Origin of the sequence: Solimonas soli DSM 21787 (assembly GCF_000474945.1) — a bacterium.
Lineage (GTDB): Bacteria > Pseudomonadota > Gammaproteobacteria > Nevskiales > Nevskiaceae > Solimonas > Solimonas soli.
Genome location: NZ_KI440836.1, coordinates 233,917 through 345,296, shown reverse-complemented (window position 1 = coordinate 345,296; position 111,380 = coordinate 233,917). Strand labels below are relative to the sequence as shown.

The 111,380-nt window shown below is 69.2% G+C and carries 112 protein-coding genes (1 of these 112 running past the window's edge); 61 read left to right on the top strand and 51 right to left on the bottom strand.

From position 1 onward, the window contains the following. The 7 genes from K344_RS0113720 to rpmH form a co-directional block, all read right to left on the bottom strand. Nucleotides 1–1,421, bottom strand: the 5' portion of a protein-coding gene (locus K344_RS0113720) for a DEAD/DEAH box helicase family protein (RefSeq protein WP_028081148.1). It extends 1,000 nt beyond the left edge of the window; the window shows 1,421 of its 2,421 coding nt (coding positions 1–1,421); it begins with the start codon at nt 1,419–1,421; its stop codon lies off the left edge, out of view. A gap of 112 nt (nt 1,422–1,533) precedes the next feature. After that, on the bottom strand, nt 1,534–2,847 hold the full coding sequence (locus K344_RS0113715; protein ID WP_043114482.1) for a tyrosine-type recombinase/integrase: 1,314 nt from the start codon (nt 2,845–2,847) through the stop codon (nt 1,534–1,536). Between the two features lie 249 nt (nt 2,848–3,096). Further along, complete coding sequence (gene mnmE / locus K344_RS0113710; protein WP_028081146.1) at nt 3,097–4,467, bottom strand: tRNA uridine-5-carboxymethylaminomethyl(34) synthesis GTPase MnmE; 1,371 nt, start codon at nt 4,465–4,467, stop codon at nt 3,097–3,099. Between the two features lie 64 nt (nt 4,468–4,531). Further along, nucleotides 4,532–6,184, bottom strand: a complete 1,653-nt coding sequence (gene yidC, locus K344_RS0113705) for a membrane protein insertase YidC (RefSeq protein ID WP_028081145.1) — start codon at nt 6,182–6,184, stop codon at nt 4,532–4,534. A gap of 3 nt (nt 6,185–6,187) precedes the next feature. Further along, nucleotides 6,188–6,484, bottom strand: coding sequence for a membrane protein insertion efficiency factor YidD (yidD, locus tag K344_RS0113700; protein ID WP_028081144.1), 297 nt, complete (start codon nt 6,482–6,484; stop codon nt 6,188–6,190). Then, nucleotides 6,427–6,804, bottom strand: a complete 378-nt coding sequence (rnpA, locus tag K344_RS23555; RefSeq protein WP_084197431.1) for a ribonuclease P protein component — start codon at nt 6,802–6,804, stop codon at nt 6,427–6,429. The genes yidD and rnpA overlap by 58 nt, the downstream gene beginning before the upstream one ends. A 27-nt stretch (nt 6,805–6,831) precedes the next feature. Further along, nucleotides 6,832–6,969, bottom strand: coding sequence for a 50S ribosomal protein L34 (gene rpmH / locus K344_RS0113695; RefSeq protein WP_020647841.1), 138 nt, complete (start codon nt 6,967–6,969; stop codon nt 6,832–6,834). Nucleotides 6,970–7,160: 191 nt separating this feature from the next. Between rpmH and dnaA the strand changes: the two genes are divergently transcribed. The 4 genes from dnaA to gyrB all read left to right on the top strand — a co-directional run bounded on the left by dnaA (nt 7,161) and on the right by gyrB (nt 13,505). After that, a complete protein-coding gene (dnaA, locus tag K344_RS0113690) occupies nt 7,161–8,501 on the top strand; it encodes a chromosomal replication initiator protein DnaA (protein ID WP_028081143.1) in 1,341 nt (446 codons plus the stop codon). Nucleotides 8,502–8,740: 239 nt separating this feature from the next. Continuing rightward, nucleotides 8,741–9,841 carry a DNA polymerase III subunit beta gene (gene dnaN, locus K344_RS0113685; protein WP_028081142.1) on the top strand — a complete coding sequence of 367 codons (1,101 nt, stop codon included), beginning with the start codon at nt 8,741–8,743 and terminating at the stop codon, nt 9,839–9,841. Between the two features lie 25 nt (nt 9,842–9,866). Further along, nucleotides 9,867–10,943, top strand: a complete 1,077-nt coding sequence (gene recF / locus K344_RS21745; protein WP_051362227.1) for a DNA replication/repair protein RecF — start codon at nt 9,867–9,869, stop codon at nt 10,941–10,943. A gap of 72 nt (nt 10,944–11,015) precedes the next feature. Further along, complete coding sequence (gene gyrB, locus K344_RS0113675; protein ID WP_028081141.1) at nt 11,016–13,505, top strand: DNA topoisomerase (ATP-hydrolyzing) subunit B; 2,490 nt, start codon at nt 11,016–11,018, stop codon at nt 13,503–13,505. A 15-nt stretch (nt 13,506–13,520) separates the two neighbouring features. Here gyrB and K344_RS0113670 read toward each other — a convergent pair whose 3' ends face one another. Beyond that, nucleotides 13,521–14,114 (bottom strand): hypothetical protein, encoded by a 594-nt coding sequence (locus K344_RS0113670; protein WP_028081140.1) that lies wholly within the window; start codon nt 14,112–14,114, stop codon nt 13,521–13,523. Nucleotides 14,115–14,124: 10 nt separating this feature from the next. Next, nucleotides 14,125–16,491: a penicillin-binding protein 1A gene (locus K344_RS21740; protein ID WP_043114480.1), complete on the bottom strand. Its 2,367-nt coding sequence runs from the start codon at nt 16,489–16,491 to the stop codon at nt 14,125–14,127. 191 nt (nt 16,492–16,682) lie between these two features. Here K344_RS21740 and K344_RS0113660 point away from each other — a divergent pair, with 191 nt between their 5' ends. The 8 genes from K344_RS0113660 to K344_RS0113625 all read left to right on the top strand — a co-directional run bounded on the left by K344_RS0113660 (nt 16,683) and on the right by K344_RS0113625 (nt 24,567). After that, on the top strand, nt 16,683–17,771 hold the full coding sequence (locus tag K344_RS0113660) for a pilus assembly protein PilM (RefSeq protein ID WP_051362226.1): 1,089 nt from the start codon (nt 16,683–16,685) through the stop codon (nt 17,769–17,771). Beyond that, nucleotides 17,768–18,358: a PilN domain-containing protein gene (locus K344_RS0113655; RefSeq protein ID WP_028081138.1), complete on the top strand. Its 591-nt coding sequence runs from the start codon at nt 17,768–17,770 to the stop codon at nt 18,356–18,358. The genes K344_RS0113660 and K344_RS0113655 overlap by 4 nt, the downstream gene beginning before the upstream one ends. After that, a complete protein-coding gene (locus K344_RS0113650) occupies nt 18,355–18,996 on the top strand; it encodes a type IV pilus inner membrane component PilO (protein WP_028081137.1) in 642 nt (213 codons plus the stop codon). Before K344_RS0113655 ends, K344_RS0113650 begins: the two co-directional genes overlap by 4 nt. Then, the gene (locus tag K344_RS0113645; RefSeq protein ID WP_028081136.1) at nt 18,993–19,499 is read left to right on the top strand and encodes a pilus assembly protein PilP; all 507 of its coding nucleotides are present in this window, start codon (nt 18,993–18,995) and stop codon (nt 19,497–19,499) included. The genes K344_RS0113650 and K344_RS0113645 overlap by 4 nt, the downstream gene beginning before the upstream one ends. 20 nt (nt 19,500–19,519) lie before the next feature. Next, nucleotides 19,520–21,598 (top strand): type IV pilus secretin PilQ, encoded by a 2,079-nt coding sequence (locus K344_RS0113640; protein WP_028081135.1) that lies wholly within the window; start codon nt 19,520–19,522, stop codon nt 21,596–21,598. A gap of 139 nt (nt 21,599–21,737) precedes the next feature. Further along, nucleotides 21,738–22,271 (top strand): shikimate kinase AroK, encoded by a 534-nt coding sequence (aroK, locus tag K344_RS0113635; RefSeq protein WP_028081134.1) that lies wholly within the window; start codon nt 21,738–21,740, stop codon nt 22,269–22,271. 42 nt (nt 22,272–22,313) lie between these two features. Then, on the top strand, nt 22,314–23,408 hold the full coding sequence (gene aroB, locus K344_RS0113630) for a 3-dehydroquinate synthase (protein WP_028081133.1): 1,095 nt from the start codon (nt 22,314–22,316) through the stop codon (nt 23,406–23,408). A gap of 4 nt (nt 23,409–23,412) precedes the next feature. Continuing rightward, the gene (locus K344_RS0113625; RefSeq protein WP_028081132.1) at nt 23,413–24,567 is read left to right on the top strand and encodes a deoxyguanosinetriphosphate triphosphohydrolase; all 1,155 of its coding nucleotides are present in this window, start codon (nt 23,413–23,415) and stop codon (nt 24,565–24,567) included. Nucleotides 24,568–24,631: 64 nt separating this feature from the next. Here the strand turns inward: K344_RS0113625 and K344_RS24470 are convergent, their stop codons facing one another. From K344_RS24470 to K344_RS0113610, 3 genes are all read right to left on the bottom strand, one after another. Beyond that, nucleotides 24,632–25,672 carry a YXWGXW repeat-containing protein gene (locus K344_RS24470; RefSeq protein ID WP_051362225.1) on the bottom strand — a complete coding sequence of 347 codons (1,041 nt, stop codon included), beginning with the start codon at nt 25,670–25,672 and terminating at the stop codon, nt 24,632–24,634. Between the two features lie 109 nt (nt 25,673–25,781). Beyond that, nucleotides 25,782–26,201 (bottom strand): PIN domain-containing protein, encoded by a 420-nt coding sequence (locus K344_RS0113615; protein ID WP_028081131.1) that lies wholly within the window; start codon nt 26,199–26,201, stop codon nt 25,782–25,784. Between the two features lie 4 nt (nt 26,202–26,205). Next, on the bottom strand, nt 26,206–26,466 hold the full coding sequence (locus K344_RS0113610) for a type II toxin-antitoxin system Phd/YefM family antitoxin (RefSeq protein ID WP_028081130.1): 261 nt from the start codon (nt 26,464–26,466) through the stop codon (nt 26,206–26,208). A 214-nt stretch (nt 26,467–26,680) separates the two neighbouring features. On the opposite strand from K344_RS0113610, the gene gltB reads away from it, so the two are divergent. From gltB to K344_RS0113565, 9 genes are all read left to right on the top strand, one after another. Further along, entirely contained in the window at nt 26,681–31,147 is a 4,467-nt protein-coding gene (gltB, locus tag K344_RS0113605) for a glutamate synthase large subunit (RefSeq protein ID WP_028081129.1), read from the top strand. 109 nt (nt 31,148–31,256) lie between these two features. After that, nucleotides 31,257–32,708, top strand: a complete 1,452-nt coding sequence (locus K344_RS0113600) for an FAD-dependent oxidoreductase (RefSeq protein WP_028081128.1) — start codon at nt 31,257–31,259, stop codon at nt 32,706–32,708. Nucleotides 32,709–32,921: 213 nt separating this feature from the next. After that, the gene (gene eutC / locus K344_RS21730; protein ID WP_084197429.1) at nt 32,922–33,635 is read left to right on the top strand and encodes an ethanolamine ammonia-lyase subunit EutC; all 714 of its coding nucleotides are present in this window, start codon (nt 32,922–32,924) and stop codon (nt 33,633–33,635) included. Further along, on the top strand, nt 33,628–35,028 hold the full coding sequence (gene eat / locus K344_RS0113590) for an ethanolamine permease (protein ID WP_028081127.1): 1,401 nt from the start codon (nt 33,628–33,630) through the stop codon (nt 35,026–35,028). The genes eutC and eat overlap by 8 nt, the downstream gene beginning before the upstream one ends. 141 nt (nt 35,029–35,169) lie before the next feature. Continuing rightward, complete coding sequence (gene qhpR / locus K344_RS0113585; RefSeq protein ID WP_051362224.1) at nt 35,170–36,222, top strand: AraC-like transcriptional regulator QhpR; 1,053 nt, start codon at nt 35,170–35,172, stop codon at nt 36,220–36,222. Between the two features lie 140 nt (nt 36,223–36,362). After that, nucleotides 36,363–39,224, top strand: a complete 2,862-nt coding sequence (locus tag K344_RS0113580; RefSeq protein WP_028081125.1) for a DUF748 domain-containing protein — start codon at nt 36,363–36,365, stop codon at nt 39,222–39,224. A gap of 22 nt (nt 39,225–39,246) precedes the next feature. Next, the gene (locus K344_RS0113575; RefSeq protein WP_028081124.1) at nt 39,247–39,720 is read left to right on the top strand and encodes an OsmC family protein; all 474 of its coding nucleotides are present in this window, start codon (nt 39,247–39,249) and stop codon (nt 39,718–39,720) included. 101 nt (nt 39,721–39,821) lie between these two features. Further along, nucleotides 39,822–40,394, top strand: a complete 573-nt coding sequence (locus K344_RS23100) for a hypothetical protein (protein ID WP_051362223.1) — start codon at nt 39,822–39,824, stop codon at nt 40,392–40,394. Nucleotides 40,395–40,432: 38 nt separating this feature from the next. After that, entirely contained in the window at nt 40,433–40,822 is a 390-nt protein-coding gene (locus K344_RS0113565) for a YciI family protein (RefSeq protein ID WP_028081123.1), read from the top strand. A 14-nt stretch (nt 40,823–40,836) separates the two neighbouring features. Here the strand turns inward: K344_RS0113565 and yiaA are convergent, their stop codons facing one another. Further along, entirely contained in the window at nt 40,837–41,280 is a 444-nt protein-coding gene (gene yiaA / locus K344_RS0113560) for an inner membrane protein YiaA (protein ID WP_028081122.1), read from the bottom strand. Between the two features lie 128 nt (nt 41,281–41,408). Further along, nucleotides 41,409–42,587, bottom strand: a complete 1,179-nt coding sequence (locus K344_RS0113555; RefSeq protein WP_028081121.1) for an MFS transporter — start codon at nt 42,585–42,587, stop codon at nt 41,409–41,411. Nucleotides 42,588–42,772: 185 nt separating this feature from the next. On the opposite strand from K344_RS0113555, the gene K344_RS0113550 reads away from it, so the two are divergent. Continuing rightward, complete coding sequence (locus tag K344_RS0113550) at nt 42,773–43,681, top strand: LysR family transcriptional regulator (RefSeq protein ID WP_028081120.1); 909 nt, start codon at nt 42,773–42,775, stop codon at nt 43,679–43,681. A gap of 106 nt (nt 43,682–43,787) precedes the next feature. On the opposite strand, the gene K344_RS0113545 is transcribed toward K344_RS0113550, so the two are convergent. After that, nucleotides 43,788–45,041 (bottom strand): DUF445 domain-containing protein, encoded by a 1,254-nt coding sequence (locus K344_RS0113545; protein ID WP_043114478.1) that lies wholly within the window; start codon nt 45,039–45,041, stop codon nt 43,788–43,790. Nucleotides 45,042–45,163: 122 nt separating this feature from the next. On the opposite strand from K344_RS0113545, the gene hrpA reads away from it, so the two are divergent. From hrpA to K344_RS0113500, 9 genes are all read left to right on the top strand, one after another. Continuing rightward, nucleotides 45,164–48,991: an ATP-dependent RNA helicase HrpA gene (gene hrpA, locus K344_RS0113540; protein WP_043114476.1), complete on the top strand. Its 3,828-nt coding sequence runs from the start codon at nt 45,164–45,166 to the stop codon at nt 48,989–48,991. A 118-nt stretch (nt 48,992–49,109) separates the two neighbouring features. Then, on the top strand, nt 49,110–49,355 hold the full coding sequence (locus K344_RS0113535; protein WP_028081117.1) for a type II toxin-antitoxin system CcdA family antitoxin: 246 nt from the start codon (nt 49,110–49,112) through the stop codon (nt 49,353–49,355). After that, nucleotides 49,356–49,664, top strand: coding sequence for a CcdB family protein (locus tag K344_RS0113530; RefSeq protein ID WP_028081116.1), 309 nt, complete (start codon nt 49,356–49,358; stop codon nt 49,662–49,664). A gap of 144 nt (nt 49,665–49,808) precedes the next feature. After that, nucleotides 49,809–50,327, top strand: coding sequence for an RNA polymerase sigma factor (locus tag K344_RS0113525; protein ID WP_028081115.1), 519 nt, complete (start codon nt 49,809–49,811; stop codon nt 50,325–50,327). Beyond that, entirely contained in the window at nt 50,324–51,127 is an 804-nt protein-coding gene (locus tag K344_RS0113520; RefSeq protein WP_028081114.1) for a FecR family protein, read from the top strand. Before K344_RS0113525 ends, K344_RS0113520 begins: the two co-directional genes overlap by 4 nt. Nucleotides 51,128–51,224: 97 nt before the next feature. Then, on the top strand, nt 51,225–53,654 hold the full coding sequence (locus tag K344_RS21720) for a TonB-dependent siderophore receptor (protein WP_051362222.1): 2,430 nt from the start codon (nt 51,225–51,227) through the stop codon (nt 53,652–53,654). 21 nt (nt 53,655–53,675) lie between these two features. Continuing rightward, on the top strand, nt 53,676–54,005 hold the full coding sequence (locus K344_RS21715; protein WP_043114475.1) for a hypothetical protein: 330 nt from the start codon (nt 53,676–53,678) through the stop codon (nt 54,003–54,005). 148 nt (nt 54,006–54,153) lie between these two features. Beyond that, complete coding sequence (locus tag K344_RS21710) at nt 54,154–55,740, top strand: PepSY-associated TM helix domain-containing protein (protein ID WP_051362221.1); 1,587 nt, start codon at nt 54,154–54,156, stop codon at nt 55,738–55,740. Beyond that, on the top strand, nt 55,737–56,060 hold the full coding sequence (locus K344_RS0113500) for a DUF3325 domain-containing protein (RefSeq protein ID WP_051362220.1): 324 nt from the start codon (nt 55,737–55,739) through the stop codon (nt 56,058–56,060). The genes K344_RS21710 and K344_RS0113500 overlap by 4 nt, the downstream gene beginning before the upstream one ends. A 141-nt stretch (nt 56,061–56,201) precedes the next feature. Here the strand turns inward: K344_RS0113500 and K344_RS21705 are convergent, their stop codons facing one another. Further along, on the bottom strand, nt 56,202–57,530 hold the full coding sequence (locus K344_RS21705; protein ID WP_211234545.1) for an OprO/OprP family phosphate-selective porin: 1,329 nt from the start codon (nt 57,528–57,530) through the stop codon (nt 56,202–56,204). Between the two features lie 147 nt (nt 57,531–57,677). On the opposite strand from K344_RS21705, the gene modA reads away from it, so the two are divergent. The 5 genes from modA to K344_RS0113470 all read left to right on the top strand — a co-directional run bounded on the left by modA (nt 57,678) and on the right by K344_RS0113470 (nt 62,531). Continuing rightward, nucleotides 57,678–58,436 carry a molybdate ABC transporter substrate-binding protein gene (modA, locus tag K344_RS0113490; protein WP_028081112.1) on the top strand — a complete coding sequence of 253 codons (759 nt, stop codon included), beginning with the start codon at nt 57,678–57,680 and terminating at the stop codon, nt 58,434–58,436. A gap of 255 nt (nt 58,437–58,691) precedes the next feature. Continuing rightward, nucleotides 58,692–59,402 (top strand): orotidine-5'-phosphate decarboxylase, encoded by a 711-nt coding sequence (gene pyrF, locus K344_RS0113485; RefSeq protein ID WP_028081111.1) that lies wholly within the window; start codon nt 58,692–58,694, stop codon nt 59,400–59,402. Further along, nucleotides 59,399–60,469 carry a uroporphyrinogen decarboxylase gene (gene hemE / locus K344_RS0113480; protein WP_028081110.1) on the top strand — a complete coding sequence of 357 codons (1,071 nt, stop codon included), beginning with the start codon at nt 59,399–59,401 and terminating at the stop codon, nt 60,467–60,469. The genes pyrF and hemE overlap by 4 nt, the downstream gene beginning before the upstream one ends. A 50-nt stretch (nt 60,470–60,519) precedes the next feature. Next, the gene (yihG, locus tag K344_RS0113475; RefSeq protein WP_028081109.1) at nt 60,520–61,452 is read left to right on the top strand and encodes a 1-acylglycerol-3-phosphate O-acyltransferase, YihG family; all 933 of its coding nucleotides are present in this window, start codon (nt 60,520–60,522) and stop codon (nt 61,450–61,452) included. A 140-nt stretch (nt 61,453–61,592) separates the two neighbouring features. Continuing rightward, nucleotides 61,593–62,531 (top strand): DegV family protein, encoded by a 939-nt coding sequence (locus K344_RS0113470; protein ID WP_028081108.1) that lies wholly within the window; start codon nt 61,593–61,595, stop codon nt 62,529–62,531. 13 nt (nt 62,532–62,544) lie between these two features. Here the strand turns inward: K344_RS0113470 and K344_RS0113465 are convergent, their stop codons facing one another. From K344_RS0113465 to K344_RS0113455, 3 genes are all read right to left on the bottom strand, one after another. Next, the gene (locus K344_RS0113465; RefSeq protein WP_028081107.1) at nt 62,545–63,648 is read right to left on the bottom strand and encodes a 5-(carboxyamino)imidazole ribonucleotide synthase; all 1,104 of its coding nucleotides are present in this window, start codon (nt 63,646–63,648) and stop codon (nt 62,545–62,547) included. Continuing rightward, the gene (gene purE / locus K344_RS0113460; protein ID WP_051362217.1) at nt 63,645–64,115 is read right to left on the bottom strand and encodes a 5-(carboxyamino)imidazole ribonucleotide mutase; all 471 of its coding nucleotides are present in this window, start codon (nt 64,113–64,115) and stop codon (nt 63,645–63,647) included. Before purE ends, K344_RS0113465 begins: the two co-directional genes overlap by 4 nt. Nucleotides 64,116–64,373: 258 nt before the next feature. Further along, nucleotides 64,374–65,111, bottom strand: a complete 738-nt coding sequence (locus K344_RS0113455; protein ID WP_028081105.1) for an SIMPL domain-containing protein — start codon at nt 65,109–65,111, stop codon at nt 64,374–64,376. A 186-nt stretch (nt 65,112–65,297) separates the two neighbouring features. On the opposite strand from K344_RS0113455, the gene sufT reads away from it, so the two are divergent. Next, the gene (gene sufT, locus K344_RS0113450; RefSeq protein ID WP_028081104.1) at nt 65,298–65,846 is read left to right on the top strand and encodes a putative Fe-S cluster assembly protein SufT; all 549 of its coding nucleotides are present in this window, start codon (nt 65,298–65,300) and stop codon (nt 65,844–65,846) included. Nucleotides 65,847–65,865: 19 nt separating this feature from the next. Beyond that, entirely contained in the window at nt 65,866–66,252 is a 387-nt protein-coding gene (gene apaG, locus K344_RS0113445) for a Co2+/Mg2+ efflux facilitator ApaG/CorD (protein ID WP_028081103.1), read from the top strand. Between the two features lie 16 nt (nt 66,253–66,268). Here the strand turns inward: apaG and K344_RS0113440 are convergent, their stop codons facing one another. The 8 genes from K344_RS0113440 to K344_RS0113405 all read right to left on the bottom strand — a co-directional run bounded on the left by K344_RS0113440 (nt 66,269) and on the right by K344_RS0113405 (nt 73,551). Beyond that, nucleotides 66,269–66,712: a hypothetical protein gene (locus tag K344_RS0113440; protein ID WP_028081102.1), complete on the bottom strand. Its 444-nt coding sequence runs from the start codon at nt 66,710–66,712 to the stop codon at nt 66,269–66,271. After that, nucleotides 66,709–67,341 (bottom strand): LysE family translocator, encoded by a 633-nt coding sequence (locus K344_RS0113435; protein WP_028081101.1) that lies wholly within the window; start codon nt 67,339–67,341, stop codon nt 66,709–66,711. The genes K344_RS0113440 and K344_RS0113435 overlap by 4 nt, the downstream gene beginning before the upstream one ends. A gap of 109 nt (nt 67,342–67,450) precedes the next feature. Beyond that, a complete protein-coding gene (mutM, locus tag K344_RS0113430) occupies nt 67,451–68,269 on the bottom strand; it encodes a bifunctional DNA-formamidopyrimidine glycosylase/DNA-(apurinic or apyrimidinic site) lyase (RefSeq protein WP_028081100.1) in 819 nt (272 codons plus the stop codon). Between the two features lie 44 nt (nt 68,270–68,313). Next, the gene (locus tag K344_RS0113425) at nt 68,314–69,219 is read right to left on the bottom strand and encodes a DUF4340 domain-containing protein (protein ID WP_169729299.1); all 906 of its coding nucleotides are present in this window, start codon (nt 69,217–69,219) and stop codon (nt 68,314–68,316) included. A 10-nt stretch (nt 69,220–69,229) separates the two neighbouring features. Next, entirely contained in the window at nt 69,230–70,612 is a 1,383-nt protein-coding gene (locus tag K344_RS0113420) for a GldG family protein (RefSeq protein ID WP_028081098.1), read from the bottom strand. A 30-nt stretch (nt 70,613–70,642) separates the two neighbouring features. Beyond that, nucleotides 70,643–71,386 carry an ABC transporter permease gene (locus tag K344_RS0113415; protein ID WP_028081097.1) on the bottom strand — a complete coding sequence of 248 codons (744 nt, stop codon included), beginning with the start codon at nt 71,384–71,386 and terminating at the stop codon, nt 70,643–70,645. 204 nt (nt 71,387–71,590) lie between these two features. Beyond that, nucleotides 71,591–72,532: an ABC transporter ATP-binding protein gene (locus K344_RS0113410; protein ID WP_028081096.1), complete on the bottom strand. Its 942-nt coding sequence runs from the start codon at nt 72,530–72,532 to the stop codon at nt 71,591–71,593. 137 nt (nt 72,533–72,669) lie between these two features. Next, nucleotides 72,670–73,551, bottom strand: coding sequence for a lysophospholipid acyltransferase family protein (locus tag K344_RS0113405; RefSeq protein ID WP_028081095.1), 882 nt, complete (start codon nt 73,549–73,551; stop codon nt 72,670–72,672). A 251-nt stretch (nt 73,552–73,802) separates the two neighbouring features. Between K344_RS0113405 and dtd the strand changes: the two genes are divergently transcribed. The 4 genes from dtd to K344_RS0113385 all read left to right on the top strand — a co-directional run bounded on the left by dtd (nt 73,803) and on the right by K344_RS0113385 (nt 75,805). After that, entirely contained in the window at nt 73,803–74,240 is a 438-nt protein-coding gene (gene dtd, locus K344_RS0113400) for a D-aminoacyl-tRNA deacylase (RefSeq protein WP_028081094.1), read from the top strand. A 117-nt stretch (nt 74,241–74,357) separates the two neighbouring features. Continuing rightward, on the top strand, nt 74,358–74,834 hold the full coding sequence (locus tag K344_RS23095; RefSeq protein ID WP_051362216.1) for a c-type cytochrome: 477 nt from the start codon (nt 74,358–74,360) through the stop codon (nt 74,832–74,834). Nucleotides 74,835–74,842: 8 nt separating this feature from the next. Further along, nucleotides 74,843–75,517 (top strand): cytochrome b/b6 domain-containing protein, encoded by a 675-nt coding sequence (locus K344_RS0113390; RefSeq protein ID WP_028081093.1) that lies wholly within the window; start codon nt 74,843–74,845, stop codon nt 75,515–75,517. Between the two features lie 90 nt (nt 75,518–75,607). Next, nucleotides 75,608–75,805, top strand: coding sequence for a hypothetical protein (locus K344_RS0113385; protein ID WP_028081092.1), 198 nt, complete (start codon nt 75,608–75,610; stop codon nt 75,803–75,805). Between the two features lie 78 nt (nt 75,806–75,883). On the opposite strand, the gene K344_RS0113380 is transcribed toward K344_RS0113385, so the two are convergent. Next, entirely contained in the window at nt 75,884–76,873 is a 990-nt protein-coding gene (locus tag K344_RS0113380; RefSeq protein ID WP_028081091.1) for an LLM class flavin-dependent oxidoreductase, read from the bottom strand. 150 nt (nt 76,874–77,023) lie between these two features. On the opposite strand from K344_RS0113380, the gene hisB reads away from it, so the two are divergent. From hisB to K344_RS0113330, 10 genes are all read left to right on the top strand, one after another. Then, nucleotides 77,024–77,617, top strand: coding sequence for an imidazoleglycerol-phosphate dehydratase HisB (hisB, locus tag K344_RS0113375; protein ID WP_028081090.1), 594 nt, complete (start codon nt 77,024–77,026; stop codon nt 77,615–77,617). 90 nt (nt 77,618–77,707) lie between these two features. Next, nucleotides 77,708–78,349, top strand: coding sequence for an imidazole glycerol phosphate synthase subunit HisH (gene hisH / locus K344_RS0113370; protein ID WP_028081089.1), 642 nt, complete (start codon nt 77,708–77,710; stop codon nt 78,347–78,349). 206 nt (nt 78,350–78,555) lie between these two features. Then, nucleotides 78,556–79,281: a 1-(5-phosphoribosyl)-5-[(5-phosphoribosylamino)methylideneamino]imidazole-4-carboxamide isomerase gene (gene hisA, locus K344_RS0113365; protein ID WP_028081088.1), complete on the top strand. Its 726-nt coding sequence runs from the start codon at nt 78,556–78,558 to the stop codon at nt 79,279–79,281. 95 nt (nt 79,282–79,376) lie between these two features. After that, nucleotides 79,377–80,147, top strand: a complete 771-nt coding sequence (gene hisF, locus K344_RS0113360; RefSeq protein ID WP_028081087.1) for an imidazole glycerol phosphate synthase subunit HisF — start codon at nt 79,377–79,379, stop codon at nt 80,145–80,147. A gap of 57 nt (nt 80,148–80,204) precedes the next feature. Beyond that, entirely contained in the window at nt 80,205–80,534 is a 330-nt protein-coding gene (locus tag K344_RS0113355) for a phosphoribosyl-ATP diphosphatase (RefSeq protein ID WP_028081086.1), read from the top strand. A 16-nt stretch (nt 80,535–80,550) separates the two neighbouring features. Further along, entirely contained in the window at nt 80,551–80,778 is a 228-nt protein-coding gene (gene tatA, locus K344_RS0113350; protein WP_028081085.1) for a Sec-independent protein translocase subunit TatA, read from the top strand. Nucleotides 80,779–80,808: 30 nt separating this feature from the next. Further along, nucleotides 80,809–81,144: a Sec-independent protein translocase protein TatB gene (tatB, locus tag K344_RS21690; RefSeq protein ID WP_051362215.1), complete on the top strand. Its 336-nt coding sequence runs from the start codon at nt 80,809–80,811 to the stop codon at nt 81,142–81,144. 38 nt (nt 81,145–81,182) lie between these two features. Beyond that, nucleotides 81,183–81,914, top strand: a complete 732-nt coding sequence (gene tatC / locus K344_RS0113340) for a twin-arginine translocase subunit TatC (protein WP_051362262.1) — start codon at nt 81,183–81,185, stop codon at nt 81,912–81,914. A gap of 10 nt (nt 81,915–81,924) precedes the next feature. Next, entirely contained in the window at nt 81,925–82,623 is a 699-nt protein-coding gene (locus tag K344_RS0113335) for a response regulator transcription factor (RefSeq protein WP_028081083.1), read from the top strand. Next, a complete protein-coding gene (locus tag K344_RS0113330) occupies nt 82,613–83,860 on the top strand; it encodes a sensor histidine kinase (RefSeq protein WP_028081082.1) in 1,248 nt (415 codons plus the stop codon). The genes K344_RS0113335 and K344_RS0113330 overlap by 11 nt, the downstream gene beginning before the upstream one ends. A gap of 6 nt (nt 83,861–83,866) precedes the next feature. On the opposite strand, the gene aroE is transcribed toward K344_RS0113330, so the two are convergent. The 6 genes from aroE to K344_RS0113300 all read right to left on the bottom strand — a co-directional run bounded on the left by aroE (nt 83,867) and on the right by K344_RS0113300 (nt 89,537). After that, nucleotides 83,867–84,679, bottom strand: coding sequence for a shikimate dehydrogenase (aroE, locus tag K344_RS0113325; RefSeq protein ID WP_028081081.1), 813 nt, complete (start codon nt 84,677–84,679; stop codon nt 83,867–83,869). Nucleotides 84,680–84,696: 17 nt separating this feature from the next. Then, nucleotides 84,697–84,936, bottom strand: coding sequence for a glutathione S-transferase family protein (locus K344_RS0113320; RefSeq protein ID WP_028081080.1), 240 nt, complete (start codon nt 84,934–84,936; stop codon nt 84,697–84,699). Between the two features lie 22 nt (nt 84,937–84,958). Further along, complete coding sequence (gene hemB, locus K344_RS0113315; RefSeq protein ID WP_028081079.1) at nt 84,959–85,954, bottom strand: porphobilinogen synthase; 996 nt, start codon at nt 85,952–85,954, stop codon at nt 84,959–84,961. A gap of 77 nt (nt 85,955–86,031) precedes the next feature. Beyond that, nucleotides 86,032–87,177, bottom strand: a complete 1,146-nt coding sequence (locus K344_RS21685; protein ID WP_211234544.1) for a CmpA/NrtA family ABC transporter substrate-binding protein — start codon at nt 87,175–87,177, stop codon at nt 86,032–86,034. Between the two features lie 74 nt (nt 87,178–87,251). Next, nucleotides 87,252–87,869, bottom strand: coding sequence for an ANTAR domain-containing response regulator (locus K344_RS21680; RefSeq protein WP_169729298.1), 618 nt, complete (start codon nt 87,867–87,869; stop codon nt 87,252–87,254). Nucleotides 87,870–88,103: 234 nt separating this feature from the next. Beyond that, the gene (locus K344_RS0113300) at nt 88,104–89,537 is read right to left on the bottom strand and encodes an MFS transporter (RefSeq protein ID WP_028081078.1); all 1,434 of its coding nucleotides are present in this window, start codon (nt 89,535–89,537) and stop codon (nt 88,104–88,106) included. An 84-nt stretch (nt 89,538–89,621) separates the two neighbouring features. Here K344_RS0113300 and glpK point away from each other — a divergent pair, with 84 nt between their 5' ends. After that, the gene (gene glpK, locus K344_RS0113295) at nt 89,622–91,193 is read left to right on the top strand and encodes a glycerol kinase GlpK (RefSeq protein ID WP_028081077.1); all 1,572 of its coding nucleotides are present in this window, start codon (nt 89,622–89,624) and stop codon (nt 91,191–91,193) included. An 8-nt stretch (nt 91,194–91,201) separates the two neighbouring features. Here the strand turns inward: glpK and K344_RS0113290 are convergent, their stop codons facing one another. Then, a complete protein-coding gene (locus K344_RS0113290; RefSeq protein ID WP_084197417.1) occupies nt 91,202–91,858 on the bottom strand; it encodes a PadR family transcriptional regulator in 657 nt (218 codons plus the stop codon). Between the two features lie 92 nt (nt 91,859–91,950). Here K344_RS0113290 and K344_RS0113285 point away from each other — a divergent pair, with 92 nt between their 5' ends. After that, nucleotides 91,951–92,781: a siderophore-interacting protein gene (locus K344_RS0113285; RefSeq protein WP_028081075.1), complete on the top strand. Its 831-nt coding sequence runs from the start codon at nt 91,951–91,953 to the stop codon at nt 92,779–92,781. Between the two features lie 28 nt (nt 92,782–92,809). On the opposite strand, the gene K344_RS0113280 is transcribed toward K344_RS0113285, so the two are convergent. The 16 genes from K344_RS0113280 to K344_RS21660 all read right to left on the bottom strand — a co-directional run bounded on the left by K344_RS0113280 (nt 92,810) and on the right by K344_RS21660 (nt 105,610). Continuing rightward, a complete protein-coding gene (locus tag K344_RS0113280) occupies nt 92,810–93,181 on the bottom strand; it encodes a GFA family protein (RefSeq protein ID WP_028081074.1) in 372 nt (123 codons plus the stop codon). A gap of 13 nt (nt 93,182–93,194) precedes the next feature. Then, nucleotides 93,195–93,623, bottom strand: a complete 429-nt coding sequence (locus K344_RS0113275) for a low affinity iron permease family protein (RefSeq protein WP_028081073.1) — start codon at nt 93,621–93,623, stop codon at nt 93,195–93,197. A gap of 111 nt (nt 93,624–93,734) precedes the next feature. After that, the gene (locus K344_RS0113270) at nt 93,735–94,133 is read right to left on the bottom strand and encodes a hypothetical protein (protein WP_028081072.1); all 399 of its coding nucleotides are present in this window, start codon (nt 94,131–94,133) and stop codon (nt 93,735–93,737) included. A 111-nt stretch (nt 94,134–94,244) separates the two neighbouring features. Continuing rightward, nucleotides 94,245–95,489 (bottom strand): beta-ketoacyl-ACP synthase, encoded by a 1,245-nt coding sequence (locus K344_RS0113265; RefSeq protein WP_028081071.1) that lies wholly within the window; start codon nt 95,487–95,489, stop codon nt 94,245–94,247. A gap of 16 nt (nt 95,490–95,505) precedes the next feature. Beyond that, nucleotides 95,506–96,228, bottom strand: coding sequence for a 3-ketoacyl-ACP reductase FabG2 (locus K344_RS0113260; protein WP_028081070.1), 723 nt, complete (start codon nt 96,226–96,228; stop codon nt 95,506–95,508). Continuing rightward, nucleotides 96,225–96,707 (bottom strand): hotdog family protein, encoded by a 483-nt coding sequence (locus K344_RS0113255; RefSeq protein WP_028081069.1) that lies wholly within the window; start codon nt 96,705–96,707, stop codon nt 96,225–96,227. Before K344_RS0113255 ends, K344_RS0113260 begins: the two co-directional genes overlap by 4 nt. Then, nucleotides 96,704–97,291: a DUF3261 domain-containing protein gene (locus tag K344_RS21675; RefSeq protein ID WP_051362213.1), complete on the bottom strand. Its 588-nt coding sequence runs from the start codon at nt 97,289–97,291 to the stop codon at nt 96,704–96,706. The genes K344_RS0113255 and K344_RS21675 overlap by 4 nt, the downstream gene beginning before the upstream one ends. Nucleotide 97,292: 1 nt before the next feature. Further along, nucleotides 97,293–98,537, bottom strand: a complete 1,245-nt coding sequence (locus K344_RS0113245) for an NAD(P)/FAD-dependent oxidoreductase (protein WP_028081068.1) — start codon at nt 98,535–98,537, stop codon at nt 97,293–97,295. Nucleotides 98,538–98,615: 78 nt separating this feature from the next. Next, nucleotides 98,616–101,006, bottom strand: coding sequence for an MMPL family transporter (locus K344_RS0113240; RefSeq protein WP_028081067.1), 2,391 nt, complete (start codon nt 101,004–101,006; stop codon nt 98,616–98,618). 9 nt (nt 101,007–101,015) lie between these two features. Continuing rightward, complete coding sequence (locus K344_RS21670) at nt 101,016–101,669, bottom strand: outer membrane lipoprotein carrier protein LolA (protein WP_051362212.1); 654 nt, start codon at nt 101,667–101,669, stop codon at nt 101,016–101,018. Next, entirely contained in the window at nt 101,666–102,079 is a 414-nt protein-coding gene (locus K344_RS0113230; RefSeq protein ID WP_028081066.1) for an acyl-CoA thioesterase, read from the bottom strand. The genes K344_RS21670 and K344_RS0113230 overlap by 4 nt, the downstream gene beginning before the upstream one ends. 98 nt (nt 102,080–102,177) lie before the next feature. After that, on the bottom strand, nt 102,178–102,942 hold the full coding sequence (locus K344_RS0113225) for a glycosyltransferase family 2 protein (RefSeq protein WP_028081065.1): 765 nt from the start codon (nt 102,940–102,942) through the stop codon (nt 102,178–102,180). Nucleotides 102,943–102,970: 28 nt separating this feature from the next. Next, entirely contained in the window at nt 102,971–103,312 is a 342-nt protein-coding gene (locus K344_RS0113220) for an ApeI family dehydratase (protein ID WP_051362211.1), read from the bottom strand. Between the two features lie 14 nt (nt 103,313–103,326). Beyond that, the gene (locus tag K344_RS0113215) at nt 103,327–103,596 is read right to left on the bottom strand and encodes an acyl carrier protein (protein ID WP_436278831.1); all 270 of its coding nucleotides are present in this window, start codon (nt 103,594–103,596) and stop codon (nt 103,327–103,329) included. 167 nt (nt 103,597–103,763) lie between these two features. Further along, nucleotides 103,764–104,621, bottom strand: a complete 858-nt coding sequence (locus K344_RS21665; RefSeq protein ID WP_051362210.1) for a lysophospholipid acyltransferase family protein — start codon at nt 104,619–104,621, stop codon at nt 103,764–103,766. Continuing rightward, nucleotides 104,618–105,610, bottom strand: coding sequence for a chorismate transformation FkbO/Hyg5 family protein (locus tag K344_RS21660; protein ID WP_051362209.1), 993 nt, complete (start codon nt 105,608–105,610; stop codon nt 104,618–104,620). The genes K344_RS21665 and K344_RS21660 overlap by 4 nt, the downstream gene beginning before the upstream one ends. A gap of 204 nt (nt 105,611–105,814) precedes the next feature. Between K344_RS21660 and K344_RS0113200 the strand changes: the two genes are divergently transcribed. The 7 genes from K344_RS0113200 (at nt 105,815) to K344_RS21650 (ending at nt 111,343) form a co-directional block, all read left to right on the top strand. Then, nucleotides 105,815–106,102 (top strand): phosphopantetheine-binding protein, encoded by a 288-nt coding sequence (locus tag K344_RS0113200; RefSeq protein WP_028081062.1) that lies wholly within the window; start codon nt 105,815–105,817, stop codon nt 106,100–106,102. 61 nt (nt 106,103–106,163) lie between these two features. Next, nucleotides 106,164–106,760, top strand: coding sequence for a COG4648 family protein (locus K344_RS21655; protein WP_051362208.1), 597 nt, complete (start codon nt 106,164–106,166; stop codon nt 106,758–106,760). Further along, nucleotides 106,760–108,085 carry an AMP-binding protein gene (locus K344_RS0113190; RefSeq protein ID WP_028081061.1) on the top strand — a complete coding sequence of 442 codons (1,326 nt, stop codon included), beginning with the start codon at nt 106,760–106,762 and terminating at the stop codon, nt 108,083–108,085. Before K344_RS21655 ends, K344_RS0113190 begins: the two co-directional genes overlap by 1 nt. Further along, nucleotides 108,082–108,390 carry an ApeI family dehydratase gene (locus K344_RS0113185; RefSeq protein ID WP_028081060.1) on the top strand — a complete coding sequence of 103 codons (309 nt, stop codon included), beginning with the start codon at nt 108,082–108,084 and terminating at the stop codon, nt 108,388–108,390. The genes K344_RS0113190 and K344_RS0113185 overlap by 4 nt, the downstream gene beginning before the upstream one ends. Beyond that, complete coding sequence (locus K344_RS0113180) at nt 108,383–109,393, top strand: lysophospholipid acyltransferase family protein (protein WP_084197413.1); 1,011 nt, start codon at nt 108,383–108,385, stop codon at nt 109,391–109,393. The genes K344_RS0113185 and K344_RS0113180 overlap by 8 nt, the downstream gene beginning before the upstream one ends. Then, nucleotides 109,380–110,564: a beta-ketoacyl-ACP synthase gene (locus K344_RS0113175; protein ID WP_028081058.1), complete on the top strand. Its 1,185-nt coding sequence runs from the start codon at nt 109,380–109,382 to the stop codon at nt 110,562–110,564. Before K344_RS0113180 ends, K344_RS0113175 begins: the two co-directional genes overlap by 14 nt. After that, nucleotides 110,561–111,343, top strand: a complete 783-nt coding sequence (locus tag K344_RS21650; protein ID WP_051362207.1) for a beta-ketoacyl synthase chain length factor — start codon at nt 110,561–110,563, stop codon at nt 111,341–111,343. Before K344_RS0113175 ends, K344_RS21650 begins: the two co-directional genes overlap by 4 nt. Nucleotides 111,344–111,380: the final 37 nt, after the last annotated feature.

Below are 111,380 nucleotides of genomic sequence, written 5' to 3'. Positions count from 1 at the left end.
CGGTCGGCGTGCAGATCGCGCGTGCAGAAGATGATGACCTTCTGTTCCGGACCGCCGTTCTCGCACAGCAGCTTGAAAAGGTCCGCACACATCCTCGGGGTGCGCAGGTCGATGAACAGCTCGTCGTCAAAATCCTTGCCGGTGTACTCGCTCTTGGTCAGGTCTTCATCGGTCAGCGGTTTTCCGGTCCGGATGTCTCTCACGCCGGCCTTGAGGATTTCATCGCGGGTGAAGGTCTGGGCGTCGATGTCGGCCTTGCGCTTGACGATCTCGCACGCGGCCAGATACCCGTCCTCCTGCGCCTGCACCAGCGAGTACTCGTACACGGGCTCGCCGAAGTACCGGACGTTGTGCGCCGTGATGGCCTCGTCCTCGGCGATGACGGCTTCCATCTCCTTGGACTGTTTATCTCGCTTGGGCGGCGTCAGCTTGCGCGGCGTGGCGGTTAGGCCGATATGGATGGCGTTGGGGTTGCGCGTAAGCACCTGCGACCATTTGCCCCATGCCGATCGGTGGCACTCGTCGATGATGATGACGCTGAAGGCGTCCTCTCCGTAGTGGTCGGTGAGAAAGCTGCCGTCGCCTTCGTCGTCGATGCCCAGCGTCTGATAGGTCGCGATATGAATGCGCGCATTGGCCGCAGCATTCTGGCCGCGCTCCGTTTGCACGACACGGGCATTGCCGGCAAACGCGGCCTTGAGCTTCGTATAGGCCTGCTCGCGAAGTTCGTCACGGTCGCAGAGAAACAGTGCTGGCTTCGGCAGCAGACTGGCCTGAGCCATCCGCCAAAGAAGGTTGGTGGCGATGACGGTTTTTCCCGCGCCCGTCGCCAGCGTCAGCAACACACGCGGCGCGCGACCGACCTGCTGCTCGACGATGATCTTCTCCAGCGCGGCGCGAATCGCGGCGTCCTGGTAATACCGAGTTGCTGACCACGCCGGGCTGTCGGCCTGGAACAGGGCCGCCGCATCTGGCGATGCCAGGTCTATGCCCTTGTCCTTGGCGTAGCGGGCACAAAGATCCCGGTGGGCCGGGAACTCTTCCAGCGGATGCGGGCCGGTCTGCATGCCGCTCGGTTTGTCGTAGTCGCCGTACAGGTGGCCGTTGCTGGCGAAGACGTACTGAACGTCGAAACGCTTGCAGTCGGCGTACCCCTTGGCCTGCTGCATTCCGCTCAGGGGGTCTTCGTTCTCTCGCTTGGCTTCCAGAACCGCGACCGGCAGGGGCTTCGGCATTTCGCCGACTTGCACGCACAGCAGATAGTCGGTACGGCCCGCGCCTGAGCGGCGTCGGCCTTTCGGACCTGTTGGCTCCACGGGCGCAGGCGTTTCGAGTTTGATGCGCTGCGGATCGTCGTAACCTTTTCGGCGCAACACCGGATCAATCAGGTGAAAGCGCGTTTCCTCTTCATTGAATGGCACCGGCCGCCCCCCGCGTGTCCAAGCCGTTCCTGTATATACCCATCTGCGCAGAATAGCGGAGGGTCCGCAGAGTAAGAAGGCATCGGCGACGCTGAAGGCCTCCCAGCGGGGTTTACGCTGCCCGGTGTGCCTTGCCGAAGCGGCCGATGATGACCTTGCGGCCCTCTTCGATCTGGTTGTCTACGAAGTCTGCCCACCATTGCAGCATCTGCCGGCGCGACTCTTTCCACTCGGCCTTGTTGTAGACGCCGCGCACGCCCTTGGTCTCATGGGCGAGCGCCTTCTCGATCCAGTCAGAGTTGAAATCGTGCTCGTTCAGATGCGTTGACGCGGTGCGACGGAAATCATGGATCACGAAGTCCTGAACATCGAATTCCAAGCCGCGGATGGCAGAGTTGAGAGTCGACTTGCTGATCGGGTGCCTGGGGTCGTTGCGGCTGGGGAACACCCACTCGAAATCACCCGCCAGCGCACGCAGCTCCTCGAACATGGCAACAGCTTGGTCCGATAGAGGGACGACGTGCGCCTTGTCCTTCTTCATGCGCTCGGCTGGGATGGTCCACTCCCGGCGCTCGAAGTCCAGCTCCGTCCAGCGCGCCTCGATCAACTCCGACTTGCGCACCATGCAGAGCATCAGCAGGTGCAGACCGAGCTTGTAGGCGCGATTGATGCTGGACTGGTAGATCGCTCGTAGCAGCTTGCCGATCTCCTCGGCTGTCAGTGCCACGTCGCGGCTGCGGGCGGTGGCGATGAACTTGGCCTCGATCGCCGCGGCAGGGTTGAACTGCGTCTTCTGGCGGGCAATGGCGTAGGCAAACATGCGCTTGAGCACGTTGCGCGTCTGCAAGGCCATCTGGTCGGCGCCGCGTGCCTTGATCCGGTCTGTGATGTGCAGAACGTCCTCAACGGTAACCTCGTCGACCAGTTTCCGGCCGACAGCCGGGATCACGTCTTTCCTGAGGACGCGCTCAATGTTCCGGGCGTTGCTGGTCGCTGGCTTGGCGATCTCTTCAAACCAGCGCCATGCGAAAGCTTCCACGGTATTGGTTCCGCGCTGCACCTGCTCGGCGGCCTTCTGCTTGGCCGACGCGCGCGGGCACCACCGCTCAATGAACTGCGTCGCTTGCTCGATGGTGGCCGCCGGCAGATCAGGGGGAACAGGATCGCCACGGGTCAGCGCCATCGGCGACACGCCGCGTTTGCTCAGGTCTTTCGCACCCTCACGCCACCGGCGCGCATCGGCAAGCGACCATGTCGGGTACTCGCCAAGGGTGACCTTCTCCTGCTTGGCATGCAGTCGGTAACGGAGGCGCCAGGTCTTCGTACCGCCCGGCATCACCTCGATGAACAGCCCCTCGCTGTCCGCACAGGAGTACGGCTTCGCCGCCGGCTTGAGATTCTTGAGCTTGGCTTCCGTCAGCGCCATGGTCCACCCTCCGAGATTGCTGTGCCCAAATCTGTGCCCATGGCTTCGGAAACCTATCTACGATGGGATTTCGAGCTTCTCGAATAGCCAGAGCCATGGGCACAGTCGCGCGCTACATGGGCACAATTCTGGGCACAAATGTTCCCAGATTCAATCGGCGTGCTTCGGAATAGATCGGTACAGAAATGGATTAAGTGGCTGTTTTATATCGGAGCCATAGGACGGCAGCGGTATCCATCGGAATACTTTCTATTTTCCGATGCAGAAGCTGGCGAAGATGCGGCCGAGCAGGTCTTCGCTCGTGAAGCGGCCGGTGATTTCGCCGAGCGCTTCCTGCGCGAGGCGCAGTTCCTCGGCGGCCAGTTCCGGCATGGCGCGCTCGCGCAGCTGCGCGGCGGCCCGCTCGAGATGGGCCTGCGTGCGGCGCAGGGCGTCGAGATGACGGCCGCGCGCCGAGAACAGGCCTTCGCCGCCGCCCTGCAGGCCGGCGCGGCGCTGCAGCTCGTCGACGAGGAGATCGATGCCCTCGCCGGTCGCCGCCGAGAGATACAGCTCGACGGCGCCGCCCACGTCAGCGCGACGCGCGGCGCGGCCGGCAAGATCGCTCTTGTTGTGCACGACCACCCGCGGCAGTCCGTCGGGCAGCGCGGCGAGCAGGCGGCGGTCTTCCTCGGTGACCTGCTCGCGCGCGTCGATGAGGAACAGCGCCAGCTCGGCCTGCTCCAGCGCGCGCCGCGCGCGGCGGATGCCTTCGCGTTCGATGGGATCGTCGGCTTCGCGCAGGCCGGCGGTGTCGACCAGGGTGACCGGCAGGCTGCCGAGCGCGCCGACCAGAACGATGTCCTCGCGCAGCACGTCGCGCGTGGTGCCGGCGATGTCGGTGACGATCGCCACCTCGGCGCCGGCGAGGCGATTCAGCAGGGTCGACTTGCCGACGTTCGGGCGGCCGGTCAGCGCCACGGTATACCCCTCGCGCAGGCGCCGGCCCCGCGCGGCCTGCGCGAGCAGGGCATCGAGCGCGGCGCGAGCCGCTTCGAGCTTCGTCGCCAGGCTGCGGTCGGCGAGCCAGTCGACGTCCTCGTCGGAGAAATCGAGCGCGCCTTCGACGAACATGCGCAGTTCGATGAGTTGTTCGGCGATCCGCTGCACGCGCCGCGACAGCTCGCCGTCGAGCGAGCGCTGCGCGGCGCGCGCCGCTTCGGCGCTGGTCGCGTCGATCAGATCGGCGATCGCCTCGGCCTGCGCGAGATCGATGCGGTCGTTGAGAAAGGCGCGCTCGGAGAATTCGCCGGGCCGCGCCGGCCGCGCGCCGTGCACGCAGGCCGACTGCACGACGAGATGCAGGGCGACCGGACTGCCGTGGCCTTGCAGTTCGACCACATCCTCGCCGGTGAAGGAGCGCGGCGCCGGAAAGTGCAGCACGAGGCCGCTGTCGATGGTCTGGCCGTCGGCGCCGAGAAAACGCCTCAGCGCGGCGGTGCGCGGCGGCGGCAGGGCCGCGCCGCAGATCCGCTCGGCGATCGCCGCGGCGCGCGGACCGGACAGCCGCACGATGCCGACGCCGCCGCGGCCGGCGGCCGTGGCGATGGCGACGATGGTGTCGGTCTGCGCGGGACTCATCGCGGCGATCCTACGTCGGCCCACGAAAAAGGGCAGCCGCCGGCCGCTGCCCTGCGCCGCGCGCTCAGCGCTTGAGGCCTTCCTTGGCGAGCCGGCGCGTGATGACCCACTGCTGGGCGATGCTGATCAGGCCGTTGACGGCCCAGTACAGCACGAGGCCGGACTGGAAGAAGGCGAAGAAGGCCGTCATGCCGATCGGCATCACCTGCATGACCTTCTGCTGCGTCGGGTCCATGGTCGTGTTGCCCGACATGCGCTGCTGCAGGAACATGGTGATGCCGTAGATCACCGGCAGCACGTAGAAGGGATCGGGCGCCGAGAGGTCCTGCAGCCACAGCATGAACGGCGCCTGGCGCAGCTCCACGGATTCGAGCAGCACCCAGTACAGCGAGATGAAGATCGGGAACTGCACGAGAATCGGCCAGCAGCCCGCCAGCGGATTGAAGCCTTCCTTCTTGTACAGGTCCATCATCGCCTTCTGCTGGCGTTCGCGGTCGTCGGCGTAACGCTCGCGGATGTCCTGGATCTTCGGGCCGAAGACTTTCATCTTCGCCATCGAGCGGTACTGCGCTTCGGACAGCTTGAACAGCAACAGCTTGACGGTGACGGTGAGCAGGATGATCGCCACGCCCCAGTTGCTGGTCCAGGTATGGAACAGCTTCAGCACCCAGAACATCGGCCGCGCGATGACCTTGAGGATGCCGTAGTCGAGCGTCAGCTCGAAGCCCGGCGCGACGTCGTCGATGCGGTCCTGCAGCTTCGGGCCGATATAGAGCAGGGTGTCGAAACGCTGCTCGGCGCCGGGCGCGACGGCGACGCCAGCGCCGATCGCCTGCGCACGGTAGCCGCCGGCCTCGCGCGGCCTGGCGCTGTAGGTGACCTGCTCGTCCTTGGGCGGCACGATGGCGGCAACGAAGTAGTGCTGCAGCATGGTGATCCAGCCGCCGGTCTGCTGCGTCTCGAAGCCGTCCTTGGCGAGCTTGTCGAGCGCGGTCTTCTTGAACTTGTAGTTCGCGCTGCCGGCCTCGGCCTGCTGATAGAAGCCGACGCCGAGGAAGGTATGTGCGAAGCGCGGCTCGCCGTCCGGCTTGAAGTCGGTGCGCACGACACGCGTGTAGGGGCTCACGGTCAGCGCATTCGCGCCGTTGTTCTTCAGCGTCTGCGACAGGGTGATCTGGTAGCTGTCGCGGCTGAAGTGATAGGTCTTCGTCGCCTCGATACCGTCGGCGGAGGTGTAGCTCAGCGTGACATCCAGCGTGTTCTGTCCGTCGGCCAGCTTGTACTCGGACTGCGCGGCGCTGAACGGCGTCTTGTCGGTGACGTAGGCGTGTTCGGTGCCGGCGAGGCCGCTCTGCAGCACGAACAGGCGGCCGTTGCGGTCGTCGAGCAGCGACATCGGCTCCGGCTTGTCCTTCGCCGCCGGATACTGCTTGAGCTCGAGGCGGCGCAGTTCACCGCCGAGCGTGGCGATCTCGGCGATGTATACGTCGGTCTCGACGCGAATGCGCTGCGCCGGCGCGCCCGGCAGCGCGTCGCCCGTGGCTTCGGTGGCGGTCGCCGTCGCGGCGGTCGCGGCGGCCGGCGCGCTCGGCGCCTGTGCCTCGTCGGCGACCGGCGCCGAGGGCGGGCGGTTGCCGTAGTCCTTCTGCCAGGCCTGATAGAGGAAGAACAGGACGACGCCGAGCAGCGCGATCAGGATAAAGCGGCGGTTTTCCATCGTTCAGGCTTCAGGGTGGGAGCGGCAGGCGCAGCGCGGCGACGAAGCCGCGACGGCAAGAGGGACCGGATCGTAACCGCCGGCGTTCAAGGGGTGACAGCGCACGATGCGGAGCATCGCCAGCCAGCCGCCGAACAGGGGCCCGTGGCGCTGAACGGCTTCGACGGCGTAGTGCGAACAGCTGGGATAGAAACGACAGCGCGGACCGAGCAGCGGACTGATCAGCAGCTGGTAGACACGAATCAGGCCGACGAGGCCGGCGCCGACGAGGCGACTGAAGAAACTGAAATGCGGTTCCACAATCGCTCCAGGTGCTGGCGCAGCTGCGGAGATTGGAGCGTCCGGCTGCCGGGTTTGACGAGGATGACCAGATCGGCCGCCGGCAAACACTGCTGATTCAGGCGAAAGCTTTCGCGAATCTGGCGCTTGATGCGGTTGCGGTCGACCGCCAGCGCCACCGCCTTTTTGGGAACCGCCAATCCGAGCCGGGGCTGACCGACGGTATTGGCCGCCATGACCGCTGTCAAACCCTTCTCGTGAAGGCGCTGCCCGCGTTCGAAAACCGTCTTGAACTCGGCGGGCTTCAGCAGGCGGGCGCGCCGCGGAAAGCCCGCCGTCATCGCGGCGTTCCGGCCTTACCGCAGCGCTTACGGAACCAGGCGCTTGCGGCCCTTGGCGCGGCGGCGCGACAGCACGAGACGGCCGCCCTTGGTCGCCATGCGCGCGCGAAAGCCGTGGGTACGTTTACGGCGCAGCTTCTTCGGCTGGTAGGTGCGCTTGGACATGAATCACCTGGATCGTTGGCAAACACAAAAAGGGCGCGGAGTGTACCGGCTGGTGGAAATGTGTTCAAGCACGTCGCGCGTGGCAATCTGTGGATAAGTTGTTATCGACGCTATAAACTCTCGGCCCGGCGCCTGGCGCCCCACCGTTGCCGGCGGCTCTCGCATCCGGCGTCATAAATCTCGTAGAAGCAATGCAAGAAGAGGATCTCTGGGCCCAGTGCGTGCGCTGGCTCGAAGGAGAATTGCCGGACCGCGACATCCATACCTGGATCCGGCCGCTGCAGCCGGTGTTCGTCCGCGATCGCCTGACGCTGCTGGCGCCGAACCGCCTCGTCGTCGAGCGCGTGCGCCAGGATTTCCTCGAGTTGATCCGGCGCGGCGTGCGCGTCAACGGCGGCCGCAACATCACCGAAGTCGAGCTGGCGGTCGGCGCCGCCGAGACGCGAACGCCGTCGCCGGCGGCCGGCGGCGGTCATGAAGCGGCGAGCGCGAGCGAGGAGCCGGCACCGCTGCCGTCCGGCCGGCTCAACCCGGACTACACCTTCGAGAATTTCATCGAAGGCAAATCGAATTCGCATGCGCGCGCCGCCGCGCAGCACGTGGTGGAAACGCCGGGCGGCACCTACAACCCGCTGCTGATCTACGGCAGCTCGGGCCTCGGCAAGACGCATCTGATGCACGCGGTCGGCAACGCCATCCAGGGCACCAGCCAGCGCGCGCGCGTGGTCTACGTCGGCGCCGAGCAATGGATGAACCAGTTCACCGCGGCGATCCGTCACGGCCGCATGGACGAGTTCAAGAACCTGTACCGCTCGATCGACGCGCTGCTGATCGATGACATTCACTTCTTCGCGCACAAGGAACGCACGCAGGAAGAGTTCTTCCACACCTTCAACGCGCTGATCGACGGCCGCAAGCAGATCGTGCTGACCTCGGACCGTTATCCGAAGGATGTCGATGGCATCGACGATCGCCTGAAGTCGCGCTTCACCTGGGGCCTCGCCGTTGCCGTCGAGCCGCCGGATCTCGAGACGCGCGTGGCGATCCTGCTCGCCAAGGCCGATCAGAACAAGGTCGATCTGCCCAAGGAAGTAGCGCTGTTCGTCGCCCAGCGCGTACGTTCCAACGTGCGCGAACTCGAGGGAGCGCTGCTGCGCCTGTCGGCCAGTTCGCGACTGCGCGGCGAGCCGCTGACCGTCGAATTCGCGCGCGCCACGCTGAAGGACATGCTGGCGGCGTACGAACGCATGGTGACCATCGACAACATCAAGCGCACGGTCGCCGCGTACTACAACATCCGCGTCGCCGATCTGAACTCGCCGCGCCGCACCCGCTCGCTGGCGCGGCCCCGCCAGGTCGCGATGGCGCTGGCCAAGGAACTGACGCAGCACTCCCTGCCGGAGATCGGCGAATCCTTCGGCAAGGATCACACGACCGTGCTGCATGCCTGCCGCAAGATCGCCGAGCTGCGCGAAGAAGATGTGAAATACCGGGAAGACTACGAAAACCTGCAACGCCAGCTCGGTTTCTGACAAGCTGTGGGTGACGCCTCGCACGACGCAGGGGACGGCACGAGGGACAAGCTGTGGATAGAATCGATGCAGACTTTATGCACAGCAAAGCCGCTCCTCGGTGCCTCGGGTTTCGCGGCCGTTATTTTCGTGTAAGCTTTTGATTTATAAGTAAAATAATTAGTTATCTACAGGCGGGGCGGCGGCTTATTGTTGTTAGCCTGTAAATCTATCGAATGCAAGAATGATTGGACCAGTCTATGAAACTGCAAGTCGGGCGAAATGAGCTGCTGTCGGCGCTGTCGGCCGTGATTGGTGTCGTCGAGCGCCGGCAGACCTTGCCGGTGCTTTCGAACTTCCTGCTCGACTTGCGAGATGACGAGCTGGTGGTCACCGGCACCGATCTCGAGATCGAACTCGAAGCGCGTGCGCGCGTACAGAATCTGTCGCCCGGCCGGGCGACGGTGCCGGCGCGCAAGCTGTTCGATATCTGCCGCGGCCTGCCGGAAGGTGCCGAGATCAGCCTCGACGTCAGCGGCGACAAGGCGCTGCTCAAGTCCGGCCGCAGCCGTTATTCGCTGTCCTGCCTGAAGGCGGAGGAATTTCCGTCCCTGGGTCGCGTCGCCGAAGGCAAGACGCTGGCGCTGCCGCGCCAGCAGCTGAAAGGCATCATCGAGCGCACGCAGTTCGCGATGGCGCAGCAGGATGTGCGCTATTACCTCAACGGCACGCTGCTCGAAGTCGACGCGAAACGGGTGCGCGCCGTGGCCACGGACGGCCATCGCCTTGCGCTCAGCGAGGTGGAAATGGCGACCGGCATCGGCGAACGGATCCAGGTCATCGTGCCGCGCAAGGCGGTGCTCGAGCTGCAGCGCCTGCTCGACGCAACCGAAGAACCGGCGACGGTCAAGATCGGCGCGACGCAGATCGAGGTCGATCTCGATGTGGTGCGCCTGACCACGAAGCTGATCGACGGGCGTTTTCCGGACTACGAGCGCGTCGTGCCCGAATCGGGCGACAAGAAGCTGCAGGCCGACCGAGAAACCGTGAAGCGCGCTCTGGCCCGGACGGCCATTCTGTCGAACGAGAAATTCCGTGGGGTGCGGCTGACGATCGAGGGCAGCAAGCTGAGCCTGCAGACGCACAATCCCGAGCACGAGGAGGCGGAAGAGGATCTCGAGGTCGGTTACGAAGGCGGCCCGATCGAGATCGGCTTCAACGTGAATTACTTGCTCGACGCGCTCGGCGCGCTGGGCAGCGAGCAGTTCGTCATGGAGCTGAAGAACGCCGATTCGAGCGGACTGATTCATGCCGCCGACGATCTCTCGAGCAAGTATGTCGTGATGCCGATGCGCCTCTGAAGCGGCGCTCGCTACATGGACGCGCATGCAGATCGTCCAGCTCCGCGCTGACAATTTCCGCCGCTTCGAACATCTGAGCCTGCCGCAGAACCGACCGTTCTCCGGCAGGCTCAATTTGTTTGTGGGCGAGAACGCGGCCGGAAAAACCACCTTGCTCGAAATGCTGTACTGCCTGAACCGCGGCCGGTCCTTTCGTGGTACCTCGCCCCAGGAATTGCTCGGCAAGGGCAAGGCGCAGTGGACCGTGTTCAGCAAGCTGCGCTCGACCAACGGCTTCGAGCACGCCGTGGGACTGCAGTGGAGCAGCAGCGGCGTGCAGGCGCGGATCGACGGCAAGCCCGCCGTCGCCAGCGAACTGTTGCGGCTGGCCCCGGCGCAGATTCTCGAACCGGGTATGCACAAGATCCTGCTGGATGGGCCGACGTATCGGCGCAGCTTCATCGACTGGGGCGTGTTCCACGTGGAACACGTCTTCCTGGATGCCTGGCGTCGCTATCGGCGAGCCCTGAGACAGCGAAACCAGCTCTTGCGGCAGCAGCGCAGCGAGCGGGAGATCGCCGCCTGGGAACCGGAACTGGCCGAGAGCGGGGACGTCATTCATCGGCTGCGGCTCGCACATCTGCAGAGAATCGCTCCCAGAGCCCGGCAGCGCATTCAGGCCTTGCTCGCCGAAGGTGAATGGGAATTTGAGTTGCATCCCGGCTGGCCGGCGCAGTCCAGCCTGCGCGAGGTCCTGGCTCAGCAACGCAAGCGCGACCTGCAATTCGCGACGACTATGAACGGCCCACACCGCGCGGAGCTGAAGATCAGAGCCGGCGAGCGTTCCGTGCGCAACCGGATCAGCCGTGGCCAGCAGAAGTTGTTGCTGGCGGCCCTGCTGCTGTCACAGTGCGAGGAAATTCATGCACAGGCTGGCGTTGCGCCGATTCTGCTCGTCGATGACTTCACGGCCGAATTGGCTGTCCACTATCAGCGAGCTTTTCTGGGCGAGCTGCAAGCCTATGCCGGTCAAGTCTTTATCACGGCGTTCGAGCTGAACGAAGTCCTGCAGCGCGCCGCGCCTGCGGTGTTCCACGTGGAACATGGTACCGCGCATGACTGACCCCATATAAAGGCCATATCCCCAGTTTTATGCACAGGGCATGGCGACGGCCAGTGCTAAAATTACATCTTCATGTCCGAGTTGAACCCGATGACTGCGCAGCCGACTCCCGCCTACGACGAATCCAGCATCCAGCAGCTTGAGGGCCTCGAAGCGGTTCGCAAACGTCCCGGCATGTACATCGGCGATACCTCCGACGGCACCGGCCTGCATCACATGGTGTTCGAGGTCGTCGACAACGCGATCGACGAGGCGCTGGCCGGTCATTGCGACGACATCGTCGTGACCATTCACGCCGACAACTCGATTTCCGTCACCGACAACGGCCGCGGCATTCCGGTCGGCGTGAAGTTCGACGACAAGCACGAGCCGAAACGCACGGCGGCCGAGATCGTCATGTGCGTGCTGCACGCCGGCGGCAAGTTCAACCAGAACAGTTACAAGGTTTCCGGCGGCCTGCACGGCGTCGGCGTGTCCTGCGTCAACGCCCTGAGCAAGTGGCTCAAGCTGACGATCCGCCGCGACGGCAAGAAGCACTTCATCGAGTTCCACCGTGGCAACGCCGCGGATCGCCTGATCGAGGTGCAGAACGGCGTCGAGGTGTCGCCGCTGAGGGTCATCGGCGATACCGACAAGCGCGGCACGGAAGTCCATTTTCTTGCCGACGAGGACATCTTCGGCAAGGTCGAATATCACTACGAAGTGCTCGCCAAGCGCCTGCGCGAACTCTCTTTTCTCAACAACGGCGTGCGCATCCGCCTGATCGACGAGCGCACCGGCAAGGAAGAGGATTTCGCCTTCGCGGGCGGCGTGCGCGGCTTCGTCGACTACATCAACAAGGCGAAGACTGTCCTGCATCCGACGGTGTTCCACTCCAGCGGCATCGCCAAGGTGCCGGTTGGCTCCGGCCCGGTCATCGACGTGGCCGTGGAAGTGGCGATGCAGTGGAACGACAGCTACCAGGAGCAGGTGCTGTGTTTCACCAACAACATCCCGCAGTCCGACGGCGGTACGCACCTGACCGGCCTGCGTGCGGCGATGACGCGCGTCATCAACAAGTTCATCGAGGAAAACGAATACGCCAAGCGCGCCAAGGTCGACGTCACCGGCGATGACATGCGTGAAGGCCTGGCCTGCGTGCTGTCGGTCAAGATGCCGGATCCGAAATTCGCCTCGCAGACCAAGATGAAACTGGTGTCGAGCGAAGCCCGACCGGCGGTCGAGGAAGTCGTCGCCGAAAAGCTGGCGGAGTTCCTCCTCGAGCGCCCGACCGAGGCAAAGACCATCTGCAACAAGATCGTCGAAGCCGCGACCGCGCGTGAGGCGGCGCGCCGGGCCCGTGAAATGACGCGGCGCAAAGGCGTGCTCGACGGCATCGGTCTGCCGGGCAAGCTGGCGGATTGCCAGGAAAAGGATCCGGCGAAGTCGGAGCTGTTTCTGGTCGAGGGTGATTCCGCCGGTGGTTCGGCGAAGCAGGGTCGTGATCGCCAGTTCCAGGCGATCCTGCCGCTGAAGGGCAAGATCCTGAACGTCGAGCGAGCGCGCCTGGAGAAGATGTTGTCCTCGCAGGAAGTGGCGACGCTGATCACGGCTCTCGGCTGCGGCATCGGCAAGGACGAGTTCAAGCCTGAGAAGCTGCGCTACCACCGCATCATCATCATGACGGACGCCGACGTCGACGGCGCGCACATCCGCACGCTGCTGCTGACGTTTTTCTACCGCCACATGTACACGCTGGTGGAGCGCGGCCACGTCTACATCGCGCAGCCGCCGCTGTACAAGCTCAAGAGCGGCAAGACCGAAACCTACGTGAAGGACGATCACGAGCTCAACGAATGGCTGATCGGCACCGCGCTCGATGAGGCGAGCCTGAGCGCGGCCGGGGGCGCCGTACCGCACGACACCCTGGCGGCGTTGACGCGCGAGTATGCCGCGGTCAATGAAATGATCGAGCGGCTCGGCCGGCGTTATGACCACCACGTGCTCAGCGAGTTGGCGCGCCTGTCGCCGGTTCCGGAGAGCGACGAGGCGCTGGCCGTCTGGGAGAAGGCTTATGCCAAGGCGCTGAATGGCGAGGGCCTACGCGGTCATTTCCGCGTCGCCGCCCGCCGCAGTCCGGAAGGCCCCCTCGTCGAGGTTACGCGCCTCATACATGGAAACGAGCAAGTAATTGCTTTCAATAGCGATTTCTTCTCGGGAACCGATTATCAGCGGATTGCGGCCCTGCGTCTGCGCTTGCGCGAACTCGGCGGCGAAAGCCTGCTCGTGAAGCGTGGCGAGCGCGGCAGCACCGTCCCGCACTTCGATGCCGCCTACGACTGGCTGCTCAGCGAAGCCCGCCGCGGCCTGCATATCCAGCGCTACAAGGGTCTCGGCGAGATGAATCCCGAGCAGCTCTCGGAAACGACCCTGGAACCGAAGAACCGGCGCCTGGTGAAAGTCGATGTCGAAGACGTCGTCGCCGCCGACCAGATCTTCACGACCCTGATGGGTGAGCAGGTCGAGCCGCGCCGCGAGTTCATCGAGAAGAACGCGCTGCTGGTCGGCAATCTCGACCTCTGAGCGCGCCGCCGCGTTTCAGCGGCTGCCGGCGGCGAGGCGTTCAGCCTCGTCGAGACCGAGGCGCCGGTAGGGCGCGCCGTCGTTCGGGCTCAAGGGCGGGCGATGCAGCTCGTCGTGGGGAAACACGGCGATGTCGACGCCGACGCCCTCGAGCTCGAAGCGCGCGAGCGGAATGGCGATCTCGCGGCCATCCGAATAGCGATAGCGGCGTTCGCCTTCATCGAAATCGATGCCGAGCTCGAGCAGGAACACGTCGAGCGCTTCGGCCTGATCGGCGAACACGTGCAACTGCAGGCGGTGCGCCGCCGTCACCGCCCCGCTCACCGCGCCGCCGGTCAGTCGCGGTTCGAAGGACTCGAGCCGACGCATGAGCCGCGGCGCCAGCGCCCGCATGCGCCGCAGGCGCGTTTCGTAGGCCGCGCCGCCGAACAGGCGCAGGTAGTCGATGACCGCCGCTTCGACGCGCGCGTTGTCCGGCAGCGGCGTGCGCGGCGGCAGGCCGAGCCGCTCCAGCGCCTTGAGCTTGGCGCCACGGTAATCGGTCAGCGCCTCCTCGCAGATGATGCGCGCGGCCTCTTCGGCGATGCCGCTGCGGTCGGGAACGATCATGGCGATCTCGTCAGTAGAGATCCTCGAGACCGGCCTTGTTCGGATCATGTTCCTCGCTGGTCTCGGCTTCCGGCACATGATCCTGCTGCACGGTCTCGAAGATCGCGTCGCCGGTGCCGGCGCGCGCCAGCTTGCCGGTCCGCGGATCGATGCGGACCTCGACCAGGCCCGGCGGCCGCGGCAGGCGCTCCTGCGGTACGCCCTTGAGCGCGCTGCGCATGTAATCGATCCAGATCGGCAGCGCGGCGCGCGCGCCGACCTCGCCGCGACCGAGCGGCGTCGGCTGGTCGTAGCCGACCCAGGCGACGCCGACTTCGGTCTTCTGGAAACCGTTGAACCAGGCATCGGTCTCGTCGTTGGTCGTGCCGGTCTTGCCGGCCAGATCGTCGCGGCCCAGTTCGCGCACTTTCGCTGCCGTGCCGCGCACCGTGACGTCATGCATCATGTCGGTGATCAGCCAGATGATCTGCGCTTCGATCGCGCGCGGCGCCAGATCGTCGGCCGGCGGCGTGCCGGCGGCGACCTGCGCCGCCGAATCGGCGTTCGCCGCCTCGGCGAGACGCTGTTCGACGCATTCGCTGCAGGCGCGCTTCGGCTTGGCGCTGTACAGCACCTGGCCGTTCGCGTCGCGCACTTGGGCGAGGAAATACGGATCGACGACGAAGCCGCCATTGGCGATCGTCGCATAGCCACGCGCCATTTCCAGCGGCGTGAACACGGCGCTGCCGAGCGCCATGGTCAGATCGTTCGGCAGGCGGTCGGCGGGCATGCCGAAGCGCGGCACGTACTGGCGTGCGTAATCAATGCCGATGGCCTGCAGCAGGCGGATCGACACCAGATTGCGCGACTGCACGAGCGCTTCGCGCAAGCGCATCGGGCCTTTCAGATCATCCTCGAAATTCTCCGGACGCCAGCTCGAATCGACGGACGGGTCGTCGAACACCACCGGCGCGTCGAGGAAGATCGACGCCGGCGTGAAGCCGTAGGCGAGTCCGGCCGAATAGAGAAAAGGCTTGAAGCCGGAGCCGGCCTGGCGCCGCGCCTGCGTCACGCGGTTGAACTTGTTGGCGTAGAAATCGAAGCCGCCGATCAGGGCCTCGATGGCGCCATCCGTCGGGTTCAGGGCGACGAATGCGGCCTGCGCCGCCGGCACTTCGGCGAGGCGCCAGCGCTCGCCGACACGGCGCACGCGCACCACGTCGCCGGCGGCGAGCGGCTTCTTGCCGAGATTGGCCCAGGCGAAGTCGTCCCTGGCGAGCGTGATCAGCGTGTCGCGCGTCAGCAGCTTCAGCTGATCGGGCGCGTAGGACACCACCGCGGCGGCGACCAGCCCGGCGACCGGCGGTCGCGCGTCGAGCGCCGCCATCAACTGGCCGTGGCCGGTTTCGCTGAGCACGTCGGCCGGCAGGCGTGCTTCCGGGCCGCGCCAGCCGTGCCGCTCGTCGTAATCGAGCAGCGCCTTGCGCAGCGCCGCGTTGGCAGCCAGCTGCTTGCCGGACTCGATCGTGGTGATCGCCGTGAGGCCGCGCGTGTAGGCGGCTTCGCCGTACTGCTCGACCAGCTGCGCGCGCGCCATCTCGGCGACGTAGGCGGCGTCGACGTCGACCTTGGCCTGGTATGGATGCACCGTCACCGCTTCGGCGCGCGCCGCCTGGTATTCGAGGTCGGAAATGAAGCCGAGCGTGCGCATGCGCGACAGCACGTAGTCGCGCCGCTCGCGGGCACGCTGCGGATTGGCGACCGGGTTGTCGCGCGACGGCGCCTTCGGCAGGCCGGCGATGACCGCGATCTCCGACAGCGACAGCTCGTGAATGTCCTTGCCGAAATAGACGAGCGCGGCGGCGCCGACGCCGTAAGCGCGTTCGCCGAGGAAAATCTTGTTGAGATACAGCTCGAGGATTTCCTGCTTCGAGAGCTGATGCTCGATGCGCGTCGCCAGCACGATCTCCTTGATCTTGCGCGTGAAGGTACGCTCGTTCGTCAGGAACACGTTGCGCGCCAGCTGCATGGTGATGGTGCTGCCGCCCTGCGCGCGCTCGCCCGAGCTGGCGAGCTTGAGCGCGGCCCGCGTCAGACCCTGCCAGTCGAAGCCGGGGTGCTCGAAAAAGCGATCGTCCTCGGCGGCGAGGAAGGCGTGGATGACGTTCTGCGGAATGTCATCGTAGTGCAGCAAGGCGCGGCGCTCGGCGCCGAACTCGCCGATCAGCTTGCCGTCGCGGCTGAGGACGCGCAGCGGCACCGACAGCTGCAGCTGCTTGAGGCTGTCCACCGACGGCAGGTCCCGGCCCAGATAGGAGGCGGCCGCGAACAGGGCGGCGGCGCCCAGCAGCGCGAGCGCCAGCAAGCCGAGCGTCGTAGCGAGAATCCAGCGTTTCATCTTTCCACCCAGAGTCGCTGCGAGCGGGCCTGACAGGCTTGGCGAGCGAGCAAAATGTTTACTTCAGCTTCAGATAGTTGCCCGCCGAACCTAGCGTTGCATGGAAAGAGCTTTCCGCTATAGTACGGTGCCGGGGCGAAAAGTGTTTCGGGCTCCGGGGGGAAAGTCAACGCACGCTGTACGGGGCCTTTATGGCGATCAAGACATCGCTGTTTGGCGGGGGTGATCAGCATCTCATCGGCATGGACATCAGTTCCAGTTCGGTGAAGCTGCTGGAGCTGACGCGCAAGGGAGAGCGATACCACGTCGAGACCTACGCCGTGGAACCCTTGCCGCCGAACGCGGTTTCCGACAAGCAGATCGCGGAACCCAAGCTGGTGGCGGAAGCCATCGGCCGTGCGGTCAATCGTGCCGGCACGCGCACCCGGCAGGTCGCCGTCGCGGTGTCCGGCGCCGCGGTGATCTCCAAGATCATCGAAATGCCGGCCTCGCTCTCGGACGACGAGATGGAAGAGCAGATCCGCGCCGAAGCCGACCAGTACATCCCCTACCCGATCGACGAAGTGAACATCGACTTCGAGATCGTCGGCAAGAACGGCAAGAACAGCGAAATGGTCGACGTGCTGCTCGCCGCCTGCCGCAAGGAACAGGTCGATCAGCGAGGCGCGGCGCTGGAACTCGCCGGCCTCAAGCCGAAGATCGTCGACATCGAAACCTACGCGCTGGAAAACGCCAGCCTGTTCCTCGAACACCAGATGCCGGACGGCGGCAAGGGCCGCACGGTGGCCATCGTCGATATCGGCGCCAACACCACGTCGGTGCTGATCCTGCACGACCGCCATACGATCTACACGCGCGACCAGGCCTTCGGCGGCCGCCAGCTGACCGAGGAGATCATGCGCCACTACGGCATGTCCTTCGATGAGGCGATGCGCGCCAAGCACGACGGCAGCCTGCCGGAGGATTACGCGAGCGACGTGCTGCCGAACTTCGTCGCCGACGTGGCGATGCAGATCGACCGCTCGCTGCAGTTCTTCTTCTCGGCGGTCACCCAGTACACGCACATCGACCAGCTGATCCTCGCCGGCGGCTGCGCGAGGATCGCCGGCATCGACACCGAGATCCAGGAGCGCCTGCGCATCCCGACCGTGATCGCCAGGCCCTTCGCGCAGATGAGCGTCGGCGCGCGCGCGCGTCCGGCCAATCTGGCCAAGGACGAAGCCTCGCTGCTGATCGCCTGCGGACTCGCGTTCCGCGCCTTCGACGAGCCGAAAAAATGACGACGCGCATCAATCTGCTCGACTGGCGCAAGGAGCGCCGCGAACGGCGCAAGCGCGAATTCGCCGGCGTGATGGGCCTCGGCGCGCTCGCCGCCGTGGCGATCGTCGGCGCTTCCTGGGCGGCGATGACCGGCGCGGTCGACAGCCAGAACCAGCGCAACGAGCGTCTGCGAGCCGAGATCCGCGAGATGGATCAGAAGATCAAGGAGATCGCCGAGCTCGAGAAGGTCAAGAACAATCTGCTCGCCCGCATGCGCGTGATCGAGGAGCTGCAGGCGAACCGCGCGGCGACCGTGCATTTCTTCGACGAGATCGTCAACACGCTGCCGGAAGGCGTGAGTCTCACCGGCGTCAAGGAAAGCGGTGACCGCGTCACCATCGACGGCGTCGCCGATTCGAACGGACGCATCTCCACCTACATGAAGAATCTCGACGCCTCGCCGTGGTTCAGCGATCCGCGCCTGGTGGTCATCCGCAGCAGCGACCGCAACCGGCAGCGCAAGTCCGATTTCACGCTCAGCGTGAAGGCGCTGAACCGGCCCAAGGAAAAGGGCGCGCCGACGGAAGACAGCGAGGTGACGGAATGAACGCGCAGGACATCATCCGTCAGCTGCGGACCCTGGATGCCAACAACCCGGGCGCCTGGCCGACGTGGGCGCGTTACGCGGCCGCCGTGCTGTTCGCCGCGCTGCTCATCGCCGCCGGCGTCTGGGTCCTGGTCAAGCCGGTCAAGGAGGAACTCGACGAGGCGCGGGCCGAGGAGCAACGCCTGCGCGCGGACTTCGAGACCAAGCAGAAGAAGGTGGCCGCGCTCGACGCCTACCGCGAACAGCTGGCCGAGATGGAGACCTCGTTCGGCGCCATGCTCAAGCAGCTGCCGAGCAAGGCCGAGGTGGCGAACCTGCTCAACGACGTCTCGCAGGCGCGCATCGCCAACAGCCTCGAGGAAGAGCTGTTCGAGCCGCAGGGCGAGGTCCCCAAGGAGTTCTACGCCGAGATCCCGAACAAGATCGTCGTCGTCGGCGAATATCACGAGATGGGCGGCTTCGCCAGCGCCGTCGCCGCGCTGCCACGCATCGTGACGATCGAGGACGTCGAGATCCGGCCGACCAGCGCCAAGACCGGCGCCAATGCCGCGACGCAGCTGCGCATGACGGCGCTGGCGAAAACGTACCGCTATCTCGACGATGGCGAAATCGCGGTTCAGCAGGGGCGGAAGAAATGATCCGCGCAATTTCTCTGTGCGTGCTGGTCGTCGCCGCGACGATGAGCGCCTGCGGCGGCGGCGGCAGCGACCTCGACCGCTACATCGCCGAGGTCAAGGCGCGCAAGTCGAAGGACATCGAGCCGATTCCGCAGATCAAGCCCTATCAGCCGTTCGAGTACGTGGCGGCCGATCGTCGCGATCCTTTCGTCTTCGTCGAACGCAGCGAGCGCGCCAACGCCAACGGGCCGAAGCCCGACATGCGGCGCAACAAGGAACCGCTCGAAGAGTTCCCGCTCGACGCGCTGCGCATGGTCGGCATCATCACGACGCCGCAGGGGACCTATGCGCTGATCAAGGCGCCGGATGCGGTGGTGCATCGCGTGTCGATCCATAACCACCTGGGCCAGAACTACGGTGAGATCGTCGCCATCTCCGAATCGGAAGTCAGCCTGCTGGAGCTGGTGCCGGATGGTTTCGGCGGCTGGACGCAGCGCCCGGCCAGCCTCGCGCTGAGCCAGTGAAGAAATACCAGGGAGTCATCATGTTGAAGCTCACCGTCCGCTGGTCGAAACACATCGTCGGCGTGCTGATGCTGCTCGGCACCACGCTCGCCCAGGCCCAGGGTCCGGCGCGTCTGCTGCAAGGCATCGATTTCGTCGCGCAGCCCGGCGATCGCGTGCTGTTGACGCTGACCCTGTCCGACGCGGCGCCGCAACCGGCGGTGTTCACCGTCGACAAGCCGGCGCGCATCTCGATCGACCTGCCGGATACCGGCATCGCGCTCACCGAGCGCTATCGCAAGATCGGCGTCGGCAGCGTGGCCGGCGTGGCCACGGTCGAGAGCGGCGGCCGCACGCGCGTCGTCGTCGAGCTGACGCAGAGCGCGCCCTACCAGCTGCGTACCGAGGGCAACAAGCTGCTCGTGCAGATCGAAAACACGGGCGCCGGCGCCACGGCGGCGCGCGCCGAGGCGGCGGTCGACGCGGCCGGCGCGAGCGCGATCAGCAACGTCGACTTCCGGCGCGGCGAGCAGGGCGCCGGCCGTGTCGTCGTCGGCCTCAGCAATCCGCGCGCCGTGGTCGACGTGCGCGACGATGGCGGCAAGATCGTCGCCGTGTTCAAGAACACCAGCGTGCCGGACAAGCTGATGCGTCGCCTCGACGTTCTGGATTTCGCGACGCCGGTGAAGTACGTCGACATCAAGCGCGACGGTCTCAACACGCAGGTCGTGGTCACGCCGACGTCCGGCGCCGAGTTCGACCAGTCCGCTTACCAGTCGGCCGGACAGTTCACCATCGAACTGCAGCCGCTGACGCAGGAAAAGCTCGAAGCGCGCAAGCGCGACGAACCGCAGTACAAGGGCGAGCGCATCTCGCTGTCCTTCCAGAGCATCGACATCCGCGCACTGCTGCAGATCATCGCCGACGTCGCCGGCGTCAACATGGTGATCAGCGATTCGGTGAAGGGCGACATCGCCATGCGCCTGCAGAACGTGCCCTGGGACCAGGCGCTCGACATCGTCCTGCGCAGCAAGGGACTCGGCATGCGCCAGCAGGGCAATGTGATGATGGTGGCGCCGGTCGAGGAGATCGCGCAGCGCGAGAAGGCCGAGCTGGAGGCGCAGAAGCAGAAGACCGAGCTGGCGCCGCTGCGCTCCGAGATCATCCAGGTCAACTATGCGAAAGCCTCCGACATCAAGGCCCTGCTCGGCGCCGACAAGACCTCGCTGCTCACCGAGCGCGGCCGCGTCACGGTCGATGAGCGCACCAACACCCTGCTCGTGCTCGAGACGCGCGACAAGATCGACGAGATTCGCCAGCTGGTCGGCCGCCTCGACATTCCCGTGCGGCAGGTGCTGATCGAGTCGCGCATCGTCGTCGCCAACGAGGACTTCGCGCGCGAAGTCGGCTCGCGCTTCGGCGTCAGCACCATCGGCAACGTCGGCAATACGCGCATCGGCCAGAGCGGCAACAACTCCGGCTCGCGCGACGTGCTCAACGGCGCGATCCCCGACCTCAGCGATTCCTATATCGTCAACCTGCCGACCTCCAGCGCCGCGCCGTCGATCGGCTGGACGATTCTCGGCTCCGACTTCCAGGTCGATCTCGAACTGCAGGCCCTGCAGACCGAAGGCCGCGGCGAGGTGATCTCCTCGCCGCGCGTCGTCACCGCCAACGGCAAGCAGGCCGTCATCGAACAGGGCCAGGAAATCCCCTACGTGACGTCCAGCGGCAACCAGGGCGCCAACACGCAGTTCAAGAAGGCCGTGCTGTCGCTGACGGTGTCGCCGCAGATCACGCCGGACAACCGCGTGATCATGGATCTCAACGTCACCAACGACAGCGTCGGCTCCGACGTCAACACCGGCACCGGCGGGCAGGCGCCGGCCATCGACACGCGCAAGCTCGACACCCAGGTGCTGATCCGCAGCGGCGATACCGTCGTGCTCGGCGGCATCTTCCAGCGTTCGCGCACCAACTCGCAGTCGAAGGTGCCGCTGCTCGGCGACATCCCGCTGCTCGGCTTCCTGTTCAGCAACAGCGATCGCAGCGACACTAAGCGCGAGCTGCTGATCTTCGTCACGCCGAAGGTGCTGCAGGAAGGCCTGAAGGTCGATTGATCGACGCGGGGCCGCGAGGCCCCGACCCCTCGGCGGCGCGGCCACCATCGGCCGCCGTTTGCCGCGATAATGCGCCGCCGTGCCGGCCGCGTGCCGGCGCATCCAGCGACCCCAGCGACCCCATCGCCTCGCGTCACGCATGCACCACGCCCGCAACATCTTCCTGATCGGCCCGATGGGCGCCGGCAAGACCACGATCGGTCGACGCCTTGCCGAACGGCGCGGCCTGGCGTTCGTCGACAGCGACCACGAAATCGAGGCGCGCACCGGCGTCGACATTCCATACATCTTCGAGAAGGAAGGCGAAGCGGGTTTTCGCAAGCGCGAAAGCCAGGCGATCGCCGAGCTGACGCAGCGCAGCGGCATCGTGCTGTCGACCGGCGGCGGCGCCGTGCTCGATGCCGGCAACCGGCAGCTGCTGGCCAGCCGCGGCTTCGTCGTCTATCTGCACGCCGGCGTCGAGCAGCAGCTCCAGCGCACCGCCCGTGCCGACAACCGCCCGCTGCTGCGCGCCGCCGCCGACCGGCGCGCCGTGCTTGCGTCGCTGTTCGAGATGCGCGACCCGCTGTACCGCGAGATCGCCGACCTGGTGCTCGACACCGATGGCCGCAACGCGCGCGGCCTCGTGCAGGAGATCGAGCGCCGCCTCGACGGCGAGCCGAGGCCGTTTTGATACGATGCGCGGCGCTCCGACGTGCCCGCCCCTATCCCGTGCATGAACACCCTCGACGTCGAACTCGGTCCGCGCCGCTATCCGATCCACATCGGCGCCGGCCTGCTGGCACGCGCCGAACTTTATGGCGAGGTGCGCGGCCGGCCGCTGCGGCTGCTGACCGATGCCACCGTCGCCACGCACTATCTCGCGACGGTGCGTGACACCCTGCGTCTCGACGCGACGCAGGTCCTCGTGCTGCCGGCCGGCGAAGCGACGAAGACCATGGCGAACGTCGAGCGCGTGATGGACTGGCTGCTCGACACGCGCCTGCCGCGCGACGGCGCGCTGGTCGCGCTGGGCGGCGGCGTGATCGGCGATCTCGCCGGTTTCTGCGCGGCGATCTACCAGCGCGGCATCGACTTCGTGCAGATTCCGACCACGCTGCTGGCGCAGGTGGATTCCTCGGTCGGCGGCAAGACCGGCGTCAATCATCCGCGCGGCAAGAACATGATCGGGGCCTTCCACCAGCCGCGCCTCGTGCTCGCCGACACCGACACCTTGCGCACGCTGCCGCCGCGCGAACTCGGCGCCGGGCTCGCCGAGGTGATCAAGTACGGCATGCTCGGCGACGCCGCCTTCTTCGCTTGGCTCGAAGCGCAGCTCGACGCCCTGCGCGCGCTCGATGCCGCGGCGCTGACGCAGGCGATCCGCCGCAGCTGCGAGATGAAGGCGGCAATCGTCGCGCTCGACGAGCGCGAATCGCTGGCCGGCGGCGCCGGTCCGCGCGCGCTGCTCAATCTCGGCCACACCTTCGCGCACGCGATCGAGACCTACACGCATTACAGCGAGTGGCTGCACGGCGAAGCGGTGGCGACCGGCCTGTGCATGGCCGCCGATCTGTCGGCCCGGCTCGGCTGGCTCGCGCGCGAGGACGCGCAGCGTTGCGTGCGCCTGGTCGAGCGCGCCGGTCTGCCGAGCCGCCCGCCCGCCGGCATGCGCAGCGACGACTTCCGCGCGCTGATGAGTCTCGACAAGAAGGTCGCGAGCGGCAAGCTGCGCCTGATCCTGATGAAGAAGCTCGGCGAGGCGCTCGTCAGCGGCGACTTCGATCCGGCGGCGCTCGACGCCACGCTGCGGCACTACTGCGCCGGCTGAGGCCATGCCCTTCGAACTCGCGCCCTACGCCGCCGACGAGACGCGCTCGCGCGGCCGCCGGCACGACGAGGGCGGCTCCGGGCATCGCAGCCAGTACCAGCGCGATCGCGACCGCATCATTCATTCGGCCGCGTTCCGCCGCCTCGAATACAAGACGCAGGTCTTCGTCAATCACGAGGGCGATCTGTTCCGCACGCGGCTCACGCACTCGGTCGAGGTCGCGCAGATCGCGCGCACCATCGCCCGCGCGCTGCGCCTGCACGAGGATCTCTGCGAGGCGGTCTCGCTCGCGCACGACCTCGGCCACACGCCGTTCGGGCACGCCGGCCAGGACGCGCTCAACGAGTGCATGAAGCCTTACGGAGGTTTCGAACACAATGCGCAATCGCTGCGCGTGGTCGACGAACTCGAGGACAAGTACGCCGAGTTTCGCGGGCTCAACCTGATGTTCGAGACGCGCGAAGGCATTCTCAAGCACTGCAGCAAGGCGCGCGCCGCGCAGCTCGGCGATGTCGCCGAGCGCTTCCTGACGAACCGCCAGCCGACCCTGGAAGCGCAGCTCGCCAATCGCGCCGACGAGATCGCCTACAACAATCACGACATCGACGATGGCCTGCGCGCGCGCCTGCTGACGATCGAGCAGCTGCGTGGCGTCGAACTGTTCCGTCGTCATCACGACGAGGTGCTGGCGCGCTACGGCACGATCACGCCGAAGCAGCAGCGCCACGAGACGATCCGCCGCATCATCAACACCCTGGTCACCGATCTGCTCGCGCACACGCGGCGCACGCTCGAGCAGGCGCGCGTCGAGACGCTGGACGATGTCCGCGCGCGGTCCCTGCCGCTGGTCGGCTACTCGGCGGAAGTGAGCGCGCAGAGCAACGAGCTGAAGCGCTTCCTCATGGAGCACCTGTATCGCCATCATCAGGTCTACCGCATGATGGTGAAGGCGCGGCGCGTGATTCAGGCGCTGTTCGACGCCTTCATCAACGACGCCAAGCTCCTGCCGCCCGACTTCCATGCCGAGGCGTGCAGGCTCGATGCGCTGGAAGGTCTGAACGGCCGCGCGCGCGTCGTCGCCGACTACATCGCCGGCATGACCGACCGCTACGCGCTCGACGAGTACGAACGCCTTTTCGATCCGCGCCGTCTGCGCTGATGCGCGCCGCCGCCGGCCGGCCCGCGTGAGGGGCGCAGCCTGGTCCGCGCGCGGACGCCGATCGCTAGCGGCGTTCCTCCTTCGGCCGCGGCTCGGGATGCTTCTGCGGGCGCGGGCCGCCGCCGGCGCCCTGCGGACCTTGCCGCGGTGCCGCGCCGCGTTGCGCCGCGCGCGGATCCATCATCGGCGGCGGGCGCTGCGCCTGGGGCCGACCACCCGGCTCGTCCTGCGGCTCACGCCTCTGCGGCGGCGGCATCGGGCGCTGCCGCGCCTGCTCCTGCTGGCGACGCAAATCCCGTTGCGCCTGCCGGTCGCGCTGCGCGGCATCATCATCACGGTCGTCGCGATCGATGCGTGCGCCTGAATCGCGATGGTCGTTCGGGCTCTTGTCGTCGCCGCGCGGGTTCTGGCGCGCATCGCGATCGTCACGATCTTCGAAGCTCTGCGGCGGTCTGCCGCGATTCTCCGAGGCCGCCATGCGCCGGTCCTGGCGCGCGTGGTCTTCGAGGCGACGCTGTTCGTCGGTCGCGTCGAAGTGCCGCTGCCGTGTATAAGCCTCGTCGTCGCGGCTCGGCCGCGCCCGCGTGCCGCCGTCGCCGCCGTTGTAGCTGACGCGGTCGACGGTGATGTTGTTCACCGTGACCTTGCGCTCGTAGACGTTCCGCACACGGGTCACGTCGACGCGGTTGACAGTCCGGTTGTAGTAGAAGACGCGATCGCGCCAGTAGCCCCCTGCGTAGCCGTAGCCGGTATAGCCGTAGCCGTAGTTGATGCCGCCGTAATAGCCGACGCGCGGACCCCAGTAGCCGGCATGCCAGACATAGACGCCGTCCGCCCAGCCCCAGTAGCCCGGCGTCCACAGCATGCCGACCGGCGCGATGACCCATGCGCCCGGCACCCAGTAATAGTCGTCGCCGTTCCAGGCCCAGTAGCCCGGCGTCCACACGTAGCCGGGGCCCGGGCACCAGGGCTGTTCGTAAACCGGCAGCGGCGGCGGCGCGGTGTTGACGGAAATGAACACGGAGGTCGACGCGCGGGCAGAGCAGGGCGCGACCACCGCCAAGGCCAGCAGGGCCGCCGACACGCGGAACCAGAGAGTTGCCATGACACGTCTCCACAGGACGGCGCAAATGCTGGGCCCGCGACACTGAATCCGGTCTGAAGTGAGACGCTTCGTTACGTCCGCCGCCGCCGCCGCGCCGCGCGTGCCGCCGCTAGGGTCGGAACCAGTCCTCGACGCGCAGGCCGGCGATGCCGGCGAAGGCGCTGGCGTTGCGCGTCACGAGCGCCAGTTCGCGCGTCGCCGCGATCGCCGCCTGCTGGCCATCGAGCAGCGACCAGGCGCGCCGCGCCCGCTCCGGCTCGTGCCGCGCCAGCCAGCTCGCCGCCTCGCCGTCGAAGGGCAGCACCGGCGGCCCGCTGCGCAGCAGCTCGGCGACGAAATCGAGCAGCCGCTGGCGCCGCTCGCCGGCGTGCATCAGTTCGATGCCGCGCTGCAGCGCATAGCTCGCCGGCGCGGCGAGGGCGCACAGCGCCTGGCGCTGCTGGAACAGCGTGAACACGCGCCGGTTGCCGTTCGGCCGCGACAGTTCGGCGATCACCGGCAGGTCGAGCAGGTGGCTCAGCTTCGCCATGGCGCTAGAGCTCGCGCCAGCGCTCGAGTTCGGCCGGCGTGATGCCCTCGAGTCCGGCCGGCAGATCCTGGCGCCAGGACTGCGCCCAGGCGGCGAAATCGGCGGCGCCGGCCGCCGCCGACTTGAGGCGCGCGTACTCGGCCTCCGACAGCAGCACCGCGACCGGCTGGCCGCGGCGCGTGACCTGCACCGGCGCGCCTTCCTCGGCCTCGTAAAGAAGCTCGGTCAGACGGTTCTTGGCATCGGCGATCGACACCGCTTTCATCGCTGGCCTCCGCGCAGCCTGGCCGCAAATGGCCATCTAGATAGCCATTTTAATGGAAGCCAAGTACTTGATTCAAATAGGCACGAATCCTGCTCGCGAAATCCCTCCGGCGATCGCTTGCGGCCCCGGGGTGGGCTCTCTAAGGTCCCGCTCCCACCCCGCCGAGCGCGGGGCGTCGGCGTCTGCGCCGGTCCGTCATCCAGGAGCAAGCCTCATGTACAGCCAGCCCGTCGGTCTCTACTGGCCGGATTTCGAGAAGGACAGCTGCGGCTTCGGCCTGATCGCCCACATGGACGATCAACCCTCGCACAAACTCGTGCAGACCGCGATCACCGCGCTGGCGCGCATGACCCACCGCGGCGCCGTCGCCGCCGACGGCAAGACCGGCGACGGCTGCGGCCTGCTGATGAAGAAGCCGGACAAGTTCCTGCGCGGCGTCGCCGCCGAGCTCGGCTTCGATCTCGGCGGCGGCGAGTACTGCGTCGGCAACATCTTCTTCGCGCAGGACAAGGGCAAGCGCGAACGCGCGCGCGCCGTGCTCAAGGAAAGCCTGGAACTGCAGGGCCTGAAGCTCGCCGGCTTCCGCATCGTGCCGACCGACAATGCCGCGCTCGGCGAGGAAGCGCTGAAGAACGTGCCGGTGGTCGAGCAGGTGTTCGTGTCGGCGTCGAAGGAACTGCACAAGTTCGCCTTCGAGCTGAAGCTGTTCAAGGCGCGCCGCCGCACCGAGAAGCTGGTGGCGGCCGAGGGCGACGCCGAGTTCTACATCACGCACCTGTCCTGCCGCGTGCTGGTCTACAAGGGCCTGGTCATGCCCGAGTACCTGCCGACCTTCTTCCCGGACCTCGCCAGCCCGGCGCTGGAATCGTCGATGTGCGTGTTCCATCAGCGCTTCTCGACCAACACCACGCCGCAGTGGAAGCTCTGCCATCCGTTCCGCTACCTGGCGCACAACGGCGAGATCAACACCATCTCCGGCAACCGCAAGTGGGCGCAGGCACGCGCCAAGAAATTCCAGTGCGAGGCCTTCCCGGACATCGAGGAAATCACGCCGCTGGTGTCGATGAGCGGCTCGGACTCGCAGTCGCTCGACAACATGCTCGAAGTGCTGCTCGCCGGCGGCATGGACGTGTTCCAGGCGATGCGCGCGCTGGTGCCGCCGGCCTGGCAGAACGTCGAGGACCTCGATTCCGACGTGCGCGCCTTCTACGAATACAACTCGGTCAACATGGAGCCCTGGGACGGCCCGGCCGGCATCGTGCTGACCGACGGCCGCTACGCCGCCTGCGCGCTCGATCGCAACGGCCTGCGCCCGGCGCGCTACGTCATCACCTCCGATCGCCACATCGTGCTCGCCTCGGAGATCGGCGTGCACGACTTCAAGTCGCAGGACGTGGTCGAGAAGGGCCGCCTGCGGCCGGGCGAGATCCTCGCCGTCGACACCGAGTCCGGCGCGCTGCTGCGTCCGGAAGACATCGACAAGATGCTGGCCTCGCGCAAGCCGTACAAGCAGTGGCTGAAGACCAAGATGAAGCGCGTCGAGGCCTCGCTGTCCGACGATCCGAGCGCGCTCGACGTGATGCCGCCGGACACGGTGGCGACGTATCACAAGATGTTCCAGCTGACCTTCGAGGAGCGCGACCAGGTGCTGCGCCCGGCGGCCGAGGCCGGCCAGGAAGCGGTCGGCTCGATGGGCGACGACACGCCGTTCGCGGTGCTGTCGCAGGGACCGCGCTCGGTCTACGACTACTTCCGGCAGATGTTCGCGCAGGTCACCAACCCGCCGATCGATCCGCTGCGCGAACAGATCGTCATGTCGCTCGAATGCCAGCTCGGCGCCGAGAAGGGCATGTTCGACGAAACGCCGGAGCGCGCCGCGCGCCTGCTGATCGATTCGCCGATCCTCTCCGAGGCCAAGTTCAAGAAGCTGCTGGCGATCGGCAACGAGGATGCGGCGTTCGCGCACCACATCATCGACCTCAACTACGACCCGCAAGTCGGCCTGCAGGCGGCGATCGACCATCTCTGCGAAGAGGCGGTCGGCGCGGTGCGCAGCGGCAAGGTCGTGCTGGTGCTGTCGGACCGCGCGATCGAGCGCGGCAAGCTGCCGATGCACGCCCTGCTAGCCACCGGCGCCGTCAACAACCATCTCGTGCGCGAAGGCCTGCGCTGCGACTGCAACATCGTCGTCGAGACCGCGACCGCGCGCGATCCGCACCAGTTCGCCTGCCTGATCGGCTACGGCGCATCCTGCATCTATCCGTATCTCGCCTACGCGACGCTCTACGAAATGGTCCGTTCGGGCCAGATCAAGAACAAGCCGGTCGAGGCGCTGGCGCTGTCGTACCGCAAGAGCATCAACAAGGGTCTGTACAAGATCATCTCGAAGATGGGCATCAGCACCATCTCGAGCTATCGCGGCGCGCAGCTGTTCGAGATCGTCGGCCTGTCCGCGGAAATCGTCGGCCGCTGCTTCGAGGGCACGGTGTCGCGCATCCAGGGTGCGCGCTTCGTCGACCTCGAGGCCGAGCAGCAGGAACTCGCCGACATCGCCTGGAGCGCGCGCAAGCCGATCGCCCAGGGCGGCCTCTACAAGTTCGTGCACGGCGGCGAATACCACGCCTACAACCCGGACGTCATCGCCACGCTGCAGAAGGCGGTGAAGACCGGCGACTACGGCGACTACAAGGTCTACGCCGCGCACGTCAACGAGCGCCCGGTCGCCACCATCCGCGATCTGTTCAAGCTCAAGGACAGCGGCTCGATTCCGCTCGACGACGTCGAGCCGGTCGAGGCCATCCTCAAGCGTTTCGACTCCGCCGGCATGTCGCTCGGCGCGCTGTCGCCGGAAGCGCACGAGGCGCTGGCGATCGCCATGAACCGCCTCGGCGGCCGCAGCAACTCGGGCGAAGGCGGCGAAGACCCGGCGCGCTACGGCACCGAGAAGATGTCGAAGATCAAGCAGGTCGCGTCCGGCCGCTTCGGCGTCACGCCGGAGTATCTGGTCAACGCCGAGGTGCTGCAGATCAAGGTCGCGCAGGGCGCCAAGCCCGGCGAAGGCGGCCAGCTGCCCGGCGACAAGGTCAACGAGCAGATCGCCCGCCTGCGCTATGCCAAGCCCGGCGTCGCGCTGATCTCGCCGCCGCCGCATCACGACATCTACTCGATCGAAGACCTCGCGCAGCTGATCTTCGACCTCAAGCAGGTCAACCCGCAGGCGCTGGTCTCGGTGAAGCTGGTCTCCGGTCCCGGCGTCGGCACCATCGCGGCCGGCGTGGCCAAGGCCTATGCCGATCTCATCACCATTTCCGGCTACGACGGCGGCACCGGCGCCTCGCCGCTGACCAGCGTGAAGTACGCCGGCACGCCCTGGGAACTCGGCCTGTCGGAAACGCACCAGACGCTGCGCATGAACAATCTGCGCGACAAGGTGCGCGTGCAGACCGACGGCGGCCTGAAGACCGGCCTCGACGTCATCAAGGCGGCGATCCTCGGCGCCGAGAGCTTCGGCTTCGGTACCGCGCCGATGGTCGCGCTCGGCTGCAAGTACCTGCGCATCTGCCATCTCAACAACTGCGCGACCGGTGTCGCCACGCAGAACGCCACGCTGCGCGCGAACTACTTCATCGGCCTGCCCGAGATGGTGATGAACTACTTCAAGTTCGTCGCCGAGGAAACGCGCGAGTGGATGGCCCGCCTCGGCGTGCGCACGATCCAGGAACTGATCGGCCGCACCGATCTGCTCGAAGTCGCCGAGGCGCCGACCGACAAGGCGCGCCACCTCGATCTCTCGCCGATTCTCGAATCGGCCGGCATGGTGCTGCCGAGCGCGCAATACTGCATGTTCAACAACGAGCCGTTCGACAAGGGCGAGCTCGCCGAGGCGATGCTGCAGGACTGCCTGCCGGCGATCGAGCACAAGACCGGCGGCATCTTCCATTACTCGGTCAGCAACCGGCACCGTTCGATCGGCGCGCGCCTGTCCGGCGAGATCGCGCGGCGCTGGGGCTCGCTCGGCATGAGCGACAAGCCGATCACCATCAAGCTCAAGGGCGCGGCCGGTCAGAGCTTCGGCGTGTGGAACGCCGGCGGTCTGCATCTCGAGCTCGAGGGCGACGCCAACGACTTCGTCGGCAAGGGCATGGCCGGCGGCCGCATTGTCGTCAAGCCGCCGCGCGGCGTGCGTTACGAGACGCGCGAGGCGGCGATCATCGGCAACACCTGCCTGTACGGCGCGACCGGCGGCACGCTGTACGCGGCCGGCATGGCGGGCGAACGCTTCGCCGTGCGCAACTCGGGCGCGCATGCCGTCGTCGAAGGCTGCGGCGATCATGGCTGCGAGTACATGACCGGCGGCAGCGTCGTCATCCTCGGCCGCACCGGCGTCAACTTCGGCGCCGGCATGACCGGCGGCTTCGCCTACGTGCTCGACGAGAAGCGCACCTTCGTCGACCGCTATAACCACGAGCTGATCGACATCCACCGCGTCGTCTCCGAATCGATGGAGGCGCACGAAAACTATCTGCGCAAGCTGGTGCAGGACTACGCCAACGTCACCGGCTCGAAGTGGGCGCAGCAGATTCTCGGCGACTGGGCCGACTACGTCGGCAAGTTCTGGCTGGTGAAGCCGAAGGCCGCCGAGATCGGCTCTTTGATCGACTCCGTGCGCGCCGCCGCATAGCGGCGCGCACGGAGTCGGTGATTCGTGATGGGTGATTTGTGATCCGTGCAAATGCAAATCGGCCGTTACGAATCACCCATCACTAATCACTAATCACGGGCTTTTCCAAATGGGCGCCAAGAACGTCAACCAGTTCCTCGACCTGCCGCGGCAGGATCCGAAGAAAGTCCCCGCCGAAGTCCGCATCCACGACTTCCGCGAGATCTACGGCCACTTTCCCGCCGACCAGGCCAAGTCGCAGTCGGGCCGCTGCCTGTCCTGCGGCAATCCGTACTGCGAGTGGAAGTGCCCGGTGCACAACTACATCCCCAACTGGCTGAAGCTGGTCGAGGAAGGCAATCTGTTCGCCGCCGCCGAGCTGTCGCACGCCACCAACTCGCTGCCGGAAATCTGCGGCCGCGTCTGCCCGCAGGATCGTCTCTGCGAAGGCGCCTGCACGCTCAACGACGGCTTCGGCGCGGTGACGATCGGCAGCGTCGAGAAGTACATCTCCGACGAAGCCTTCAAGCAGGGCTGGCGGCCGGACATGTCCAAGGTCAAGTGGACCAGGAAGAAGGTCGCGATCGTCGGCGCCGGTCCCGCCGGCCTCGGCTGCGCCGACGTGCTGGTGCGCAACGGCGTCAAGCCCGTCGTGTTCGACAAGTACGGCGAGATCGGCGGCCTGCTGACCTTCGGCATTCCGCCGTTCAAGCTCGAGAAGGAAGTCGTGCAGCGCCGCCGCTCGATCCTCGAAGGCATGGGCGTGGAATTCAGGCTCAACACCGAGATCGGCAAGGACATCGCCTTCGAGCAGCTGCTCAAGGACTACGACGCCGTGTTCCTCGGCATGGGCACGTACCGCTACATGAAGGGCGACTTCCCCGGCGAGGATCTGCCGGGCGTGTACGAGGCGCTGCCCTTCCTGATCGCCAACATCAATCGCGTGATGGGCCGCGCCAGCGATGCCGACCTCGCCTACGACATGAAGGACCAGCGCGTCGTCGTGCTCGGCGGCGGCGACACGGCGATGGACTGCAACCGCACCTCGATCCGCCAGGGCGCCGAGAGCGTGATCTGCGCCTACCGCCGCGACGAGGAGAACATGCCGGGCTCCAGGCGCGAAGTCGCCAACGCCAAGGAAGAAGGCGTCGAGTTCCTGTTCAACCGCCTGCCGGTCGAAATTGTTGGGGACGGCGGGGACGGCGGGGACGGCGGGGACGGCAAGGGCAAGGTCGTCGGCGTCAAGGTCGTCGAGACCCGGCTCGGCGCGGCGGACGCGCGCGGCCGCCGCAAGCCGGAAGTGATCGAAGGTTCGGAGCAGATCATTCCGGCCGACCGCGTCGTCGTCGCCTTCGGCTTCCGTCCGAGTCCGGCCGACTGGTTCGGCCAGCACGAGATCACGCTGCACGACGATGGCCGCGTGAAGGTCAACGGCGCAGTGCTGGCGAAGCACAAGTTCCAGACCAGGAACCCGAAGGTGTTCGCCGGTGGCGACATGGTCCGCGGCTCGGACCTCGTCGTCACCGCCGTCTACGAAGGCCGCGAAGCCGCCGAAGGCATCCTCGACTATCTGAAGGTCTGAGGACGCCGAGCTCCGAAAGCGCGCCGCGGCCCCTGTCGCCGCCGTGGCGGCGGGCATCGATGACGGGTCCGCGGCTCGGACCTCGTCGTCACCGCCGTCACGCGAGGCCGCGAGGCCGCCGAAGGGATTCTGGATTATCTGAAGGTTTGAGACGGCGCGAGGGGAAACGGACGCCGCGCGTGAAGCGCGGCGTTTTCGTTGCGGCGCTCAGAGATGCAGGCCCTGCTCGATTTCCAGATGGCGCACAGCCGCGCCCGCGATGCGGTGCACGGCCGCGTCGACTTCGACGCCATCGCCGCGCCGCTGGCCGGCGCGTTCGCGCAGACGCCGCTGCGCGTGCGCTCGCGGGCCGACGATCGCGCCATCTACCTGCGCCGTCCCGATCTCGGCCGCCGCGTGCACGCCGACGATCTGCCGCCGCTGCAAGGCGCGCACGCCGACTACGATCTCGTCTTCGTCGTCGCCGACGGTCTGTCCGCCGCCGCCGTCAACGCGCACGCCGTGCCGCTGCTGCGGACGCTGGCGCCGCGCCTCGCCGGCTGGACGCTGGCGCCGATCGTGCTCGCCAGCCAGGCGCGCGTCGCACTCGGCGACGAAGTGGCGGTCACGCTCGGCGCGCGTCTGGTCGCCGTGCTGATCGGCGAGCGCCCGGGCCTGTCGGTCGCCGACAGCCTCGGCATCTACCTGACCTACGCGCCGCGCATCGGCTGCGCCGATTCGGCGCGCAACTGCATTTCCAACATCCACGCCGACGGCCTCGGCTACGCGCGCGCCGCCGACACGCTGATGTGGCTGCTCGACGAAGCGCGGCGCCGGCGCCTGACCGGCGTCGATCTGAAGCTCGACGCGCCGTCACTCGCATCGGACACGGACGCCGCAACAGGCGGGGATTCGACCAACATCATCGGGAGCAGCGAACATGAGTGAAGACACCAAGCCGGCGCTCAAGAAGAGCCTGAGCGGCTGGCATCTGTGGGGCATCGCCGTCGGCCTCGTCATTTCCGGCGAATACTTCGGCTGGAGCTACGGCTGGGCCTCGGCCGGCACGCTCGGCTTTCTGGTGACGACGGTGCTGGTCGCCATCATGTACACGACCTTCATCTTCAGTTTCACCGAGCTGACCACGGCGATTCCGCACGCCGGCGGACCGTTCGCCTACAGCTACCGCGCCTTCGGACCGTTCGGCGGCTTCGTCGCCGGCTTCGCCACGCTGATCGAGTTCGTGTTCGCGCCGCCGGCCATCTCGCTGGCGATCGGCGCCTATCTCAACGTGCAGTTTCCGGCGCTCGATCCGAAGCTCGCCGCGGTCGGCGCCTACCTCGTGTTCATGGCGCTCAACATCGCCGGCGTGACCATCGCCGCGACCTTCGAGCTGTTCGTGACCCTGCTGGCGATCTTCGAACTGCTGGTGTTCATGGGCGTGGTCGCGCCGGGTTTCGAGTGGGCGCACTTCACCGCCAACGGCTGGGCCGGCAGCGCGACGCTCTCGACGGCCGCGCTCGGCGGCATCTTCGCGGCGATCCCCTTCGCGATCTGGTTCTTCCTGGCGATCGAAGGCGCGGCGATGGCCGCCGAGGAAACGCGGGAACCGAAGAAGGTCATCCCGCGCGCCTACATCGGCGGCATCCTCACGCTCGTCGTGCTCGCCTTCGGCGTGATGCTGTTCGCCGGCGGCGTCGGCGACTGGTCCAAGCTCGCCAACCTCAATGATCCCTTGCCGCAGGCGATGAAGACCGTGGTCGGCGAATCGAGCGGCTGGCTGCACATGCTGGTGTGGATCGGCCTGTTCGGCCTGATTGCCTCGTTCCACGGCATCATCATGGGCTACTCGCGGCAGATCTTCGCGATGGCGCGCGCCGGCTATCTGCCCGGCTTCTTCGCCACCGTGCACCCGAAGCGCAAGACGCCGCACTGGGCGATCGTCGCCGGCGGCGTCATCGGCATCGCCGCCATTTACTCGGATGCCTTCATCCAGATCGGCGGCCAGCCGCTGACGGCGAACATCGTCACCATGTCGGTGTTCGGCGCCATCCTGCTCTACATCGTCTCGATGCTGAGCCTGTTCAGGCTGCGCAAGAGCGAAGCCGCGCTGGAGCGGCCGTTCAAGGCGCCGTTCTATCCGTTCTTCCCGGCCGTGGCGCTGCTGCTCGCCGGCGTGTTCATGGCGACGATGGTCTACTACAACCAGGTCGTCTTCCTGCTCTTCGTCGGCCTGTTCGTGCTCAGCCTGCTGTTCTACTTCCTGAGCAAGAAATCGCGCGACGCGGCGCGCGACGCCGACGCGCTGCTCGGTGCCGCGCCGGAGCCCGCGCAGAGCTGAGCGGCGATGCGCCGCCCACACGCCGCTGCGGGTTTGCACGCTTCTTGCTGCGCTGGAAGCATGCGGGTGCGGTAGAGGGAGAGCGGCAAGCGGTACCGGGGCCGCGACGGGGGTCGCGGCCCCATTTCGACCGGAGCCGGCATGGCCATGTCGTTCGCCCCCAATGCCGAAGCATCGCGCGCGGCGCCGCGGCATGTGCTCGCCGCCGCGGCCAGCGGTGTCACGCGCTTCATCGCCGCCGAGGGCGGCAACGCCGAGCGCGTGCTGGAACGCGCCGGTCTGCCGGCCGAGCGTCTCGCCGATCCGCGCCGTCCGCTCGATCTCGGCGCCTACTGCGCGATGATGGAGCTGGCCGCCGCCGACACCGGCGACGGCAACTTCGGTCTGCGCTTCGGCCAGCAGTTCGCGCCGGAGCAGCTTGGCCTGATCGGCGACATCGCACTCAGCGCGCCGACGCTCGGCGCCGCGCTCGAGGCCTTCGCCGGCCTGTTTCCCTTTCACCAGCAGGTCACCGAGACGCGCTTTTACCGGCAGGGCGATCAGCTGCGGCTCGACTACCGCATCCTCGACGGCCGCATCCTCGCGCGCCGCCACGACGCCGAGCTGACGCTCGGCATGTTCGCCAACGTGCTGCGCCGCTGTCTCGGCGACGGCTGGGCGCCGGACGAGGTGCAGTTCGAGCATCCGCAGCCGGCCGATGCGCGCGAGCATCGCGCCGCCTTCGGAGCACCGGCGCGCTTCGGCCAGCGCAGCAACGCGCTGGTCTTCCGCTGCCGCGAACTCGAGCGCGCGATGCCGGGCCGCGATCCCGCCGCCTTCGTGCGCCTGCGCGACGAGCTGGTCGGTGTCGCCGGCGGCACCGGCACGCTGCGCTTCATCGACCGCGTGCGCGGCGAGGTGCGTTCGCGGCTGTCCTGCGGCTATCCGCACGTCGACGAGATCGCCGCCGCGCTCGGCCTCGCGCGCTGGACGCTGCAGCGGCGCCTCGCCGAACAGGGCTGCAGCTACGCCGGGCTGGTCGACGACCTGCGCCGCGAGCTGGCGACGCGCTATCTCGGCGAGCGCCATCTGCCGGTCGGCGACATCGCCGGCCTGCTCGGCTATTCCCAAACCAGCGCCTTCACGCGCGCCTTCCTGCGCTGGTTCGGCGCGGCACCGACCCAGGCGCGGCGCCGGCAGGCCGCGCCGCTGTGATGCGGGCCCGCGCCCCGACCTGGGTCGGGGGCGCGGGCATCCGCCTCGTCCGCGCCAGGTGCGTGCGTCCCACGGCGCCGCGCCTGCGTGCCAGAATCCGCGCCGCCGAGACACGGCGATGATTCCGGAGCCCGCAGGCCATGCACGCCTTCCTGTCCCTGCTGCGCCGCCGCCGGCTGGCCCTGAGCGTGACGGCCGGCGCGCTGCTGCTGTACACGCTGGGTGGCTTCCTGCTGGTGCCGCGCCTCGCGCGTTCGGCGATCGTCGACTACGCCCAGCAGTCGCTTGGCCGCCATATCGCGCTCGGCGCGCTGCGCTTCAATCCCTATACCTTCGTGGTCCGCGTCGACGATCTGAAGCTGACCGAGGCGGACGGCGCGCCGCTGCTCGGCTTTTCCTCGCTGCGCGTCGATTTCGAGCCCTGGACCTCGCTGTTCACGCGCTCGCTCGCCTTCCGGGAACTGACGCTCGCCGGGCCCGACCTCAGCGTCGTCATCGGTGCCGACGGCAGGCTGAACCTCGCCAGGCTCGCGCCGTCGTCGCATGAAGCGCCGCCGCCGCCGCCGAGCGCGGCGCCGGCGATACCGCGCATCCGCATCGCCGCGCTGACGGTCAGCGACGGCCGCGTCGCCTTCGAGGATCGCAGCCGGCCGCAGCCGTTCCGCACCGAACTCAAGCCGATCCGCTTCGCGCTCACCGACTTTCGCACGACGGCGGACTACCGGAACGTCTACCGCTTCGACGCGGCGAGCGCCGCCGGCGAGCGCTTCGACTGGTCCGGCACGTTCACCGTGCAGCCGCTCGGCTCGCAGGGCGACTTCGGCGTGCACGGCCTGCTCGCCAGGACCCTCGCCGACTACCTGCAGGACCAGCTGCCGGTGCAGCTGCGTTCCGGCAGCCTCGACCTGAACGGTCACTACACGCTGGCGCTGCAGCCGACGCTCGATCTCGGCCTGACCCTGCCGGCCGTCACGCTGCGCGATGTCGCCGTCGCCGCGCGCGGCGATGCCGCGGCCACGGCGCCGGTCGCCGTCCGCCAGCTCGGCATCGACACCCTGGCTTTCTCGCTCGCGCGCCGCGAGCTGACGATCAAGGCGGTGAACGTCGACGGCGCCCGCCTCGACCTGCGTCGCGAGCGCGACGGCAGCATCAACCTGATGAAGCTCGCCGCGCGCGACAGGGATGCGGCGCCCGCGGCGACCGCGGATGCGCCCGCGCCGGCGCAGCCGCTGCGCATCGCCGTCGCACGCCTGCAGCTGAGCGACGCCGCTGTCGATGTCGAGGACCGCACGACGCGGCCGGCGGCGCGCTTCGCGCTGGCGCCGATCAGCGCGACCGTCGCCGGCTACAGCAGCGACGCGGACGCCACGCTCGACGTCGACGCGCAGCTCGGCATCGATGGTCGCGCGCAGCTGTCGGCGCGCGGCCGGATGCGCTTGCGGCCGCTGAGCACGCAGCTCGCCGTGCAGCTCGACGGTTTCGCGCTCGCCGCGGTGCAGCCCTACGTCGCGCAGGCGACCCGCGCGGCCGTGCACAGCGGCACGCTGGCGTTCAAAGGCGATCTGGATGTCGCGCAGGCGGCGGACGGCTCGATGCCGCTGCGCGTCCGCGGCGGCGTGAAGGTCGACGATTTCCGCGCCAGCGGCGGCGGCGAGGACTTCGCGCGCTGGAAGCAGCTGGCGATCGACGGCATCGATTTCTCGCTGGCGCCCGACCGCCTCGGCATCGAGCGCGTCACGCTGACGCAGCCCTACGCACGCGTCGTCATCAATCCCGACCAGACGCTCAACGTCGCGCAGATCCTCAAGCCCTCGCCGTCCGCCAGCGGCGCCGCGCCGCCGAAGGCCGCGGCCAAGCGCAGCGCGCCTCCGATGCCGATCCGCGTCAAGGACATCCGCATCAGCGACGGCTCGGCCTTCTTCGCCGATCGCTCGATCGAGCCCTCGTTCGCGACCGGCATCGTCAGGCTGCGCGGCGGCGTGACCGAGCTGTCCAGCGATGCGAAGTCGCGCGCCACCATCCGCCTCGACGGCCAGGTCGATCGCTACTCGCCGGTCGAGATTCGCGGCACGTCGAGCCTGCTCGCGGCGACCGAATACAGCGACGTGAAGCTGGCGTTCCGCAACATGGAGCTGACCACGTTCAATCCCTACTCCGGCAAGTTCGCCGGCTACAACATCGCCAAGGGCAAGCTGACGACGGAGCTGTCGTACAAGATCGACAAACGCCAGCTCGAGGCCGAGCACCACGTCATCGTCGACCAGCTCGAGTTCGGCGAGGCGACCGGCTCGAAGGACGCCGCGCCGCTGCCGATCAAGCTCGCCGTCGCGCTGCTCAAGGATCGGCGCGGCATCATCGATCTCGAACTGCCGGTGCGCGGCAGCCTCGACGATCCCGATTTCAAGTACGGCAGGCTGGTCTGGAAGGTGCTCGGCAACATCGTGACGAAGATCGTCACCGCGCCGTTCGCCGCGCTCGGCGCGCTGTTCGGCGGCGGCGAGGAACTGTCGCACCTCGACTTCGCGGCCGGCGACGCGACGCTGACGCCGCGCGCCGCCGGCACGCTCGACACGCTCGCCAGGGCCCTCGCCGAGCGCCCGCAGCTCAAGCTCGAAGTGCCGGTCGTGGTCGGCGATGCCGATCGCGAGGCGCTGGCGCGCCGCGCCCTCGCCGCCCGCCTGCCGGCGGCGCCGGCCGACGACAAGGCGCGCCTGCGCGCGCTGGAGAAACTGCACAAGGAACTGCTGAAGCAATCGGTGCAGTATCCGGACGGCAGCGCGGACGCGGCGGCGCGCATCGCCTATGTCGAAGCGCCGCTGCTGGCCCGCCTCGCGCCATCCGACGACGCGCTGCAGCAGCTCGGCCGCGAGCGCGCGCAGGCCGTGCAGGGCGCGCTGCTGGCCAGGCCGGACATCGCCGCCGAGCGCATCTTCGTCACCACCGGCGCGGCGGCGAAGCCCGGCGACGACGGCATGGTGCGCATGGAGCTGAAGCTGCAGTAGCGGGCGACCGCAGGAGAAACGCATGGGCCAGTACGGTGCCGAGGTGCTGTGGGAACGCGGCGAACAGGTCTTCACGGACAAGCGCTACAGCCGCCGCCATGTGCTGCGCTTCGACGGCGGCGTCGAGCTGGCGGGCTCGTCCTCGCCGCAGGTCGTGCGCGTGCCGCTGTCGGATGCGACGGCCGTCGATCCCGAGGAAATGTTCGTCGCCGCGCTCGCCAGCTGCCACATGCTGTGGTTCCTCGGCATCGCCGCAGAGCGCGGCTTTCGCGTCGACCGCTACCGCGACGCCGCCGCCGGCGTGATGGCGCGCGACGCGCAAGGCAGGATGGCGATGACGGCCGTCACCCTGCGGCCCGACGTGGTCTTCTCCGGCGAGCGCCTGCCGACGTCTGCGGAGATCGACGCGATGCATCATGAAGCGCACGCCGAATGCTTCATCGCCAACTCGGTGAAGACGGAGGTGCGCTGCACGCCGGTTCGGCACGCCGACTGACGCGGCGACGGCGCGGCGCGGCCGCCGGCGCCGCTTCGTATAGTCTTGCCGGGACGCGCGCTCGCGGCGCGCCCCGCCATGTTTCCGCCCGAGGGTTTTCCGTGACGCTTGCCACTTTCATCCGCCCCGCCGATTTCGATGCGCTGATCGATGCGGCGTTCGAGTCGGAGACGCCGGTGGTCGCGGCCGCGGAATCCGATCTGGGCGCGCCGCTGCAGCGCTACGCCGATGCCGCGGCGATCAAGGCCAAGGCCGCGCAGTGCATCGCCGCGGGCGTGCGCAACTACGCGTTCGGGCTCTGGTACCCGTCGATGAAGGGCAAGCTCACGGAGCGTCGCATCGAGCTCGATCCGCCGCGCGAGGGCCACAGCTTCCGTCATTCGCTCGCCGGCTGGGGCATCGTCCGGCTGCATCTGTACGTGACGCCGCCCGATGTCCTGCAATGTCGCGTCGCCGCCCACTCGCAGGGCCGCGCCATGAGCCGGCAGGATCGCTATCCCGATCTCGGGCCGGCGAGCGCCTGGGATTGGCAGGCGGTCGAGAACCACGTCTTCCGCCTGTCACGGCGGCTCGCCAAGCTCGGCGGCAAGACCGGCCCGGTGCTGCAGCGAGCGGCGACGCCGTGGGAGCTCGCCGCGTCGCGCAAGCGCGCGCCTTCAAGCACCGATGATTGAGCGCCGGCCCGGCGCAGACTGCAGCGACGAGGACCGTCATGAGCGACGAACCGCCACCGACCGAATATCTGGTGATCTCACGCGGCCGCTGGGACGCCGATGCCTCGCCGCAGCGCATCCAGGCCGCGATCGATGCCTTCTATGCCTGGCACGCGCGGATGGTCGGCGACGGCCACATGCGTCCCGGTCAGCGGCTGATGCCGGAGGGCAAGCGGGTGACCCGGCAGGCGGTGACCGACGGACCTTATGCCGAGGCCAAGGAAGTCATCGGCGGATACTGGTTCGTCCATGCACGCAGCCTGGCCGAAGCGGCTGAATTGCTGCGCGACAGTCCCTGCCTGGCCTGCGGGCTCGAATACGAGATCCGCGCGATCGATCCCGAGCGTTGCAGCGCCTTCGTCGTGACCTCGGAAACGCCGGCGCGCTGAGCGCGCGCGGCCGCTTACGGTGCGATGTTCGGATCGTGGGTGCGCGTCGGCTCGTCGAGCGCATCGGCGGCCTTGGCGTCGCGGATGTTCTTCTGCACGGCGACGACGCCGAACATCGCCAGCAGGAAGGCCATGGCGTAGAAGCCTTTCTCGATGCGGCTGAAGTCGGCGTTCCACAGGCCGATGACGAGCAGCACGATCGCCGCCGCCATCGCCGTCCAGCACACGCCGTAGTAGATGCCGGTGACCGGCACGCCTTCGAGACGGTCGCGCACCGTCTTCTGCAGCGAGATCGCGGCGAACAGGCCGAACAGCAGCACGGTGAAGTAGTAGCCCTTCTCGTTGAGCGGCATCGCCGAATTCCAGATGCCGGCGATGAAGCCGATGCCGCCGATCGCCAGCGCCGCCCACGAGGCGCCGATGAAGGCGCCGGACGGGCGCAGGGACGCGGTGCTCATGCAGTGAACCTCCCCTCAGGGTCCAAGGACAGACCGACGCCGCGATCGTCCGGCATCCGCGCGCGTTCGTAAAGCGCCGGCGCGGCGCACGGGCGTGCGGGGAGGCCGGCCCGCGCGCGAGGCGCGCCTCAATCGGCGCGGCCGGCGCCGGCCGGCGCCGACGCGCCTTCGAGCTGCCGCACGCGCAGGGCGATCGCCACCGCCGCCAGCGGCAGCAGCGCGCCGACCCAGGGCAGGGCGCCGAGGCCGGGGCCGTGCGCGATCACCACGCCGCCGAGCCAGGCGCCGCCGGCATTGCCGAGATTGAAGGCGCCGATGTTGAAGCTCGACGCCAGGCTCTGGCCGGCGCCCTGCGCCTTGTCGAGCACCCACATCTGCAGCGGCGGCACGGTGGCGAAGGCGGTGGCGCCGAGCAGGCCGACGAAGATCACGGCGGCGACGCGCGTGTGGATCGCCAGCGTCATCAGCAGCAGGGTCGCGGCGAGCGCGAGCAGGCTGCCGATCAGCGTCGCGAACAGGCGGCGGTCGGCAAGCCGGCCGCCGACGAGGTTGCCGATCACCAGGCCGCCGCCGAACACCAGCAGGATCGGCGACACCGCCGCGTCGGAAAAACCGCTGAGGGTGGTGAGGATCGGCGCGATGTAGGTGAAGACGGCGAACATGCCGCCGAAGCCGAGCACCGTGGTGAGAAAGCCGAGCAGCACCGGCGCGCGCGTGAGCACGCCCAGGTCCCGTCGCCAGTCGCCGGCCTCGACGGGCGCGGCCTCGCGCGGCACCAGCAGGGCGATCACCGCGAGCGCGACGATGCCGACGGCGGCGACCGCCCAGAAGGTCGCGCGCCAGCCGCAGGCCTGGCCGAGCCAGGTGCCGAACGGCACGCCGAGAATGTTGGCGACGGTGAGCCCGGTGAACATGATGGCGATCGCCGAGGCACGCTGCTTCGGCGCCACGAGCGTGGTCGCCACCACCGAGCCGACGCCGAAGAAGGTGCCGTGCGCGAACGCCGTGAACACGCGCGCCGCGAGCAGCGCCGCGTAGCCCGGCGCCAGTGCGCAGGCCAGGTTGCCGAGCGTGAAGATGCCCATCAGCGCCAGCAGCACGGTCTTGCGCGGCCAGCGCGCCGTCGCCACCGTCATCAGCGGCGCGCCGACCACGACGCCGAGCGCGTAGCCGGAAATCAGCAGGCCCGCGGCCGGAATCGACACGCCGAGGTCGCCGCCGACCTGCAGCAGCAGGCCCATGATGACGAACTCGGTGACGCCGATGCCGAAGGCGCCGGCGGTCAGGGCATAGAGAGCGAGCGGCATGCGGGACTTCCGGTGAAAGGCAGGGCCTGAGAACGACGACCAAAAATGAATTTCCCTCTCGCCTCCGCGAGGGGCGAGCGAGGTCTTGCCTCGACGGGCCGCCACAATGCCGGGTTCCTTGATTGATGATAAGAACGCGCCCGCTCACAATCGTCGTGAACTCAAATCACGAATGACGGGGGCGCATGGACAACCGCAGCGGCGAGATCGAAGTTTTCCTGCGCGTCGTCGACGGCGGCAGTTTCGCCGCCGCGGCCAAGATGCTGCGCGTCACGCCGTCGGCGGTGAGCCGCACGATCGCGCGTCTCGAAGCGCGTCTCGGCGTGCGGCTCCTGCAGCGCACCACGCGCTCGCTGACGCTGACCGCCGAGGGCGAAGCGTTCCGCGTGCGCGCGCAGGCGATCGCCGCCGAGATCGACGATCTCGAGCGCAGCTTCTCGACCGCCAAGGTCGAGCCGCGCGGCCGCCTGCGCGTCACCGCCTCGCTGCCCTTCGGCCTGCACTGCCTGCTGCCGGTGCTGCCGGAATTCCTCGAACGCCATCCGCAGGTCAGCGTCGACCTGTCGCTGACCGACGCGCTCGTCGATCTGGTCGACCAGCGCATGGACGTCGCCATCCGCCACGGACCCCTGCGCGATTCGAACCTGCGCGCGCGTTCACTCGGCGCCAGCCGCTGGATCGTCGCCGCCTCGCCGGCTTACCTGAAGCGCCACGGCAGACCGAAGACGCCGGCCGATCTCGACCGCCACAACTGCCTCAATTTCAACTTCCGCCGCGCCCTCGAAGGCTGGAACCTGCGCGCCACCGCCGGCGCGAACGGCGCGCCACGCCGCCAGGCCGTCAACGGCAACTTCCAGGGCAATTCCGGCGAGTCGCTGCGCGTGATGGCGGTGGCCGGCGCCGGCATCGTGCGCCTCGCGCACTTTCTCATCGGCGCCGACCTCGCCGCTGGCCGCCTCGTGCCGCTGCTGGAGAACTACAACCCCGGCGACCGCGAGGAAATTCACGCCCTCTATCTCGGCCACGACAAGCCGGCGGCGCGCGTGCGGGCCTTCGTCGATTTTCTGGTGGAGCGGGCGACGGTCACCGACTGATGCGCGCGGCGGCGCGCCGGCGCGACGTTTTCCTTCTGCGAAAAGCCCGAAGCCGCGGCGCCCGCCCCGCCGGCAAGCGGGCGGTGGGAATCGCGCGCCGGACCCGCTAGTGCACCATCAGAAACACCTGCAGCTCGCCGACCAGGAAGCCGAGCAGCGCGCCGATCGCGATCAGGATCCACTCGTCTTCCTTGAACACCGGCCGCAGCATGCCTTCGAACTGTTCGGCGGAGAGCGCCTGCATCTTGCGGATGAGGGTGTTGCGGATGTCCATCGCGCCCTCGGCGTAGCGGTTGATGGACTGCAGGGCGAGCGGCAGCTCGCGGATCAGGCTTTCGGCGACGGCCTTCTTCATCTCGACGTATTTCTGCGAGCCGATCAGCACGCTCAGCACCGGGCGGGCGACGCCGGCCTGTTCGTCGACGGCCTGTTTGACGTGGCGCTCGAGCAGCGCGAGCACGCGGTCGGACAGCGGACCCTGCAGGACGGCGACCCAGATCTTCTCCGGCGTGAGGATCTGGTCGGCGATCAGGTTGCCGTAGTCGTGCGCGACCTCCTGCTGGCGGCGCAGGAACAGGCCCTGCACGTTCAGGCCGAGCACGCGGCGCGGACGCAGCGGGCGGAACAGCATCTGCAGCGCGAGCCAGTCGCTGGCGAAGCCGACGAACAGGCCGAAGGCCGGCAGCATCCACGACTGCTTCCACAGCACCCAGCAGACCATCTGCACGAGGCCGATGCCGAAGCCGAAGTAGAAGCCGGCGGTGCCGAAGAACTTGAATTCCTGGCGGCCGGTTTCCCAGAAGATGCGGTTCAGCAGGCGCTTGTCGCGCACCAGGTTGTCGACCACCATCGCCTTGAGATCGAACAGCGATTCGATGTTGCCGCTGACGTCGCGCATGATCTGCGTGATCAGGCCCGGCAGATCGGCCTGCACGCGCTGCACGATGCGGCGCCGCACGAACTCCGGCAGCAGGTTCCACAGACCGGGCTGGAAGCGCTCGGCGACGTCGCGCGTGATGCGTTCCATGGCGCCGACCAGCACCGGTTCCAGCTCGCGGGCGACGCGCTCGGGGTCGAGCCGCTCGAACACCTCGCGCACGCTGATCAGCTGCGAGGTCATCAGGTCGACGGAGATGCCTGCCATCTTCGCCGCCTTTCGCGGGATAATGCCCTGCCAGCCCAGGTACGGGGCCTTCAGGCCGATGAACTCGATGGGCTGGAACATCATGCGAATCGCCACCACCTTGGTGACGTAGCCGATGATCGCGCTGACGAAGGGCAGCGAAAGATAGATCCAGAAATGCTGCCGGATGTCCGCGGCGATGGCCTGCCAGTCGACCAGATGCTTCAGCCACTCCATTTGCGCTCCCCCGAGCGGCGGCGACCTGCTTCGCGACCGTCTTATGTTTTTGATGAACTGCCGATGCTCCTGATTGTGCCCAAGCCCTCCCGCGCTGCCTATCGGCCGTGCCGCCAGCGCGCATGATCGCGCCGGCCACTCTCGACGCGCTGCGCGCGACGCTGGCGGCCGCGCAGCCTGAACTGCTGGCGCGCGACCACGCCGACTTCGTGCGCCTGCTCGACCGCGCGCGGCGCGGCGCGAAGATCGACCTGCAGCGGCTGAACGCCGATGTCGCGAAGGCGCGCCTGCGCTACGAGAACCGCCTGCGCCTGCGGCCGCAGACCATCCGCTACCCGGACGAGCTGCCGGTGGTGCAGGCGAAGGACGAGCTGCTGGAGGCGATCCGCGATCATCAGGTCATCGTCGTCTGCGGCGAGACCGGCTCCGGCAAGACCACGCAGCTGCCGAAGCTGTGCCTCGAACTCGGCCGCGGCACGCGCGGCCTGATCGGCCACACGCAGCCGCGCCGGCTCGCCGCGCGCAGCGTCGCCAACCGCATCGCCGCCGAACTCGATACGCGGCTCGGCGAGCTGGTCGGCTACGAAACGCGCTTCGACCGCCGCGTCTCCGAGCGCACGATGGTCAAGCTGATGACCGACGGCATCCTGCTCGCCGAACTCGGCCGCGATCACCTGCTGACCGCCTACGACACCCTCATCATCGACGAGGCGCACGAGCGCAGCCTCAACATCGACTTCCTGCTCGGCTGGCTCAAGCGCATCCTGCCGCAGCGGCCGGATCTGAAGGTGATCGTCACCTCGGCGACGCTCGATCCGGAAAAGCTGTCGAAACACTTCGACGGCGCGCCGATCAAGCTGGTGTCGGGCCGCACCTATCCGGTCGAGATGCGTTACCGCGCGCCGGCCGACGACGGCGATCTCGAAGGCGCGATCGCGTCGGCCATCGACGAGCTGTGGCGCGGCCGTCCGGACGGCGACGTGCTGGTGTTCCTGCCCGGCGAACGCGAGATCGGCGACACCGCGCGCGTGCTGGGTGGCCGGTATCCGCGCGCCGAAGTGCTGCCGCTGTATTCGCGGCTGGCGGCGAATGCCCAGGACGCCGTGTTCTCGCCCGGCAAGCAGCCGCGCATCGTGCTGGCGACCAATGTCGCCGAAACCTCGGTGACGGTGCCCGGCATCCGCTACGTCGTCGACACCGGCACCGCACGCATCAACCGCTTCGCGCCGCGCACCGGCGTGCAGCAGCTGCAGATCGAGCCGGTCTCGCAGGCGGCGGCCAACCAGCGCGCCGGCCGCTGCGGCCGTCTCGGCCCCGGCATCTGCGTGCGGCTCTATGCCGAGGACGATTTCGCTGCGCGGCCGCTGTTCACCGATCCGGAAATCCGCCGCGCCAACCTCGCCGGCGTGATTCTCAGCATGACCGCGCTGGGCCTCGGCGACGTCGAGGATTTTCCCTGGGTCGACGCGCCGGACCACCGCCACGTCAGCGACGCCTACCGCGTGCTGCAGACGCTCGGCGCGCTCGACGAGCGGCGCGAGCTGACGCCGCTCGGCCGCGAACTCGCGCGCCTGCCGCTCGATCCGCGCATCGCGCGCATCGCCTTGGCCGGCAAGGGCAGCATCGCGCAGGACATGATCCTGGTGCTCGCCGCCGCGCTGTCGGTGCAGGACCCGCACGAAGTGCCGGCCGATGCGCAGCAGAACGCGCGCGAGAAGCACGCGGCCTGGCGCCATCCGCGCTCGGATTTCCTCACGCTGCTCAAGCTCTGGCAGCAGTGGCGCGACTGGAGCGACAAGTCGAGCAATCGCCAGCTGCGCCGCGTGTGCCGCGACCATTTCGTGTCATTCCTGCGCATGGAGGAATGGGAGGCCGTGCATCGCCAGCTGCGCGATCTGGTCGCCGACAAGGAAGCCGCCAGGCCCGACGCCGCGCGCTGGACCAACGAGAGGCTCGACGAGCTGTTCGTGCCGATCCACGAAGCGCTGCTCGCCGGCCTGATCGATCACATCGGCCACAAGCTGCCGGAGAAGAACGAATACCAGGGCCCGCGCAACCGGCGCTTCAAGATTCATCCCGGCTCGGCGCTGATCAAGAAGCAGCCGCAATGGCTGATGAGCGCGCAGCTGGCGCAGACCTCGCAGCTGTTCGCGCGCACCAACGCGGCGATCGAACCGGACTGGCTCGAACGCGTCGCGCCGCACCTGGTGAAAAGAGTGCTGCTGCATCCGCAGTGGAACGTCGAGCGCGGCGAAGTCACGGCCACCGAGCACGTCAGCCTGCTCGGCCTGCCGCTGCTGACGCGGGCGCGGCATTACGGCTCGACGAACCCGGCCGAGGCGCGCGAGATCTTCATCAATGAGGCGCTGGTCAAGGGCGAGATGCAGCGCAAGCCGGCCTTCCTCGATGCCAACCTGCAGCTGATCGACACGATCCGCGACAAGGAAGCCAAGCTGCGTCGCCCCGACCTGCTGGCCGGCGACGCGCAGTTACACGCCTTCTACGACGCACGCATCCCGGCCGAGGTCTGCACGGCGGCGGCGCTGAAGAACTGGCTGCGCCGCGAAGCGGGCGCGCAGAAAGCACTGACGATGCAGGAGAGCGACGCGCTGCGGCCCGGCGCCAACGCCCATGTCGAAAGCCTGTTCCCCGATCACCTCGACGTCGGCGGCGTGACGCTGAAACTCTCTTACTCGCACGAACCCGGCGAGGAGCACGACGGCGTGACCTTCCACATCCCGCTCGCGCAGGTGCACCAGCTGCCGGCCGAACGCTTCGACTGGCTGGTCAGCGGCCTGCGCGCGGCGAAGATCGAAGCGCTGATCCGCACGCTGCCGCAGCATCTGCGCCGCCAGGTGATGCCGGCCGCCGAATATGCGCAGGCGCTGGCGTCGCGGCTCACGCCTGACGATGGCGCGCTGCTGCCGGCGATGTGCCAGGCCTTGCAGCAGATGACCGGCGTGCGTCTGGAGCCGGACGATTTCGCGCCGGCCAAGCTCGACGCGTATCTGTTGCCGCGTCTGCAATTGGAAAACGAACAGGGCGCGATTCTCGGCGTCGCCAACACGCTCGACGGCCTGCGCGGCCGCTTCAGCGGCGCGGCGCGCACCGCGCTGCATCAGGCCGCGAGCCGCGACGATTCTCTGAGACACTGGGCGCGCGAAGACTTGCACGACTGGGACTTCGACGCGCTTCCGGAGTCGGTGCCGCTCGCCAGCGGTGCGCGCGGCTATCCGGCGCTGAGCGATGAAAACGGCCGTGTCGATCTGCGCCTGTTCGAATCGCGCGAGGCGGCGGACGCGGCGCATCGGCGCGGCGTGCTGACGCTGCTGCTCGCGCGCATGCCGGAACGCACACGCGATCTGAGCAAGGGCGCGCGCCTCAAGCTCGCGCTATTGGCGGCGCCGTTCGGCCTCGATGCGGAAACGATCGCCGCGCAACTCGCCGCGCGCGCCGCCGCGCAGACCCTGCTCGACGGACCGATCCGCTCCCGTGCCGATTTCCAGGCCGCGCTCGAACGGCGCGCCGCGTTCAGCATCGACGCGCTGGCGCGGCTCGACACGCTGGTTGGCTGGCTCAACAATGCGATGCAGATTCGCAAGACGCTCGATGGTTTCGCCGCGCGCTGGCCGCTGCCGGTCGCCGACATGCGCGCGCAACTCGCGAGCCTGTTCGCCGACGGCTTCGTCGCCGCGATTCCGGATCCGTACTGGCCGCGCATCACGACCTATCTGCGCGCGCTGCAGGTGCGGCTCGAACGTCTGCAGAACAAGCCGCAGCGCGACGAGGAACTGACGCAGCAGCTCGCGCCGTTCGCCGCACAGCTGCCGGACCTGTCGCATCCGGCGCGCTGGCTGCTGGAGGAATGGCGCGTCGCGCTGTTCGCGCAGGAGTTGAAGGCCCTTGGCCGGCCGTCGGCGCAGGCGATCAGGGAGGCTTTGCGCGGATGAAACGGCGGGCGATCGGAAGCAGGCGCCGCAGTGAACCGAGCCGCCCGGGATGTCGTCCATGCTGGCCCGATCCGCTGCGAATGCGCATAATGTGTGCGCAATCTATGGAGTACCGGCCATGACCATGCCATCATCCGCCGCGGACCCGCGCCGCCGCCTCAATCTCAGCATTCGCGAAAGCCTGATCGAGGAGGCGCGCGAGGCCAACTTCAACCTCTCGCGCTTCCTCGAAGAAAAACTGGAGCAGGCGCTGCGCGAGGAAAAGGGCCGGCGCTGGCTGGAGGAGAACCGTAAGGCACTGGCGGATTATCGAGCGCGCGTGGAGCGTGAGGGCGCGTGGAATCAGGATATGGTTTCGCTTTAGATGGCGCAGTTTCGCGCTTACCGGAATCACCGCCGCAGCCGCGACCGGGTTCCCTATCTGCTCGACGTGCAGTCCGACCTGTTCGATCTGGGTACGCGGCTGATCGCACCGCTGGTCCTTGAGCGGCACTTTACCGGCCGTATGGCGCGCCTCCATCCGGTACTGACGGTGGAACAGTGCCGTGTCGTGATGTCCGCGGCCGACCTTGTCGCCCTGCCGGTCCATGACTTGCGCGACGAAGTCGCGGACCTGAGCGCGGCGCGTCAGGACATTCTCGCCGCGGTCGATTTCCTGATCTCCGGCTACTGAGCGCGGCGGCACCCCGTGCGCCTATACTGGCGCCTCATTTCCCGCCTCAGCCAGCGTCCAGCAGCCAGGGTATCCACGGATACGGGCTGCCATGGCAAGACGATTCCCCTGCTCGTTGCGTGCTGATTCCGGCAGGCCGCGGCCATGAAGCCCGCCACCGAAACGGCGCTGATCGCCGCGCTCGTCGAAAGCTACGAAGCGCTGGTCGACCGCCTGCGCTGGCGCTTCGCCAGCCACAACGAGGCGCGCGACGTGGTCCACGACGCCTGCCTCAAGCTGCTGGAAGCGCCGCCGCAGGCAGCGATCCGCAATCCGCAGGCCTTCCTGCAGCGCGTGGCGACGCATCTGGCGATCGATCACCATCGCATCGAATCCGGCCGCCGCCGCCTGCTGCCGCTCGATGCCGGCGCCGACGTGGAGCAGGCGCCGGTCTCCGGTCCGGAAGAAGCGTGCGAAGGCGAACAGACCCTGCGCGCGCTGCTCGCCGCGATCGGCGACCTGCCGCCGCGCTGCCGCGACGTCTTCATCCTGCACAAGCTCAACGACGTGCCGCAGCGCGAGATCGCGCGGCGGCTCGGCATTTCCCAGAACATGGTCGCCAAGCACATCATGCGCGCCATGCAGACCCTGCGGCCCCTGATCGATGCGGACTCACGCCCATGACAGCGCCCGATCCGCTCGCCCCGTACAAGGCCGCGCTGCGCGCGCATTACCCGGAGCCGGAGGTGATCTACCGCGCCGCCCGCCGCCGCCGCGCGGCGCGGCGCACCTTCGCCGTCGCCGTGATCGCCATCGGCGCCGCGTTTCTGGGCTGGCGCGATCCCGCCTACCGCACGCAGAGTTTCCAGACCGCCATCGGCGAGCACCGCGACTGGACACTGGCCGACGGCAGCCGCCTGTCACTGAACACCGGCAGCGCGCTGCGCGCCGAATGGCACCTGCGCTCGCGCCGGCTCACGCTGCTGCGCGGCGAGGCCGCGTTCGACGTCGCCGCCTCAAAGCTGCGGCGCTTCAGCGTCGCCGTGGACGACGTCCGGATCACCGACATCGGCACCGTCTTCGCCGTGCGGCAGGCCGATGCGCGCATCCGCGTGCAGGTCTTCGCGGGCGAGGTCGAAGTCCGCTCGCCGGACGGCATCCAGCGCCTCGGCGCCGGCAGCGGCATCGAGCTGGACCACGGCAAGCTGCGCTCGGCGGCCACGGTGCGGATGCAGGACCTGGCGTGGCGCGAAGGCCGCATCGTCTTCGACGGCACGCCGCTGGCCGAGGCCGTCGCCGAGATCGCCCGCTACCGCCGCGCGCCGGCCCGCATCGCCGATGCAGGCGCCGCGCAACTGCGCATCTCCGGCCAGTTCGACACCGCCCGTCCCGACGCCATGCTCGATGCGCTGCCGCGCATCCTGCCGGTGGACCTGCGGCGCACGGCCGACGGCGGCGTCGAGATCGGTCTGCGCAAATCCTGAAAACCGCGCCGGCACGCAAAAAAGAATTCACGGCCGGCATCCATATCCGCAGCTGCCGTTCGGCAAACCCGGCACACCCGTTCCGCCAGGAGTTGCCGTGCGCCCGTTCCGCCTCGTTTGCCTGCTGCTGTCCGCCGCCCTGCTCGCGCCGGCGGCGGCTTACGCGCAGGCCGCCGCCCACCTCGACCTGCCCGCGCAGCCGCTCGATCAGGCGATCAACGCGCTGGCGCAGAAAACCGGCATCCAGATCGTGTTCCCGACGGACCTCGCGGCGGGCCGCAGCGCTCCGGCGCTGAGCGGCGAATTCACGCCACGCGAAGCGCTGGAGCGCTTGCTTGCGGGTTCGGGGCTGGCCGTCGAACAGCAGCCGGACGGCACCTGGCTGATCGTCCGGCCGCCGAGCGAAGGGGCGACGCTGATGCAGGCCGTGCACGTGACGGCGGACGCGCCGCCCGACGACGTGACGGAAGGCACCGCTTCCTACACGGTGCGTTCGGCGAGCACGTCCACCCGCCTGCCGCTGTCGCCGCGCGAAACGCCGCAGTCGGTCAGCGTCATCACGCGCCAGCAGATCGAGGATCGCAATTTCGTCACGCTCGACGATGCGATGGAAGTCGCCACCGGCATCACCTCGTCCACCGCCAATGCGAACACGGTTTCCTATACCGCGCGCGGCTTCTCGATGACCAGCAATCTCGTCGACGGCATGCCCGCCCTCGGCAACGCGTACTCCGGCTATGTGCCCAATCTGGCGTTTTATGATCGCGTCGAAGTGCTCCGCGGTTCCGCGGGACTGGTTTACAGCACGGGCTCCGCGGGAGGCACCGTCAACCTGGTGCGCAAGCGTCCGGCGGTGGAGCCTCAAGTCAGTGTTTCGCTGCGGCGCGGACGCTGGAACAACAACTACGCGGAAATCGATGTCGGCCGCGCGCTGAATGCCAGCGGCAGCCTGCGGGGTCGTGCCGTCATGACCTACGAGGACCGCGAAACTTTCATCGACCTCGAAGACTCACGCCGTCCGTCCGGGTACGGCATTGTTGAGCTCGATTTGAGCGAAAGCACCACGCTCAATGCCGGCGGCAGCATCGAGCGATACGACGGCAATATTGCGATCAACGGCCTGCCGCGCTACAGCGATGGCCGCGATCTCGGCCTGCCGCGCTCCTCGCGCGGGATGGCGCCGGCCTGGAATCGCTACTACACCGATGTCGATACCCTGTTCGTCGGCCTGGACCAGCGTTTCGGTGAACGCTGGTCCTTGCGTCTGAATGCTGATTTCCAGAATCGCGTGCAGGGTGGAGCGATGACCAGCACCATGATGGCCGTCGATCCGCTGACACAACGGGTTCCGGCCTACGGCGCTCTTTTCTACCTGCGGCGCTCTCCGGCGAAAGTCTCGGCCTATGACCTGATGCTCAATGGCCGCTTCGACCTGCTCGGGCGCACGCATGAACTCGTGCTGGGCGGGACGCGCTCGGAATTCGTCAATCAGAGGGAGCGCAGCGCCACCGCCGCCTCGTCGCCGATCACGCAGACGATCTTCGAGTTCGATCCCTGGTCGGTACCGTCACCCGCATTCGGGCCGCTCACGCTCGGTAACACCGAGTCCAGTTCCATCGATCAGGCGGTATACGGCACAGCGCGCTGGAGTCTGACGGACTCATGGAAGCTGATCACGGGCCTGCGCTTGAGTACGGCGATCAGCGAATCGAAGGATCACGCGGCGCATACCAAGACCAAGGACGAGGACAAGAACCAGCTGACGCCGTTCGCGGGGCTGGTGGCCGACCTTTCCGAGCACTGGTCCGCCTATGCCAGCTACGCTGAAATTTTCCGCGTCCAGAACACGCAGTACACCGCGTCGGGCGATCCGCTCAAACCGGCGGTCGGCATCAACTACGAAGCTGGCGCAAAGGGCGAATTTTACGACGGACGCCTCAATACCTCGTTCGCCGCGTTCCGCATCGACGAGGAAAACCGCTCGCAGCTTGATCCCGACAACCTGCAGCCTTGCGCCGGCTCGCCGACCGGCGGCGACTGCTACCTCGCACAGGGCAAGGTGCGCGCTCAAGGTTTGGAGACGGAACTCTCCGGCGAGATGCTGCCAGGGCTGAACGCGGTGGCCGGCTACACCTACGTCAAGACGAAGTACCTGCGTGACCGCACACGCACCGGCGAGCCGAGCAGCAACGAAGGCAAGCCGTTCCGCAGCACCACGCCGGAACACCTGTTCAAGCTCTGGGCGACCTATCGTCTGCCCGGCGCCTGGAACGCATGGAACATCGGCGGCGGCGTGAACGCGCAGAGCGATATCTACAACCTGAGCGGCACCAACCGCATCACGCAGGGCGGGTATTCAATCTGGAGCGCGCGCCTCGGCTATCAGGTTGATCCGCACTGGAACCTGAGCCTCAACGTCAACAACGTCACCGACAAGACCTACTACCAGCGGCTCGGCACGCTGACGAACGGCAACCGTTACGGCGAACCGCGTAACTGGATCGTGACGGTGCGCGGAAAGTTCTGAAGCCAAGGCGCAGGCATCGCGATGACGGCGGGCAAGCATGGATCGGGGCGTTCATCGCGCGTCCGTGGCGGACGCGCGCATCGCCTCGCTGTCCTCTCGCGCGTGCTCGCCGCCGTGTTCGGCGGCTACCTGCTGACCTCGCTCGCCACGGCGCTGCTCGCGCACCTGCTGCCGGGGCCGCGCGCCGAGTCGGTGCTGGCGGCGACGATGCTGAGCTTCGCGCTGTACGCGGGCATCGTGCTCTGGGTATTCGCGGCGAACAGCGCCGCGCGGGTCTGGCGCGGGCTGGGCATTGCGATCGGCCTCAGCGGCGCGGTGCTGCTGCTGGTGCAGCGAGGGTTCTGCGTTTGAACCGGCGTTCCGCCATGAGAAAAAGTCCCGCTCCCCGATTCGCTCCCGCAGGCGGCAAAGGGAGTTCAACGCCGGCGCGCTTGAGAACGAGATCCCGCCGCCGCCTGCGGGAGCGAATTGGAGAGCGGGCAGCATCAGGGGCAAGCCAGTGAAAGACAGCTTCCGCCAGGGCATGGCCTGGCTGCACACCTGGACCGGCCTCGTCGTCGGCTGGGTGCTGTATTTCGTGTTCGTGACCGGCACCGCCGGCTACTTCTACAGCGAAATCGATCGCTGGATGAAGCCCGAACTGCCGATGGCGACGCCTTACGTGGAACCGGCGCGCGCGGTGGCGCTGGCGCAGGCGCATCTGCAACAGCGCGCGCCGGACGCCGATTCCTGGGCGATCAACCTGCAAGGCGGGCGCAACAGTCCGAACCTCAGCGTGTCGTGGCGCGATCGCACGGGGCAGGGCGAGGCGCGCGGGCGGCACCGGGTGCGGAGCGAAGTGCTCGACGCGGCCGGTGCCGTGGTGCCCGGCGCCCCGCCGCGCGACACCGGCGGCGGCTTCGTGCTGTATCGCATGCACTATCAACTGCATTACCTGAACTACGACACCGCGGTGCTGATCGTCGGCTTCTGCACGATGGTCATGCTGGTGGCGATCATCACCGGCGTCATCACGCACAAGAAGATCTTCAAGGACTTCTTCACGTTCAGGCCGGCGAAGGGGCAGCGCTCCTGGCTCGACGCGCACAACGTCATCAGCGTCACCGCGCTGCCGTTTTTCCTGATGATCACCTACAGCGGTCTGGTGTTCTTCCTGTTCACGTACATGCCGGCGGGCCTCGCGAGCGTTTACGGCATCGGTGAGCGCGATACGTTCTACAGCGAGCTGAGTCCGGGCTTTACGCAGGTCGAGCGCAGCGGCGTCGCACAGCCTCTGCCGCCGCTGCTGTCGCTGCTCACCGAGGCCGAGCGGCGCTGGGGCGCGGGCAGCGTCCGCAATCTCAGCGTGCAGATGCCGGGCGATGCGAATGCGCGGATCAACGTCCTGCGCCGCGACGGCGCGAATCTCGCGCGGTCGGAACGGCTGACGTTCGACGTGCACGGCACGCTGCTCGACGCGCCTGCAGCCGAGCGCGCCGCGAGGGCGACGCAGAACGCGATGCTGGCGCTGCACGAGGGCCATTTCGCCGGCCCCGTCTTGCGCTGGCTGTACTTCGTCTCCGGCGCGCTCGGCGCCGCAATGATCGCAACGGGTCTGGTGCTGTGGACGGTGAAGCGCCGGCCGCAGCAACTCAAGGCGGGCCGCACGAGCTTCGGCCACGGACTCGTCGAACGGCTGAACCTCGCGACGGTCGCCGGCCTGCCCTGCGCGATCGCCGCATATTTCTGGGCGAACCGCCTGCTGCCGGCGACGCTCGCCGCGCGCGCGGACTGGGAGGTGCATGCCTTGTTCATCGCCTGGGCGCTGGCCTTCGTTCACGCCGCGCTGCGGCCGACGCGGCGCGGCTGGTGCGAGCAGTTTGCGGCGGCGGCGCTGCTGTTCGCGCTGTTGCCGCTGCTCAACGCGCTGACGAGTGAACGACATCTCGGCGTGACGCTGCCGCATGGCGACTGGGTGCTCGCAAGCTTTGATCTGACGATGCTCGCGCTCGGCGCGCTGTTCGCGACGCTCGCATGGAAGCTGCGCTCTCGCGCCTCCGCCGCGTGCGCGCCGCGCCGCGATGAGGGCTCGCCGGAGCCGGCATGATCGCGCTGGCCTTCACGCTCGGCTACGCGGGCTTTCTCGCGCTATGCCTGTCGATGTCGCGCCACCAGCGCGAGATCGTCGGCAGGACACTGCCCGAATCTCGAGCTCCGTGGCTGCGTCTGGCAGGCTGGGCACTGCTGCTCGCCTCGTTCGCCGCGTCGGCCACGCACGGCGGCGTGCCGATCGGCGCGGTGCGGTGGTGCGGGCTGCTCACGGCTGCCGCGCTGTTTGCCGTGTTGATGCTGTCGTACGCGCCGCGGCGGATGCTGGCGGCTGCGCTGCTGCTGTCGTTGCTGTCGTTGCCGTCGCTCATTGTGTAGCCGTCAGGCGGCGTCCGCCTTTCATGGCATGCCAGGAAAGGCGAACACGACGTCAGGCCAACTGCCCGCTCCAGTGCCGGACAAGGCGGCATAGGCCGCAATGAGGCCGCCGCCGCGCTTGTCCGGCGCCCGGCGCGGGGCTCAGAACGCGAGCTGCAGGCGCATTTGGTAGACCGACGGCTTCTGGTCGTCGTACGTGCCGCCGTCGAGCTTCAGCACTTTCACGTAGTTCGCGCTGATGCGCATGAAGGCGTTGAGGTACCAGGACACCCCGAGCGTCATGTCGCGCATGTTGCCGCCGGTCACGCTGCCGTCGTTGAGATCGAGCTGCGAGATGCGCGCCGCCGCTTCGAACGCGCCCCAGCCGCTGGCGCCGAACGACTTGACCGGCTTGATGCCGTCGAACACGCCCCTGTCGACCTTGTACGGTCGCACTTCGCCGGTCAGCGTGTACGCGAACTGCAGGTACCAGGTGGTGAACGCCAGATCGTCCTGACCGTTGTCGCGCTCGACCTTGATCCATTCGTATTCGCTCTGCAGCGAGGCCGGCCCGCAGGCACCGGCGAGTTCGGTGCCGACGATGCGGAAACTCGTCACGTCGAGCATCGCCTTGGTGCTGAGAAAGCTGGGCGCCTGATTCGATTCCGGCTTGGCGCTGAACGCGACGGCGCTGGTCGCGGCGGGCGGCGTGCCGTTGTTGTCGGCGGTCGGCTTGCGCCAGGTGGCGCCGAGACCGAGATGGACGACCGCCTTCTCGGTCAGATACGGCGCGGCGGTCGCACGGGCGGCGGCGCCCCAGCCTTCATCGCCCGAACTGCTGTCGCCGAGCGGTGCGCCGAAAATGCCGCCGGCCATCGACCAGTGCGTGCCGGAATCCGAGAGCTGGACGCCGGGCGCGCGCACGATCAGCGGCGAGACGATGTAGAACGGCAGGGCGCGTTCCATGAATGTCGCGCTCTTGTCCTGGCTCAGCGCTTCCATCGAGAACGAGGGCTTGAACTGGCCGATCGTCACCGTGAACGGCTTGAGCCGCGTATAGGCGACGTAGGCGTCGGTGACCTGCGTGACGGCCGCGGACTTCGCGAATTCGTATTCGACGCGGTATTGCCAGTCCTTGAACAGCGTGCCGCCGAGTGACAGCCGCGAGCGGCGCAATTCGGTGCCGTCCGATAGATCGCTGCCGTCGGCGTCGAACGCCGCGTAGTCGATCTGCTGAAGCGCGCCGACCTGCAGCGAGAACGCGCCGTCGGCGGACGCGAACTTCAGGCCGTCATCGGTCGACAACGTCGGTGCCGAAGATTTCGGCTGCTGGTCCTTCAGCTTCGCGTATTCGTCGGCGCTGATGACGCCTTTGCGCGCGAGCGTTTCGAGCAGATCGTCCTTGGCCAGCACCGGCGCCGCGTGCGCGGCGGCGAGTGCGAGCAGCAAGGAGCCTGAGGCCGAGCGAGCGGCCCGGATGTATCGCTTCATCGGTGTTTCTCCCAGGATGTTGGCTGATTCAGGCGAGCTGCTGCGTCGGAGTCGCCTTGCATGAGGCATGCGTTATATAGTTAAGTACATAACGAAGCCCGTCGTCCAGACCATCCACGAAAACCCCAGAGCTCGATCATGAAAGCCATGCTGCGCGGCCTGTGGCCGCTATTGGGCGCCCTGCTGCTGATATCGGCGGCGCACGCCGCCGGGCCGGCACGGATTTACGCGGCGGCGAGCCTCACGACCGCGATCAACGATGCCGCCCAGCAATGGCAGAAAGCCGGCCATGCGGCGCCGCTCACGGTCTATGCGGCGTCGTCGACGCTCGCCAAGCAGATCGAGGCCGGCGCGCCGGCCGACCTCTTCGCTTCGGCCGATCTGTCGTGGATGGACTACGTCGAGAAGGCCGGTGCACTGCGGCCCGGCACGCGCCGCAATCTGCTCGGTAATGCGCTGGTGCTGATCGCGCCGAAAGGCCGGGCGCCGGCCGGCATCCGCCTCGAAGCCGGCTTCGACCTGCCGGGCGCGTTCGAGGGCCGCCTGTGCACCGGCGAGCCGGGCGTGGTGCCGGCCGGCATCTATGCGCAGGAAGCGCTGACCACACTCGGCTGGTGGGAGGCGCTGAAGCCGCGCATCGTCGGCACCGATGACGTGCGCACGGCGCTGGCCTTCGTCGAGCGCGCCGAGTGCCCGCTCGGCATCGTCTACGCGACCGACGCGGCGATCAGCGACCGGGTGGAGATCGTCGCCACCTTCCCGGAAGGCTCGCACAAGCCCGTCGTCTATCCGTTCGCGCTGCTCAAGGACGCCTCGCCGGAGTCGGCCGCGTTCTACGCCTTCCTGCAGTCGCCGGCGATGGCGGCGACGTTCTCGCGCTACGGCTTCACGCCGCTGAAGCCGTGAGCGGCGTCGGGATTCGCGCCCGTCCCCGTCCGCCCGGCGACGGGTGAGCCCGCGGGCAAGGCCTGCGCGGCACCGCGCGCCCGCATCGCGGCGCGACGGGAGAAGGGAATTTGCCGGACCCGGCGGCAGCGCGCCGCAGGGCTCGGCCGGCGTATCGGCGGGCGCCGACGCGCGCGCCGGTTGCCGTCGGCGTCACGGGGGCGGACAATTCGCGGCTAGCTCTCCGAAACACGCGTCTTCTCTCCCGGACCTCCCATGATTGCCGCGCAGGATCGCCTGATCGCCGCGCTCGACGTGCCGACCGCCGCCGATGCCCGCCAGCTCGTCGCCACGCTCGGCGACGCGGTGCACTTCTACAAGATCGGCCTCGAGCTGCTGATGGCGCCGGGCTTCTTCGAGCTGCTCGCGGCGCTGAAGGACCAAGGCAAGAAGGTGTTCGTCGACCTGAAGTTCTTCGACATTCCGGAAACCGTCGCGCGCGCCGTGCGCAATCTGTCCGAGCGCGGCGCCGACTTCTGCACGATCCACGGCAACCAGTCGATCATGGAAGCGGCGGCCAAGGCCAAGTCCGGCAACACCAGGGTGCTCGCGGTGACGGCGCTGACCAGCCTCGACCAGGGCGATCTCGACGACCTCGGCTTTCAGTGCAATGTCGCCGAGCTCGTGCTGTCGCGGGCGCGTCGCGCGCTCGCCGCCGGCTGCGACGGCGTGGTGTCCTCGGGCCTCGAAGTCGAGAAGCTGCGCGCCGAGGCCCCGCGCGAACTGATCTGCGTGACGCCGGGCATCCGCCCGGTCGAGAACCGCGTCGAAGCCGACCAGAAGCGCATCATGACGCCGAGCGCGGCGATCAGGGCCGGCGCCGACTATCTCGTCATCGGCCGGCCGATCCGCGACGCCGCCGATCCGCGCGCGATGGCGCAGCAGATCCAGGCGGAAATCGTCGCAGCGCTGGGGGCGCGCGCATGAGCACACGCAAGTTGCAGAACGACCGCTTCCTGCGCGCGCTGAAGCGCCAGCCGGTGGACTACACGCCGGCCTGGATGATGCGCCAGGCCGGCCGCTACCTGCCGGAGTACCGCGAGAGCCGCAAGAAGGCCCGCGACTTCATGGCGCTGTGCCGCAACCCGGAGCTGTGCTGCGAAGTGACGCTGCAGCCGCTCGCGCGCTTCCCGCTCGACACCGCGATCCTGTTCTCCGACATCCTGACCATTCCCGACGCCATGGGGCTCGGCCTGCGCTTCGTCGAAGGCGAAGGCCCGGTGTTCGAGCGGCCGCTGCGCGACGAGCGCGCGATCGCGCAGCTGCCGGTGCCCGATCCGCACACGGAGCTGCGCTACGTCATGGACGCGGTGGCGACGATCCGCGGCGCGCTCGGCGACCGGCTGCCGCTGATCGGCTTCTCCGGCAGCCCCTGGACGCTGGCGACCTACATGGTCGAAGGCGCCGGCGGTTCGGATTTCCACACCATCAAGCGCATGGCCTACGACGCGCCGGAGCTGCTCGACGCGCTGCTCGCCAAGCTCGTCGCGTCGGTGAGCCTGTACCTGGAAGCGCAGGCCGCCGCCGGCGCCGACGCGCTGATGGTGTTCGACACCTGGGGCGGCGTGCTGGCGCCGGCCGATTACCTGCGCTTCTCGCTGCAGCCGATGGCGAAGATCGTCGCGCACCTCAAGCGCGTGCTGCCGGAGGTGCCGGTGATCCTCTTCACCAAGAACGGCGGCCAGCACCTGGAAGCGATGGCCGACACCGGCGCCGACGCGCTGGGCCTCGACTGGACGACCGATCTCGGCGCCGCGCGCGCCCGCGTCGGCCACCGCGTCGCGCTGCAGGGCAATCTCGATCCGGCCTGGCTGTACGCCGCGCCGGCGAAGATCGAGGCGGCGGTGGCGCGCACCCTGGCGAGCTTCGGCCATGGCGAGGGCCACGTCTTCAATCTCGGCCACGGCATCACGCCGTCGGCGCCGCCCGAGCATGCGGCGGCGATGATCGAAGCCGTGCGAAACTTGAGCCCGGCCTACCACAGGGCCGGCTGAACCCAGGACGGCGCGGGCCCGCGTGAGCCGGCGCAAAGCGAGGTGCCGCGATGTTTTCGGTGATCTTCCCTCCCAGCGTCGTCGGCCTCATCACCGGCGCGGCGATCCTGACGACCACGGTCGGCGCCTTCGCGCTGATGATTCCGGCACTGCTGCTGAAGCTGGTTCCGTACCCGCCCCTGCAGCGCGCCTGCAGTCATTACTGCGTGTGGATCGCGAGCAACTGGGTGTCGATCAACAAGGTGATGATGCGCCTGCTGCACGCCGTGCAGTGGGACGTCGCGATCCGCACGCCGCTCGATCCGCGGCGCAACTATCTGCTGATCGGCAACCACCAGTCCTGGGCCGACATCCTGCTGCTCTTCGATCTCCTGCACGGCCGCGTGCCGTTCCCGCGCTTCTTCCTCAAGCACGAGCTGAAGTATGTGCCGGTGATCGGCCTCGCCTGCTGGGCGATGGATTTTCCCTTCATGCGCCGCTACAGCAAGGCGCAGCTCGACGCGCGGCCCGAGCTGAAGGGCCAGGATCTCGAAGCGACGCGCCGCGCCTGCGAGCTCTACCGCAGCGAGCCGGTCACGGTCATCAACTTCCTCGAAGGCACGCGCTTCACCGAGGCCAAGCGCGTCGCCCGGCAGTCGCCGTACCGCCATCTGCTGCGGCCGAAGGCCGGCGGCATGAGCTTCACGCTCAATGCCATGGGCGAGCAGTTCGCCGGCATCATCGACGTGACGATCGCCTACCGCCCGAGCCGCCGCGCCTATCTCTGGGGCTGGCTCAGCGGCGAGCAGGACCAGCTCGCCGTGCACGTCGACGTCCTGCCGATTCCGGCCGAGCTGATGCACGGGGATTATGAGAGCGACCCGGAGTTTCGCGCGCGTTTCCAGGCCTGGATCAACAGCATCTGGATGCGCAAGGACGACCGCCTCGAGCGCATGCTGAAGCTGCGCCCGGCGATGCAGGCGCCGCGTCCGGCGCACGGCTGAGCGGCCGCGCGCGGCGCGCCGGCGGCGGCCGCCATCCGCCGCCGCGCTTCAGGGCGTGCTTTCGCCACGTTCGTCAGCCCGCCGGCGGCGCATCGCCGGGCGCCGCGCATAATCGCCTGCCATCCTGCACCGGAGCCCCCATGCGTGTCGGCGTCGTCACGGACGCGACCTGCGATCTGCCCGCCGAATTCCTGCGCGCCCACGACATCGGCGTGCTGCCGGTGACGATCCAGCTCGGCGACGAACGCTTCGACGACGTGCGCGATCGCCGCACGACGCGGCGCTTCTATGCCGAGCAGCTGGCGGCGCGCGGCTTCGAGGCGAACACGCAGGCCTATGGCGTGGACCAGCTGCGCGCGCTCCTGCTGCGCCGCGTGGTGCCGTTCTACGACTACGTGTTCTGCGTGACGATCAGCGCGACGCGCAGCTCGATGTTCGAGAACGCCGCCAAGGCCGCCTTCGTGATCCTCGCCGACGAGCAGTCGGCGCCGTCCGGGCGCGGCCCTTTCGTGCTGCGCGTGATCGATTCGCGCTCGATGTTCAGCGGCACCGGCGTGCTGGTCGCCGAAGCGGCGAAGTGCGCGCGCGCCGGCATGACGCCGTTCGAGCTGCGCCGCCATCTCGACGTGATGCGCGATCAGCTCTGCGCCTACATTGTGCCCGGCGATCTCTACCATCTGCACCGGCGCGCGCAGAAGAAGGGCGAGAAAAGCGTCGACTGGTTCAGCTATGCGCTCGGCGCGACGCTCGATCTGCGCCCCGTCATCCTCGGCTATCAGGGCGATACGCAGGCCGTGGCGCGCGTGCGCGGCTACGACCAGGCCGTCGAACGCACGTTCGCGCACGTCGCGCGGCAGATCGAGACCGGCGATCTGCGGACGTCGCACGTCTGCGTCAGCTATGGCGGCGAACCGGCGGAACTCGACGTGCTGCCCGGCTACGCGCCGCTGCGCGAAACCGCCGCGCGGCACGGCATCGAGCTTCTGCCGAGCGTGATGTCGGCGACGGCGGCGGTCAACGTCGGCGCCGGCTGCGTCGCGGTGGCCTACTGCGGCGGCCTGCAGCCGTTCCGCGACTAGGGTCGGCGCGCGCTCAGGATTCGGCCGCCGCGACCAGCGTCTGCAGCCGCGCCAGGCGCTCGGCCAGCGCGGCGGCATCGTCCGCGGTGACCGTGGCGTGGCCGACCTTGCGCTGCGGCTTCGGCGTCTTGCCGTAGTGATGGATGTGCACGCCGGGAATCGCGGCGAGCGCTTCGTTTTTCGGCGTGTCGCCGATGAAGTTGACCATCACCGACAGGCCGCGCAGCGCCGTCGAGCCGAGCGGCAGGCCGGCGATCGCGCGCAGGTGGTTCTCGAACTGCGAGCAGACCGCGCCCTCGATGGTCCAGTGCCCGGAATTGTGGACGCGCGGCGCGATCTCGTTGGCCAGCAGCTTGCCGCCGGTCGAACCGCCGGCGACGAAGAACTCGAAGGCCAGCACGCCGACGTAGCCGAGATGCGCGCAGACACGGCGCGCGTAATCCTCGGCGTCCTTCTGCAGCGGGTCGTCGGCTTTCGGCGTCGCCGTGCGCAGGATGCCGTCGCGGTGCACGTTCTCGACGACCGGATAGAAGCGCATCTCGCCGTCCTTGCCGCGCACGGCGAGGCAGGACAGCTCGCGCTCGAACGGCACGAAGGCTTCTAGGATCAGCGGCTGGCCGCCGAGCCGCGCCCAGGCGGCGTCGAGATCCCCGGGCTTCTTCAGCACCGCCTGGCCCTTGCCGTCGTAGCCGAGGCGGCGCGTCTTCAGCACCGCCGGCAGGCCGATGTTCTTGACCGCGAAGTCGAGCGCCTCGCGCGTCGCCACCGGCATGTAGCGCGGCACCGGAATGCCGAGCTTGTCGAACAGCGATTTCTCGGAGAGGCGGTCCTGGCCGACGGACAGCGCGACCGGCGCCGGCAGCAGCGGAATGCGCGCGGCGACGAATTCGGCGGTCTTCGCCGGCACGTTTTCGAACTCGTAGGTCGCCACGTCGACGGCGACGCAGAATTCGGCGAGCGCGCGCTCGTCGACGTAGTCGGCGTGGATGTGCGTGCCGAGCGGCGCCGCGCAGGCCTCCGTCGCCGGATCGAGGAAGACGAAATCGAAATCGAGCGGATAACCCGCCAGGGCCAGCATCCGTCCCAGCTGGCCCGCGCCGAGAATGCCAACTTTCATGCGGGAAGCTTCAGCGGTTCGTCGTCGAGGACCTTGGCCGTCTGCGCCTTGCGGAAGCGGTCGAGCCTGGCGGCGAGGCGCTTGTCGTTCGTCGCCAGGATCGCGGTCGCCAGCAGCGCCGCATTGGTGGCGCCGGCCTTGCCGATCGCCAGCGTGCCGACCGGGATGCCGGCCGGCATCTGCACGATCGACAGCAGCGAGTCGAGCCCGTTGAGCGCCTTGCTCTGCACCGGCACGCCGAGCACCGGCAGCCTCGTCTTGGCGGCGCACATGCCCGGCAGATGCGCCGCGCCGCCGGCGCCGGCGATGATCACCTTGATGCCGCGCGCGGCGGCCTGCTCGGCATATTCGAAGAGCAGATCGGGCGTGCGGTGCGCCGAGACGACGCGCGCTTCGTAGGCAACGCCGAGCTCGTCGAGCGTCTGCGCGGCGTGCGCCATCGTCTCCCAGTCGGAGCGGGAGCCCATGATGATGCCGACGACGGCGGCAGGGACGGCGGTAGATGTGCGGCTGGCCACTTTCGGCCCCTTCGGAAAACGCGGGGGGGAAAGTGCAGCATTATCGCATTGCATGACGGCAAGCGCACTGCGACGCCATGCGGCGCCGGTGAAGCGCCGCCGAGCGCCGAGATTTTAGGGCGTCGTTTGAGCCATTAGTCGATCAAATAAAACAAGCGGACCGCCCCGCCGCACCGCCGGGGCAGCCCGCACGCGCCATCGGCGCGCTCAGCGCTCGATCAGATCGAACTCGGCCGACACCGAGGCGCTGTACTTGATCTCGCCGCCGGAGAAGCCGAGCTGCTCGTTGCCGCTGCCGGCGTCGGCGGCCTCCGCCATCGCCATGGTCTTGTAGGCGATCGGCCGCGGCGGCGCGACGGCCTCGTTGGCGCGGATGCTGCGCACGCTGCCGAGCTTCACGTTGAGCGTGTCGGCGAGCAGCCTGGCGCGCGACTGCGCGTCCTGCGCGGCCTTGGCGAGCGCCTGGCGCTGCAGCTCGTCGCTGCGGCTCGATTCGAGCTGCGGCGGGCTGACGTGATTGACGCCGGCCTTGGTGGCGCGCAGCACGTAGTCGCCGAGCTTGTCGAGATCGGTGATGACGACCTCGATGTCGCGGCGCGCGCGGTAGCCGACCAGCTTCTGCTGGCGCAGCTTGTCGTCCCAGACGTATTCCGGATTGATGCTGATGCCGGCGGTGGAGATCTGCTCGTCCTTCGAGCCCAGCGCCTTGGCCTCGGCGAGGTAGGCGCGGACGATGGCATTGACCTGCGACTCGGCGGTCTTCAGATCGGCGTTGAGCGCGTCGGCGGCGAGGTTCAGGCGCGCGCGGTCCGGCTTGACGCTGACCTCGCCGTCGCCGTTGACGGCGACCAGGCGCGGCGGCGCGTCGGCGGCGCGCGCGGGCAGCGTCGCGAACAGGCTGGTGGCGGGCAGCACGGCGCACAGCATCCAGGCGATTCTTCTCATGATGGGGGTCTCGGTGGCAGGTGGCGTCCGCAGGACGGACGCGCCCGATGATAGAAGGCGATCGGGTCGCCAAGCTGAACGAAAGGCTTGAAACTGCCGCGCGCCGCCACAACCGAAGGCGGGGCTGGTTTAAAATTGTCCGTCCACGATCTGTCTCGTGCCGCCCGGCGCGATCGCAAGCAAGCCATGAGCGCCTTCCACGAACCCGTCACCCTCACGCGTGACGTCATCGGCATCCTGATCCCGCAGGGGACCAAGGTCGAACTGCCGGAAGGCGCCAAGGCGCAGATCACGCAGGCGCTCGGCGGCAGCTTCACCGTGCAGGTCGAGGGCCACCTGTTCCGCCTCGAGGGCAAGGACGCCGATGCCATCGGCCAGGAAATCGCCAGGGGCCCGGACGTCGCCGCCGACGCCAGCGACGAGGACATCGAAAAAGCCGTCTGGGATCAGCTGCGCACCTGCTACGACCCGGAAATCCCGGTCGACATCGTCGAGCTCGGCCTCGTCTACGAGTGCAAGGTCGAGGCGATCGAAGCGGGCAGGCGCCGCGCGACGGTGCGCATGACGCTGACCGCGCCCGGCTGCGGCATGGGCGACATTCTCGTCGCCGACGTCAAGAGCAAGATCGAGCAGATCCCGACCATCGCCGAAACGGACGTCGAGCTGGTCTTCGATCCGCCCTGGAACCAGTCGATGATGTCGGAAGCCGCCAAGCTCGCCACCGGCATGTATTGATCGACGCAAGGACGCCACGATGTCGGACACCGTGACCCGCAACATCCGCATCATCGTCAAGCCGCGCTTCGTCGCCGAGCAGTCCGATCCCGGCGCCGGCCACTACCTCTTCGCCTACCACATCACCATCCGCAACGAAGGCACGGACACCGTGCAGCTGCTGTCGCGGCACTGGGTCATCACCAACGGCGAGGGCCACGTCGAGGAAGTGCGCGGCCCCGGCGTCGTCGGCTACCAGCCGGTGCTCGCGCCGGGCGAAGAATTCCAGTACACGAGCGGCTGTCCGCTCGGCACGCCGGTCGGCACCATGCACGGCGAATTCAACATGATCGTGTCCGACAGCCAGCAGCGCTTCGACGCCAGGATCGAACCCTTCCGGCTGGCGGTGCCGACGGCGCTGAACTGAAACGCCGGCGACGGCTTCAGTCGACCAGCAGGCGCGGTCGCAGCATCAGCAGCAGGAGCAGCATCGTCAGGCCGAAGGCCGGATCGAGGATCGCGCCGGGCCAGAAGCGGAAGGCGTAACAGAGCGCGAAGTCGAGCGGCAGCCAGGTCAGGAGCGCGGCGATCAGGGCGTCGCAGACCCAGCGCTGGCCGCGCCGCAGGCCGTGGCGCACGCCGAACCAGAACAGCAGGCCCCAGCTGGCGATGGTCGGGCCGATCAGCGCGGCCCAGAAGCGGTGCTCGGCGACCTGCGGAATCCAGCGATCGACGAGCGTGGTGCCGACCACCAGCAGCGGCCAGGCGAGCCCGCCGAGCACGTGCAGCAGGGCGAGCCCTTCCAGCGCCACGCACAGGCTGCGCTCGCGCGAGCCCAGCGAGATCGCGCCGCGCGGCGGTGGCGGCCAGGGGCGCGGCGTGCTCATGCAGGGCGGCTCGCCGCCGCGAGACGCAGGCCGAACAGCACGAAGGCGCCGCCGGTCAGGCGGTCGAGCGTGCGCACGGCGCCCGGGCGCATCAGCCAGCGCTTCAGCGGCTGCGTCGCGCAGACCAGAAGCAGGAACCACAGCAGGCCGAGCACGGCATGAATCGCCGCCAGCAGCGTGCTGAAGGCGACGACGCCGACGCCGGCCGGCACGAACTGCGGCAGGAAGCTGACGTAGAAGACACCGACTTTCGGGTTCAGCAGATTGGTCAGCAGGCCGCGCGCGAAGCCGGCGACCTGCGACGCCGGCGGCGCAGCCGGCGGCGCGGCGTCGATGCGCATGCGCGGCTTGCGCAGCAGCTGCACGCCGAGCCACAGCAGATAGGCCGCGCCGGCGCAGCGCAGCACGTCGTATGCGAGCGTCGAAACCGCGAACAGGGCGCCGAGCCCGAGCGCGACGACGAGGCCCCAGACCAGGCAGCCGACGCAGATGCCCAGCCCCGCGAGCAGCGCGCGCCGTGCGCCGTCGGCGATCGCCGTGCGCAGCACGAGCAGGGTGTCGAGGCCCGGCGTGATCGTCAGCAGGCCGGCGGCGACGGTGAACAGCAAAAGCGCCTGAGGGATCGTCATGCCCGATGGTTCACGCGTTGGCCGGGTAATTCATGCGCAGACTGTATGCGCAGGCGCGGCGCAAGGGAACGTCCGCAAGCGTGCGTCGTCCTGCGGCGGGCGGCCGGACTCAGCGCTGGCATTGCGGGCAATAGCAGGACGCGCGGCCGCCGAGCACCAGGCCCTTGATGGTCGTGCCGCAGACGCGGCAGGCCTCGCCGTCGCGGCCGTAGACGAACAGCTCCTGCTGGAAGTAACCGGAGGCGCCGTCGGCGCCGGCGAAGTCGCGCAGGGTCGTGCCGCCCCGTTCGACGGCTTCGAGCAGGACTTCGCGCACCTTGTCGACCAGCGTCGCGCACTCGGCGCGCGTCAGCCGGCCGGCGCGCCGCGTCGGCCGGATGCCGGCGCGGAACAGGCTTTCGGCGGCGTAGATGTTGCCGGCGCCGACGACGATGTGGCCGTCCATGATGAAATTCTTCACCGCCACGTCGCGGCCGCGCGACTCCCTGAACAGGTAATCGCCGTTGAACGCCGGATCGAAGGGTTCCGGCCCCATGCCGGCGAGCAGCGGATGCGCGTTCTCGGCGCGGCTCCACCACAGCACGGCGCCGAAGCGGCGCGGATCGTGGAAGCGGACCAGCTTGCCGGAATCGAGATCGAAGTCGACGTGATCGTGCTTCTTCAGCGGATGCGCGGCATCGAGCACCAGCATGCGGCCGGTCATGCCGAGGTGCCAGATCATGCGGTCGCCGGAATCGAGCCCGACGATGATGTACTTGCCGCGCCGTTCGAGCGTTTCGACGCGGCGGTCGGCGGCGTCGCGCGGCAGCGTCGCCGGCACCGGCCAGCGCAGGCGTGCGTCGCGGACGGTGACGCGCAAGAGGCGGCGTCCGCGCAGATGCGGCTCGAGGCCACGGCGGACGGTTTCGACTTCGGGGAGTTCGGGCATGGTTTTTCGTCCCTCTCCCGGTGCGCGGGGAGAGGGACGAAAGCTTAAGGCTTTGCGCTCGACGCTGCCGCTGCGGGCCGCGCGTCCTTCGCCGGTTCGCTCTCGGCCGGCTTCGGCGGCTCCGCCAGCTTCAGCAGCTTGTCCTCGTCGGCCTTCGACAGCGAGTAGCGGATCCTGAGGTCGGGACGGTCGATGATCAGCTGCGGTTCGCGGCTGACGAGCACGAGGTTCACGACGCCGTCCTTGAGCGTCAGCGTGATCGGTTCGCCCTTGCCGGCGTCGTCCGGCATCCTGGCGTTCCACATCGCGCGGGCGTGCTGCCAGGCGTCGACGAAGGCGGCGAGGGCATCCGTGGTCGCCGCGGCGGAGGCCGGCGTCGCGGCCCAGCTCTTGCCGTCGGCGCCGCGCGCGACGCTGAGGCCCGGCACTTCGATCTTGTCGATCTCGGCGCTGCCCGGCAGCAGTTCCTTGGCGACCAGGTCCGAGTAGTCGGCGTCGACCGATGTGCCGGACGGATCGTCGATCAGCGCGACCGTGTCGCCGTGCTTCACGTAGCGGCGGTACTCGAGCGGCTCGACATCGCCGAATTCCAGCTTCTGGTCGTTGAGGGTGACGGTGAACTGCGGCGGGTCGAGCTTGAGTTCGCCGAGCTTGACCTCGCTCGCAGGGAGCGTGCGGCGGGTTTCCTGCGTCGCCAGATTGACCAGCGTGGCGACTTCGAAGGGATCGGTCGCCGCCTGCACGGGTGCGACCAGCTTCCACAGCATGCCGTCCTTCTCGAGCTTCATGCTCGGCTGGCCGGGATGCTCGATCGTGATCGCCTTCACCGCGTCGGCGCCGAGCGTGGTGAGCGGCGCGCCTTTCTCTTCCTTCTTCTGCGTGAAGACCAGCGCCGCGGCGAGGCCGGCGACGACCAGCACCAGCGCGCCATTGATGGCCATGCGATTCATGATCATGCCCTCAGCGGCGACGGCGGACGGCCCAGCGCAGCACGCCGAAGCCGAGCAGCAGCAGCGGCAGCACGACGACGAAGCCGGCGGCGATCGCCATGGTCGCCCAGCCCGGCAGGTACAGCGCGGTGTCGGGCGCCTTCGGCACGTCGATGTTGAGCTGCGCGTCGCGGCTGGCCAGCCACTGCACGAGGTTGACGCCGAGCTGCTGGTTGCCGAGCTGGTCGAGGTAGGCGTCGGAGAGGAAGTCGGCGTCGCCGATCAGCGCGACGCGCTGCGGATGCGCCTTTTCCGCCGCGCCGTCCGCCGCCGGCTTGGCGTCGGCGGCGGCCTGCGGCTGGTATTGCCGCGTCAGCGTCGCGCCGATGGTCAGCGGACCCTTGATGTCCTTGTCGTCGAGGGCGATGGCGCCGGACTTGATGTCGCCCGTTTCCAGCCAGGCCGCCTCGTTCGTCGTCAGCAGCGGCTGCGCCTGCCAGCCCTGCGGGGCCTTCACCGTCAGCGAGCGCGCCAGCGGGAAGGCCGTGACCATGTCGAGGCCCTGCGTGACCGGGTTCGGCGGATAGCCGGTGGCGACGAAGAACAGCGGGTTGCTGATGCCGAGGGCCTGGTAATCCGGGAACACCGCGTAGCCGTTCTGCCAGCTCACGCCGAGTTCGCGCGCCAGCGGTTCGATGCCCGTGGGATAGTCCGGATCGGCGAGCCACAGCACGTTGCCGCCGTGCGCGACGAAGTCGGCGACGATCTGCGCCTCGCCCTCCAGCAGCTTGCCGGCCGGCGAGGCGATCACCAGCACGCTGGTGTTGTCCGGCACCTTCGGCGTCTTGACGAGGTTGAGGCCCTGGACCTTGAGACCCTTGTCCTTGAGCACCTGCGCGAACTTGTTGAACGAGGACTGGCCCGGCTCGCTCGTCGAGCGCTCGCCGTGGCCTTCGAGGAACACGATCCACTGCTCGCCGCCGTAGGCGAGGCGCTGCAGCGCCGTGGTGATCGCCGGCTCGGTCGTCGCGTCGAGCGTTTCGCGCCGGCCCTGGTACTCGGCGACGATCTGGCCGACGAAGGAGACGTTGTAGTCGCGCACCTTCTGCGGCTGCGCGCTCGGATCGATGAAGTCGATCGTGATGTCCTTCTTCGCGCGGATGTAGCGCTGCAGGTCGGCCTCGATCGCGTGCCGCGTGTCGGCGCCGCTCGGCGCGAAGACGTGGAAGACGATCGGGTCCTTCATCGACTCCAGCTGCTTGACGCTCGCCGCGGTCAGCGTGTTGCGCTTGCCGGCGGTCCAGTCGATGTCGGTCTTGAAGCGCACCGAGAGCACGCCGAGCAGGACGATGACGACGCCGATCAGCAGACCGTTGAACAGCTGCTGGGCGAGAACTTGCTTCTTCTGTTTCATGGCTCTTTTTTCCTTGATCTTGCGGACCGGCTAGTTGCGCTCGATGTCGAGGCGCAGCACCGTCAGCCACAGGAACAGGGCCGAGAACAGCAGGTAATAGACGACGTCGGCGCTCGCGAACACGCCGCGGCGCAGGCTTTCGAAGTGATCGATCAGCGACAGGTAGCTGAACACCTGGTGGAACGGCACGCTGTCGTTGTAGGCCAGGATGTTGGCGAGCCAGATCACCAGCAGCAGGCCGAAGCTCGCCACGGCGGCGATGGTCGGCTCGCGCGTCAGCGAGGACACGAACAGGCCGGCGGCGGCGAAGGCCGTCATCAGCAGGAACAGACCGAGCAGGCCGGCGGCGACGCGGCCCCAGTCGAGATGCGTCGACCAGGCCAGCGACAGCGGCATCAGCGCCAGCAGCAGGATGACCACGGCGACGAAGCCGAGCACGCCGACGAACTTGCCGAGCACGATCTCGGTGAGCGAGACCGGCGCCGAGAACAGCAGCGTGATGCTGCCGGTCTTCCGCTCCTCGGCGAACAGGCGCATGGTCATCAGCGGCATGATCAGCAGCAGCAGCACCGTCGAGAAGCCGTACAGCGAACCGGCGACCACGTCGGAGACGCCGAGATCGCTGTTCTCGCCGGCGGCGCCGGCGTACTGCAGCAGGAGGTTGATGAAGACGAAGCCGACGATGAACTGCACGACGGCCAGCACCGCCCAGGCGAGCGGCGACAGGAAGATGCGGCGCCACTCGGTGCGCGCGATGTTGAATATGGCGGTCATGACACGGTGCCCTGAGCGAAGCGAAGGTGGGTGCGGGAATGGCCGCCACGCAGCGACCCCCCGACGCGTTCGGAGATGACGGAACTCTGCGGAGCTGCGGTCATGACACGGTGCCCTGAGCGAAGCGAAGGTGGGTGCGGGAATGGCCGCCACGCAGCGACCCCCCGACGCGTTCGGAGATGACGGAACCTCGCGGCGCTGCGCTCATGCCGCGGCCCTCAGATCGCCCGACGTCAGTTCGACGAAGACTTCCTCCAGCGTGCGCTGCTGCGCGTGCAGCTCGACCAGGCCCCAGTCGAACTGCGCGGCGGCCCTGGCGATCGCCTCGCGCGGATCGGCGCCCTTGCGCGGGCTGATCAGGAAACGGCCGTTGCCGAGCGGGCTGGCGCCGTCGACGCCCTCGATGTCGGCGAGATACACCGCTTCCGGCGCGCGCTTGAAGCCGGCGACCACTGAGGCCTCGCCCTGCGTCGCCGCCATCGGTTCGTTGTAGACGACGAGGCCGCGGGCGATGATCATCACGCGCCCGCACACCGCCTGGATCTCCGGCAGGATGTGGCTCGACAGGATCACGCTGTGGCTCTTGCCGAGATCGGCGATCAGCGTGCGGATCTCGCGGATCTGGATCGGATCGAGGCCGACGGTCGGCTCGTCGAGGATCACCACCGGCGGGCGATGGATGATCGCCTGGGCGATGCCGACGCGCTGCTGGTAACCCTTCGACAGATTGCCGACCAGGCGATGGCCGACGTCGGACAGGCCGCAGTCGCGCTTGGCCGAGGCCAGCGCCGCGGCGAGCTCCTTGTTGGCGATGCCGTGCAGGCCGGCGCAGTAGCCGAGGTATTCGTCGACGGTCAGCTCCGGATAGACCGGCGGCTGCTCGGGCAGATAGCCGAGATGACGCTTGGCCAGCTTCGGCTGCTCGCGCAGCGACACGCCCTTGATGCGGATGTCGCCCTCGCTCGGCGCCAGATTGCCGGTCAGCATCTTCATCGTCGTCGACTTGCCGGCGCCGTTCGGGCCGAGCAGGCCCAGCACTTCGCCCTTGCGCAGAGTCAGGTCGAGATTGCTGACGGCGACGGTCGGACCGTAGCGGCGTGTCAGGCCACGCGCCTCGATCAGCACTTCGTTGTGTTCGGTATCCATGCCTTCTACGTTTCTGGTTTTTCGGTGGAGGTCGGCGATCTAGTCCTTACAGGACCGCTGAACGCTGGCACTGACCGTGATGCGCGCGCCGAGTTCCCGTCCCTGGCGAAATTGTCAGGCGGGAGTCCCGCCCGGAGCTAGCGCAGCGCGCGATACGGATTGGCGGCACCGTCGGGTTGATGGCGGTAGCGTTCGTATGCCCACCAGTACTGCTCGGGCATGCGCCGCACGACCGCCTCGATGCCGCGATTCAGCGCGGCGACGCCCGCGACCGGATCGGCGACCTCGGCCGGCGCCGGCGACAGGTGGAAGCGGTAGCCGCGGCCCCGGGGCAGGCGCTCGGCGATGCAGAACCACACCGGCGCGCCGCTGCGCGCGGCCAGCTTGCTGACCAGCTCCGTGGTGTGCGCCGTCATGCCGAACAGCGGCGCGAACACGCCCGAGCCCTTCGGCGGATCGTGGTCCGGCAGGATGCCGATCATTTCCTTGCGGCGCAGCGCGGTCAGCAGCGCCTTCACGCCGCCGCCGTCGGTCGGCACCAGGCGCGCGCCGAGCCGCGTGCGGCCGTCGTGCATGATGCGGTCGAGCGTGGCGTCCTTCTGCGGCTTGTACAGCGAGGTCATCGGGCCGCCGGCCGAGCAGAACAGGCCCGACAGCTCCCAGGCGCCGAGGTGCGGGCACAGCCAGATCACGCCGCGGCCCTCGTCGCGCAGCGCCTGCAGCTGGCGCCGGGCCGGCTCGTCGGCGAGCCAGCGTTCGAGCCGGCGGCGGCTGCCGAACCAGAAGGCCGGCGCCTCGAGCACCGCCTTGAACATGTGGCGCAGGCTCTCGCGCTCGATCCGCGCCCGCGTGCGCCGGTCGAGCGCCGGCAGACAATGTTCGAGATGCCAGCGCGTCAGGCGCCGCGGTTTGGACGGCACCCGGCTCAGCACGGTGCCGATCAGGTTGCCGAGGCCGTGCAGCAGCCATAGCGGTGCGGCGCCGCACGCGTGCGCCAGGAGTCGTAGCCACGAATTCATGGCGCGCGATTGTAAGGGCCTCGGGCGGCCGGCGCCGGCCGAAAAAAGGCCCGGTCCTTGCAGACCGGGCCGAGGCTTTGGAAATCCAAGATGCCCGCCGCAGCCTGCAAAGACCACGACGGACGATCGCAGCATAGGCGCGTTGCCCGCCGCCGCCATCGGCGCCGGAGCCGAGTGCTGTAGGACAATCACGCAAGGAAACGCCGCGCGGCAGCGGCGCCATGCTGACGGGCGAGCCCCGGGGAGCGGCAATGATCGGACTCTTGCAGCGGGTCACGGAAGCGTCGGTGACGGTCGACGGCGAACGCATCGCGGCGATCGGCCCCGGCCTGCTGGTGCTGATCGGCGTGCAGCCGGACGATCGCGAGGCCAATGCCGAGCGCCTGCTCGAACGCCTGCTCGGCTATCGCGTGTTCGCCGACGAGGCCGGCCGCATGAACCGGGCGCTGCGCGACACCGGCGGCGGCCTCCTGCTGGTGCCGCAGTTCACGCTGGCCGCCGATACGCGCAGCGGCACGCGCGCCGGCTTCTCGACGGCCGCCGCGCCGGCACTCGCGCAGGCGCTGTTCGCGCATCTGGTCGGCAGCGCGCGCGGCGCGTACCCGCGCGTCGGCAGCGGCCGCTTCGGCGCCGACATGAAAGTCGCGCTGGTCAATGACGGGCCGGTGACGTTCTGGCTGGAGGCCTAGCTTCGCCGTCCCGCCGGCGACGGCCAGGACCCGCGGCGTCGTCGATCGCCGCCGTCGCGAAACGGGCACGCCGCAGCCGCTAAGCTTGGCCGCCAGTCCCCGCAATGGAGCCCGCCCATGAAATTCCCGCATCTGTCGTCCGCCGCCGTCGCCATGGCCCTGCTGTTCGTCGCCGCCTGCGAGCGCAAGCCGCCGCTGGCGCCGGAGATCAAGCAGGCGATGGAAGCGCGCCATGAAGGCTTCGAGACGATCGGCGATTCGATGAAGAAGATCGGCGACACGCTCAAGGGCGGCGGCCAGCTCGATCCCGAGCTCGCGGCGGCGGCGAAGAAGATCAACGAACTCGCGCCGCAGACCAAGACCTGGTTCCCGGCCGGCTCGGGTCCGGAAACCGGCCGCAAGACCGGCGCCAAGGCCGAGATCTGGGCGCAGCCAGAGGTGTTCGCCGAGAAGCGCGATGCCTTCATCGCCGCCGCCGCCAGGCTCGCGCAGCTGGCCGATGCCAACGATGCCGCCGGTTTCGCGACGCAGGCCGGCGAACTCGGCCAGGCCTGCAAGGGCTGCCACGACCAGTTCCGCGAGAAGAAGCACTGAGCGTCGCGATGCGCGATCCGGACCTCGCGCCGCGGCGCGTCTGGGATCTGCCGACGCGCCTGACGCACTGGGCGCTGGTCCTGCTGTTCGCGTTTTCCTGGTGGAGCGGCGAGAACGGTGAGCTCGCCTGGCATCGGCGGTCCGGCTATGCGGTGCTGACGCTCCTGCTGTTCCGCCTCGCCTGGGGCTTCGCCGGCAGCAGCACGGCGCGCTTCGCGCGTTTCGTGCGCGGGCCGCGCGCCGTCCTGGCCTACGCGCGGCGGGTGTTCGAACGCCGCGCGGCGCATGACCCCGTCGGCCACAATCCGCTGGGCGGCTGGAGCGTGCTGGCGATGCTCGCGCTGCTGCTGCTGCAGACGGGCAGCGGCCTGTTCGCGGTGGATACCGACGGCCTCGAATCCGGGCCGCTCGCGCATCGCCTGTCGTTCTCGGCCGGACGGACCTTGGCCGGGCTGCACGGCGCGTCGTTCGAGGTGCTGCTCGCGCTCGTCGGCCTGCACATCGCCGCCGTGCTGTTCTATCTCGTCTGTCGCCGCGAGAATCTGATCGCGGCAATGCTCAGCGGCCGGCGCCGGCTGCGTCCGGACAGCGTCGCCGGCCTGCGCTTCGCCGGGTTCGGGCGCGCGCTGGCGCTGCTGTCGGCGGCGGTGGCGCTGGTCGCCGCGCTGCTGATTCTGGGCTGAGGCGTGTCGGACCGTTGCGGATTGAAATGACAAGTTTCTGTCAGTACGCTGTCATCGTCCGTCGTGGACAAACCCTCCCGAGATTGAGCCATGAAGAAGTCCCTCCTGATCGGCGCCGCGCTGCTCGCGTTCGCCGCCGCCCCGCAGTTCGCCCTTGCCGCCGAAGCGGCGCCGCAGCACAAGACCGTCACGCACAAGACGGTGCACAAGAAGACGCACAAGGCCAGCGCCAAGAAGACCGCGCACAAGAAGCACCACGCCAAGAAGGCGGCGCCGGCCGCGCAGTAAGCCGGCGCGGCAGCAGAAGCAACTCCGAAACGGATTTCGGGGGACGCGACGACGGTCGGCGCACCCGGGCGCCGACCGTCAGTCCGCGAAGGCCGCGGCGACCAGCTCGTAGGAGCGCAGGCGCGCGGCGTGGTCGTAGATATTGCTGACCAGCATCACTTCATCCGCCCGCGTCTGCGCGGCGACCGCCTCGATTCCCTGACGCACCTGCGCCGGCGTGCCGACGATGGTGCGTTCGCGCACCTCGCGCAGCGCGGCGCGTTCGTGCTCGCTGTACGGGTGGGCGAGCGCTTCCTCCGGGCTCGGCAGCGGCAGGAAACGACCGCTGTGGATGCGCAGCCAGGCCAGCTCCATGGTCGACGCGAGGCGTCGCGCCTCGTCCTCGGTTTCCGCGCAGACCACGGCGAGGCCGAGCAGCGCGTGCGGCCGGGCGAATTGCGCGGACGGCCGGAAGTGCTGCCGGTAGGCGAGCATGGCCGGCGCCGGCGGCGCCGGCGAGAAATGCGCGGCGAAGCTGTAGCCCATGCCGGCTTCACCGGCCATGCGCGCGCTGGCGCCGCTCGAACCGAGCAGCCAGATCGGCGGCAGGCCGGCGTCGGCCGGTTCGGCATGCACCGCGTCGAAGCGCGCCTCGTCGCCGGGGCCGCGCGAGCAGGCGAGCAGCTCCGCGAGCTGCTGATCGAACAGCTCGCCGCGCGCGGCGCGCAGCGCGCGCGTCACGCCCGGCACGCCGCCGGGCGCGCGGCCCAGGCCGAGATCGATGCGTCCGGGATACAGCGCCTCGAGCGTATGGAACAGCTCGGCGACACGCAGCGGCGCGTGGTTCGGCAGCATGATGCCGCCGGCGCCGAGACGCAGGGCCTTCGTCGCCGCCGCGCTGTGCGCGATGAGAATTTCCGGCGCCGAACTGGCGACGCTCGGCATCGCGTGGTGCTCGGCGTACCAGAGGCGCACGTAGCCGAGACGTTCGGCGAGCCGCGCGAGTTCGACGGTGCGGCGGATCGACTGCGCGGCGGGCGTGCCGCTGACGACCGGCGCCAGGTCGAGAATCGAGAGGGGCAGCGACATGCGGGCATTGTCCGCCTTCGCCGCCGGGCTTTCACGTCTTGAATCGCGGCGACGCGGCCCCAGGACAGGCGATCGTGCGCGCTGATTCAATTTTGTTCAGGGGCGGAGTATCCTTTGCGCCCCTTTGTGCCAGCCCGCCCCATCGAGCCGATGGCTGCCCGTACCGCCAGCATCGAACGCAACACCCGCGAAACGCAGATCCGCGTCGAGCTGAACCTCGACGGCACGGGCGCGTCGCGCTTCGCGACCGGCGTGCCGTTCCTCGATCACATGCTGGATCAGGTGGCGCGGCACGGCCTCATCGATCTGGTCGTCGAAGCCAGCGGCGACCGCGAGATCGACGATCACCACACGGTCGAGGACATCGGCATTTCGCTGGGCATGGCCTTCGACAAGGCGCTCGGCGACAAGAAGGGCCTGGTCCGCTACGGCCACAGCTACGTGCCGCTCGACGAGGCGCTGTCGCGCGTCGTCGTCGATCTGTCGGGCCGGCCGGGACTCGAATACTTCGTCGACTTCCCGCGCGCACGCATCGGCAGCTTCGACGTCGACCTGTTCCGCGAGTTCTTCCAGGGCTTCGTCAACCACGCCAAGGTGACGCTGCACGTCGACAGCCTGCGCGGCCGCAACGCGCACCACATCATCGAGACGGTGTTCAAGGCTTTCGGCCGCGCGCTGCGCATGGCCGCCAGCCGCGACGCGCGTCTCGGCGACGTCATGCCGTCGACGAAGGGAACGCTGTGAACAGCGTGATTGGTGATGGGTGATTCGCTGATTCCAGTCCGTCATTCCGCCGTCACCCATCACTAATCACCGATCACGAGTCACGCCCGCATGGCCGCCATTGGCATCATCGACTACGGCATGGGCAACCTGCATTCGCTCGGCAAGGCGCTCGAACGCGTCGCCGGCGCCGGCCGCGTCGTCATCAGCTACGACCCGGAAGAACTGCTCAAGTGCGACCGCCTCGTGCTGCCGGGCGTCGGCGGCGTGCGCGAGTGCATGAAGGAGCTGCAGCGCCTCGAGCTGAACCAGCTGGTCATCGAGGCGGCGCGCAACAAGCCGATGCTCGGCATCTGTCTCGGCATGCAGGTGATGCTCGAATGGAGCGACGAGAACGGCGGCGTGCCGGCGCTCGGCCTGTTCCCGGGCCGCGTCACGCGCTTCCCGGATCCGCCCGAGGACGGCAGCGCCAACCGCCTGAAGGTGCCGCACATGGGCTGGAACCGCGTCCGCCAGACGCGGCCGCATCCGATGTGGCAGGGCATCCCCGACGACGCCTGGTTCTACTTCGTGCACAGCTACCACGCCGCGCCGGCCGATCCGGCGCACGTGCTCGGCAGCACCGAGTACGGCTACACCTTCGCTTCGGCCGTCGCGCGCGACAATATCGCCGCTTTCCAGTTCCACCCCGAGAAGTCGCAGAACCACGGCATGACGCTGCTCGCGAACTTCACGCAGTGGGACCCTGCCTGACCGCCGCCGGGAGCGTCCAGGAAATCCCGACTTTCCGCGGCTTGCCAGTCCTGCGCCAGTTGAGGCAGAGTGTGGCCAACGTCAGGGTTTCCTCCCATCCTCTTGCCCATACTCGCACCGTCGGCGCGCCGCGTCCGACCGTCACGACCGCGACACCAACCTTCCGTCTCTTCTCCTGACCTCTTTCCCACCACCTTCCACAGCTCATGCTGTTGATTCCCGCGATTGACCTGAAGGGCGGCCAGTGCGTGCGTTTGCGCCAGGGCCGCATGAATGACGCGACCGTGTTCTCCAACACGCCGGCCGACGTCGCCAAGCGCTGGGCCGACGAGGGCGCCGAGCGCATCCACGTCGTCGACCTGGACGGCGCCTTCAAGGGCGCGCCGGCGAACTTCAAGGTGATCGAGGAGATCGTCGCCGCGGTCGACGTGCCGGTGCAGGTCGGCGGCGGCATCCGCGACGAGGAGACGGTGCAGCGCTACCTCAATGCCGGCGTGCAGTACGTGATCATCGGCACCAAGGCCGTCAACGCGCCGCACTTCCTGCACGACCTCTGCCTGGAATTCCCGCGCCACATCATCGTCAGCCTCGATGCCAAGGACGGCCGCGTGGCGCTCAACGGCTGGGCCAAGATCACCGGCCACGACGTCATCGAGACGGCGATCCACTGCGAGCGCGACGGCGTCGAGGCGATCATCTACACCGACATCGCCCGCGACGGCATGATGCAGGGCTTCAACGCCGAATCGACGAGCGCGCTGGCGCGGGCGCTGAAGACGCCGGTGCTGGCGTCGGGCGGCGTGTCGAGCCTCGACGACATCCGCCGGCTCAAGGACATCGAGACCGACGGCGTCGCCGGCGCGGTCATCGGCCGCGCGCTCTACGAAGGCAGTCTCGACTTCAAGGAAGCGGTCAAGCTGGCGAAGGCCTGAAAAAGCGTGATTGGCGATTCGTGATCGGTGATTGGCAGAAGCACGAAACCCCGTCCGCCGTACCAATCACTCATCAACCCGTCACGAACCACGCCGTGTTAGCCAAACGCATCATCCCCTGCCTCGACATCGACCGCGGCCGCGTGGTCAAGGGCGTCAAGTTCGAGGACGTGCAGGACGCCGGCGATCCGGTCGAGGTCGCGCGCAAGTACGACCTGCAGGGCGCCGACGAACTGGTCTTCCTCGACATCACCGCCTCGGTCGACGACCGTCCGACGCTGTTCCAGACCGTCGAGGCCGTGGCCCGTCAAATCTACATTCCGCTGACGGTCGGCGGCGGCGTGCGCAACTGCGCCGACGTGCGTGCCCTGCTGTCGGCCGGCGCCGACAAGGTCAGTATCAACACCGCCGCGGTCGACAACCCGGATTTCGTCACCGAAGCCGGCGAGCGCTACGGCGTGCAGTGCATCGTCGTCGCCATCGACGCCAAGCGCGTCAGCAAGAAGAACCAGCCGCCGCGCTGGGAAGTGTTCACGCACGGCGGCCGCAAGTCGGCCGGGCTCGACGCCATCGAATGGGCGCGCACCATCGTCCAGAGAGGCGCCGGCGAGTTGCTGGTGACCAGCATCGACCGCGACGGCACCAAGGGCGGCTACGACCTCGAACTGCTCAATGCGATCTCCGCCGCGGTCAGCGTGCCGGTCATCGCCTCCGGCGGCGTCGGCAATCTCGAGCATCTCTACGACGGCCTCACGCAGGGCGGCGCCGACGCGGTGCTGGCCGCGAGCATCTTTCACCAGGGCACCTACACCGTCGGCGAAGCCAAGCAGTTCCTGGCCGGCAGGGGCGTGCTCGTCCGCACTTAGTCGTCGGCAAGTCAGTGGGCGTACACTGACGCTCCGACCGAACCGACCCGAACCGCCGTGCCCTCTGCCGCCGACGTGCTGTCACAGCTGTATGCGACGATCGAAGCGCGCCGCAGCGCCGATCCGAAGGCATCGTACGTGGCGAGCCTGTACGCGAAGGGGGTCGACGGCATCGCCAAGAAGGTCGGCGAGGAAGCGGCGGAGGCGATCATCGCCGCCAAGAACCCCGACGACGCGGCGCTGGTCTACGAGCTCGCCGACCTGTGGTTTCATTCGCTGGTGCTGCTGGCGCAGCGCGGCCTGCCGCTGGAACGTCTGACGGACGAACTGGCGCGGCGCTCCGGCACATCTGGCCACGCCGAGAAAGCGGCGCGCGCCGGTCATTGATCAAGAGGATACGAACATGGGTTCATTGAGCATCTGGCACTGGCTGATCGTCCTGGCGATCGTCGTCGTGATCTTCGGCACCAAGAAGCTGCGCAATGCCGGCGGCGATCTCGGCGCCGCGGTGAAGAACTTCAAGCAGGCGATGAAGGAAGGCGAGGCCGAGGCGCCGAAGACGCCCGGGCAGCTCGCCCAGAGCGGCAAGGTCGGCGCCGAGACGCGCGAGCACGAAGAGCACCGCAGCTAAGCGGTGGCGGCACGCCGCCCTCGGGTCGACATGTTCGAGATCGGGTTTTCCGAACTGCTGGTCTGCTTCCTGGTCGCGCTCGTCGTGCTCGGCCCGGAGAAGCTGCCCAAGCTCGCGCGCACCATTGGCCGCTGGACCGGGCAGGCCAAAGGTTATCTGCGCAATCTGACGACCGAGCTCGAGCGCGAATCGCAGCTCGCCGAACTGCGCCAGCAGCTCGACGAAGCGCGCCGCGCGATGCAGGAGGGCGCCGCCTCGTTCAAGGACACCGTGCAGAAGGAAGCCGGTGATCTGCACGACACGGTGAAGAAGGAAACCGAAGCGGCGCGCAAGGCCGCCGACGACCTCGGCAAGGACAAGCCGTGAGCGCCGACGAGCCACAGGGCGGCGCCGAGCAGCCGCTGATGGCGCATCTGCTGGAACTGCGCGCGCGCCTGCTGAAGATCGTGCTCGGCGTGCTGCTGATCTTCGTGCCGCTGTCCTTCTTCGCCAAGCATCTCTACTCGCTGCTGGCGCATCCGCTGCTGGCGCTGCTGCCGTCCGGCAGCTCGATGATCGCCACCGAGGTGGCGTCGCCGTTCTTCACGCCGATCAAGCTCGCCGCCGTGGTCGCTTTCGTCGCGGCCATGCCCTGGGTGCTGTGGCAGGTCTGGGCCTTCGTCGCGCCGGGTCTGTACAAGAGCGAGCGCCGTCTCGTCGCGCCGCTGATGGCGTCGAGCACGCTGCTGTTCTACGGCGGCGTCGCCTTCGCCTACTTCCTGGTCCTGCCGACGGTGTTCCGTTTCATGGTCGGCGCGGCGCCGGAAGGCGTCGCGGTGATGACCGACATCAGCAAGTACCTCGACTTCGTGTTGACCATCTTCGTCGCCTTCGGCTTCGCCTTCGAGACGCCGGTCGCGCTGGTGCTGCTGGTCAAGACCGGCTTCGTGACACCCAGGCAGCTCGCCGGCAATCGCGAATACGTGATCGTCGGCGCCTTCGTGCTAGGCGCCGTGTTCACGCCGCCGGACGTCATCTCGCAGATCATGCTCGCGGTGCCGGTCTATCTGCTCTACGAGATCGGCATCATCGCCGCGCGCATCCTCGTGCCGGGCAGCGCCGCCGTCGACGCGCAGCGCGAGCAGGGCAGCGCCTGAGGACCGGCCGATGCGCGTGCTGCTCGTCGAAGACAACGTCGACCTCGCGGCCAACGTCGGTGAATACCTCGAGGCGCACCGCCACACCGTCGACTTCGCCTATGACGGTCCGGCCGCGCTGGCCGCCGGCGCGGATGGCGGCTTCGACGTGATCATCCTCGATCGCCTGCTGCCGGGCCTCGACGGCGCCACCGTCTGCCGGCGCCTGCGCGAGGAGCGCGGCGTCGCCACGCCGGTGCTGATGCTGACGGCGATGGACGCCGTCGCCGACCGCGTCGACGGTCTCGCCGCGGGCGCCGACGACTATCTGGTCAAGCCGTTCGCGATGGCCGAGCTCGAGGCGCGCCTGCATTCGCTGCATCGCCGCGCCAGCGGCAGCGTCGCCAGCGGTGCGCTGCGCGTCGCCGATCTCGAATACGAACCGCGCACGCGGCAGGCGCGCCGCGCCGGCCAGCTGCTGAATCTGAATCCGTCGACGCGCCGCATCCTCGAATTCCTGCTGCGCCACACCGGGCGCATTGTCACCCGCCACGAACTCGAATACCTGCTGTGGGGCGACGAAGTCCCCGACGGCGACGTGCTGCGTGCGCACATGCACGCGCTGCGCAGCGTCGTCGACCGGCCGTTCGCACGCAAGCTGCTGCACACCCTGCGCGGCACCGGGTACCGTCTCGCCGATCTCGGCGACGCCGGCGGCGATGCCGACTGAGGCGGCCGTGCGGCGCCGGCGCAGCACCCTGCACCGGCGCATGGTCGTCGGCCTCGTCGGCCTGTCGCTGCTGATCGCCTCGCTCGCCGGTCTCGGCGTGTGGGCGAGCGATGTGTGGATCGAGGACGCCGCCGTCCGCGACCTCATGGAGCGCGAGCTGTCCTACCTCATCGGGCCGCACGCGCCGGCCGCGCCGAACCGCGCCTACGACGCGCTGCGCTTCTATGCCGGCGAGCGCGTGCCGGCGCGCCTGCGCGACTACAAGCCCGGCTACTACGAGGACCTGCGCGAGAACGACCGCAGCTTCAACCTGCTGGTGCGCGAGACGGAGGACGGCGGCAATGCCTACCTGCTCTACGACATCTCCTTCATCGAGGAACGCGAGGACGCGCTGCTCTGGACGGGCCTGATCGCCCTGCTCGGCGTCGGCGTGCTGAGCTATTTCATCTCGCTCTATCTCGCGCGCCGCGCGCTCGCCCCGCTCGATCGCCTGGTCGGCCAGCTGGGCCGCCTCGATCCGGAGCGGCGCGGCGAGCGCCTGGTGCTCGACATCGACGACAGCGAGCTGTCGGTGATCGTCGACGCCATCAACCGCTACATGGGCGAGCTCGACGCGCTGGTCGAACGCGAGCGCGCCTTCGCGGCGGCGGCGAGCCACGAGCTGCGCACGCCGATCGCCGTCATCCAGGGCGCCGCCGAAACGCTGGCGCTGCAGGGCGAGAAGCCGGCGCTCAAGCGCATCGAGCGCGCGGTGGCGATGGCGCGCCACGAGATCGACGCGCTGCTCGCCCTGTCGCGCGTGCGCGACACGCCGCGCCTCGAAAGCCTGGACCTGCAGCACGTGCTGCACGAGCTCGCCGATCCCTACGTCGCGCAGATGCCGGGCGTGCGCGTGACCTGGGACATTCCGGCGCCCGTGCGGCTGGCGGCGGCGCCGGGCGCGATCGCCGCCATCTTCACCAATCTGCTGCGCAACGCGGTTCGCGCCGCCCCGAAAGGCGCCGTCACCGTGCGCGTGCGGGCGGACCATTTCGCGATCGAGGATGACGGGCCCGGCATCGCCGCCGCGGCCCTGCCGCGCATCTTCGAGCCCGGCTTCAGCAGCCGCGATGGCGGCACCGGCATGGGCCTCTATATCGCGCGCACGCTGGCGATGCGTTTCGGCTGGCGCCTGACGGTGGAGAACCGCGACGGCGGCGGCGTGCGCGGCGCCCTGTATTTCGCGCCGCAGCGCTGAGCGGCTTCAGCGCGCGCGCAGCGCCTGCAGAACGTCCGCCGTCGGCGGGCGCACGCCGCGCCACAACGCGAACGAGGTCGCCGCCTGCTCGACGAGCATGCCGAGACCGTCGGCGAAGCGCGCCGCCTTCTGCGTTTCCGCCCAGCGGCGGAACGGCTCGGCGGCGGCGCCGTAGGAGAGGTCGTAGCAGGCGCCGCCGTCGGCGAGCAGCTGCCCGGGCAGGCGCGGCAGCGTGCCCGACAGGCCGGCCGAGGTCGCGTTGAGGATCAGGTCGTAGCGATCGCCTTTCAGCGCCAGATGGGTGCGCGGCACGACGCTGCCGTACTCCTTGAATTCCTCGGCCAGCGCTTCGGGCTTCCAGGGATTGCGGTTCGAAACCACCAGCAGCGCCGGCCTGGCGGCGAGCAAGGGGCCGAGGATGCCGCGCACCGCGCCGCCGGCGCCGAGCACCAGCACGCGCTGCCCGGCGATCGCGTAACCGAGGCGCGCGAGATCACGCATCAGGCCATCGCCGTCGCTGTTGTCGCCCTGCCAGCCGTTGTCGACGCGCAGCAGCGTGTTGACCGCGCCGGCCTGCTGCGCGCGCTCGCTGACGCTGACGCAGAGCTTGGCGACTTCCGTCTTGTGCGGCTGCGTGACGTTGAGGCCGCGATAGCCCTCGTCGTGCAGCTGGCGCAGCGCGAAGGGCAGCGTCTCCGGATCGACGTCGACCGCGTCGTAGACCAGATCCTGCGCCGTCTCTCTGGCGAACTGCGCGTGGATCAGCGGCGACTTGCTGTGCGCGATGGGGTGGCCGATGACGGCGTAACGGTCTGTCATTGCGAGTGGCTGGAGGCTCAGGGCGTCTGGCGATCGCTGCCGGAGCAGCGGGCGTGCATGCGTGCGCGGTAGGCGACGAGTCGGGGATGCGCGGCGACGAGTTTCTTCAGCGGCGTGTCGATCGGCGCGTCGCCCGTGAAATACGGCGGCGCGCCGAGCCAGCCGGCGAGCGCCTGCAGGTCCTGCGCCGCGCGCCGCAGGATTTCCTCGTTCGGCCAGCCGCGCGGCGTCGCAGACTGATGCGGTTCGAGGGTCATCGCGGCGTTCCGGTACGCGGCCTCAGCCGTTCAGCCACTGCGCGGCGCGCCTGGAGAAATAGCTGAGGATCATGTCGGCGCCGGCGCGGCGGAAGCACAGCAGCGCCTCGAGCACCGCCTTGCGCTCATCGAGCCAGCCCTTGTCGATGGCGCCCTGCAGCATCGAGTATTCGCCGCTGACCTGGTAGGCGGCGGTCGGCACTTTGAACTCGTCCTTCACGCGGCGAATGATGTCGAGATACGGCAGGCCCGGCTTGACCATCACCATGTCGGCGCCCTCGTCGAGATCGAGCGCGACTTCGCGCAGCGCCTCGTCGCGGTTCGCCGGGTCCATCTGGTAGGTCTCCTTGCCGCCCTTGCCCAGATTGCCGCTCGAACCGACGGCGTCGCGGAACGGACCGTAGAACGCCGACGCATACTTTGCGGCATACGACATGATCATCGTGTTCTTCTGCTTGTCGCGTTCGAGCACGTCGCGGATATGGCCGATGCGGCCGTCCATCATGTCGCTCGGCGCGACGATGTCGACGCCGCTGCGCGCGTAGAGCAGGGCCTGGCGGCGCAGGATCTCGCAGCTGGCGTCGTTGTCGACGTAGCCCTGCTCGTCGAGCACGCCATCCTGGCCGTGGCTGGTGTACGGATCGAGCGCGACGTCGGCCAGCACGCCGATGCCGGACACGCTCTGCTTGATCGCCTTGATCGAACGCACCATCAGGCTGTCCGGGTTCAGCGCTTCCTCGCCGCCCGGCGTCTTGCGCTCCGCCGGCGTGACCGGGAACAGCGCCACACAGCCGACGCCGAGCGCCTTCAGTTCCGCGCATTCGCGGACCAGCTCGTCGAGATCGAGCCGCGTGACGCCCGGCATGGCGGCGACCGGGCCCTTGAGCGCGCCCTCGGCGACGAACAGCGGCTGGATCAGCTGCCCCGGCACCAGGCGCGTCTCGCGCACCATGTCGCGGACGAAGGAGGCCTGGCGCGTGCGGCGCAAGCGCGTGCGGGGATAGGAGCCGAGGGTCACGGGCGCTTCCGGCAACGATGGGAGAGCGTGGATTATAGCCGCCGCATCGCGCCGGCCGGCGCGCCGCGCAGCGCCGCTCAGGCGCGGATCGCGAACGAGGCCGCGTAGGCGGCCGGATCGGAACCGTCCCAGACGCCGCCGTCGAACAGCACCGAACGGCGCATGACGGCGCGCGGCGCCGCGATGCCGACCGCGGCGCAGGCATCGTGGTAGACGTCGAGGCGCTGCACGCGCGCGGCGATGTCGAGGTATTCGGGTTCACTGCGCAGCAGGCCCCAGCGGCGCAGCTGGGTGAGGAACCACAGGCCGTCGGACAGCCAGGGCTGGGTGACGGCGCCGTCGTCGAAGAAGCGCAGCGGATGCGCGTCGTGCCAGCGCCGGCCGATGCCGTCGTCGTAATCGCCGTCGAGACGGTCGGCGATCGCCGCGACCTCGCAATCGATGCAGGCCGGCGCGGCGAGCAGGCGCGCCAGCTCGGCGCGGTTGCCGCGCGCATCGCACCAGCGCGCCGCCTCGAGCAGCGCCGCGGTCAGGGCCCGCGCCGATCGCGGATGCGCGTCGACGAAGGCGGCGGTCATGCCGAGTGCCTTGCCGGGATGGTCGGGCCAGATGTGCTGGGAGGTCGCCACGGTGAAGCCGACGCCCTCGCGCACGGCATGCGCGTTCCACGGCTCGCCGACGCAGTAGCCGTCCATGATGCCGGCGCGCATCTGCGCGACCATCTGCGGCGGCGGCACCGTCGTCATGCGCACCTCGCGCAGCGGCTGCACGCCGAGCGCGGCGAGCCAGTAGTACAGCCACATGGCGTGGTTGCCGGTCGGGAAGGTGTGCGCGAAGGTGCAGCCCGGTTCGCGGTGAACGAGCGCGGCGAGCGACGCGCCATCGCGCACGCCGCGCGCGAGCAGGGCCCGCGACAGGGTGATGCCCTGGCCGTTGCGCGACAGGCCCATGGTGATCGCCAGCTCGCGCGCCGCGCCGCCGACGCCGGTCTGCACGCCGTAGGCCATGCCGTAGAGCAGCTGCGAGGCATCGTTCTCGCCGCGCAGCAGGCGATCGCGCACCGCCGCCCACGAGCTTTCGCGAACCGGCACGATGCGCAGGCCGTGGCGGCGATCGAAGCCTTTCGCCGCGGCGACGATGATCGGCGCGCAGTCGGTCAGCGGCATGAAGCCGACGCGCAGCTCGGATTTCTCCGGCGCGCCGGAGGCGGCAAGGGCACTCACGAATGACGCTCGTATCGCGGAACGTGCCTACCTTAGCAGGCCGCGGCGCCGCCGAGCGGCGTGCCCGGCGCGGTTCAGGCCTGGCGCGCGGCGCGCGCCATCTCGGCGGCGAAATGGTCGAGCTGCGACTCGTCGCGCAGCATCGTGCGCGCGAAGTCCGGCAGCTTCTGCGCGCGCCGCATCGCCGCGCGGCGCAGATGGTGGTAGGCCTCGGACTCCTTCATGCCGTAGCGCTCCATCAGCAGGCACTTGGCGCGATCGACGTCGCGGCGGTCGCCGAGTTCCGCCTGCGCCTGTGCCAGCGATTCGCGCAGCGTCTGCTCGCGCTGGAACTGCGCCAGCGACACCTGCACCAGCGACTGCAGCAGGGCCGGCGACAGTTCGTCGACCGCGTAGAAGCTGAAGCCGGCGCGATCGATCTGCTCGCTGAGCGCCGAGCCGGCCCGGGCGCACAGCGCGATCACCGGCTTCGGCGCGCGCTCGTGGAACACCGCCAGGTTTTCGAGCGTGTCGCGGTCCGGCGATTCGGCATGGATGAGGATCAAGTCCGGCGCCAGGTCCTGGACCAGCGCCTCGAGGTCGACGATCGGCTCGGGCGCCGGCAGCACGACGCAGCCGGCCTGTTCGAGCGCGGCGCACAGCCGCGGCCGGTAAGCGGCAGCCGCGCCGGCGATCAATACACGTGTACTCATGAGGACCATCCCGGCATTGCTGCCACGTCGGCGATGCGCGACGACGCCCGCCTTGACGCAAGAAAAATGCCGCTCCCGCCTCTGCCAGGGCGCGGCAAAAACCTCCATGCCGGCCAGGGGATGGCATGCGCGCGGGGGCGGAAACGGCCGGCGCGCGGCGGCCGTCGCGCCATCGTGGCGCAGGTCTGCACCGCGGCGGCCCGGCCGCGGCGCGGCGATTCGCGTCAACGGGTTCTAGTTGCGCTGCTCCGCCGGCTCCGGCTCGGCGGCGACGCGGGCGTGACCGCTGACCGCGCTGCCGGCATCGGCGTGCAGGCGCCGGAAGCTCAGCGCCGAGGCGGCGCAGACCAGGGCGACGCCGAAGAAGGCGTGCCGGAAGTCGATCGTCTCGAGCACCAGGCCGCCGCGCAGCGCGAGGCTGGAGTTGAGCAGCTGCGAGCCGAGGCCGACGCCGAGGCTCAGCGCCAGCTGCTGCGCGGTGCTCGAAAAGCTGGTCGCCTGGCTCATGCGCGTCTCCGGCACGTCGGCGAAGCCGAGCGTGTTGATGCAGGTGAACTGCAGCGAGCGGAAGAAGCCGTAGGCGAGCAGCCAGCCGAGCATCAGCGCGCGCGGCGTGGTCGCCGTGAACAGGCCGATGCCGACCACGAACGCCGCGCTGAGCAGCGCATCGCCGATCAGCAGCGGGCGGAAACCGAAGCGGCGCACGATGCGCGGCGCCGCCGTCTTCATCGCCACCGCGCCGATCGCCGAGACGAAGGTCGTGGTGCCGGACGCCGCCGCCGAGAAGCCGAAGCCGAGCTGCAGCATCAGCGGCATCAGCAGCGTGTAGGCGCCGATGCTGGCGCGGTAGACGGTGCCGCCGCCGACCGAGGTGCGGAAGCTCGGAATGCGCAGCAGGCCGAGATCGAGAATGCGGCCGCGCCCGCCGCGCGCGTACAGCACGTAGGCGCCGAGCAGGGCGGCGCCGAGCAGCAGCATCGCCGTCACCGCGACGTTGCTGGCAATGTGCTTGCCGAGCTGCTCGAAACCGGACACCAGCAGCGCCAGGCCGCTGCCGAGCAGCAGCCAGCCGCGCCAGTCGAGCGGCGCGCCGCGCCGGCCGGGAATCTCGTCGATGTAGCGCGTCACCAGCCAGAAGCCGATGAGGCCGATCGGCAGGTTGATGAAGAAGATCCAGCGCCACGACGCGTAGGTGACGATGAAGCCGCCGACCGGCGGACCGAGGATCGGCCCGAGCAGCGCCGGGATGGTCAGCCAGGACATCGCCGCGACCAGCTCCGCCTTCGGCGTGTTGCGCAGGAGCACGAGGCGGCCGACCGGCACCATCATCGCGCCGCCCAGGCCCTGCAGCACGCGGGCGACGACGAGGCCGAGCATGGACTGCGACAGGCCGCACAGCGCCGAGCCGAGCGTGAACAGCAGGATCGCGTAGCGGAACACGCGCTTGGCGCCGTAGCGGTCGGCGATCCAGCCGGACAGCGGAATGAACACCGCGAGGCTCAGCAGATAGGCGGTGATGGCCAGGCTCAGGTGCAGCGGGTCCTCGCCGAGCGCCCGCGCGATCTGCGGCAGCGCGGTGGCGATGATGGTCGAGTCGAGGTTCTCCATGAACAGCGCGCAGGCGATGATCAGCGGAACGAGACGCGGACGTGCGGGATGGGCGGGCATGGAGCGGAAAAAGCGGGCGACGCGGTATAAGAGGAATTCGACGGGCCGCATTATCGGCGCCCGCCGGGACGAGGAGGAAAACAGATGAAGGCACTGCTGGCCATCGACCAGGGCACGACGAGCACGCGGGCGATCGTCTTCGACGCCGACGGCGCCAAGCTCGGCCTCGCGCAGCGCGAGCTGCCGCAGTCCTACCCGAAAAGCGGATGGGTCGAGCATGACGCGCAACGCATCTGGGACGACACCGTCGCCTGCGTGCGCGAGGCGCTCGCCGCCGCGAAACTGAAGGCCGCCGACATCGCCGCGCTCGGCATCACCAACCAGCGCGAGACCACGGTGATCTGGGACCGCCGGAGCGGGGCGCCGATCCATCCGGCGATCGTCTGGCAGGACCGCCGCACCAGCGCCTTCTGCCAGCAGCACCAGGAGCGCAACGACTGGATCGGCGAGCGCACCGGCCTGATCGTCGATCCGTATTTCTCGGCGACCAAGATCGCCTGGCTGCTCGAGCACGTCGAAGGCGCGCGCGCCCGCGCCGAACGCGGCGAGCTGGCCTTCGGCACCATCGACAGCTGGCTGCTGTGGAAGCTCACCAACGGCCGCGTGCATGCCACCGACGCCACCAATGCCTCGCGCACCGCGCTGTTCAACATCGTCACGCAGGACTGGGACGAGGCGCTGCTGCAGTTCTTCGGCGTGCCGCGCGCGCTGCTGCCCGAGGTCCGCGACAGCGCCGCCGACTACGGCGAGACGGCGCCGGAGCTGTTCGGCGGCGCGATGCGCATCGGCGGCATCGCCGGCGACCAGCAGGCGGCGACCGTCGGCCAGGCCTGCTTCGAGCCCGGCATGAGCAAGTCGACCTACGGCACCGGCTGCTTCCTGGTGCTCAACACCGGCCGCGAGTTCAAGCGCTCGAAGAACCGCCTGCTGTCGACCGTCGCCTATCGCCTCAAGGGCGAAACCACTTACGCGCTCGAAGGCAGCATCTTCGTCGCCGGCGCCGCCGTGCAATGGCTGCGCGATGCGATACGCCTGATCGCCAGCGCCGGCGAAACCGAGCAGCTCGCGCGTTCGATTCCCGACACCAACGGCGTCTACCTCGTGCCGGCGTTCACCGGGCTCGGCGCGCCGTACTGGGACCCCGAAGCGCGCGGCGCGGTCTTCGGCCTGACGCGCGACTCCGGCATCGCCCACATCGTGCGCGCCGCCCTCGAATCGGTCGCCTACCAGACGCGCGACCTGCTCGACGCGATGGCGAGCGACGCGGCATCCGAAGCCAGCGCCCTCACCCCAGGGTCCGTATCTGCGGACGGCCTCCTCCTCTCCCGCGAGGCGGGCGAGGGACAGCAGCGTCGCTCCGCGACGTTCACCGTGCGCGAGCTGCGCGTCGACGGCGGCATGGTCGTCAACGACTGGCTCACGCAGTGCCTCGCCGACCTGCTGCAGATTCCCGTCGTGCGCCCGCAGACGGTGGAGACGACGGCGCTCGGCGCCGCCTTGCTCGCCGGCCTCACGGCCGGCGTCTACCGCTCGCTCGACGACATCGCCGCACGCTGGCAGGCCGACGCGCGCTTCACGCCGCAAATGCCGGTGGCGCGCGCCGACGCCCTGCACGACGGCTGGCGCGACGCGGTCGCCCGCGTGCGGCGGGGCTGAGGGGCTGATCAGGCTTCCTCGCTGCCGCCGCCGCTGATCTCCTGCGCGGCGCGTTCGATGATGGCGCTGACGCGGGCCGTCTCGGCTTCGCTCCAGCCGCCGCGGCGGAACATCAGCGCGGTTTTCAGGGTGTGCATGGCCTGGTGCACCGCTTCCGGCGGACGGCCGCCGCCCATCATGCGCGCGACCATCGCCATGCGGTTCATGGCGCCGTCGGCGGCGGCGCGGTTCGCGGCCAGATGCGCGCGGCCTTCGTCGGTGATCTCGAACAGCTTCTTGCTGCCGTCCTCGGCGCGGCCGCGAATCTGGCCGAGTTCCTCGAGCAGGATCAGCGTCGGGTAGACGGAGCCCGGGCTCGGCGCGTATGCGCCGCCGAAGCGCTGCTCGATCTCCTTGATCAGCTCGTAGCCGTGCCGCGGCGCCTCGGCGATCAGCGCGAGCAGCACGAGACGCAGGTCGCCGGCGCCGAACACGCGGCCGCCGCCGCCGCCGCGGCCGAAGCCCATGCGGCCGCCGAAGCCGAAACCCTCGCCGCTGTCACGACCGTGATGACTGTGGCCGTGGCGGCCGCGACCTTCGCCACGCGCGCAGCGCGCGGCCTGGCCGAGAAAGTCCCCGGCCTCGTCGAAGTCGCGGCCGCGATTGAAGAAATGACGCTTGAACATGAAGGCGCTCCGGTTGAGGTCGGAGCGGATGGCTTGCCCCGATGTATTAAACGATATATCGTTTGATACGAACTTACAACTGGAACGTCTCCATGGATCCCGATTCGCCCGACCGCGTCGCCGCCGAGCGCAAGCCGCAGCGCGTCCGCCACGAAGCCCGGCTGCGCCGCCTCGAGGTGCGCAAGGTCGAGCGCCTGAGGCCGCATCTGCAGCGCGTGACCGTCGGCGGCGCCGCGCTCGCGGGCTTCGCCAGTCCCGGCTTCGACGATCACGTGAAGCTGTTCTTCCCGGCGGCCGATGGCGTGCTGAACCTGCCGGCGCTGGGCCCGGACGGGCCGCGCTACGCCGACGGCCCGCGCCCGGAAGCGCGCGATTACACGCCGCGTCATTACGACGCCGCGACACAGACCCTGCAGATCGATTTCGCGCTGCACGACACGGGGCCGGCGACGCGCTGGGCCGAGCAGGCGCGGCGCGGTCAGCCGCTGGGGGTCGGCGGACCGCGCGGCTCCGTGCTTGTGCCGACCGGCTTCGACTGGCATCTGCTGATCGGCGACGACACCGCGCTGCCGGCGATCGCGCGCCGCCTCGCCGAGCTACCGGCCGGCAGCCGCGCGGTCGTGATCGCCGAGGTCGATGGCCCGGACGACGAGCTCAGCTTCGAGACGCGCGCCGACCTGGCGCTGAGCTGGGTGCATCGTTGCGGATCGCCGGCCGGCGATCCGCAACGGCTCGCCGAGGCCTTGCGCCGACGCCCGCTGCCGCGCGGCGATTACTTCGCCTGGGTCGCCGCCGAGTCCGGGGTCGCCAGGGCGCTGCGCGCGCAACTGCTCGCCGAGCACGGCGCGCAGCCGCCATGGCTCAAGGCCGCGGCCTACTGGAAGCGCGGCGCCTCAGGCGTGCACGAGCGGATCGAGGATTGAAGCGGCGCGGCGCGCCACGCGCGGCCGCTCAGAAGCTGCGGCCGTCGACCGGCACGCGCTCGAGCGCGGCGAGGTCCAGGCCTTCGAGGCAGCGCACGTTGACCGCGACCGTCGCCGCGCCCTTCTTGTCGGTGCCTAAGCCGAATGGCGCGCAGCCGCAGTTCGGGCAGAACCGGTGGTCGATGACGTGCTTGTTGAAGCGGTAGGTCGACATCGCGTCGGCCGCTGTCTTCAGGTGCAGCGCGGTGCGCGGCAGGAACCACAGCAGATAGCCCTTGCGGCTGCAGTGCGAGCAGTTGCACTCGTAGACCTTGTCGAGCTGGCCCTCGACCGTGTACGCGATGCGCCCGCAATGGCAGCTGCCGTCGTATGTCGTCGTGCCGGTGTTTGCCGTGCTCATGCGTCCTCCGCGCTCAGTGCTTCGCCCGCCGGCGCCGCTCCGCGCCGCCCGTCGTCCTGCGGCCTTGCCGCGATTCTGTGCGCGCCCCCTCGGCGAGGTCCAGATACTGCTGGCGGATCGCGTCGAGCTCCTCCTCGTCCAGCTCCTCGAGGTTGAGCAGCGCCTTGTTGCTGTCGGCGGTCGCGCGGAGAATCTCGTCGAGCTTGATGTGCACCGCTTCGGCGTCGCGGTTCTGCGTGTTCTGGATCAGGAACACCATGAGGAAGGTGACGATGGTGGTGCCGGTGTTGATCACCAGCTGCCAGGTGTCGCTGTAGCCGAACAGCGGGCCGAGCGTGGCCCAGAGCAGGACGGTCAGCGTGGCTCCGGCGAAGATCGCCGGGCGGCCGGCGAGCGTCGCGGTCTTCTGTGCGAAGCGCGAAAACTTCGAGCGTTTCTTCATGGGCGTTCTCCTCGGTCCGGCCGCGATGGTGAGCGCGGCCGCATGAACGCCGGCTTGCGACACACGAAAAGGGCCGCGCCGTCGCCGGCGCGGCCTTCGCGACGGAACGGCTTATTGGCCGGCGGCGACGCGCGTCATGAACACCGGCAGATCGCGTTCCAGGTTGGCGATCCATTTGTTGTAGTTGCCGTGGATGGTGCGCTGCCCGTCCTTTTCTTCGTAGTCGAGGCCCTGGCTGTCGAGGTAGCGGATGCTGATGTGCTGGGTGTCCCAGCTGACGGCGATCTTCGCCATCAGGCCACGCGTCATCTGCGTGGCTTCGAGCGTGTCGCCCTTCTGGTTGCTGATGATCCAGCGCCGGCCGGCCAGCGCGCGCGTCACCGCTTCGCCGACCTGCTTGGTCGACAGCTGGCCGACGACGGCGACGTCCGCGTCGTGTACCGGCGCCCTGGCGAGCGCGGCGAACGGCAGCAGCACGAGCGCGATGAGCATCCACTTGATTTGACGCATGTCGATTCTCCCCGATGAGATCGCGGTGCCCGAGGGCGGCACCGCGGCGTCTACTTTAACCGCCGTCGACGCGCGCGCACGAGTGGCCGGCGGACCGAGCCGCGCGGCGCGTCACATCGTGCGGCGGAAGATCAGCGAGGTGTTGATGCCGCCGAACGCGAAATTGTTGTTCATCACGTGCTCGGTCTGGATCGCGCGGCCGTTGCCGGCGCCCGGGCTCGACATGATGTAGTCGAGCTCGCCGCAGCGCGGGTCCGGGTTCCTGAGATTCAGGGTCGGCGCGAACCAGCCGCGATTCATCATCTCGATCGTCCACCACGATTCGACCGCGCCGCAGGCGCCGAGCGTGTGGCCGAGGTGGCCCTTCATCGAGCTGGCCGGCACGGCGCGGCCGAAGATGCGCCGCGTGGTGTTGCTCTCGGCGATGTCGCCCTGCTCGGTCGCGGTGCCGTGGCAGGACACGTAGCCGATGTCGCCGGGCGAAACGTTGCCGGCGTCCTTGAACGCCAGCTGCATGGCGCCGCCCATCGTTTCCTGGTTCGGGTGCGTGGCGTGGTCGCCGTCGGAGTTGCAGCCGAAGCCGACGATCTCGGCGTAGATCTTCGCGCCGCGCGCCCTGGCGTGCTCGTACTCCTCGAGCACCAGCGTGCAGGCGCCTTCGCCGATGACGAGGCCGTCGCGGTCCCTGTCGAACGGCGCCGGCGTGGTCTTCGGCGCGTCGTTGCGCTGCGAGGTCGCGAACAGCGTGTCGAACACCGCCGCTTCGGACGGACACAGCTCCTCGGCGCCGCCGGCCAGCATCATGGTCTGCATGCCGTACTTGATCGCCTCGTAGGCGTAGCCGATGCCCTGGCTGCCCGAGGTGCAGGCGCTGCAGGTCGGAATGACGCGGCCCTTGAGGCCGAAGTGCAGGCCGATGTTGACGGCCGCGGTGTGGCTCATCATGCGCAGATAGGTGGTCGCGTTGAAGCGGCCGAGCTTGCCGGTGATCATCAGGCTGCCGAACTCGCAGACGGCGTCGGTGCTGCCGGTGCAGGAGCCGTAGGAGACGCCCATGCTGCCGCTGCGGATCTCCGGATCGTCCTTGAGGCCGGCGTCCTCGAGCGCGATCTCCGCGGCGCGCACCGAAAGCTGCGAGACGCGGCCCATGGTGCGCAGCACCTTGCGCGTGTAGTGCGGCGGCAGCTTGAAGTCCTTGACCGGCCCGCCGAGGCGCGTGTTGACCTCCTCGAAGCGGTCCCACTCCGGCATGTGTTCGATGCCGCTGACGTTGTCGCGCAGGTTCCGCTCGACCGTGTCCCAGTCGGACCCGATCGCGGTGATGCCGGCCATGCCGGTGACGACCACACGTTTCATCCCTGCCACTCCAGAACTAGAACATTCCACCGTTGACGGAAATCACCTGCCGCGTGACGTAGGCCGCAGCCTCGGACATCAGGAAGGCGACGACCGCGCCGACTTCCTCCGGCTCGCCGACACGGCCGGCCGGCACCAGCTTCAGCGCCTCGTCGAGCGGCAGCTCGCCGATCATGTCGGTGCGGATCAGGCCGGGCGCGACGCAGTTGACGGTGATCTTGCGCGACGCGAGTTCGACGGCGAGCGCCTTGGTCGCGCCGATGATGCCGGCCTTGGCCGCGCTGTAGTTCACCTGGCCGCGATTGCCCATCAGGCCCGACACCGAGGCGATGCTGACGATGCGGCCGGGCTTGCGGGTGCGGATCATCGGCATCACCAGCGGATGCAGGACGTTGTAGAAGCCGTCGAGATTGGTGCGCAGCACCGCGTCCCAGTCGGCGCCGGACAGCGCCGGAAAGGCGCCGTCGCGGGCGATGCCGGCATTGCAGACCACGCCGTAACACGCGCCGTGCGCGGCGATGTCGGCTTCCAGCGCGCTCGCCGTCGCGGCGCGATCCGACACGTCGAAGGCGATGCGCCGTGCGGAGCGGCCGTGCGCGGCGACGCGCGCGGCGGTGTCGTCGAGCCTGCCGATGTCACGCGCGTGCAGCAGCAGATCGAAGCCGGCCTGCGCCAGCGAGACGGCGATCGCCTGGCCGATGCCGCGGTTGGCGCCGGTGACCAGAATCCAGCCGCTCATGCGCGGCTCTCCGTGAGGGCCTGCAGGTAGTCGTGTAGGTCGTCGGGCTGGTAGGCCTTGATCTCGGCGCGCGCCAGCTCGCGGCCGCCGCCGCTCAGCGTGCAGGCGAAGGCGGCGACGCCGCTGCTGTCGCGCACCAGTTGCTCGGCGCGCACCGTCAGCCGTTCGCCGGGCGCGAAATAGGCACGCTCGCAGGCGTAGCGACGCGTGCCGAGCAGCAGGCCGATTTCGACCGCATCGCCGCGCTGCAGGCGCACGATGCCGGCGTAGGCGCCGATCGCCTGCGCCATGTATTCGATGCCGACCCAGTTCGGCACGCCGCGCCCGGCTTCGAAGAACGGCACGCCGGCGCCGATCGTGACGCCGCAGCTCGCATGCTCCTCGCCGTAGTCGAGCAGGCTGTCGAGCAGGGTGAAGCCGCGGCCGTGCGGCAGCAGCTCGGCGATCGTGTACGGACGGCCCAGCGCGAGCGTCGTCATTCGGCCGCCGCCTGCGTCTCGATGTCGAGCGCGTAGCCGTAGGCGAGGTTGACCAGCCAGACGCGCGCCGGCCAGCCCTCGCCGCGGCCGTTCACGAGCGCCGGCAGCGCCTCGTGCACTTCGGCGTACAGGCGCCCGTCGCGCACCACGCGGCGCAGGCCCGGGCGCGGCTCGCTGACCGCGTAGCCGGCGCGCTGCCAGGCCGGCTGCAGCGCCGCCAGCGGCCAGTAGGCGAGCTGCAGGTCGGCGACGATGCGCGCCGGGTCGATCGCATCCGGCGCGAACGGCGCGCGCTGCGCCTTCAGCTCGCGGCCGTCGTAATCGAGCGTGAAGACGCGCTGGCCCATCGCCGTCAGGCAGACCACGGACAGCGTCTCCGCGTCATCGCTGACCACGCACTGCAGCGTCGACTCGTCGCTGCCGTAGGCGGCGTGCAGGATCTGCTGCACCTGCAGCGGCGCGCCGACGCTGGCCGGCGCGAGCAGCGGCGGCGCCGCATCGCGCGGCGCCTCGCGGCGCGGGCCGTTGGCGCAGGCGGCGAGCGCGCCGGCGAGCAGCAAGCCGAATGGAAGCCGCGCGCGCATCTCAGGCGACCCGGGTCACGCTGGCGTCGCCGCTGCGGCACAGCTGCGCGAGCGTGTGCAGGCGCTGCCTGGCGCGGCCGACGTAGGGATTGCTCCCGTCCCAGGCATAACCGGCGAGGATCGAGCAGATGTAGCGGCGGATCTTCGGATCCTGGCGCTCGTAATAGATGACGTCCTGCAGCGAGCCGTCGTACCAGCCTTCGACGAAGCCGCGGAAGGTCTCGACGCCGACGCGCAGCGGATCCTCGAAGTCAGCCTTCCAGTCGACCGTCTCGCCCTTCAGCTGCCGGCTCAGCGCGTCGGCCGCCATGTGCGCCGACTTCAGGGCGATGGTCACGCCCGACGAGAACACCGGATCGAGGAACTCGGCGGCGTTGCCGAGCAGCGCGAAGCCGGGTCCGGACATGGTTTTCACGTTCGCCGAGTAGCCGCGCAGCAGGCCGGCCGGGAACAGCTGCTCGGCGTCCTTGAGGATGTCGGCGAGCGCCGGGTCCTCGCGGTGCAGCGCCCACAGCTTGTCGTCGTTGCTGCCGGCGTAGCGCTGCAGGAATTCCTCGCCGGCGACCACGCCCATCGAGGCCTTGCCGTTGGAGAACGGGATCAGCCAGTACCAGACGTCGCTGTGCACGGCGTGCGTGGTGACGCGGATCTTCTGGCGGTCGATGCGGCCGGACGGAATGCGGTCCCGGACCTGCGTGTAGAGCGCGCAGCGCACCGGCAGGTTCGACGGCTCCTCGAGATTCAGCAGGCGCGGCAGCACGCGGCCGAAGCCGCTGGCGTCGAGCACGAAGCGCGGCCTGTGCACGGTTTCGCGGCCGTCCTTGTCACGCGCCGTGAGGCGCGGCCTTGCGCCGGAGAAATCGGCGGCGACGATCTCCACCTCGAACTGCACGCGCGCGCCGAAGCGCTGCGCCTCGTTGATCAGCAACTGGTCGAAATCGGCGCGCGGCACCTGGAAGGTGAAGCCGTGGCCCGGCGAGGACTTCTCGGCGAAGTTGAAATCGGTGTAGGCCTCGCGATGCGCGAAGGCGGCGCCGTTCTTGTACTGGAAGCCGGCCGCCATCACCGCCTCCAGCATGCCGGCCGCCTCGAGCAGGCCGAGGCTTTGCGCCAGCAGGCTCTCGCCGATCGAAAAGCGCGGGAACTTCTGCTTCTCGAGCACCAGCACGTCGTAGCCGCGCTGCACGAGCAGCGCCGCGGCCACCGAACCCGCGGGCCCGGCGCCGATGATCAACACATCCGTCACGATTCCCCCATCGAAGGCATGTCACGCCGCATCGTCAAAGCCGTCCGGCAGTCTGCAAGGTCCCGCGCCGGTCTGCCATTACGGAATTCTCACGCTTCCTTCGGCGCCGCCATTCTGGCATGCGCCTCGCGGGGGTGGCGCGGCGGCCAGCACCGCGAGCAGCCAGGTCCAGGCGACGCCGAGCAGCACGGCGAGGCCGAGGCTGCGGATGAACGGCGTGGCCGACGCCGCGAGCAGGCCGAAGGCGAGCAGGGTGACGAGGCCGGCGAGGCTGATCGCCAGCAGAGTCGTCGGCCGCGAGGCCTCGCCTTCGCGCAGGAACACCGAGTAGTCGACGCCCAGGCCGAGCACCAGCAGCAGCGCCAGCACCGTGAACAGGTTCGCCGGGATGCCGAGCACACCGAGCGTCGCCAGGGTCAGCAGGCCGCCGCCGAGCGGCGCGATCAGGTGACGCGCGGCGCCGGCCGGGCCGTAGCGGCCCAGCAGCACGAGGCCGATCACGCACAGCGAGCCGCCGAGCCCGAGCAGCGCCAGGCGGCGATAGTGCGCGAGCACCGTGGAGATGTCGGCGACGCGATCGATCAGCTGCACGCCGGGCAGTCCGGCGGCGGCACCGTTGAGCGCGGCGACGTCGGCGACGCCGCTCAGCGAGACGATGCTGGCGACGCCGCGCGCCGTCGGCCCGAGCCACAGCGGGCGGTAGGCGGCGCCGGCCGGCGTGGCGAGCACGGCGTCGGCGTCGACCGGCTGCGCCTGCGCGGCGGCCAGGGCGGCGCGCGCCCGCGCCAGCGCCCCGGGGCCGAAGCCGAGCGCGGCGTACAGCGCCGGCAGCGCAGCGCCGTCGGCGTAGACCGTGCGCGCCAGCAGCGCCGCGTCGTCGACCTGGCGCGCCCGCGACGGCAGCAGCTTCGACAGCGCGCCGTAGCCGCCGAGCGCGCCGCTCGCGATCAGCGGCTCGAGGCGGGCGCGCAGCTTCTCCTCGTTCTGCAGCAGGGCTTCGCGGTCGCTGCCTTCGACGATGAAGAAGCGCGTGTCGAGGCCGCCGCCGAGCCGTTCGCGCACCAGGCGCTCGTCGTCGAGCAGAGGCTGCGGCGAGGACTGCAGGGTGCGCACGTCGTCGACGAAGCGCAGGCGCGCGGCGCCGACCCCGACGATCAGCACGCCGAGCACGATCAGGCCGGCCAGCACCGGCCTGCGCGGCCGGCCGAGCCGTGCCAGGCGCTCGCGCAGCGCCAGCACCGGCGTCGATGCCGGCGGCGGCGCGCCGGCGAGCGCCGGGTAGGCGAGGATCACCGTCAGGTACGAGGCGACCAGGCCGGTCATCGACAGCAGCGCCATCTGCCGCAGGCCGGGGAACGGCGGCACCAGGAAGGCGCTGTAGGCGAGCAGGGTCGTGGCCATGCCGACCGTGATCGGCACGCCGACATGGCGCAGGCCGTCCATGCCGGTCCACGGCCCGCGCTCGCGGAAGCGGTCGCTGAAGAAATGGATCGAGTAGTCGACGGCGAGGCCGATCAGGCTCGACTCGAAGACCACGGCGACGATGTGCACCTTGCCGTACAGCGTCGCCACCGTCGCCAGCGACACGACCGAGGCGGCGCCGAGCGACAGCAGCACCAGCAGCAGCGGCCGCAGCGAGCGGAAGCAGACCAGGAACACCAGCAGCACGCCGGCCAGCGAGATCGAGCCGATCGTCGAGATCTCGCGCTTGGCGCGCTCGCTGTTGGCGGCGGCGTGGCGCAGCACGCCGGAACCGGCCAGCGTCATCGCCGGCACCGCCGCGCGCGCGGCCTGCGTCGCCGCGTCGAGCGCCGCCATCGCCGCGTCCTGCACGGCGAGACGGAACGGCGAATCGCGCAGCGTCGCCGTCACCATCACATCGACGCCGCCCGGGCGTTCGAGCGCGAGCACGCCCTCGCGCGGCGCCAGGCGTCCGCCGGCCGGCAGCAGCTGCAGCAGGAAATGTCCGTACAGGTCGAGCGGATCGTCGACGAAGGCGCGCGCGCGCGTGAAACCGGCCGGGCCCATGCCGGGCGGCGCATAGAGCGCGCGCTGCGCGGCCTCGGCCAGCGTGCCGGCGCGGCCGGCGGCGAGCGCGGCGCGGTCGGCATCGGCGAGCAGCGTGGGCACGGCGGCGCCGTACGCGGCTTCGAGCGCCGCCGGATCGCTGGCGATGCCGAGCGTGACGTCGGAGTACACCAGCGCCTCGCGCAGGCGCGCGGCGAAGGCCTCGGCGGCGCGCTTCGCCGACGCGAAATCGGCCGCGCCGAGCAGATACAGGCTGCGCCGCCCGAGCGCCGCCTCGACGCGTTCGAGCGCCTGCCGGGTCACCGCGTCCGGCGCGGTCTGCGGCAGCATCGCCGTGATGTCGGTTTCGATCTGCAGGCGCGAGCCGGAGGCCCACCACAGCCACAGGCCGGCGGCCGTCATCAGCGCGACCCAGAGCAGCAGGCGGACGCGGGCCGACACGGCGTGCGCTTACCGGAAGCGCGCGAGCTGTGCGGCGTCCGGCGCCGCGCTCGACACGCGCGCGTCGCGGAACGCGATCTCGGTGCGATCGCCGCCGTGCTCGTAGAGCTGCACGCGCTCGACGCTGCGCGCGCCGCCGACGACGATCGCCTCGATGGTGCCGGCCTCGTGGCGCGGCGTCAGGCCGAGCTGCCAGCTGCCGTCGGCACCCGGCAGCACCGACAGCGTGAACAGCTCGGACAGCTGCGCGAAGTCGAGCGAGAACACCGCGAAGAAGATGCGCGCCACCATGCGCACCGCCGGCTGCCGTTCGGCACCGACGCGCGTGCTGCTGCCGGCGTCGCGCTGCACGAGCGCGTCGCGGGTGACGATCAGCTCGGAGGCGAACGGCGCGGTCGTGCGCCAGGCGACCCCGACATCGCGCACGAACAGGAAGTCGCCCTGCGAGCGCAGCGGCTGCGGCAGTTCGCGCAGGAATTTCTTCTGCGTGTACGGACCGCTGATCGTGCGCGCCGCGGCCAGCTCGCGCGTCACCGCGCCGAGCGCGGCGCGGATCGCGCCGGCGTCGGCCGGATGCGCGAACACCGGCTGATCGAGGCCGGCGCCGGCCGGCGCGGCCGTGGCGGCGGCGCAGGCGAGCAGCAGCGCGGCGGCGCGCTTCACGGCTTGAGCCCCAGCTTGCGCGCCAGCAGTTCCGGCGAGGCGAACTGCATTTCGAAATCGGGCAGCGTCACCGCGACCTGGATGGTGTGGCCCTTGGCCAGGCGCTCGCCGCTGGCGGCGTCGCGGATCGCGTAGGCGATCTTCAGGCGGTGCTCCCATTCCTCGATCGCCGCGCTGACGACGATGCGCTGGTTGAAGCGGATCGCCTTGACGTAGCGCAGGTGCAGGTCGATGACCGGCCAGGCGTAGCCGGACTCCATCATCTGTCCGTAGTTGTAGTCGATCGCCTCGAGCAGCGCGCAGCGCGCGGCCTCGAAGTAGCGCGGGTAATTGCCGTGCCAGACGATGCCGAGCGGATCGCAGTCGTTGAACGGAACGAGGACTTCGGCCTCGGCGGTGGGCAGCGTCATGCGGCGAGTCTACGAAATAAAGAGCGAAACCACAGATTTCACGGATTTCACGGAAAAAAGCGCCCTGATTCTTGAAACTGAATCTGTGAAATCTGTGGTTAAACCAAGCCGGCCTTGCGCGCCAGCAGGCGCGGCAGGCGCCACAGCATGCCGAGGAACAGGCGTGCGTGCATGCGCGAGATGCGCAGGTTGTCGCGCAGCACGTCGAAGTGCGAGACGCCGTCGCTCGGGTAAGTGACGCGCGTCGGCAGGCTCAGCACGTCGACGCCGAGCCAGTACAGCCGCACCATGATCTCGGTGTCGAAATCCATGCGCCGGCCGACGTGCTGCGTGCGCCACACCTGCAGCGCCGGCGCCAGCGGGTAGACGCGGAAGCCGAGCATCGAATCCCGGATGCGCAGCGACAGGGTGTTGATCCAGACCCAGACATGGGTGACGTAGCGGCCGTAGAGGCGCGACTTCGGCACCGAGGCGTCGTATTTCGGCACGCCGGTGACCAGCGCCTGCGGATGGCTGGCGGCCAGCGTGACGAGGCGCGGCACGTCGGCGGCGTCGTGCTGGCCGTCGGCGTCGAACTGCACGGCGTGCGTGTAGCCGTCGGCGGCGGCGCGCTCGAAGCCGGCCATCACCGCCGCGCCCTTGCCGGAATTGACCGGCAGGCGGAGCAGGCGCAGCCAGTCCGGCTGCGCGCTCGCCAGGCGATCGAGCTCGCGCCGGCAGGCCTCGTGGCTGCCGTCGTCGACCAGGTAGCAGCGCAGGCCGTGCGGGCGCAGCTGCGCCAGCGTGCCGGCGATCGCCTGCCCGTGATCGTAGACCGGCACCACGAGGCAGGCGCGGAACGGCGCCGGTTCGCCGAGCGTCATCGCCGGGCCACCGCGGTCGCCGCCGCGTTCACGCCGCGAACGCCAGCTTGCCGCTCGAGCAGGCGTGGGTCGGCGTCGCGTAGGCGAATGCGACCTCGTCGCCGCCGCGGCTCAGTCGCAGCGTCAGCGCGACGTCCGGCGTGATCGGATGCTGGAACTTCAGCTGCGTCGCCTGGCGCATCGCGCCGGCGATGCCGAAGTGCCGCTGCGCGAGGCGCACGGCCCAGCCGAGCTGCAGCACGCCGGGCAGCATCGGCTGCTGCGGGAAATGATCGGCGAAGCAGGGCAGCGCCGCCGGCACCGCGAGATCGATCTCGACGAGGTCGGCGGAAGGCTGGCGCACGGCCAGCGCCTGCGGGTCCAGATTCATGGCCCGCGGCGCGGTCAGGACGTGACGAACAGCGCTTCGACGGCCTTGACGACGTCGCCGACCGAGCGCACGTGCTTGAAGTCCTCGGGCTTGACCTTCTTGCCGGTGTAATCCTTGAGCCGCAGGATCAGGTCGATCGCGTCGATGCTGTCGATCTCGAGGTCCTGATAGAGCTGCGCGTCGAGGCCGATTTTCGCCGGCTCGACCTCGAACAGTTCGACGAGCAGCGCCTTCACGTGCTCGAAGATTTCGTCATGGCCGGGCACGCCCGCCACCATGGGCATCATCATGCTGGACATAGTTGCTTGGCTGCTCGCCCCCCAGGCGAAGCTCAAATCACGAGCAAGGCGTCATTTTCGATGGCCGTCGCCGGCATCGCAAGTACACGGTTCACAGTTGGCGCGCGCGGCGCCGCCGTTCGCGCCCGGCGCCGGGCAATGCGCGCCATGGCTCAGCAGATCGCGCCGAGCGCCGCCGCCGGCGACAGCCAGGCGGCCAGCGACAGCAGCAGCGCCAGCGGCGCGGCGCGACCGCCGAAGCGGCGCACCCATTCGTGCGACAGGCGCCGCGCGGCGATGGTCGGCGTCGGCGCGTCGCCGACCAGGTCCTGCGCGCGGTAGGGCTCGCCGACCTCGATGACGAAGTGGCCGGGCCGCGGCGGCACGTCGTACCAGGGCCGGCCCTTGTTGAGCATCAGCGGCGTGCAGCGGATCGTCACCGGCAGGATCGGCGCGCCGGATTCGAGGGCGATGCGCGCCGCGGTGTGCGGAATCTGCAGGGGTTCGCCGGGCTTTGATCGCGTGCCCTCGGGGAAGATCATCAGCGAATTACCGGCCTTCAGCGTCGCCGCGCAGTCGGCGACCAGCTTGAGGGCGTCGTCGCTGCCGGCGCCACGGTTGGAGATGTAGCCGGCCCAGCGCACCGGCAGGCGCGTGAACGGGTTGCGGAACAGCGCCTCCTTGACGATGCAGTCGACGCGCGGCACGTGACCGATCAGCAGCACCACGTCGATCAGCGTCGGATGATTGGCGATGATCAGGCGGCCGGGCACGCGCAGTTGCTCGGCGCCGCGGATTTCCCAGGTGATGACGCCGAGCGCGCGCATGATGCGCGAGAAGGTCCAGAACCAGCCCCAGACGATGCGCTGCGCGCGGCGCTTGGCGCTCGCCGCGTCGCGCGCCGGCAGGCAGACGGCGGGAAACAGCGTGATGCCGAACAGCAGGCCGACGCCGCCGAAGATGCCGAACGACAGGCCGGTCGCGAACTGCCGCCAGCGGCGATCGAGCCAGGCAGTGACGGCGTTCGTCATGCGGCGCGGAACAGGGCCTCGATCTCGAGATCGAGCTCGCGGCGGCAGACGTCGCCGCGCAGGATCGTCACCGGCCGCGCGCCGAAGTGCGTGCGCAGGTGCGCCCGCACGGCGTCGAGCTGCCGCGGGTCGCGCAGGTAGAGCTTGAGCATCTCCGGCCGCAGCGGCCGGCCGGCCTGTTCGAGCAGCGCCTGCACGTTGCGCAGCAGTTCGTCGAGCTGCGCCAGCGGCTCGCCGACGTGCAGGGTCTCGTGGCCGACGATGCTCGCCGTGCCGGACACGAACAGCTCGGCGCCGTCCCGCCAGTCGAGCAGGTTGGCGCGCGAGAAGCTCGGGCTCTTCGGGCCGTACTGGCGCGGATACTTGAAGGCGCTGACCTGGCGCGGGTTCTCGATCTGCCGGCCGGGCCGCGCGGCGGCGATGAAGTAGATGAGCAGGCCGCCGTCCTCGCTGCCGATCGCGGTCGCCGCCGGCAGCTCGTGCTCGAAGCCCGGCTTCAGCGACAGCGCCTTGTGGCGGCCGACGCTGAACTGCCGGTAGCGCTCGCCGTCGCCGTCGCCGTCGGTGATGCCGGCGATGAAGTTCCACACGCGCAGCCAGGCCGGGTAGCCGCTGCGCTGCAGGAAGCCGTCGATGCGCGCGTAGGCATGGAACACGGCGCGGTCCATGTCGGCGAGCTGCGACTCGGGCAGCTGCAGCTGGCCGAACAGCGCGGCGCCGTTCTCGGCCCAGCCGATGTCGCCGTCGCGGCCGTGGCGCACCGGCAGCACGCTGCGCCACAGCTCGACGCCGTCGCCGGCGAGCACCGGCAGGGCGACGCGGATGCGGCGCGGGTCGTCGTCGGCCGCCGCGCCGCCGTGCTGCACGCAGGCCAGCACGTCGTCGCCGAGCACGGCCGGCGCCCGGGCGACGAGATCGACGGTGTAAGGACGCGCGCCGCCCGGCGCATCGCCGCGGCGCTCCGCGTCTTCACTGATGTGTTGCCGCATCGAAATTTGTTCTAATACCGCAGCGCCGCGCGCGGTGGGGTCCGCGCGCCGGCCGAGCCCCGTGCCGGGGACGATCACCGTATTGTAGACGCCGGCGCCGTCGATTCCGTGGGGATGTCATGACATTGCACACGGACGCCGCGGCTGTCGTCGTTCATCATGGCGCGACGCATTCATCTGTCATCTGATCCGAGGGACGAACCGATGTCGACGCAGACCGCCGCAGAGCGGGAAATGGCCGCGCTGCTGATCGAGGCCCTGCATCTCGAGGACCGCGACGCGGCGACGGTCGATCCGTCCGCGCCGCTGTTCGGCGACAGCGAGAGCGGCTGGGGGCTCGATTCGATCGACGCGCTGGAGATCGCGCTGGCGATCCAGCAGAAGTACGGCGTCGAGCTGAAGGCCGAGAACGAAGCGACCAAGCGTGCCTTCGCCTCGCTGCGCACGCTCAGCGAGTACGTCGCCGCGCAGCGCGGCTCCGCGGCGCACTGAGCACGCGCGGCGCCGGCTACGCCTCCACGACTCGTCGCCTCGCGCAGATTCCAGGGTTCGCATGCCCGCCGCGCTGTTCGTCGCCTACCTGCTGTTCGTCCATCTCGGCGTGGTGCTGGCGTCGACGCCGCTGCAGTGGCTGGCGCTGCAGGCGCTGTTCGCGACCGTGCTGCTGGCGCCGCTGCGCGCGGGCCGCGTCGCCGCCTGGCTGGCCTGGGCCGCCTTCGCGCTGGCCACCGGCGCGGTCGCCCGCATCGGCGGCGGCCTCTACATGCTCTACCTGCCGCCGCTCGCGCTCAGCGGCCTGGCCTGCGTCGCCTTCGTGCGCAGCCTGCGCGCCGGCCACACGCCGCTGGTCACGCAGGTCGCCACCGCCGTGCACGGCGCGCTGGCGCCGCCGCTCGCCGCGCACACGCGCCACGTCACGCAGCTGTGGGCCGCCGCGCTGGCGCTGATCTTCGCGATCACCCTGCTGCTGACCCTGAGCGGCCGCCATCAAGCCTGGTCGCTGTTCAGCAACGCCGGCACCTATCTGATCATGGGCCTGCTGTTCGCCGGCGAGTTCGTCTACCGGCGCTGGCGCTTCCCGGATCACGACCGCGACGGCTTCGTCGCTTACCTGCGCCGCATCGCGCGCAGCGGCGTGCGCTTGCGCTGATGCCGGCCGCCGCCGCCATGCTGCCGCTGCTGGCGCCCGGCGACGCGCGGGCGACGCTCTGGCAGCGCGGCGCGCAGCGCATCACGCGCGCGGCCTTCCTGCAGGCGGCGCAGCGCCTCGCCGACGAGATGCGCGGCGAGGCCGGGCCGCTGATCAACCTCTGCGAATCGCGCGAGGGCTTCGCGCTGACCCTGGCGGCGGCGCTGCTGGCGCGACGGCCGCTGCTGCTGCCGCCGAGCGTGGCGCCGGCGGCGCTGCGCGAGATCGCCGCCACGCACGGCGCGCGGCGCGTGGTCGCCGATCGCGAGGAGCAGGCCGCCGGCCTGCCCTGGCGCGCGGCGCCGCAGGTCGAGGCTCTCGACGTGGCGACCGCGCCGGCGCTGCCGCCGATCGCCGCCGGCACCATCGCGGCGATTCCCTTCACCTCCGGCAGCACCGGCCATCCGCAGCCGCACGCCAAGACCTGGGGCGAGCTGGTGCGCACCGCGCGCCTGTCGATGCGGCGCTTCGTGCCGGACGGCGGCGCCTCGATCGTCGCCACCGTGCCGCCGCAGCACATGTACGGCCTCGAGACCTCGGTGCTCTACGCGCTCGCCGGCGGCCTGGCGACGCACGGCGCGCGGCCGCTGTTCCCGGCCGACGTCGCCGATGCACTGACACAGATGGAAGCGCCGCGCCTGCTGGTGACGACGCCGCTGCATCTGCGCGCGCTGCTCGCCGCCGGCGCGGCGCTGCCGCCGCTGGCGCGCATCGTCTCGGCGACCGCGCCGCTGTCGGTCGAGCTCGCCGCCGCCGCCGAGGCGCGCTTCGGCGCGCCGGTCGAGGAAATCTACGGCTGCACCGAGGCCGGCAGCCTGGCGACGCGGCGCACGGTCGAAGGCGAAGTCTGGCGCCTGCACGAGGGCGCGACGCTGGTCGCGCACGAGGACGGCGCCGCGCTGCACGGCGCGCACCTGCCGGCGCCGGTGTGGCTGCACGATCGCATCGAGCCGCTCGACGACGGCCGCTTCCGCCTACTCGGCCGCAGCGCCGATCTGCTGAAGGTCGCCGGCAAGCGCATGTCGGCCGCCGATCTGACGCAGAAGCTGCTGCTCATTCCCGGCGTCGAGGACGGCGTCATCGTGCCGCCGGACGGCGCGCGCGAACGCCTCGCCGCCGTGGTCGTCGCGCCGAACGTCTCGGAGGCCGAGATCCTGCGCGCGCTGGCGCAGCAGGTCGATCCGGTGTTCCTGCCGCGGCCGCTGAAGCGCGTCGCGCAGCTGCCGCGCAACGAGATCGGCAAGCTGTCGCGCGCGCAGCTCGCCGCGCTGCTGGGCGAGTCATGAGCGCGCCGCGCGAGGCGCGCGCCACGCTGCGCGTGCCGGCCGAGCATCCGGCGCTGCCCGGACATTTTCCGGGACAGCCGCTGGTGCCCGGCGTCGTGCTGCTCGAATGCGCGGTGCAGCTGGCGCGCGAGGCCTTCGCGCTCGGCGCGCTGCGCGGCGTGCCGCTGCTCAAGTTCGTCGCGCCGATCGCGCCGGAGACCGACTTCGACTGCGTGGTCGCCGCCCGCGACGACGGGCGCGTGAGCTTTTGCATCGAGCGCGACGGGCAGATCGCGGCGCAGGGCAGCCTGCGCTTCGGTGACTGATGAGCCGGCCGGCACGCAGGCGAACGGCTATCGCGCGCCACGCATCGCGCGCGGCGGCGAACTGACCATGTCCGCGACCTGGGAACAGCAGCGCGAGCGCAGCACGGTGTTCATGCTGCGCCTGATCGTCGGCATCGCCCGCGTCGGCGGCCGCGGCCCGGCGCGCCTGTTCCTCTATCCGGCCGTGCTCTATTTCCTGCTCGCGGCGCCGGCGCAGCGGCGCGCGTCGCGGCGCTATCTGGCGCGCGCGCTCGGCCGCGCGCCCGCCTGGCGCGATCTGTGGCGGCACTTCTTCTGCTTCGCGAGCTGCATGCTCGACCGCGTGTTCCTGGTCGGCGGTTACACGCGCGGCCTCGAGGTGACGATCACGCGCGGCGCCGGCGTGCAGCGCCTGCTCGACGCCGGGCGCGGCGCCATCGTGCTGCTGGCGCACGTCGGCAGTTTCGAGACCATCCGCGTCGCCGGCCACGGCGAACGCCGCCTGCCGCTGCGCGTGGTCATGGACCGCGCGCACGGCGGCATGTACACGGCGATTCTCGAGCGCCTCAATCCGCGGATCGCGGCAAGCATCATCGACGCCTCCGAGCGCGGCCCGGATTTCCTGCTCAAACTCAAGGACGCGCTCGGCCGCGGCGAGCTGGTCTGCCTGATGGCCGATCGCGCGCGCGCCGGCGAGCCGAGCGTGCGCGTGCCGCTGTTCGGCGAGGACGTCGAGCTGCCGATGGCGCCGTGGATCGTCGCCAGCCTGCTCGAGGTGCCGGTCATCACCGGCTTCGCCGTCCACCGCGGCGGTGGCCGCTACGAGGCGCGCATCGAGGAATTCGCCGACGACATCCGCATCGAGCGGCGCACGCGCGCGCTCGACGCGCAGCGCCTCGCCGGCGACTATGCGCGTCGCCTCGAGCGCGTGCTGCGCGAGGCGCCGTACAACTGGTTCAACTTCTATGACTACTGGATCGCCGACCGAAGCGCGGCCGCTGCCGACGCCGATCGCGCCGCTTGAATTCGCCGCCTGGACGGCGACCACCGCGCTCGGCCACGGCCGCGGCGCGCAGCTCGCCGCGCTGCGCGCCGGGCGCAGCGGACTGGCGCGCGCGGCCTTCGAGGACTGCGCGCTCGACACCTGGATCGGTGCGGTCGAGGGCCTCGACGCGCCACTCGCCGGCGCCGACGCCGAGTGGGATTGCCGCAACCATCGTCTGGCCCGCCTGGCGCTCGACCAGGACGGCTTCCGCGACGCCGTCGCCGCGGCGCGCGCCGAACTCGGCGCGGCGCGCATCGGCGTGTTCATCGGCACCTCGACCTCCGGCGTGCTGTCGACCGAGCACGCCTATCGCGCGCGCGACCGCGAGGCCGGGCGCCTGCCGGCCTGGTTCAGGCACCGCACCACGCACAACCCGCACGCCGCCGCCGAATTCGTGCGCCTGCAGCTCGGCCTGGAGAACATCGCGCTGGCGGTCTGCACGGCCTGTTCGTCGAGCGCCAAGGTGTTCGCCGCCGCCAGCCGCGCGATCGCCGCCGGCGTCTGCGACGCGGCGGTGGTCGGCGGCGTCGACAGCCTGTGCCTGACGACGCTGTACGGCTTCAACGCGCTGCAGCTGGTGTCGAACGACATCTGCCGGCCGGCCGACGCGCAGCGCCGCGGCATCTCGATCGGCGAGGGCGCCGGCTTCGCGCTGCTGCGGCCGGCGCGCGCGAGCGGCGCGCTGGCGCTGCTCGGCTACGGCGAATCGTCCGACGCCTATCACATGAGCACGCCGGACCCGCAGGGCCGCGGCGCGGCGCTGGCGATGCAGGACGCGCTGGCGCGCGCCGGCCTCGGCGCCGCCGACGTCGACTACATCAACCTGCACGGCACGGCGACGCCGGCCAACGACGCGTCCGAGGATCAGGGCGTGATGGCGGTGTTCGGCGAGCACGGCCCGACATGCAGCTCGACCAAGGGCTACACCGGCCACACGCTCGGCGCCGCCGGCATCGTCGAGGCGGTGTTCGCGGCGCTCGCCGTCGAGCACGGCTTCGTGCCGCCGAGCCTCAACACGCGCGAGCTCGACCCGGCGCTGCGCGCCCGCTACGCGCTCGTCCCCGTCGAGCAGCGCGTGCGCCACGCGGCGTCGAATTCCTTCGGCTTCGGCGGCAACAACGCCTGCCTGATCTTCGGGAGGACGGCATGAAGGTCGCGATCGAAGCGATCGGCCTGGCGACGCCAGGCCTGCCCGACTGGCCGAGTGCCGCGCGCGTGCTGCGCGGCGAGCAGGGCTACGTCGCGAGCGAGCTGACCAGCTACGCGCCGCAGCGCCTGCCGCCGAACGAGCGCCGCCGCGCCACGCCGGCGGTGCGCCAGGCCTTCCGCGTCGCCGAGGAAGCGACGGCGGGGCGCGATGCCGGCGCGCTGGCGACGGTGTTCGCCGGCTCCGACGCCGACATGGGCATCCTGCATCGCATCTGCGCCGGCGTCGCCGAGCCGCAGAAGATCGTCTCGCCGACCGACTTCCACAACTCGGTGCACAATGCCGCCGCCGGTTACTGGGGCATCGCCGTCGGCGCGACCGCGCCCTCGACGACGCTGGCCGGCTACGACGGCTCGTTCGCGCTGGCGCTGCTCGAAGCCGCGCTGCAGACCGTCGTCGAAGGCCGCGACACCCTGCTCGTGGTCTTCGACGTGCCGGCGCCGGAGCCGCTGCTCGCCGCGCGTCCGCTCGGCTGCGCGGCGAGCTGCGCGCTGTGGCTGAAGCCGGACGATGGCACCGCCGCGCCGCTCGGCACGCTCGAGCTCGCCCTGGCCGACGCGCCGCAGAGCACGCTCGCCGACGCCGCGCTCGAAGGCCTGCGCCTCGCCAACCCGGCGCTGCGCGCGCTGCCGCTGCTGCGGGCGATCGCCCGCGGCGAGGCGGCCTCGCTCGTGCTGCCGAACGCCGGCGGCCGCGCGCTGCGCGCGGACTGGCAGCCGTGAGCGCGCGACACGGTGTTTTGCGCGCAGCGCAAACGGG

Bases quoted from the DNA above. Each gene is read 5' to 3' on its own strand.
- K344_RS0113380 (WP_028081091.1), bottom strand. From the start codon at position 76,873: ATGTCGCTGCCCCTCTCGATTCTCGACCTGGCGCCGGTCGTCAGCGGC.
- sufT (WP_028081104.1), top strand. From the start codon at position 65,298: ATGAGCGCCTTCCACGAACCCGTCACCCTCACGCGTGACGTCATCGGC.
- K344_RS0113190 (WP_028081061.1), top strand. From the start codon at position 106,760: ATGCCGGCCGCCGCCGCCATGCTGCCGCTGCTGGCGCCCGGCGACGCG.
- K344_RS0113565 (WP_028081123.1), top strand. From the start codon at position 40,433: ATGAGCGACGAACCGCCACCGACCGAATATCTGGTGATCTCACGCGGC.
- modA (WP_028081112.1), top strand. From the start codon at position 57,678: ATGCTGCGCGGCCTGTGGCCGCTATTGGGCGCCCTGCTGCTGATATCG.
- hisA (WP_028081088.1), top strand. From the start codon at position 78,556: ATGCTGTTGATTCCCGCGATTGACCTGAAGGGCGGCCAGTGCGTGCGT.
- eutC (WP_084197429.1), top strand. From the start codon at position 32,922: ATGCAGGCCCTGCTCGATTTCCAGATGGCGCACAGCCGCGCCCGCGAT.
- K344_RS0113200 (WP_028081062.1), top strand. From the start codon at position 105,815: ATGTCGACGCAGACCGCCGCAGAGCGGGAAATGGCCGCGCTGCTGATC.
- pyrF (WP_028081111.1), top strand. From the start codon at position 58,692: ATGATTGCCGCGCAGGATCGCCTGATCGCCGCGCTCGACGTGCCGACC.
- K344_RS0113465 (WP_028081107.1), bottom strand. From the start codon at position 63,648: ATGAAAGTTGGCATTCTCGGCGCGGGCCAGCTGGGACGGATGCTGGCC.
- yidC (WP_028081145.1), bottom strand. From the start codon at position 6,184: ATGGAAAACCGCCGCTTTATCCTGATCGCGCTGCTCGGCGTCGTCCTG.
- K344_RS0113290 (WP_084197417.1), bottom strand. From the start codon at position 91,858: ATGTTCAAGCGTCATTTCTTCAATCGCGGCCGCGACTTCGACGAGGCC.
- K344_RS0113640 (WP_028081135.1), top strand. From the start codon at position 19,520: ATGTTGAAGCTCACCGTCCGCTGGTCGAAACACATCGTCGGCGTGCTG.
- K344_RS0113255 (WP_028081069.1), bottom strand. From the start codon at position 96,707: ATGACGACGCTCGCGCTGGGCCGTCCGTACACGATCGCCGAGCTGCTG.
- K344_RS0113280 (WP_028081074.1), bottom strand. From the start codon at position 93,181: ATGAGCACGGCAAACACCGGCACGACGACATACGACGGCAGCTGCCAT.
- hisB (WP_028081090.1), top strand. From the start codon at position 77,024: ATGGCTGCCCGTACCGCCAGCATCGAACGCAACACCCGCGAAACGCAG.
- K344_RS21655 (WP_051362208.1), top strand. From the start codon at position 106,164: ATGCCCGCCGCGCTGTTCGTCGCCTACCTGCTGTTCGTCCATCTCGGC.
- dtd (WP_028081094.1), top strand. From the start codon at position 73,803: ATGATCGGACTCTTGCAGCGGGTCACGGAAGCGTCGGTGACGGTCGAC.
- K344_RS0113265 (WP_028081071.1), bottom strand. From the start codon at position 95,489: ATGAAACGTGTGGTCGTCACCGGCATGGCCGGCATCACCGCGATCGGG.
- rnpA (WP_084197431.1), bottom strand. From the start codon at position 6,804: ATGACGGCGGGCTTTCCGCGGCGCGCCCGCCTGCTGAAGCCCGCCGAG.
- K344_RS0113330 (WP_028081082.1), top strand. From the start codon at position 82,613: ATGCCGACTGAGGCGGCCGTGCGGCGCCGGCGCAGCACCCTGCACCGG.
- K344_RS0113670 (WP_028081140.1), bottom strand. From the start codon at position 14,114: ATGATCGTTCCCGACCGCAGCGGCATCGCCGAAGAGGCCGCGCGCATC.
- K344_RS0113455 (WP_028081105.1), bottom strand. From the start codon at position 65,111: ATGAGAAGAATCGCCTGGATGCTGTGCGCCGTGCTGCCCGCCACCAGC.
- purE (WP_051362217.1), bottom strand. From the start codon at position 64,115: ATGGGCTCCCGCTCCGACTGGGAGACGATGGCGCACGCCGCGCAGACG.
- dnaN (WP_028081142.1), top strand. From the start codon at position 8,741: ATGAAACTGCAAGTCGGGCGAAATGAGCTGCTGTCGGCGCTGTCGGCC.
- tatC (WP_051362262.1), top strand. From the start codon at position 81,183: ATGGCGCATCTGCTGGAACTGCGCGCGCGCCTGCTGAAGATCGTGCTC.
- K344_RS23095 (WP_051362216.1), top strand. From the start codon at position 74,358: ATGAAATTCCCGCATCTGTCGTCCGCCGCCGTCGCCATGGCCCTGCTG.
- K344_RS0113500 (WP_051362220.1), top strand. From the start codon at position 55,737: ATGATCGCGCTGGCCTTCACGCTCGGCTACGCGGGCTTTCTCGCGCTA.
- K344_RS0113285 (WP_028081075.1), top strand. From the start codon at position 91,951: ATGGATCCCGATTCGCCCGACCGCGTCGCCGCCGAGCGCAAGCCGCAG.
- hemE (WP_028081110.1), top strand. From the start codon at position 59,399: ATGAGCACACGCAAGTTGCAGAACGACCGCTTCCTGCGCGCGCTGAAG.
- K344_RS0113225 (WP_028081065.1), bottom strand. From the start codon at position 102,942: ATGACGCTCGGCGAACCGGCGCCGTTCCGCGCCTGCCTCGTGGTGCCG.
- K344_RS0113435 (WP_028081101.1), bottom strand. From the start codon at position 67,341: ATGACGATCCCTCAGGCGCTTTTGCTGTTCACCGTCGCCGCCGGCCTG.
- K344_RS0113555 (WP_028081121.1), bottom strand. From the start codon at position 42,587: ATGCCGCTCGCTCTCTATGCCCTGACCGCCGGCGCCTTCGGCATCGGC.
- eat (WP_028081127.1), top strand. From the start codon at position 33,628: ATGAGTGAAGACACCAAGCCGGCGCTCAAGAAGAGCCTGAGCGGCTGG.
- K344_RS21705 (WP_211234545.1), bottom strand. From the start codon at position 57,530: ATGAAGCGATACATCCGGGCCGCTCGCTCGGCCTCAGGCTCCTTGCTG.
- K344_RS0113575 (WP_028081124.1), top strand. From the start codon at position 39,247: ATGGGCCAGTACGGTGCCGAGGTGCTGTGGGAACGCGGCGAACAGGTC.
- K344_RS0113385 (WP_028081092.1), top strand. From the start codon at position 75,608: ATGAAGAAGTCCCTCCTGATCGGCGCCGCGCTGCTCGCGTTCGCCGCC.
- K344_RS0113405 (WP_028081095.1), bottom strand. From the start codon at position 73,551: ATGAATTCGTGGCTACGACTCCTGGCGCACGCGTGCGGCGCCGCACCG.
- K344_RS21680 (WP_169729298.1), bottom strand. From the start codon at position 87,869: ATGAGTACACGTGTATTGATCGCCGGCGCGGCTGCCGCTTACCGGCCG.
- K344_RS0113410 (WP_028081096.1), bottom strand. From the start codon at position 72,532: ATGGATACCGAACACAACGAAGTGCTGATCGAGGCGCGTGGCCTGACA.
- K344_RS0113580 (WP_028081125.1), top strand. From the start codon at position 36,363: ATGCACGCCTTCCTGTCCCTGCTGCGCCGCCGCCGGCTGGCCCTGAGC.
- K344_RS0113390 (WP_028081093.1), top strand. From the start codon at position 74,843: ATGCGCGATCCGGACCTCGCGCCGCGGCGCGTCTGGGATCTGCCGACG.
- K344_RS21650 (WP_051362207.1), top strand. From the start codon at position 110,561: ATGAAGGTCGCGATCGAAGCGATCGGCCTGGCGACGCCAGGCCTGCCC.
- K344_RS21675 (WP_051362213.1), bottom strand. From the start codon at position 97,291: ATGCGCGCGCGGCTTCCATTCGGCTTGCTGCTCGCCGGCGCGCTCGCC.
- K344_RS0113185 (WP_028081060.1), top strand. From the start codon at position 108,082: ATGAGCGCGCCGCGCGAGGCGCGCGCCACGCTGCGCGTGCCGGCCGAG.
- K344_RS0113425 (WP_169729299.1), bottom strand. From the start codon at position 69,219: ATGAATCGCATGGCCATCAATGGCGCGCTGGTGCTGGTCGTCGCCGGC.
- K344_RS21740 (WP_043114480.1), bottom strand. From the start codon at position 16,491: ATGAAACGCTGGATTCTCGCTACGACGCTCGGCTTGCTGGCGCTCGCG.
- K344_RS21660 (WP_051362209.1), bottom strand. From the start codon at position 105,610: ATGCGGCAACACATCAGTGAAGACGCGGAGCGCCGCGGCGATGCGCCG.
- rpmH (WP_020647841.1), bottom strand. From the start codon at position 6,969: ATGTCCAAGCGCACCTACCAGCCGAAGAAGCTGCGCCGTAAACGTACC.
- K344_RS0113660 (WP_051362226.1), top strand. From the start codon at position 16,683: ATGGCGATCAAGACATCGCTGTTTGGCGGGGGTGATCAGCATCTCATC.
- K344_RS0113615 (WP_028081131.1), bottom strand. From the start codon at position 26,201: ATGGCGAAGCTGAGCCACCTGCTCGACCTGCCGGTGATCGCCGAACTG.
- K344_RS0113650 (WP_028081137.1), top strand. From the start codon at position 18,355: ATGAACGCGCAGGACATCATCCGTCAGCTGCGGACCCTGGATGCCAAC.
- K344_RS0113215 (WP_436278831.1), bottom strand. From the start codon at position 103,596: ATGCCCATGGTGGCGGGCGTGCCCGGCCATGACGAAATCTTCGAGCAC.
- K344_RS0113415 (WP_028081097.1), bottom strand. From the start codon at position 71,386: ATGACCGCCATATTCAACATCGCGCGCACCGAGTGGCGCCGCATCTTC.
- K344_RS0113645 (WP_028081136.1), top strand. From the start codon at position 18,993: ATGATCCGCGCAATTTCTCTGTGCGTGCTGGTCGTCGCCGCGACGATG.
- K344_RS0113525 (WP_028081115.1), top strand. From the start codon at position 49,809: ATGAAGCCCGCCACCGAAACGGCGCTGATCGCCGCGCTCGTCGAAAGC.
- K344_RS0113545 (WP_043114478.1), bottom strand. From the start codon at position 45,041: ATGGAGTGGCTGAAGCATCTGGTCGACTGGCAGGCCATCGCCGCGGAC.
- hisH (WP_028081089.1), top strand. From the start codon at position 77,708: ATGGCCGCCATTGGCATCATCGACTACGGCATGGGCAACCTGCATTCG.
- K344_RS0113625 (WP_028081132.1), top strand. From the start codon at position 23,413: ATGCCCTTCGAACTCGCGCCCTACGCCGCCGACGAGACGCGCTCGCGC.
- dnaA (WP_028081143.1), top strand. From the start codon at position 7,161: ATGCAAGAAGAGGATCTCTGGGCCCAGTGCGTGCGCTGGCTCGAAGGA.
- recF (WP_051362227.1), top strand. From the start codon at position 9,867: ATGCAGATCGTCCAGCTCCGCGCTGACAATTTCCGCCGCTTCGAACAT.
- hrpA (WP_043114476.1), top strand. From the start codon at position 45,164: ATGATCGCGCCGGCCACTCTCGACGCGCTGCGCGCGACGCTGGCGGCC.
- K344_RS0113440 (WP_028081102.1), bottom strand. From the start codon at position 66,712: ATGAGCACGCCGCGCCCCTGGCCGCCACCGCCGCGCGGCGCGATCTCG.
- K344_RS0113610 (WP_028081130.1), bottom strand. From the start codon at position 26,466: ATGAAAGCGGTGTCGATCGCCGATGCCAAGAACCGTCTGACCGAGCTT.
- K344_RS21715 (WP_043114475.1), top strand. From the start codon at position 53,676: ATGACGGCGGGCAAGCATGGATCGGGGCGTTCATCGCGCGTCCGTGGC.
- tatB (WP_051362215.1), top strand. From the start codon at position 80,809: ATGTTCGAGATCGGGTTTTCCGAACTGCTGGTCTGCTTCCTGGTCGCG.
- gltB (WP_028081129.1), top strand. From the start codon at position 26,681: ATGTACAGCCAGCCCGTCGGTCTCTACTGGCCGGATTTCGAGAAGGAC.
- glpK (WP_028081077.1), top strand. From the start codon at position 89,622: ATGAAGGCACTGCTGGCCATCGACCAGGGCACGACGAGCACGCGGGCG.
- aroE (WP_028081081.1), bottom strand. From the start codon at position 84,679: ATGACAGACCGTTACGCCGTCATCGGCCACCCCATCGCGCACAGCAAG.
- aroK (WP_028081134.1), top strand. From the start codon at position 21,738: ATGCACCACGCCCGCAACATCTTCCTGATCGGCCCGATGGGCGCCGGC.
- K344_RS0113230 (WP_028081066.1), bottom strand. From the start codon at position 102,079: ATGACGCTGCCCACCGCCGAGGCCGAAGTCCTCGTTCCGTTCAACGAC.
- mnmE (WP_028081146.1), bottom strand. From the start codon at position 4,467: ATGAGTCCCGCGCAGACCGACACCATCGTCGCCATCGCCACGGCCGCC.
- K344_RS0113535 (WP_028081117.1), top strand. From the start codon at position 49,110: ATGACCATGCCATCATCCGCCGCGGACCCGCGCCGCCGCCTCAATCTC.
- yiaA (WP_028081122.1), bottom strand. From the start codon at position 41,280: ATGAGCACCGCGTCCCTGCGCCCGTCCGGCGCCTTCATCGGCGCCTCG.
- K344_RS0113600 (WP_028081128.1), top strand. From the start codon at position 31,257: ATGGGCGCCAAGAACGTCAACCAGTTCCTCGACCTGCCGCGGCAGGAT.
- K344_RS0113530 (WP_028081116.1), top strand. From the start codon at position 49,356: ATGGCGCAGTTTCGCGCTTACCGGAATCACCGCCGCAGCCGCGACCGG.
- K344_RS0113655 (WP_028081138.1), top strand. From the start codon at position 17,768: ATGACGACGCGCATCAATCTGCTCGACTGGCGCAAGGAGCGCCGCGAA.
- K344_RS21665 (WP_051362210.1), bottom strand. From the start codon at position 104,621: ATGACGAACGCCGTCACTGCCTGGCTCGATCGCCGCTGGCGGCAGTTC.
- K344_RS0113520 (WP_028081114.1), top strand. From the start codon at position 50,324: ATGACAGCGCCCGATCCGCTCGCCCCGTACAAGGCCGCGCTGCGCGCG.
- aroB (WP_028081133.1), top strand. From the start codon at position 22,314: ATGAACACCCTCGACGTCGAACTCGGTCCGCGCCGCTATCCGATCCAC.
- K344_RS0113320 (WP_028081080.1), bottom strand. From the start codon at position 84,936: ATGACCCTCGAACCGCATCAGTCTGCGACGCCGCGCGGCTGGCCGAAC.
- K344_RS0113275 (WP_028081073.1), bottom strand. From the start codon at position 93,623: ATGAAGAAACGCTCGAAGTTTTCGCGCTTCGCACAGAAGACCGCGACG.
- K344_RS0113270 (WP_028081072.1), bottom strand. From the start codon at position 94,133: ATGCGTCAAATCAAGTGGATGCTCATCGCGCTCGTGCTGCTGCCGTTC.
- K344_RS0113260 (WP_028081070.1), bottom strand. From the start codon at position 96,228: ATGAGCGGCTGGATTCTGGTCACCGGCGCCAACCGCGGCATCGGCCAG.
- K344_RS0113420 (WP_028081098.1), bottom strand. From the start codon at position 70,612: ATGAAACAGAAGAAGCAAGTTCTCGCCCAGCAGCTGTTCAACGGTCTG.
- gyrB (WP_028081141.1), top strand. From the start codon at position 11,016: ATGTCCGAGTTGAACCCGATGACTGCGCAGCCGACTCCCGCCTACGAC.
- apaG (WP_028081103.1), top strand. From the start codon at position 65,866: ATGTCGGACACCGTGACCCGCAACATCCGCATCATCGTCAAGCCGCGC.
- K344_RS0113550 (WP_028081120.1), top strand. From the start codon at position 42,773: ATGGACAACCGCAGCGGCGAGATCGAAGTTTTCCTGCGCGTCGTCGAC.
- yihG (WP_028081109.1), top strand. From the start codon at position 60,520: ATGTTTTCGGTGATCTTCCCTCCCAGCGTCGTCGGCCTCATCACCGGC.
- qhpR (WP_051362224.1), top strand. From the start codon at position 35,170: ATGGCCATGTCGTTCGCCCCCAATGCCGAAGCATCGCGCGCGGCGCCG.
- K344_RS24470 (WP_051362225.1), bottom strand. From the start codon at position 25,672: ATGGCAACTCTCTGGTTCCGCGTGTCGGCGGCCCTGCTGGCCTTGGCG.
- mutM (WP_028081100.1), bottom strand. From the start codon at position 68,269: ATGCCCGAACTCCCCGAAGTCGAAACCGTCCGCCGTGGCCTCGAGCCG.
- K344_RS0113715 (WP_043114482.1), bottom strand. From the start codon at position 2,847: ATGGCGCTGACGGAAGCCAAGCTCAAGAATCTCAAGCCGGCGGCGAAG.
- K344_RS0113220 (WP_051362211.1), bottom strand. From the start codon at position 103,312: ATGAATCTGGACCCGCAGGCGCTGGCCGTGCGCCAGCCTTCCGCCGAC.
- K344_RS0113470 (WP_028081108.1), top strand. From the start codon at position 61,593: ATGCGTGTCGGCGTCGTCACGGACGCGACCTGCGATCTGCCCGCCGAA.
- K344_RS0113335 (WP_028081083.1), top strand. From the start codon at position 81,925: ATGCGCGTGCTGCTCGTCGAAGACAACGTCGACCTCGCGGCCAACGTC.
- K344_RS0113300 (WP_028081078.1), bottom strand. From the start codon at position 89,537: ATGCCCGCCCATCCCGCACGTCCGCGTCTCGTTCCGCTGATCATCGCC.
- tatA (WP_028081085.1), top strand. From the start codon at position 80,551: ATGGGTTCATTGAGCATCTGGCACTGGCTGATCGTCCTGGCGATCGTC.